General features: G+C 36.1%; 99 protein-coding genes, 3 tRNA genes and 1 pseudogene (1 of these 103 running past the window's edge). 46 read left to right on the forward strand and 57 right to left on the reverse strand.

Translation table 11 applies throughout. The annotated features are described in order from the left end of the window. Window positions 1-71 precede the first annotated feature (71 nt). Window positions 72-893, forward strand: a complete 822-nt coding sequence (locus tag IW15_RS12180) for a GLPGLI family protein (RefSeq protein ID WP_051881986.1) — start codon at window positions 72-74, stop codon at window positions 891-893. A gap of 158 nt (window positions 894-1,051) precedes the next feature. Here the strand turns inward: IW15_RS12180 and IW15_RS12185 are convergent. Continuing rightward, window positions 1,052-1,124, reverse strand: a tRNA-Met gene (locus IW15_RS12185). A gap of 38 nt (window positions 1,125-1,162) precedes the next feature. Further along, window positions 1,163-1,235 (reverse strand) — tRNA-Met (locus tag IW15_RS12190). A gap of 101 nt (window positions 1,236-1,336) precedes the next feature. Between IW15_RS12190 and IW15_RS12195 the strand changes: the two genes are divergently transcribed. Further along, the gene (locus IW15_RS12195; protein ID WP_034711568.1) at window positions 1,337-1,948 is read left to right on the forward strand and encodes an L-threonylcarbamoyladenylate synthase; all 612 of its coding nucleotides are present in this window, start codon (window positions 1,337-1,339) and stop codon (window positions 1,946-1,948) included. Here the strand turns inward: IW15_RS12195 and IW15_RS22785 are convergent. Next, the gene (locus IW15_RS22785) at window positions 1,945-2,133 is read right to left on the reverse strand and encodes a hypothetical protein (protein ID WP_165585187.1); all 189 of its coding nucleotides are present in this window, start codon (window positions 2,131-2,133) and stop codon (window positions 1,945-1,947) included. The two genes, IW15_RS12195 and IW15_RS22785, sit on opposite strands and share 4 nt — an antisense overlap. Window positions 2,134-2,137: 4 nt before the next feature. On the opposite strand from IW15_RS22785, the gene IW15_RS12200 reads away from it, so the two are divergent. From IW15_RS12200 to IW15_RS12220, 5 genes are all read left to right on the forward strand, one after another. Beyond that, the gene (locus tag IW15_RS12200; protein WP_165585188.1) at window positions 2,138-2,707 is read left to right on the forward strand and encodes a CPBP family intramembrane glutamic endopeptidase; all 570 of its coding nucleotides are present in this window, start codon (window positions 2,138-2,140) and stop codon (window positions 2,705-2,707) included. Beyond that, window positions 2,704-3,462: a peroxide stress protein YaaA gene (yaaA, locus tag IW15_RS12205; RefSeq protein ID WP_034711571.1), complete on the forward strand. Its 759-nt coding sequence runs from the start codon at window positions 2,704-2,706 to the stop codon at window positions 3,460-3,462. Before IW15_RS12200 ends, yaaA begins: the two co-directional genes overlap by 4 nt. Next, entirely contained in the window at window positions 3,463-4,314 is an 852-nt protein-coding gene (gene prmC, locus IW15_RS12210; RefSeq protein ID WP_051881987.1) for a peptide chain release factor N(5)-glutamine methyltransferase, read from the forward strand. It abuts the gene before it with no gap. 8 nt (window positions 4,315-4,322) lie between these two features. Then, window positions 4,323-4,682 (forward strand): DUF4180 domain-containing protein, encoded by a 360-nt coding sequence (locus IW15_RS12215; RefSeq protein ID WP_034711573.1) that lies wholly within the window; start codon window positions 4,323-4,325, stop codon window positions 4,680-4,682. 307 nt (window positions 4,683-4,989) lie between these two features. Beyond that, window positions 4,990-7,488 carry a pectate lyase family protein gene (locus tag IW15_RS12220; RefSeq protein WP_034711575.1) on the forward strand — a complete coding sequence of 833 codons (2,499 nt, stop codon included), beginning with the start codon at window positions 4,990-4,992 and terminating at the stop codon, window positions 7,486-7,488. Window positions 7,489-7,663: 175 nt separating this feature from the next. On the opposite strand, the gene IW15_RS12225 is transcribed toward IW15_RS12220, so the two are convergent. From IW15_RS12225 to IW15_RS12240, 4 genes are read right to left on the reverse strand one after another with little or no spacing between them, the layout of a single operon-like run. Next, window positions 7,664-8,305: a rhomboid family intramembrane serine protease gene (locus tag IW15_RS12225; RefSeq protein ID WP_034711576.1), complete on the reverse strand. Its 642-nt coding sequence runs from the start codon at window positions 8,303-8,305 to the stop codon at window positions 7,664-7,666. Window positions 8,306-8,316: 11 nt separating this feature from the next. Further along, window positions 8,317-10,905 (reverse strand): DNA gyrase/topoisomerase IV subunit A, encoded by a 2,589-nt coding sequence (locus tag IW15_RS12230; protein WP_185097422.1) that lies wholly within the window; start codon window positions 10,903-10,905, stop codon window positions 8,317-8,319. Beyond that, window positions 10,906-11,388 carry a hypothetical protein gene (locus IW15_RS12235; protein ID WP_034711578.1) on the reverse strand — a complete coding sequence of 161 codons (483 nt, stop codon included), beginning with the start codon at window positions 11,386-11,388 and terminating at the stop codon, window positions 10,906-10,908. It abuts the gene before it with no gap. A gap of 50 nt (window positions 11,389-11,438) precedes the next feature. Continuing rightward, entirely contained in the window at window positions 11,439-13,322 is a 1,884-nt protein-coding gene (locus IW15_RS12240) for a DNA topoisomerase IV subunit B (RefSeq protein ID WP_034711580.1), read from the reverse strand. A gap of 219 nt (window positions 13,323-13,541) precedes the next feature. Between IW15_RS12240 and IW15_RS12245 the strand changes: the two genes are divergently transcribed. The 4 genes from IW15_RS12245 to IW15_RS12260 all read left to right on the forward strand — a co-directional run bounded on the left by IW15_RS12245 (window position 13,542) and on the right by IW15_RS12260 (window position 18,373). Then, on the forward strand, window positions 13,542-14,708 hold the full coding sequence (locus IW15_RS12245) for a two-component regulator propeller domain-containing protein (protein ID WP_165585189.1): 1,167 nt from the start codon (window positions 13,542-13,544) through the stop codon (window positions 14,706-14,708). Between the two features lie 125 nt (window positions 14,709-14,833). After that, window positions 14,834-16,387 (forward strand): sensor histidine kinase, encoded by a 1,554-nt coding sequence (locus IW15_RS12250; RefSeq protein WP_034711583.1) that lies wholly within the window; start codon window positions 14,834-14,836, stop codon window positions 16,385-16,387. Then, window positions 16,377-17,108 carry a LytR/AlgR family response regulator transcription factor gene (locus tag IW15_RS12255; protein WP_034711584.1) on the forward strand — a complete coding sequence of 244 codons (732 nt, stop codon included), beginning with the start codon at window positions 16,377-16,379 and terminating at the stop codon, window positions 17,106-17,108. The genes IW15_RS12250 and IW15_RS12255 overlap by 11 nt, the downstream gene beginning before the upstream one ends. 116 nt (window positions 17,109-17,224) lie before the next feature. Then, on the forward strand, window positions 17,225-18,373 hold the full coding sequence (locus IW15_RS12260; protein WP_034711586.1) for a methionine aminotransferase: 1,149 nt from the start codon (window positions 17,225-17,227) through the stop codon (window positions 18,371-18,373). 7 nt (window positions 18,374-18,380) lie between these two features. On the opposite strand, the gene cls is transcribed toward IW15_RS12260, so the two are convergent. From cls to IW15_RS12275, 3 genes are all read right to left on the reverse strand, one after another. Then, window positions 18,381-19,847, reverse strand: a complete 1,467-nt coding sequence (cls, locus tag IW15_RS12265) for a cardiolipin synthase (protein WP_034711587.1) — start codon at window positions 19,845-19,847, stop codon at window positions 18,381-18,383. A gap of 105 nt (window positions 19,848-19,952) precedes the next feature. Then, the gene (locus tag IW15_RS12270) at window positions 19,953-20,717 is read right to left on the reverse strand and encodes an SDR family NAD(P)-dependent oxidoreductase (protein WP_034711588.1); all 765 of its coding nucleotides are present in this window, start codon (window positions 20,715-20,717) and stop codon (window positions 19,953-19,955) included. A gap of 88 nt (window positions 20,718-20,805) precedes the next feature. Further along, window positions 20,806-21,744 carry a helix-turn-helix domain-containing protein gene (locus IW15_RS12275; protein WP_034711590.1) on the reverse strand — a complete coding sequence of 313 codons (939 nt, stop codon included), beginning with the start codon at window positions 21,742-21,744 and terminating at the stop codon, window positions 20,806-20,808. 143 nt (window positions 21,745-21,887) lie between these two features. On the opposite strand from IW15_RS12275, the gene IW15_RS22790 reads away from it, so the two are divergent. Next, window positions 21,888-22,055, forward strand: coding sequence for a hypothetical protein (locus IW15_RS22790; RefSeq protein ID WP_165585190.1), 168 nt, complete (start codon window positions 21,888-21,890; stop codon window positions 22,053-22,055). Between the two features lie 46 nt (window positions 22,056-22,101). Beyond that, window positions 22,102-22,263 carry a hypothetical protein gene (locus IW15_RS22795; RefSeq protein ID WP_165585191.1) on the forward strand — a complete coding sequence of 54 codons (162 nt, stop codon included), beginning with the start codon at window positions 22,102-22,104 and terminating at the stop codon, window positions 22,261-22,263. A gap of 61 nt (window positions 22,264-22,324) precedes the next feature. On the opposite strand, the gene IW15_RS12280 is transcribed toward IW15_RS22795, so the two are convergent. Continuing rightward, window positions 22,325-23,410, reverse strand: a complete 1,086-nt coding sequence (locus tag IW15_RS12280; RefSeq protein WP_034711591.1) for an NAD(P)H-dependent flavin oxidoreductase — start codon at window positions 23,408-23,410, stop codon at window positions 22,325-22,327. 292 nt (window positions 23,411-23,702) lie between these two features. Here IW15_RS12280 and IW15_RS12285 point away from each other — a divergent pair, with 292 nt between their 5' ends. Further along, window positions 23,703-23,900 (forward strand): bacteriocin, encoded by a 198-nt coding sequence (locus IW15_RS12285; protein ID WP_034711593.1) that lies wholly within the window; start codon window positions 23,703-23,705, stop codon window positions 23,898-23,900. A gap of 57 nt (window positions 23,901-23,957) precedes the next feature. Here the strand turns inward: IW15_RS12285 and IW15_RS12290 are convergent, their stop codons facing one another. The 9 genes from IW15_RS12290 to typA all read right to left on the reverse strand — a co-directional run bounded on the left by IW15_RS12290 (window position 23,958) and on the right by typA (window position 34,014). Continuing rightward, a complete protein-coding gene (locus IW15_RS12290; protein WP_034711594.1) occupies window positions 23,958-25,034 on the reverse strand; it encodes a hypothetical protein in 1,077 nt (358 codons plus the stop codon). Between the two features lie 80 nt (window positions 25,035-25,114). Next, window positions 25,115-26,206 carry a redox-regulated ATPase YchF gene (gene ychF, locus IW15_RS12295; RefSeq protein WP_034711596.1) on the reverse strand — a complete coding sequence of 364 codons (1,092 nt, stop codon included), beginning with the start codon at window positions 26,204-26,206 and terminating at the stop codon, window positions 25,115-25,117. Window positions 26,207-26,320: 114 nt separating this feature from the next. Beyond that, on the reverse strand, window positions 26,321-26,872 hold the full coding sequence (locus IW15_RS12300) for a ferritin (protein ID WP_034711598.1): 552 nt from the start codon (window positions 26,870-26,872) through the stop codon (window positions 26,321-26,323). Window positions 26,873-27,082: 210 nt separating this feature from the next. Beyond that, window positions 27,083-27,430, reverse strand: a complete 348-nt coding sequence (locus IW15_RS12305) for a helix-turn-helix domain-containing protein (RefSeq protein WP_228384359.1) — start codon at window positions 27,428-27,430, stop codon at window positions 27,083-27,085. A 25-nt stretch (window positions 27,431-27,455) separates the two neighbouring features. Then, window positions 27,456-27,770 (reverse strand): helix-turn-helix domain-containing protein, encoded by a 315-nt coding sequence (locus tag IW15_RS12310; RefSeq protein ID WP_316931881.1) that lies wholly within the window; start codon window positions 27,768-27,770, stop codon window positions 27,456-27,458. Window positions 27,771-27,888: 118 nt separating this feature from the next. Beyond that, on the reverse strand, window positions 27,889-28,596 hold the full coding sequence (locus IW15_RS12315; protein ID WP_034711600.1) for a hypothetical protein: 708 nt from the start codon (window positions 28,594-28,596) through the stop codon (window positions 27,889-27,891). 113 nt (window positions 28,597-28,709) lie between these two features. Beyond that, the gene (locus tag IW15_RS22035; protein ID WP_084681423.1) at window positions 28,710-30,236 is read right to left on the reverse strand and encodes a response regulator transcription factor; all 1,527 of its coding nucleotides are present in this window, start codon (window positions 30,234-30,236) and stop codon (window positions 28,710-28,712) included. 231 nt (window positions 30,237-30,467) lie between these two features. Further along, window positions 30,468-32,078, reverse strand: a complete 1,611-nt coding sequence (locus IW15_RS12325; protein WP_034711602.1) for a glycoside hydrolase family 10 protein — start codon at window positions 32,076-32,078, stop codon at window positions 30,468-30,470. A gap of 130 nt (window positions 32,079-32,208) precedes the next feature. Then, the gene (typA, locus tag IW15_RS12330) at window positions 32,209-34,014 is read right to left on the reverse strand and encodes a translational GTPase TypA (RefSeq protein ID WP_034711603.1); all 1,806 of its coding nucleotides are present in this window, start codon (window positions 34,012-34,014) and stop codon (window positions 32,209-32,211) included. Between the two features lie 310 nt (window positions 34,015-34,324). Here typA and IW15_RS12335 point away from each other — a divergent pair, with 310 nt between their 5' ends. Further along, the gene (locus IW15_RS12335; RefSeq protein WP_034711605.1) at window positions 34,325-35,827 is read left to right on the forward strand and encodes a hypothetical protein; all 1,503 of its coding nucleotides are present in this window, start codon (window positions 34,325-34,327) and stop codon (window positions 35,825-35,827) included. A gap of 207 nt (window positions 35,828-36,034) precedes the next feature. Further along, window positions 36,035-37,690, forward strand: coding sequence for a glycosyl hydrolase family 28-related protein (locus IW15_RS12340; protein ID WP_034711607.1), 1,656 nt, complete (start codon window positions 36,035-36,037; stop codon window positions 37,688-37,690). A gap of 34 nt (window positions 37,691-37,724) precedes the next feature. On the opposite strand, the gene IW15_RS12345 is transcribed toward IW15_RS12340, so the two are convergent. Both IW15_RS12345 and IW15_RS12350 read right to left on the reverse strand, forming a co-directional pair. Further along, complete coding sequence (locus IW15_RS12345) at window positions 37,725-37,985, reverse strand: DUF1294 domain-containing protein (RefSeq protein ID WP_034711608.1); 261 nt, start codon at window positions 37,983-37,985, stop codon at window positions 37,725-37,727. 152 nt (window positions 37,986-38,137) lie between these two features. After that, a complete protein-coding gene (locus tag IW15_RS12350; protein WP_034711609.1) occupies window positions 38,138-38,677 on the reverse strand; it encodes a type 1 glutamine amidotransferase domain-containing protein in 540 nt (179 codons plus the stop codon). Between the two features lie 308 nt (window positions 38,678-38,985). Between IW15_RS12350 and IW15_RS12355 the strand changes: the two genes are divergently transcribed. Both IW15_RS12355 and IW15_RS12360 read left to right on the forward strand, forming a co-directional pair. Next, window positions 38,986-41,109: a Tex family protein gene (locus IW15_RS12355; protein ID WP_034711610.1), complete on the forward strand. Its 2,124-nt coding sequence runs from the start codon at window positions 38,986-38,988 to the stop codon at window positions 41,107-41,109. 10 nt (window positions 41,110-41,119) lie between these two features. Further along, on the forward strand, window positions 41,120-41,671 hold the full coding sequence (locus IW15_RS12360; protein ID WP_034711611.1) for an RDD family protein: 552 nt from the start codon (window positions 41,120-41,122) through the stop codon (window positions 41,669-41,671). Window positions 41,672-41,695: 24 nt separating this feature from the next. On the opposite strand, the gene IW15_RS12365 is transcribed toward IW15_RS12360, so the two are convergent. The 3 genes from IW15_RS12365 to IW15_RS12380 form a co-directional block, all read right to left on the reverse strand. Next, window positions 41,696-43,267: a M20/M25/M40 family metallo-hydrolase gene (locus tag IW15_RS12365; protein ID WP_034711612.1), complete on the reverse strand. Its 1,572-nt coding sequence runs from the start codon at window positions 43,265-43,267 to the stop codon at window positions 41,696-41,698. Between the two features lie 188 nt (window positions 43,268-43,455). Next, on the reverse strand, window positions 43,456-43,632 hold the full coding sequence (locus tag IW15_RS12375) for a histone H1 (RefSeq protein ID WP_034711616.1): 177 nt from the start codon (window positions 43,630-43,632) through the stop codon (window positions 43,456-43,458). A gap of 312 nt (window positions 43,633-43,944) precedes the next feature. After that, a complete protein-coding gene (locus IW15_RS12380) occupies window positions 43,945-45,366 on the reverse strand; it encodes an aminotransferase-like domain-containing protein (RefSeq protein WP_034711619.1) in 1,422 nt (473 codons plus the stop codon). A 117-nt stretch (window positions 45,367-45,483) separates the two neighbouring features. On the opposite strand from IW15_RS12380, the gene IW15_RS12385 reads away from it, so the two are divergent. From IW15_RS12385 to IW15_RS22800, 9 genes are all read left to right on the forward strand, one after another. Beyond that, window positions 45,484-45,996 (forward strand): hypothetical protein, encoded by a 513-nt coding sequence (locus IW15_RS12385; protein ID WP_034711621.1) that lies wholly within the window; start codon window positions 45,484-45,486, stop codon window positions 45,994-45,996. An 82-nt stretch (window positions 45,997-46,078) separates the two neighbouring features. Further along, a complete protein-coding gene (locus tag IW15_RS12390) occupies window positions 46,079-46,993 on the forward strand; it encodes a helix-turn-helix domain-containing protein (RefSeq protein WP_034711623.1) in 915 nt (304 codons plus the stop codon). Between the two features lie 90 nt (window positions 46,994-47,083). Next, the gene (locus IW15_RS12395) at window positions 47,084-48,289 is read left to right on the forward strand and encodes an MFS transporter (protein ID WP_034711625.1); all 1,206 of its coding nucleotides are present in this window, start codon (window positions 47,084-47,086) and stop codon (window positions 48,287-48,289) included. Window positions 48,290-48,495: 206 nt separating this feature from the next. Continuing rightward, window positions 48,496-49,080 carry a Crp/Fnr family transcriptional regulator gene (locus IW15_RS12400; RefSeq protein WP_034711627.1) on the forward strand — a complete coding sequence of 195 codons (585 nt, stop codon included), beginning with the start codon at window positions 48,496-48,498 and terminating at the stop codon, window positions 49,078-49,080. A gap of 94 nt (window positions 49,081-49,174) precedes the next feature. After that, entirely contained in the window at window positions 49,175-49,576 is a 402-nt protein-coding gene (locus IW15_RS12405) for a hypothetical protein (RefSeq protein WP_034711629.1), read from the forward strand. A 301-nt stretch (window positions 49,577-49,877) separates the two neighbouring features. Further along, window positions 49,878-50,840, forward strand: coding sequence for a beta-1,6-N-acetylglucosaminyltransferase (locus IW15_RS12410; protein ID WP_228384360.1), 963 nt, complete (start codon window positions 49,878-49,880; stop codon window positions 50,838-50,840). Between the two features lie 132 nt (window positions 50,841-50,972). After that, the gene (locus tag IW15_RS12415; RefSeq protein ID WP_084681424.1) at window positions 50,973-51,455 is read left to right on the forward strand and encodes a GNAT family N-acetyltransferase; all 483 of its coding nucleotides are present in this window, start codon (window positions 50,973-50,975) and stop codon (window positions 51,453-51,455) included. A 116-nt stretch (window positions 51,456-51,571) separates the two neighbouring features. Continuing rightward, on the forward strand, window positions 51,572-51,832 hold the full coding sequence (locus tag IW15_RS12420) for a hypothetical protein (protein ID WP_131368551.1): 261 nt from the start codon (window positions 51,572-51,574) through the stop codon (window positions 51,830-51,832). Further along, entirely contained in the window at window positions 51,825-51,998 is a 174-nt protein-coding gene (locus IW15_RS22800; protein ID WP_165585192.1) for a hypothetical protein, read from the forward strand. Before IW15_RS12420 ends, IW15_RS22800 begins: the two co-directional genes overlap by 8 nt. A gap of 58 nt (window positions 51,999-52,056) precedes the next feature. Here IW15_RS22800 and IW15_RS22605 read toward each other — a convergent pair whose 3' ends face one another. Beyond that, window positions 52,057-52,281, reverse strand: coding sequence for a hypothetical protein (locus tag IW15_RS22605; RefSeq protein ID WP_131368552.1), 225 nt, complete (start codon window positions 52,279-52,281; stop codon window positions 52,057-52,059). A gap of 171 nt (window positions 52,282-52,452) precedes the next feature. Here IW15_RS22605 and IW15_RS12425 point away from each other — a divergent pair, with 171 nt between their 5' ends. Next, window positions 52,453-52,716: a SemiSWEET family transporter gene (locus tag IW15_RS12425; RefSeq protein WP_034711633.1), complete on the forward strand. Its 264-nt coding sequence runs from the start codon at window positions 52,453-52,455 to the stop codon at window positions 52,714-52,716. Between the two features lie 236 nt (window positions 52,717-52,952). Here IW15_RS12425 and IW15_RS12430 read toward each other — a convergent pair whose 3' ends face one another. Further along, entirely contained in the window at window positions 52,953-53,462 is a 510-nt protein-coding gene (locus tag IW15_RS12430; protein ID WP_228384361.1) for a RidA family protein, read from the reverse strand. Between the two features lie 389 nt (window positions 53,463-53,851). On the opposite strand from IW15_RS12430, the gene IW15_RS22040 reads away from it, so the two are divergent. Then, window positions 53,852-56,338: an AsmA family protein gene (locus IW15_RS22040; protein WP_051881993.1), complete on the forward strand. Its 2,487-nt coding sequence runs from the start codon at window positions 53,852-53,854 to the stop codon at window positions 56,336-56,338. A 103-nt stretch (window positions 56,339-56,441) separates the two neighbouring features. Here the strand turns inward: IW15_RS22040 and pgl are convergent, their stop codons facing one another. The 4 genes from pgl to IW15_RS12455 all read right to left on the reverse strand — a co-directional run bounded on the left by pgl (window position 56,442) and on the right by IW15_RS12455 (window position 60,806). Then, entirely contained in the window at window positions 56,442-57,158 is a 717-nt protein-coding gene (gene pgl / locus IW15_RS12440) for a 6-phosphogluconolactonase (RefSeq protein ID WP_034711635.1), read from the reverse strand. A 28-nt stretch (window positions 57,159-57,186) separates the two neighbouring features. Beyond that, complete coding sequence (gene zwf / locus IW15_RS12445; RefSeq protein WP_034711637.1) at window positions 57,187-58,668, reverse strand: glucose-6-phosphate dehydrogenase; 1,482 nt, start codon at window positions 58,666-58,668, stop codon at window positions 57,187-57,189. Between the two features lie 11 nt (window positions 58,669-58,679). Continuing rightward, entirely contained in the window at window positions 58,680-60,098 is a 1,419-nt protein-coding gene (gene gndA / locus IW15_RS12450; protein ID WP_034711639.1) for an NADP-dependent phosphogluconate dehydrogenase, read from the reverse strand. 264 nt (window positions 60,099-60,362) lie between these two features. Next, entirely contained in the window at window positions 60,363-60,806 is a 444-nt protein-coding gene (locus IW15_RS12455; RefSeq protein WP_034711641.1) for a helix-turn-helix domain-containing protein, read from the reverse strand. Between the two features lie 426 nt (window positions 60,807-61,232). Between IW15_RS12455 and IW15_RS22045 the strand changes: the two genes are divergently transcribed. Beyond that, window positions 61,233-62,834 (forward strand): tetratricopeptide repeat protein, encoded by a 1,602-nt coding sequence (locus IW15_RS22045; RefSeq protein WP_051881995.1) that lies wholly within the window; start codon window positions 61,233-61,235, stop codon window positions 62,832-62,834. Between the two features lie 129 nt (window positions 62,835-62,963). On the opposite strand, the gene IW15_RS12465 is transcribed toward IW15_RS22045, so the two are convergent. Further along, a complete protein-coding gene (locus IW15_RS12465) occupies window positions 62,964-63,305 on the reverse strand; it encodes a helix-turn-helix domain-containing protein (RefSeq protein ID WP_034711642.1) in 342 nt (113 codons plus the stop codon). 454 nt (window positions 63,306-63,759) lie between these two features. On the opposite strand from IW15_RS12465, the gene IW15_RS12470 reads away from it, so the two are divergent. Next, window positions 63,760-64,776: a terpene synthase family protein gene (locus IW15_RS12470; RefSeq protein ID WP_034711644.1), complete on the forward strand. Its 1,017-nt coding sequence runs from the start codon at window positions 63,760-63,762 to the stop codon at window positions 64,774-64,776. Window positions 64,777-64,927: 151 nt separating this feature from the next. Beyond that, a complete protein-coding gene (locus IW15_RS12475) occupies window positions 64,928-65,962 on the forward strand; it encodes a terpene synthase family protein (RefSeq protein ID WP_034711647.1) in 1,035 nt (344 codons plus the stop codon). A gap of 164 nt (window positions 65,963-66,126) precedes the next feature. Here the strand turns inward: IW15_RS12475 and IW15_RS12480 are convergent, their stop codons facing one another. The 6 genes from IW15_RS12480 to IW15_RS12505 all read right to left on the reverse strand — a co-directional run bounded on the left by IW15_RS12480 (window position 66,127) and on the right by IW15_RS12505 (window position 72,278). Next, window positions 66,127-67,032: a hypothetical protein gene (locus tag IW15_RS12480; protein ID WP_034711648.1), complete on the reverse strand. Its 906-nt coding sequence runs from the start codon at window positions 67,030-67,032 to the stop codon at window positions 66,127-66,129. Window positions 67,033-67,042: 10 nt separating this feature from the next. After that, the gene (locus IW15_RS12485) at window positions 67,043-67,876 is read right to left on the reverse strand and encodes a hypothetical protein (RefSeq protein WP_034711651.1); all 834 of its coding nucleotides are present in this window, start codon (window positions 67,874-67,876) and stop codon (window positions 67,043-67,045) included. Window positions 67,877-67,886: 10 nt separating this feature from the next. Further along, entirely contained in the window at window positions 67,887-68,789 is a 903-nt protein-coding gene (locus tag IW15_RS12490; protein WP_034711653.1) for a hypothetical protein, read from the reverse strand. Then, window positions 68,789-68,983: a hypothetical protein gene (locus tag IW15_RS12495; RefSeq protein WP_034711655.1), complete on the reverse strand. Its 195-nt coding sequence runs from the start codon at window positions 68,981-68,983 to the stop codon at window positions 68,789-68,791. Before IW15_RS12495 ends, IW15_RS12490 begins: the two co-directional genes overlap by 1 nt. 776 nt (window positions 68,984-69,759) lie before the next feature. Continuing rightward, window positions 69,760-70,890, reverse strand: coding sequence for an alpha/beta hydrolase-fold protein (locus IW15_RS12500; protein ID WP_034711657.1), 1,131 nt, complete (start codon window positions 70,888-70,890; stop codon window positions 69,760-69,762). Window positions 70,891-71,672: 782 nt separating this feature from the next. Further along, window positions 71,673-72,278: an FMN-dependent NADH-azoreductase gene (locus IW15_RS12505; protein ID WP_034711945.1), complete on the reverse strand. Its 606-nt coding sequence runs from the start codon at window positions 72,276-72,278 to the stop codon at window positions 71,673-71,675. Between the two features lie 118 nt (window positions 72,279-72,396). On the opposite strand from IW15_RS12505, the gene IW15_RS12510 reads away from it, so the two are divergent. From IW15_RS12510 to IW15_RS12525, 4 genes are all read left to right on the forward strand, one after another. Next, a complete protein-coding gene (locus IW15_RS12510) occupies window positions 72,397-72,762 on the forward strand; it encodes a winged helix-turn-helix transcriptional regulator (protein WP_034711658.1) in 366 nt (121 codons plus the stop codon). Between the two features lie 34 nt (window positions 72,763-72,796). Next, complete coding sequence (locus tag IW15_RS12515) at window positions 72,797-73,585, forward strand: PhzF family phenazine biosynthesis protein (protein ID WP_034711659.1); 789 nt, start codon at window positions 72,797-72,799, stop codon at window positions 73,583-73,585. A gap of 993 nt (window positions 73,586-74,578) precedes the next feature. Next, window positions 74,579-76,978 (forward strand): hypothetical protein, encoded by a 2,400-nt coding sequence (locus IW15_RS12520; protein WP_034711660.1) that lies wholly within the window; start codon window positions 74,579-74,581, stop codon window positions 76,976-76,978. A 241-nt stretch (window positions 76,979-77,219) separates the two neighbouring features. After that, window positions 77,220-77,714, forward strand: coding sequence for a hypothetical protein (locus IW15_RS12525; protein ID WP_034711661.1), 495 nt, complete (start codon window positions 77,220-77,222; stop codon window positions 77,712-77,714). 77 nt (window positions 77,715-77,791) lie between these two features. Here the strand turns inward: IW15_RS12525 and IW15_RS12530 are convergent, their stop codons facing one another. From IW15_RS12530 to IW15_RS12580, 10 genes are all read right to left on the reverse strand, one after another. After that, the gene (locus IW15_RS12530; protein WP_034711662.1) at window positions 77,792-78,142 is read right to left on the reverse strand and encodes a hypothetical protein; all 351 of its coding nucleotides are present in this window, start codon (window positions 78,140-78,142) and stop codon (window positions 77,792-77,794) included. Between the two features lie 45 nt (window positions 78,143-78,187). After that, window positions 78,188-78,634 carry a hypothetical protein gene (locus IW15_RS12535; protein ID WP_034711663.1) on the reverse strand — a complete coding sequence of 149 codons (447 nt, stop codon included), beginning with the start codon at window positions 78,632-78,634 and terminating at the stop codon, window positions 78,188-78,190. Window positions 78,635-79,098: 464 nt separating this feature from the next. Then, entirely contained in the window at window positions 79,099-80,241 is a 1,143-nt protein-coding gene (locus IW15_RS22050; protein WP_051881998.1) for a hypothetical protein, read from the reverse strand. Window positions 80,242-80,495: 254 nt separating this feature from the next. Then, entirely contained in the window at window positions 80,496-81,647 is a 1,152-nt protein-coding gene (locus IW15_RS12550; protein WP_131368553.1) for a hypothetical protein, read from the reverse strand. A 753-nt stretch (window positions 81,648-82,400) separates the two neighbouring features. After that, window positions 82,401-83,453, reverse strand: coding sequence for a response regulator (locus IW15_RS12555; RefSeq protein ID WP_034711665.1), 1,053 nt, complete (start codon window positions 83,451-83,453; stop codon window positions 82,401-82,403). Window positions 83,454-83,458: 5 nt separating this feature from the next. Next, a complete protein-coding gene (locus IW15_RS12560; protein ID WP_034711666.1) occupies window positions 83,459-84,667 on the reverse strand; it encodes a PAS domain-containing sensor histidine kinase in 1,209 nt (402 codons plus the stop codon). A gap of 304 nt (window positions 84,668-84,971) precedes the next feature. Continuing rightward, complete coding sequence (locus IW15_RS12565) at window positions 84,972-86,861, reverse strand: beta strand repeat-containing protein (RefSeq protein WP_034711667.1); 1,890 nt, start codon at window positions 86,859-86,861, stop codon at window positions 84,972-84,974. 676 nt (window positions 86,862-87,537) lie between these two features. Beyond that, a tRNA-Arg gene (locus tag IW15_RS12570) sits at window positions 87,538-87,611 on the reverse strand. Between the two features lie 68 nt (window positions 87,612-87,679). Further along, window positions 87,680-89,449, reverse strand: coding sequence for a TonB-dependent receptor (locus tag IW15_RS12575; protein ID WP_034711668.1), 1,770 nt, complete (start codon window positions 89,447-89,449; stop codon window positions 87,680-87,682). A gap of 71 nt (window positions 89,450-89,520) precedes the next feature. Continuing rightward, on the reverse strand, window positions 89,521-92,484 hold the full coding sequence (locus tag IW15_RS12580; RefSeq protein ID WP_034711669.1) for a tetratricopeptide repeat protein: 2,964 nt from the start codon (window positions 92,482-92,484) through the stop codon (window positions 89,521-89,523). Between the two features lie 174 nt (window positions 92,485-92,658). On the opposite strand from IW15_RS12580, the gene IW15_RS12585 reads away from it, so the two are divergent. Further along, a complete protein-coding gene (locus tag IW15_RS12585) occupies window positions 92,659-94,335 on the forward strand; it encodes an APC family permease (protein WP_034711670.1) in 1,677 nt (558 codons plus the stop codon). A gap of 118 nt (window positions 94,336-94,453) precedes the next feature. Next, window positions 94,454-94,813 carry a DUF962 domain-containing protein gene (locus IW15_RS12590; protein ID WP_034711671.1) on the forward strand — a complete coding sequence of 120 codons (360 nt, stop codon included), beginning with the start codon at window positions 94,454-94,456 and terminating at the stop codon, window positions 94,811-94,813. Window positions 94,814-95,074: 261 nt separating this feature from the next. Here the strand turns inward: IW15_RS12590 and IW15_RS12595 are convergent, their stop codons facing one another. The 4 genes from IW15_RS12595 to IW15_RS12610 all read right to left on the reverse strand — a co-directional run bounded on the left by IW15_RS12595 (window position 95,075) and on the right by IW15_RS12610 (window position 104,260). Then, window positions 95,075-98,617: a hypothetical protein gene (locus IW15_RS12595; protein ID WP_034711672.1), complete on the reverse strand. Its 3,543-nt coding sequence runs from the start codon at window positions 98,615-98,617 to the stop codon at window positions 95,075-95,077. A gap of 48 nt (window positions 98,618-98,665) precedes the next feature. Then, window positions 98,666-100,258: a hypothetical protein gene (locus IW15_RS12600; RefSeq protein ID WP_034711674.1), complete on the reverse strand. Its 1,593-nt coding sequence runs from the start codon at window positions 100,256-100,258 to the stop codon at window positions 98,666-98,668. A gap of 26 nt (window positions 100,259-100,284) precedes the next feature. Continuing rightward, on the reverse strand, window positions 100,285-101,838 hold the full coding sequence (locus IW15_RS12605; RefSeq protein ID WP_034711675.1) for a hypothetical protein: 1,554 nt from the start codon (window positions 101,836-101,838) through the stop codon (window positions 100,285-100,287). Between the two features lie 406 nt (window positions 101,839-102,244). Continuing rightward, complete coding sequence (locus IW15_RS12610; protein ID WP_051882000.1) at window positions 102,245-104,260, reverse strand: hypothetical protein; 2,016 nt, start codon at window positions 104,258-104,260, stop codon at window positions 102,245-102,247. Window positions 104,261-104,408: 148 nt separating this feature from the next. Here IW15_RS12610 and IW15_RS12615 point away from each other — a divergent pair, with 148 nt between their 5' ends. After that, entirely contained in the window at window positions 104,409-104,756 is a 348-nt protein-coding gene (locus IW15_RS12615) for a DUF4377 domain-containing protein (RefSeq protein WP_034711677.1), read from the forward strand. 69 nt (window positions 104,757-104,825) lie between these two features. Here IW15_RS12615 and IW15_RS12620 read toward each other — a convergent pair whose 3' ends face one another. Then, window positions 104,826-105,755: an SPFH domain-containing protein gene (locus IW15_RS12620; RefSeq protein ID WP_034711679.1), complete on the reverse strand. Its 930-nt coding sequence runs from the start codon at window positions 105,753-105,755 to the stop codon at window positions 104,826-104,828. 56 nt (window positions 105,756-105,811) lie between these two features. Next, the gene (locus IW15_RS12625) at window positions 105,812-107,167 is read right to left on the reverse strand and encodes a deoxyguanosinetriphosphate triphosphohydrolase (RefSeq protein ID WP_034711955.1); all 1,356 of its coding nucleotides are present in this window, start codon (window positions 107,165-107,167) and stop codon (window positions 105,812-105,814) included. A 70-nt stretch (window positions 107,168-107,237) separates the two neighbouring features. Between IW15_RS12625 and IW15_RS12630 the strand changes: the two genes are divergently transcribed. From IW15_RS12630 to IW15_RS12640, 3 genes and pseudogenes are all read left to right on the forward strand, one after another. Next, the gene (locus IW15_RS12630; RefSeq protein WP_034711680.1) at window positions 107,238-107,972 is read left to right on the forward strand and encodes a DNA-formamidopyrimidine glycosylase family protein; all 735 of its coding nucleotides are present in this window, start codon (window positions 107,238-107,240) and stop codon (window positions 107,970-107,972) included. 156 nt (window positions 107,973-108,128) lie between these two features. After that, window positions 108,129-108,752 (forward strand): annotated as a pseudogene (locus IW15_RS12635) (class I SAM-dependent methyltransferase). Between the two features lie 18 nt (window positions 108,753-108,770). Beyond that, on the forward strand, window positions 108,771-109,169 hold the full coding sequence (locus IW15_RS12640; protein WP_034711682.1) for a YybH family protein: 399 nt from the start codon (window positions 108,771-108,773) through the stop codon (window positions 109,167-109,169). 41 nt (window positions 109,170-109,210) lie between these two features. Here IW15_RS12640 and IW15_RS12645 read toward each other — a convergent pair whose 3' ends face one another. Both IW15_RS12645 and IW15_RS12650 read right to left on the reverse strand, forming a co-directional pair. Continuing rightward, window positions 109,211-109,936 carry a LytR/AlgR family response regulator transcription factor gene (locus IW15_RS12645; protein WP_034711683.1) on the reverse strand — a complete coding sequence of 242 codons (726 nt, stop codon included), beginning with the start codon at window positions 109,934-109,936 and terminating at the stop codon, window positions 109,211-109,213. Further along, complete coding sequence (locus tag IW15_RS12650) at window positions 109,933-111,012, reverse strand: sensor histidine kinase (RefSeq protein ID WP_034711685.1); 1,080 nt, start codon at window positions 111,010-111,012, stop codon at window positions 109,933-109,935. The genes IW15_RS12645 and IW15_RS12650 overlap by 4 nt, the downstream gene beginning before the upstream one ends. A 193-nt stretch (window positions 111,013-111,205) precedes the next feature. Here IW15_RS12650 and IW15_RS12655 point away from each other — a divergent pair, with 193 nt between their 5' ends. Together IW15_RS12655 and IW15_RS12660 are read left to right on the forward strand one after the other, a co-directional pair. Then, on the forward strand, window positions 111,206-111,637 hold the full coding sequence (locus IW15_RS12655) for a hypothetical protein (protein WP_034711957.1): 432 nt from the start codon (window positions 111,206-111,208) through the stop codon (window positions 111,635-111,637). A 3-nt stretch (window positions 111,638-111,640) separates the two neighbouring features. Next, a complete protein-coding gene (locus IW15_RS12660; protein WP_034711687.1) occupies window positions 111,641-112,615 on the forward strand; it encodes a DUF6268 family outer membrane beta-barrel protein in 975 nt (324 codons plus the stop codon). 141 nt (window positions 112,616-112,756) lie between these two features. On the opposite strand, the gene IW15_RS12665 is transcribed toward IW15_RS12660, so the two are convergent. Continuing rightward, on the reverse strand, window positions 112,757-113,092 hold the full coding sequence (locus IW15_RS12665) for a DMT family transporter (RefSeq protein WP_034711689.1): 336 nt from the start codon (window positions 113,090-113,092) through the stop codon (window positions 112,757-112,759). Between the two features lie 1,183 nt (window positions 113,093-114,275). On the opposite strand from IW15_RS12665, the gene IW15_RS12670 reads away from it, so the two are divergent. Both IW15_RS12670 and IW15_RS12675 read left to right on the forward strand, forming a co-directional pair. Beyond that, entirely contained in the window at window positions 114,276-115,004 is a 729-nt protein-coding gene (locus tag IW15_RS12670) for an AAA family ATPase (RefSeq protein ID WP_034711691.1), read from the forward strand. Window positions 115,005-115,132: 128 nt separating this feature from the next. After that, window positions 115,133-115,343 carry the start of a hypothetical protein gene (locus IW15_RS12675; RefSeq protein WP_131368554.1) on the forward strand. It continues 404 nt past the right edge of the window, so 211 of the gene's 615 nt are visible here — the first part of the coding sequence; its start codon is at window positions 115,133-115,135; the stop codon falls past the right edge of the window.

Consider the following 115,343-nt stretch of genomic DNA (forward strand, 5'->3'; position numbering starts at 1 on the left):
ATTAGAAAAATATTTGTACCATTGTCTCCAGTTACAGAGAGTTTTCAATTTTAATTAATAATCATTAAAAAATGAAATTTCATATTACATTATTTATTTCAATTTTCCCTTTATTAATTTTTGCGCAGAATTATAGATTTACTTACGAATACAAATTTAAACCGCAAAAAGAAAAAATGGATTCTGTGATTACTGATTACATGAATTTAGATACTGATGGAAAGAAATCTCTTTTTTTTAATGATTCTAAGCATAAAATGGATTCAGTGTACGCTACTTCAAAAAACCTAAATGAATTAACTCAATACAAAAATTATAATCAAAATGTAAGCTATACCATATTTAAAGATTATAGTATTCCTAAAATAAACTTCTATTCAAAAAAATTTAATCTTGATATTCTGATAGAGGAAAAAGAATTACCAAAATGGAATTTAATAGATGAGTTTTCTGTAATCAATACGTTCAAATGTCAAAAGGCTTATACAAAATACAAGGGTAGAGAATGGTATGCATGGTTTACAAAAGACATTCCTATCAATGATGGCCCTTATAAATTTATTGGTCTGCCTGGTTTAATAATAAGAGTTAGCGATAAAGAAGAAAGTCATACATTTGATTTAGTTCAGGTTATTCATATAAAAGATCCTTTTTTAGAGGTGCCTAAAAAAGTAAGGCTCATGACTCAAACACAATTTGATGAATTAGCGAAAAAAAATATTAACCATAAAACCGATGTTGCATTTACCAACGTAACTAACAAAACGGTTACCGTAGGCTTAAACGATGGGAATATGATGAATTTATCCAATAATACCAGTAATGTAGATCAGGCTATCATAGATAAATTTAGGAAATCTAATAATCCTATTGAGCTGAAGTCATCCGAGTAAAAACCATCTTGTATTTTTAATATCTGTTCTCGAACTTTTTCCAATTACCTTATCCCCTTTATGTTCCTTCAAAAATTAATCAATGTCATTGATTTTAAAAAACGGCATAAAAAAATCGGTATAACAAATTGCTATACCGACAGTCTTACTTAACTTAGTAGCGGGAACCGGACTCGAACCGATGACCTTCGGGTTATGAGCCCGACGAGCTACCTACTGCTCCATCCCGCGGTGTATCTTTAGAGTGCTTACCGAAAGCACTAACTTAGTAGCGGGAACCGGACTCGAACCGATGACCTTCGGGTTATGAGCCCGACGAGCTACCTACTGCTCCATCCCGCGTTATTGGACTGCAAATGTACGAATTTTTTATGAAAATCCTAATTTTTCTTTTAAATAAAGGACTTTTATAAAAACTATCTTATTATTTGTATCTTTGTTTTATGGCAAAGATATTAAAAATTTACCCCAATAATCCTCAGGAAAATCTTATTAATGAGGTAATTAAAACATTGAACAATGGTGGGCTGATTATCTATCCTTCGGATACGATATATGCCTTAGGCTGTAATATTTTTGATATTAAAGCCATGGAAAAACTGGCTCAGATTAAGAAAACCAAGCTTGATAAAGCAAAATTTTCTATTATCTGTAACGATTTAAGCCATCTTTCCGATTTTACAAGACCTATCGATACTTCTGTGTTCAGGTTTTTGAAAAGTCATCTGCCGGGACCTTTTACTTTTATTCTGGATGCCAACAAGAGTGTTCCATTGGCGTATAAAAACCATAAAACAATCGGTATCCGTGTACCCGACCATCCGATTCCACAGCTTATTGTTGAAAAACTGGGCCATCCGATCGCGTCAACCTCCATCAGAGACGACGACGAAATCATTGAATATTCTACCGATCCGGAACTGATTGCAGAAAAATACGATCATCTGGTAGATATTGTGATTGATTCAGGGTATGGCGACAACGTAGCTTCAACTATTGTAGACCTGACTTCCGGCGAACCGGAAATTATCAGACAAGGAAAAGGAATAGTTTAAGGTTGTAATGGTTGAAAATTATCAACCTTAAGGTATGAATTGTAATCTATGAGTCTTAACGGGAAATATTCTTTAGGAATTCTGCTCACTTTCGTGCTTCTTGCCGTCGTGATGATGTATACCTTTCCTTTGATTGGTTTTATTACAGGAATAAGATCACTGACAGCAGTTAGTTTTTTTTTCACAAGAATGGTTTTCTGGATTGTTCTGGGGCTGGTTATTTTGTACAGTCATTATATTGAAAAGAGTTCCATCACTCTCTGGAAAGATAAAAAGTATTCAGTTGCTTTTTATGTAGGATCTGTTATCTGTCTGTACTTCATTTGTGCATTTGGCAGTGGCTTTCTTAACCTTTTAATCAAAATGGCTACACAGGAAAAGACTAGCGGAAAACTTATCCAGATGCATTCAATCTTTAAGAATAATTATTTTTTGATTATTTTTACCTGCTTAACGGCCGGTGTTGTTGAAGAATCTCTGATGCGGGGATACATCCAGACCAGAATAGAAAAGATCTATAAGAGTCCTTTTTTAGGAATTGCAGTTTCTTCTGTTTTATTCGGCATCCTCCACAGCACCTATGGAACTATCGTGCAGGTTGTTGGACCTCTCTTTATCGGGATTGTTTTTGCCGTATTTTATAAACGATATTCCAACATTAAAATCATTATTATGTGTCACTTTCTGTATGATTTTGTGTCTTTAATGATGATGAATTTTATTGATATTAAACATTTATCTGCTTTTTTACCACTATGAAAATTATAACATCTCCTGCAAAATTAATGAATGTAGAAAATTCAACGGATCTGTTGAAATCTACCACTCCTAAATTCATTGAAGAAGCAGCATTTATACACGCTCATTTAAAACAAAAATCTCCAAAATATCTTTCCGAACTCATGGAAATTTCCCCGAAACTGGCCGATGAGAATTGGGAAAGAAACCAGAAATGGAAAGCAAAACCTACCGCAAAAGAATCTGCGCCGGCTATGTTTGCCTTTACCGGGGAAGTCTACAGAGGTCTGGACGCTAAAACACTGGATAAAAGTGCGGTAGATTATTTACAGAAAAACTACAGAATGCTTTCCGGGTTGTATGGCCTTTTAAAACCTTCTGATAAAGTAATGCTGTACAGACTTGAAATGGGACGTCCTTTTTCATTCGACAGCTATAAGAATCTGTATGAGTTCTGGAGAGAAAAAATCACAGAACGGCTGAATGCTGAAATGAAAAAAGGCGAACTTCTTCTTCATCTTGCCAGCAATGAATACGGAAAAGTAATTGACCGCAAGAAACTGAACCACACCGTCATTGATTTTGAGTTCTACGAACTGAGAGATGGAAAACTGAAAACCATCGTCGTGTACACAAAACATGCGAGAGGATTGGTCGTTAGATTCTGTGCGGAAACCAATGCGCAGACTTTAAATGATGTAAAAGCGTTCAATTATGAAGGGTATCTGATTGATGAAGATAAATCCACGGATACTAAACTGGTTTTCACAAGATAAATGACAATTTCAGCATTCAAACAGCATTTTATTACTTCAGTTTCTGATTTTTATACAGAATCGGAAAGTACTTTTTTATACTCTATTTTTATTGAGAAAATTGTTGGGCTTGATTCTTTTCAGCAAAGAAGGTTTTCTCATCAGGAATTATTGATTGATGATGAAAAACAGCTGCTGGAAGTAATTGCAGCCTTGCAGACCAATATGCCCTATCAACATATATTGGGTGAAACCGATTTTTATGGAATGACCTTTTTTGTAGACGAAAACGTACTTATTCCACGGCCCGAAACGGAAGAACTGCTGGAAATTGCAATCCGTGAAATCCGGACTTTAGCCGCTCATACTTCTGAGTTGAAGATCCTTGACATTGGAACCGGAAGCGGGATTATTCCTCTTGTTTTAAAAAAGCATTTCCCGGAAGCAGTTGTTTCTTCCATCGATTTTTCTGAAAAAGCGCTGGAAACGGCAAGAAAAAATGCAGCGTTCCATGAACTTGACATTCATTTTATCCATAGTGATTATCTGAATATTGAACTTAATGAAACGTATGATGTCATTATTTCCAATCCTCCTTATATCGGAATGGAAGAAGAGTCTGAAATCGCTGATTCGGTGAAGGAATTTGAACCTATGATGGCACTCTTCTCTCCTACTGCCGATGCATTAATTTTTTACAGGAAAATTGCTGAAGATTCTAAAAAACATCTGAATAAAAACGGATTATTATTTTTAGAAATCAATCAAAAATTAGGTCCGGAAACGCTGGAACTCTACAAAGGCTTATTTTCAAAGGTTGAGCTGGTCAAAGATCTATCAGGGAACGACCGGTTTATTTTCGGAATTAAATAAAAGAAAACATGGAAATTAAAATACATTCCATCAACAATACTAAGGTTGCTGAAATACTTTCCGATGAGATGGTCATCCAAAATTTCCAGGATGGCCTGGATCTGCTGGGAAATATTTATTATCAGGGCATTGATAAAATGGTGATGTATGAAAAAAATATTACGCCCCTATTTTTTGATTTGAAGACGAAAATGGCAGGCGATATTCTTCAAAAATTTTCCAACTACCGGGTACGATTGGCTATTGTAGGAGATTTTAATACTTATGAAAGTAAAAGCATGAAAGATTTTATTTTCGAAAGTAATACAACCCGGCATATCAACTTTGTTAAAACCCTGGAAGAGGCATTAGAAAAACTCTCCGGATAATATAAAGAATCGGTTATTAAGGTAATCGGTTCTTTTTTTATCTCATCAATCATCTTTTTTATTAATTAGGCAAATTTTCCTTTCTATCATTCATGATTCCGGAAACAGAATAGATATGAATATGCTTCAAAATTGAATTAATACATTATTAAAATAATCTTAAAAACCCTTTATTATAAGCAATTTAATTCATGTTTGATAATAAATTTCACATCAAAATGTTTTATATTGATTATTTATATATATTTGTGTGTAATCGATTACACTTTGTACAATCAATTGTAAAACTAAACCAAAACTATCAATCATGAAAAAACTTTTCACCTACTTTGCGCTGTTCGTCAGTTGCTGTATGGCGCATGCACAAGTAACGATTACACAGGCCACAGGATGGCTGGAATCAGCATATGTAAAATGGACTCCCGTCAGCGGAGCAGACAGTTACAGAGTCTATTATACGGGAGGTGGATTCACCAATAAAATCATTGACAATCAGCTGATCAGAAGCTATAGTTCTTATTTCAGGGCAGATATTTTAGGGCTGAGCCCAGGAAACTATACCATGAAAGTTGTTCCTGTCACCAATTCTGTTGAAGGCCCGGCAGCCGTTTCAAGTCAGGTTACGGTACTTTCACATGACAGAACGGGATTTGCACACAGCAACGGCAAAATTCCGGGCGCTTATAACCTCGACGGAACACTGAAACCTAATGCTGTGGTTCTATACATCACACAGGCAACAAAAAACACGGTATCATTGAATGTAACGGGTGCTACCACGAATCCATGTGTCGGATTACAAACTATTCTGGATGGCTTCAAAAAGGGAAATGATACCCGTCCGTTGGTTATAAGACTGATTGGGAATATCACGGATCCCAATTATCTGCTGAACGGTGATGTGGTAGTGGAAAATAAAAAAAATCCTTTAAGTTCTATCACAGTTGAAGGCGTAGGTTCTGATGCAGTAGTTAACGGCTGGGGAATAAGAATTAAAAACGCAACCAATATAGAGGTCCGTAATCTGGGGTATATGCTTACGGATGCTGCGGAAGGTGATAATTTAAGCTTACAGCAGGATAACAGCTATATTTGGGCTCACCACTGCGATTTATTTTACGGAAAACCGGGTTCAGATGCGGATCAGGTAAAAGGTGACGGTGCACTGGATGCCAAAAAATCCACGTATGTTACTTTTTCTTACAATCACTTTTGGGATAATGGAAAAAGTTGCCTTTTAGGGCTTAGTGAAGGCACAAATACAGGATTATATATCACTTACCATCACAACTGGTTTGATCATTCAGACTCAAGGCACCCGCGGATCCGCTACTACTCCGCCCACGTGTATAATAATTACTACGATGGAAATTCCAAATATGGGGTGGGTTCTACTTTAAGTTCTTCTGTTTTCGTGGAGGGAAATTACTTCAGAAACTGTAAATATCCTATTCTTACTTCCAAGCAGGGAACTGATATTGCGAATAGCTCTCCCGGTACCTTCTCCAATGAAAACGGTGGTGTTGTAAAAGCATTCGACAATTATATGATCAATCAGAATGCTTTTGTCGCTTACCATCCCTCTACAGCACCCACTCAATTTGATGCTTATGTTGCATCAAACAGAAACGAAGTTGTAGGAGGAACAATCAAAGCTTTACAAGGCAATGGAACCTATAATAATTTTGATACGGATACTTCTCTTTATATTCATTCGTTAGTTCCTGATTCGCCGGTTACCGCAAGGGATAAAGTCATGCAATATTCCGGAAGGGTTTCCGGTGGGGATATCGCCTGGACATTTAACAATGCTGTTGATGACAGTTCTTCTGATGTAAATACAGGATTAATGGCTCTTTTACAAGGATATACTTCTTCGCTGGTCTTTGTACAGGGTGAAACTCCGGTGATAGCCAATCCTCAGACTTTAACGATTGCTGCCAATAATGATCAAACCGTAGTGACTGGAACGGCTATTGCTTCAATGGTATTTACCTGGGGCGGAACGGCTACTGACGCCACCGTAACAGGAATTCCGGCTTTCGGAATCAGCTTTGTGAAAAATACAGCGAATAAAACCATTACGGTATCCGGTACTCCTACCGCTGATGTGGATTTTATGGTAACAACGACAGGAACATCGGGTACTCCGGTTTCAGGAACGGGAAGTATTGCAGTTACTTCCACGACTATTCCGCAGGGAGATGAGATTCATAATTTTACCGCAACGGGATTCATCAGCTCTTTTTATACGTTTGTTTCAGCGAATATCAATTCTACGGACGGTAATGCCGTATATGATGGACTAACACTAACAAAACGCTTAAAAATAGAATCCGCAACTGCGATACAGTATACTACAACAGCTCCTTCTTCATTGACATTGGTTTTTGATCCAACTTTCAGCGGGACGATAAAAGTAGACGGAATATCATATACGGCTTCTTCAGGAGTGGTAACGATTCCTGCTATTGCAGCAGGCTCCCATTCGATTACGAAAGGAAGTGTAGCCAATCTTTTTTATATTAAAACCCAGTATTTCTCTTCTGCCGTATTGGCTCTACAGGAGGCTAAAGCCGGAAAAATGACTATTTATCCTAATCCGGTAGAAAAATCATTTACCATTTCCAATCCTGACCGTACTCCGATAGAACAGGTTATCCTGACTAATATGACAGGTACAACAGTCTTCAATCGTACAGAAAATGTATCATTGGTTGATATGACGGGGTTACCAGGTGGAGCGTATATACTTCAGGTGAAGACCAGTAAAGGCATTACGGTTCAAAAAATCATTAAAAAATAATCATGCTGCCGGGTAAAAATTAATAACAGAAACCGCCTCATATGAGGCGGTTTTTTTGATCAAATCAACTTATATTCATAAAAACAGCAAAACCAATGAAATTCAAATTAAGAGAACGGTGAAACGTTTTCTATCCTGAACTTCATTGGTTTTTATTATAGATAATTTATCTTTATTACCTTATTTTCTTTTTCACAAAAATCTGATAGCTTAGGTAGATGAGCGGAAGGGACATAATGCCCAGGAAATACATATTATGAAGTGCAATATCCGGATGCATGATGATAGAATATACGAGTCCAAAAAAAGCACCTCCCAGGTGAGCGGAATGTCCTAAATTATCCCATTGTTTAGGATTCAGCATCATATATACTGAATACCCGAAATATAATGTTCCAAAAAGCCAGCCCGGCAAAAAGTTAACACTAATTTCATTGGGAGCCATAGCAATGGCTGCAAAAATAATCCCTGATACGGCTCCGGATGCTCCAATCGCTGAATACCACGGCTGTTTTTGATAAATCAAAAGGCTAAACAGGTTTCCGAGAATCATTGAACCAAAATAAATAACTAAAAAGCCTACCGGCCCGAAGAAACTAAGTATTGCTCCCTGAAAAAAGTACAGCGAAAGCATATTGAAAAACAAGTGCATAAAATCAGCATGCAAAAATGCGGAACTCACCAGTCGGATATATTCTTTCCGGTTACTGATGGCATTCACATTGAATTTGTATTTTTCAAATAAAGCGATATTGTTGAAGCCCATGTAGCTAATGACACATGTAGCGGCAATAATGATTAAAACAACTGCATTCATAATTTCAATATTTAATTTTCAGGTTCTCCGCCTTCAAACAGATCGCCGATTACACTTCGGTCATCATCCACAATACCGTCTCCGATTTCCGGTTCTTCATAGACTTCCGGTTCTTCTTCCTCAGGTTCAGGAATGGTTATATTAATTGCTTTTACTTTGAATTTGGTAAATTGATTTCCAATCGCTTTTATCCCTTTCACAGCAATGAATTCATCAATATTTACTGTTTCAGGATCGCGTTCCTTTCCTTTGTCTTTTGCGAAAACTATTTCTGCGGTAGAACCGTCCGCCACAATGATATTCTCGATGAATGATTTCGGATGATCCGATGGCATGAAGGTCTGCACATTGGCTGCATTTTCCAACAGGAATCTCTTGATAAAATAGATATCTTTTTCCCCGTCGTAGTAAATACAGGTGATAGGTTGCTGTGGGCGCCATTTTTCCAATACCAGATATTCATCATCGAAACGGTTTCCAAGATCGAAAGACACCAGTTTTACCTCTCCATTTGTATTGATGGTTAAAATCTTATCATCTCCTTTAAAGCTTCCCAGCAGCACTCCTCTTCCATCAGCATTAAGCCTTCTTACGGTATCGTCAAACCATATTTTCCTAGGGGCTAATGTAGAAACGCCTTCCTCTTTCAGGTCTACTTTTTTAACGGAATATTTGGTCACCAGATTTCCTTTAGAATCCCGCCCTTTAATGGCCAGTTCAGAGAAATCTACATCCATTTTATTTTTTCTGATTCTTGGATTGGGTTTTAAAAGAACACTTACCGTTTCAGCTTCACCATTAGGATTTGCTGAGAAATAAAGCATTTCCGATCCTTTTTTATCTGACGCCAGCGGATAATCGGTGTTTCTTGTTACCCCGGTTACAGAAAAACGTTTCATATAGTAAGGTCCTTCTCTTCCTTCACGGTAGATCATATTGTAGACCGTTCTTTTGTCATTTTTCTTCCAGATGGCAACGTGAAGAAGATCTTTTCCGATAAAGGTTTTTGCTTCTACCTTCACCACCTTCATGCTTCCGTCTTTTCTGAAGGTAATGATATCATCGATATCTGAACAGTCGAATAAGTATTCATCCCGTTTCAGAGAGGTTCCTACAAATCCTTCTTCCCAGTTTACATAGAACTTCTCATTGGCTACGGCTACTTTGGTAGCATCAATTGTATCAAAGATTCTCAGTTCCGTTTTTCTTTCTCTTCCTTTTCCGTATTTTTTCTGGATATTCAGGTAATAATCAATGGCATATGCGATAAGGTTACCCAAATGGTGTTTTACCATTTCTATTTTTCCTTCAAGGGCAGCAATATTTTCTTTGAATTTATCTAAATCAAATCTTGAAATTCTTTTGATACGAATTTCCGTTAATTTAAGGATATCTTCTTCTGTTACCGCTCTTAACAGGTGTTTTGTATGAGGTTTTAAGCCTTTATCAATTGTTTTTATCACATCTTCCCAGGTTTCTACCTCTTCAATGTCGTGATAGATCCTGTTTTCAATGAAGATTCTCTCCAAAGATGAGAAGTGCCAGCTTTCCTGCAATTCATGAAGTTCGATTTCCAGCTCTTTTTTAAGCAGGGAAACGGTATGGTCTGTATTCCTTCTCAGGATTTCAGAAACATTCAGGAACATTGGTTTATCACCGACAATAACACAGGCGTTGGGTGAAATCGTCACCTGACAGTCCGTAAATGCATACAGTGCATCAATCGTCTTATCGGGCGAAACTTCATTATGTAGATGAATAAGAATCTCTACCTTGTCGGAGGTATTATCTTCTATCTTTTTAATTTTAATTTTTCCTTTTTCATTGGCTTTCAAAATAGAATCGATCAGATCGCCTGTATTTTTAGAAAAAGGAAGTTCCGAGATGATTAAGGTATTTTTATCAAACTGGGAAATTTTGGCTCTGGCTCTTACTTTTCCGCCTCTATGGCCGTCATTGTATTCAGAAACATCCAGGAAACCTGCGGTGAGAAAGTCGGGAAACAATTCAAATTTTTTCCCTTTTAAATAGGCAACAGAAGCATTAATTAACTCGTTAAAGTTGTGCGGAAGTATTTTGGTTGAAAGTCCTACCCCAATTCCTTCCACACCCTGTGCAAGAAGCAGCGGAAACTTTACGGGAAGGTCTACCGGTTCATTGTTTCTTCCGTCATAGGATTTTGCCCATTCTGTAGTTTTAGGATTAAATACCACTTCCAGTGCCAGAGGAGTCAGCCTTGCTTCAATATATCTCGCTGCGGCTGCAGAATCTCCCGTATAAATATTCCCCCAGTTTCCCTGAGTATCGATTAAGAGTTCTTTTTGCCCGATTTGTACCATCGCATCGGTAATGGAGGCATCACCATGAGGGTGATATTTCATGGTATTTCCTACGATATTGGCCACTTTGTTGTAACGGCCGTCTTCAAGCTCCCGCATGGAGTGCATAATTCTTCTCTGCACAGGCTTCAATCCGTCGTATACTGACGGAATGGCTCTATCCAAAATAACATAGGAAGCGTAATCAAGAAACCAGTCTTTATACAATCCTGAAACCTTTTTCAGGCTTTCACCTTCATGCGAGTTTTCTTCTGTCATCATTTATTTTAATTCGTTTTTCTCTTTATTAGCTTTTACCACTTTATTCAGAGAGAGTTGTAAATCGTTTACTTCTTTTCTTGTTAAATAAGAAATTTCATATTTTAACATTGTTGAGCCACTGTTCTTACTTGAAATCGTAACGTACAATCTTTTGATAAAAAAGATGTTGATTACATCGTATTTTATCAGTTTATATTTTGGAAATTCATCGTGAAGAGGCTTGTCTAAAAAAGGAATAATATTCCTGTTTTTAAAGTTAAGAGCTTCTCCATCACTGTCATATTCAAAGATCTGTCTTCCGTTGAGGTGAAAAACAATCAGCATCATAACAGGAACCAAAAGGAACAAATAGCTTTCAACTCCCAATATATTAAACCTGTATTCATTCAGTAAGAATGCACCAATTCCGGCCGTTACAAACATCATTAACAGGGTATTCACAAAGTTATAGACCGGAGCTTTGTTACGGTTACTTAATCTCATAATTTCGGTGTTTCAATAAATGGTATTAGTTTGGTTAGTTTTTACATTAATTATACCTCCGCATCGTCTAAAATTTCTTTTTTATCAATGTCGGTATCTTCCACGACAAGATTTTCAAGAATAAAAACCTGCCTGTCCGGGGTATTTTTCCCCATATAAAATTCCAGAAGCTGTTCTATCGTCTGGTCTTTTCCTATGACTACCGGCTCTAAACGTATATCTTTACCGATGAAATGCTTAAATTCATCTGGTGAAATCTCTCCAAGTCCCTTAAATCGGGTAATTTCAGGATTTTTCCCCAGTTCGTTCAATGCTTTTACTTTCTCTATTTCTGAATAACAGTATCTCGTTTCCTTTTTATTTCTCACCCTGAATAAAGGTGTCTGCAGGATATAAAGATGTCCGTTTTTAATCAGATCAGGAAAAAACTGCAGGAAGAATGTAATCATCAGAAGGCGGATGTGCATTCCATCGACATCGGCATCTGTTGCGATAATTACATGATTATACCTAAGGTCTTCAAGGCTGTCTTCGATATTTAAAGCGGCCTGAAGTAAGTTAAATTCTTCATTCTCATATACCACTTTCTTGGTAAGTCCATAACAGTTCAACGGTTTTCCTTTCAAAGAAAATACAGCCTGCGTTTCTACATCCCTGGATTTTGTAATAGATCCTGATGCAGAATCTCCCTCAGTAATAAAAATCTGTGTATCTCCTTTTCTTTCAGCCTTCTGATCGTTGTAATGCTGTCTGCAATCCCGAAGTTTCTTGTTGTGAAGCGATACTTTTTTAGCTCTTTCTCTGGCAAGCTTCTGGATTCCTGAAAGTTCTTTTCTTTCTCTTTCTGAAATTAATATTTTTCTCTGAATCGCTTCTGCAATCTCAGGATTCTTATGCAGGAAGTTGTCTAACTTGCTTTTTAAGAAATCTATAATAAAAATCCTTACCGTAGGACCTTCCGGACCCATATCATTGGATCCTAATTTCGTTTTTGTTTGTGATTCAAAAACAGGTTCCTCTACATTGATGGAGATGGCTGCAATAATGGATTTTCTGATATCAGAAGCCTCGAAATTTTTATTAAAAAATTCACGGATGGTTTTCACATACGCCTCACGAAAAGCATTAAGGTGCGTTCCACCCTGCGTTGTATTCTGTCCGTTTACAAAAGAGAAATAGGTCTCTGTCTGTGACTTATCAGAATGGGTAATGGCTAATTCAATATCGGTATCCTTTAAATGGACGATCGGATAAAGGATTTCGCTTTCCAGCTCTTCTTCCAGTAAGTCTTTAAGTCCGTTTTCAGAATAAAATGTTTCTCCGTTAAAGAAAATTTTCAATCCGGGATTCAGGTACGCATAATTGCGCAACATCCTTTCGATATATTCTTTCCGGTATTTGAAGTTCAGGAAAATATCGGCATCAGGAATGAAAGAGATTTCAGTTCCGTTTCTGTCGGAAGTTTCTTTTTCATCATAATTTTCCGTCATCAATCCGCGTGAAAACTCGGCCATTTTCATTTTTCCTTCACGGAAAGAGCGTACACGGAAATAATCGGAAAGTGCATTTACTGCTTTGGTACCGACTCCATTCAGACCTACCGATTTTTTGAAGGCATTACTGTCATACTTACCACCGGTGTTCATTTTGGAAACAGCATCAACTACTTTCCCCAGTGGAATTCCACGTCCAAAGTCACGAACCGTAACTTTACCGTCGTCCACTTTTATTTCAATTCTTTTACCCGATTTCATTCTAAACTCATCGATAGAGTTATCGAGAATTTCCTTAAGCAAAATATAAATACCGTCGTCGGCAGATGAGCCATCTCCGAGCTTCCCGATGTACATACCGGGGCGCAAACGGATGTGCTCTTGCCAGTCGAGCGTTCTGATATTATCTTCGGAGTAGATTGGATTTATTTCTTGTGACATATATAATTTCAGCAAACATACAAAAGTACGAAATTGTACAAAATTATCCGAATTTTTTGTATCCGTTTTTTTTAATATTCCTGCTAATGTATTGCATTATTATCAATCAAATGATATATTTACAAAACTATTCAACACCAGGTGAAAAAAAACAAATTATTTCTTTCATTTTTATGTATAATATTTTTTTGCTCTCTTTTTTCTGCACAAATTCCGGGGTTGGTAAACTATAATGAAGAGGACGGCTTAAACAGTTCATATACCTACCGCTTCAGCCAGGATAATAACGGATTGATCTGGATAGGAAGCGATAATGGTTTATTCCGGTTTGACGGAAAGGAATTTAAGCAGTATACTAAAAAAAATGGACTGAAAAATATTGAAGTCCTGTCATGTTTTCCTTTATCCAACGGAGAAATTTTTATCAGTCCTTTTTTAAGCGATTATGCATTTCTAAAAGATGGAAAGATCATCAATTCCGATGTTAATAAAGAGCTTAAAAAAATACATTTTAATTATAATCCCAACGTTTATATCCAAAATAATAATCTCTATCTGTATACTTCATACAATCCGGAGGCTATTTATGTTTATAGCAATGGAAAGATAAGCACTATTCCATTGTTTATCAAAAACGGCAATCCTTCCGGAATGTATTATGCATTTAACCTTGATCTTGCCAGCAACCTGATGTATTTTGTGGATGAAAATGCAAAAAAAAATATCGAAGCGTATAATATTATTACCCACAAGAGAACGGTATGCAATATCAGCTTAGAAAAAAATACCCCGGCTTACAGTAAAGGTAATTTTTATATATTCAGACATAATAATAAAGTTGAAGTTTATAAATTATATAATTCATTTTATTTTAAAAAGATACAGTCTTTTTCTGTCCGTGAAAATATCCATCAGATTATCATTGATAAAAATTACAGAGTATGGCTGTGTCTTGAACAGGGAGGAGCGCTGTACTTTAAGCACTCTTTACTGGATAATGTGAATCTTTCCCATCCTATCAAATTTCTGGATAAGTATATCATCAATGATATTATGGTGGACAGAGACAACAACACCTGGTTTTCTACCCGAAATAACGGGATTTATTTTATTACTGAAAAGGCTTTAAACAACTATATTCATCTGCCGGTCTCTAACAACACCGATTACATCACTGCAATCGAAAAAAATGGGAATACTATATTTTTAGGATATAATGAAGCAAAAAGCGGGATTTATCACGCTAATACCATAACAGATCTCGTCTTTGAAAAGGATCGAAAAATAGAACATAAAGCCATTTTCTCTGAAGGAAACACCACTATTTTCGGCTTAACAGGCAGTCTTATTCATTATAATACTACCTCTAAAAAAAGTTCCTTTTAAAAGAATATAGTTTAAAGAATTTACTTCCTTATACTCCGGGTTCTGTACTGATCTGTTCGAGTGAAGGACTTACAGCCTACAATTATCAAACCCGAACCTATGAAGAACTGGTAGAAAAAGAAAGAATGTACACTGCCCTGCTTTATGATAAAGACAGTCTTTTTACGGGAAGCTTCAAAGATCTTTATAAACTTAATACCCGGACAAAAAAGAAGAACCTTTTTCTGGAAGGATATTATTTTACGGATATCAAAAAATTAAGGCACAACCTGTATGTAGGCGCTACCAACCTCAGCGGAATTATTCTTTTTAATAACAGAAAGATCCTTCAGAAGATTACGGAAAACAATGGGTTGGCAACCAGCCACATCAAAAAGATAGAAATAGAAAACCAAAATGTATTTTGGGCCAGCACCAATTCCGGGTTAAGCAGAATTGAAATTAGGAATCAGGGTCTGAGGATCAACAATTTCACCCAGACGGACGGATTACCATCGAATGTCATTGCAGGATGTGTGATAAAAGGAGATACTCTTTATGCAGGAACTTCGAAAGGGTTAGGAATTCTTTCCATCAAAAATTTATTGGCACAACAAAAATTCATTGATAAAAAAGTCATTATCAATTCTGTGGTGATTGGCAATAAGGAGTTTTTCAATCTAAATACACCACTCGTAGGGAAAACACCTAACAATGATATCACTTTTAATGTAAGCTTCCCGGATTACGCTTCACAAGGGAACATCAGCTATCAGTATACCATTGAAGGGCTCAGCGACGGCTGGCAGACCAGCAATTCTTCAAAAATAATCTTTAATGCTATTCCGCCCGGCACCTATACTTTTAAAGTGTTTGGGTTGGGCTATAACGGAAAACAGTCTTTTGCCTCTACAAACCTGAGTTTTGAAATTAAACCTAAATTCTGGCAGACATGGTGGTTTAAACTGGTGCTCATTATTCTGGGATCTGCTGTTATATTTATTCTTATCACGTTATATTTTCAGAAGAAACGAAATAAAAAACTGGAAACCCTTTATTACGAGAAGAAAATTGCAGAACTGGAGCTGCAGGCTATTAAAGCACAGATTAATCCTCATTTCATTTACAACTGCCTCAACTCTATTCAGTTTCTGCTGTATAAAAAAGACTATAAAGAGACGGAAAATTATTTAGATATTTTTGCCCAGATGATCCGGAAAACCCTCCATTATTCTGAAAAAACATTCATGCCGATCAAAGAGGAAATCGAATACCTGTCTTTATATCTTCATATGGAGCATCTTCGTTTAAAAGATCAATTTGATTATAAAATAACGGTCTCAGAAGCAACCAATGAAAACTGGATCATCCCTTCCCTTCTGATACAGCCGTTTGTAGAAAATGCCATAAAGCACGGTATCTCCAATATAAAAGACAGAAAAGGAAACATAGAGATTATATTCGATGTTACCGGCACATCACTGTGCATTACGGTTGAAGACAACGGCGTTGGAATCGGCAGTAAAAACCACTCTTCCCCTAAACCTGATTCTTTTGGAGTCAAATTATCTCAAAAAAGGATCGAAACTTTTAAACAGCTTTTTGACATGCATATTATGTTAGAGATTAATGATCTCCGTGAAAAAGAGCAGCGACCAGGAACCCAGATAAAACTTTATATTATACCTTATGAAAACTAAAATACAGGCATGCATTATAGACGATGAACAAGATGGAAGAGATTACATCTCTCTTCTGTTAGAAAACGAATTTCCTGAAATAGAAAATGCATTTCAGGCATCCAGCGTAGAGGAAGCCTACATTTTTCTTTCTAAAAATTCACCTGAGATTCTTTTTTTAGATATCCAGCTAAAAGATGGTACTGCTTTCGATCTGCTTTCAAAGTTCAAAGAAATAGATGCACAGATCATTTTCATCACGGCTTTTGAACATTTTGCCATCCAGGCCATTAAAAATGGTGCCGCCGATTATCTGCTGAAACCTATCAAAAAAATAGATTTCATTATTGCCGTGAATAAAGCGTTAGATAATATCAAAAAAAATAAATCTTCAACGCCTGCCACTTTACACAAAAATAAAATCAGTCTTCCGACCCTTCAGGGTTTCAAGCTCACCGATATTAATGATATCATCCGCTGTGAAGCTGATTCCAGCTATACCACTTTTCATCTTACTGATAAAACCAAGATTATTGTTTCCAAAACGCTGCATGAATTTGAAGAATATCTTTATGATCATAATTTTTTCAGAATCCATCATAAACATCTGATCAATCTTTCCCATCTCAAAGAATACATCAAAGGAAAAGGCGGACAGGTAATTATGGCAGATCAATCTGTACTGGATGTTTCCGTGCGTAAAAAAAATGATTTTTTATCTAAGATTGAAAATTTAGAGTAATAGATTATGAGTAACCAATTTCATTTTGTATTCAGTACGGGGTAGTCTTTTTTATAGAATTTCTGCTTCTGATTATAAAAAATGAATTAAATTCGAAGTAATTAAAAAATCCTTTAATGATACAACTTCCATTATCCAAACTTTCCAACATAGGAACCACTATATTCAGTCAGATGACCCAATTGGCGAACGAAAATGAGGCCATTAATCTCTCACAGGGATTCCCGGATTTCATGCCGGATCCTGAACTGCTGGATCATGTAGATTATTTCATTAAAAAAGGGTTTAACCAATATGCTCCGATGGGCGGAATGATCACTTTAAAGGAAGAAATTGCCAGAAAAATTGAAAACAGCCACCAGGCTATTTATCATCCGGACTCAGAAATTACAGTAACTGCAGGGGGAACTCAAGCTATTTTCACAGCGGTAGCCACTTTCGTTAAAAAAGATGATGAAGTGATTATTTTTGAACCGGCCTACGACTGCTATGAACCTACGGTAGAACTCTTCGGCGGAATTATAAAACGCTTTGAAATGAAAGCCCCGGATTATACGATCGACTGGACAGCCGTAAAAAATCTGGTAACCGATAAAACTAAAATGATCATCCTGAACAATCCTAATAATCCATCGGGTAAAATTTTAACAGAGCATGATATTCAGGAGCTTATTTCCATTGTAAAAGGAACTTCCATCCTTATTTTAAGTGATGAAGTCTATGAAAATATTGTTTTTGACGGAAAACAGCACTTAAGCATCGCAAAATATCCGGAACTGAAGGAAAGAAGCCTCCTGGTAGCTTCATTCGGGAAACTTTTTCATGTCACGGGCTGGAAAATCGGCTATTGTGCTGCTCCTAAGGTGCTGACAGATGAATTCAGAAAAATCCATCAGTTCAATGTATTTTCTGTTAATACTCCTATGCAATTGGCGTTGGCGGCCTACATGAAAAATGAGGATCATTACAATCATCTAAGCCAGTTCTTTCAGGAAAAAAGAGATTTTTTAAGAAAAGGCCTTGCCGGAACTTCTTTTGAACTTCTGGATTGTGAAGGAACTTATTTCCAGGCTTTGAAATATGATAAAATATCGGATAAAAATGATTTTGATTTCGCCAGCGAGCTCACTATCACTCACAAAGTAGCCAGTGTTCCTTTTTCATCTTTTTATAAAAATAAACTGAATGAGCATGTGATCCGTTTATGTTTTGCAAAGAAACAGGAGACACTGGAAAAGGCTATTGAGAATTTATCAAAAATCTGATACATTTTTATATCAACGGGGAAAGAAGTCTGGCCAGATGCTCGAAAAACACTTTGTAACCAGGCCTTTTTCTCCAGTCTTCAAGAAGAATTTCTTCACAGTCTTCCATGTCTTCTATGAATACATTATTGAGCTGCTGATTGATTTCGGTATCAAAAATAAGGGCATTGACCTCAAAATTCAGTTCCTGGCTTCGGGCATCCATATTGGCGGTTCCTACACAGGAAAAATTGCCGTCAACAATCATTGTTTTAGCATGAATAAATCCTTTTTTGTAAAAGAAAATCCGGACTTTATTTTCTAAAAGTTCTTCATAATAAGAATACGCGGCGGCATTGACTACTACAGAATCACCGGATTTAGGAACCATCAGCCTTACATCTAATCCTGAAAGAGCAACCTGTTTGATCGCATTCAGAACCGTTTCAACAGGAATAAAGTAAGGCGTTACCAGATACACTTTTTCTTTGGCAGAAAGAATCGCTGCATTGGTGCTGAGCATAATCGATGGCTGGGTATCAGGTCCGCTGGCTGCCGTCTGAACGATTGTTTTTCCAAAATCTTTATCTTTAAAATCAAAATATTTCTCTGAGAGCTCAGGAAGCTTTTCAGCCGCAAAAGTCCAGTTGCTCAAAAATAAAAACTGGAAGTAAAAAACGGCTTCCCCTTGTATATATAGATGCATATCACGCCAGTACTGTTTGGAATTAGGGTTGATATATTTATCAGAAACATTGATTCCTCCTGTGAAAACCTCTGCCCCATCCACAATAATAATCTTTCTGTGATCCCTGTAATTCACTCGGTTTGCAAAGATCCTGAATGTAATTTTGTTTACTGGTAATACCTCAATTCCGGCTGCTTTCAATCTTTTCAGTAATTTTTTACCGATTTTACCGCTACCCATGTCGTCATAAAGAAAACGAACCGTAACACCTTCTCTGGCTTTTTCTATCAGCAGATCCGCCAGCCTGTTTCCTATTTCATCGTTATCATAAATGTAATATTCAAGATGGATATGATGTTTTGCCCGTTGAAGCACTTCAAAAACTTTTGCAAATTTTCCTTCGCCATTGATAAGAAGTTCTACATGATTTCTTTGGGACAACGGTGAGTTGCCAGCATTGTATAAATAATTGATGGTTGTTGTAAAGTTCTCTACTTCATCAACTCTGTTTTCCAGGGTTGTATAATGTGTTTTCTGAATATATTTCTTTACCGCAGCATAGATTTCTTTATTCTGCTCAACCTTAAAGGTGTAAAATTTTTTCTTCCGGTAATTAACTCCAAAAACAAAATAAATAATAATTCCGGCAACGGGCAGAAAGATGATCAGCATCAGATAAGCCAGCGTCTTACTGGTGGTTTTGGTATCCATAATGATCCTTCCCGCAAGGAAAAACACCCCAATGAGATACAGGATCTCAAGGCCCGGCAAGATGTATGGAAACTGACTGAGAAATTCTTTAATCATAATCTAAAATCCTTTAAAAAATGTATTTCGGATCTGTTCTTTTAAAGGTAATAAAAAAGCAGTAGAAATTCTACTGCTTGTATAGGGTTCGGATACTTTGTTATATTATAAAAACATGCCGCCTGAAGCTTCTATTCTCTGGCCATTGATCCAGCCTGCGTCATCGGTACATAAAAATGCAACAATCCCCCCGATATCATCTGGAAGTCCGGCTCTACCTAATGCCGTAATGGTTGAAATCATTGAATTAACTTGTTGATCATCTCTTGTTCTTCCGCCGCCAAAATCAGTTTCAATAGCTCCGGGAGCAATGACATTGGCTTTTATTCTTCTCGGTCCTAATTCTTTTGCCATATATTTGGTCAGCATTTCAACACCGGCCTTGATAGATCCATATACCGAAGAACCAGGCAATGCAAATCTTGCTAATCCTGAAGAAATATTAATAATTCCCCCGCCGTCATTAATGAAAGGCAATAGTTTCTGAGTCAGGAAGAATACGCCTTTAAAATGAATATCTACGATATCATCAAGCTGTTCCTCCGTTGTTTCCGTAATAGGTGAATATAATGCCGTACCTGCATTATTCACAAGAAAATCAATATTCGTACTACCTGTATTTTCCTGCAAGTGGCTGGTTACGTTTTTTACAAATGCCTCGAAGCTTTTGGTATCTTTGGTGTCTAACTGAAAAGCAACAGCTTTTCTTCCCAATGTCTTTATCTCTTCTACGACTGCATCCGCCTCTTCTTTACTGCTTTTATAGGTAATGATAACATCAAGACCTTTCTGTGCCACTTTTAGGGCTGCATTTTTTCCTAATCCACGGCTTCCGCCTGTTATCAATGCTATTTTTGTTTTTGTTTCCATTTTTTTTGATTAATTTAATGATACAAAGTTGAACAATTTCAAAGGTAACCTGTTTGCTTGAATCAATCTGAAATTTGCAAAATTCAAATCATGAGCGGAATTCAAGCGGAGTGAATGATGTTTTTCGTTTAAAGAAATTGGAAAAGTGGGCAATTTCCTCAAATCCTAATGCATAGGATATCTCAGAAACATTCCATTTTGTTTGTCTCAGAAGGATTTTTGCTTCCTGAATCAGACGGTCTGCAATCAGTTCTGTAGTCGTTTTTCCTGTGTTTTCTTTGAGCTTTTTATTTAAATAGTTCACATGTACCGCCAGTCTTCCTGCATAATCTTTTGCCGTTTTCAGCTGCAGTCTTTGGTCGGAGGATTCAATCGGGAATTGTCTTTCCAACAATTCTATAAATAAAGAAACGACTCTGAGTGATGCATCATTTGAAGTGGAAAGCTTGGCTGCAGGCTGCAGCTTCTGTCCGTAATGGATAAGTTCCAGCACATAATTTCTGATGAGATCATATTTAAACAGATAATCGGAAGCAATCTCTTTTTTAATTTTTGCAAAAAGCTGCTCGATCTCCACAGCGAGTTCATCATCAATTTCAAATAAAGGAATATTCCCCGGCTGGAATATGGGTAATTCTTCAAGAGACGCCTGGGACTGGGATTTAATGAAAAAATCTTCTGTAAATACACAGAAACTTCCCGACTGGTTTGGATCTTCGGGAACCCAATGATAAGGAACTTTTGGCGTAGCAAATAATAAAGCATTCTGTTTGATCTGTACTATTTTATCTGCATATTCTGCCCTATTTTTCCCTCTAATAAGGCTTATTTTATAATATTTCCTTCTGTTATAGGGCATTTCAGAAGTTGTTCTGGCTTTTTCGATGGTCTGGGCAATATCAAAAACATTGAAATGCCCAATATCTTTATGAAGTCCTGTAGGAAAAATACTTTCGAGATCTTTCCCCAGCTTTGCGGCCATCTCCCGATAGAAATCCTCAAGAGAAGTACGGGTTATATTTTCCATGATGGTGATTTGTATGATTCAAATATACGAAGCTTCAGATATATGAAAGAAAATAATTTTTCATCCATTTTTTCTTTACGCAGTGATATATTCAATTATTTTATCTACCTTAGTTATTAGCTAACTCACTAAAAATCATTACCATGAAAAATCAAAAGGTACAAAAAGGGAAGAAACTAAACAAAAAAGAACTGAGAGTGATTACCGGCGGACGAATAGACTGCATCGATCCTATGACAGGAAACTGTAAGCAAATATCAAAAGGCTGCGCACAGATTCAATGCCAGCCGACACTGGAACCTATTGAATAATTTTTCATTACATTCTTATTTACTAAACCATCTAAAATTAAAAAATATGCAAATTACAGACTTACAAAACGGTAAAAAATTAAACAAAAAACAATTAAGATCCGTGAATGGCGGATTAATGATGTGCATTGATCCTAAAACTAACGGATGCAGGATCATATCCAAAGGCTGTGCTGATCCTCAATGCAGGCCGGATTTAATTCCATAAAGACAACATCACTCCCATAAAAAATACCATTCCTGACAGAATGGTATTTTTGTTTATTATTTTATTGCCAAGGATCATGTTCTGCTTTTTTAATCAGATTAAGGAGGATATTTTCTGTAGATTCCTGACTGAAAGAATGGAGTGACTGTCCTGCCCAAATGCTGACAAAATCAGCATTTTCATTTAATTTGGCTGCTTTTCGAAGTCCGGCAGTGAGCTTATTCTGATAGGGATAAGGAAGGATGTACTGTGTGGAATCAATGGCTATCATAAAGGCATTCTGAACTCCTCTCGCATATCTCCCCGAAAAGCTTTTGGTTAAAATGATGTCATTCTCTTTTGCGCTTCTCAGTCTTTCTTTTTCAAATTCCTTCAATGCGCTTTCCACAGACCCTAACAATAAACTGCCTATCTGAAACCCCTGTGCTCCCAGAGTTTTGGCTGCCAGCAAAGTTTTACCATCATAAATTCCTCCCGCATACAGAAGAGGAACGTTTACCGTATCATACACTTGTGACAGCAGGGACAATCCTCCAATCTGAGGGATATTTTCACTGGTGAAACTTCCTCTGTGCCCTCCGGCTTCAATTCCCTGAACACAAATAATATCGATCCCGGATTTTTCTAATATCATGGCTTCTTCAACAGATGTACAGGTTCCGATAAGGATGGTTTCATTATTTTTCAACTTCTGAATGCTTTGCTGATCCAGATTACCAAAAGTAAAACTTACTATTTTGCAGTTTTCTGAAATAAGAGCATCTATCTGATCATGATAGCTGTTGATCTTCAGGGTATCTATTTCCGGAAGATCAACATTCATATGATGATCCGCTGCCAGTTGTTCTATGAACCTTTTAGTTTCAGCATATTGAGCTCTTAACGAATCTGTGATTTCAGGAATTTCATTAACAAAAATATTGACGGCAAATTTTTTATCCGTTAACTGCTTTGTTGCACGAATTGCTCCTATACAATCATCAACAGACAGATCTCCTAGTGGTAAGGAACCGAGACAGCCTGCTTTGGATGCTGCAGCGGCCATTGCCGGGGTACTCACTCCAAACATGGGTGCCTGAATCACCGGATATTGGGTTTCCAACAAATTGGTCACCTGATTTTTCCAATTGATTGTTGTATCCTTCATCTTAATAAATTGTAATTGTTGTCACACAAAATTATCATTAATTTCACATCTTTAGAAAGGATAGTAAATGATTATTATTAGTTTTTCATTATCGAAAATTTAGTCTGCTATCATAGGGAAATAATTTTTAAGCCATGGTTGTGCATTGCAGTACCAGCCCGATTTTTGAATGAAATTATTTATTTAAAAAGTACTTTATCATTATTTATTTACACATTTATCCTAACAAAGTGACATAATATTAATTATTTTCATTACTTTAGTGAATACTAACTCACTAAAAATCAAAACAATGAAAAGTTTACTTTTACAAAGCGGAAAAAAACTGAGTAAAAAAGAATTAAAAACGATTGCAGGAGGAATGCTGGATTGTATGCAGCCTGTTCTATGCACTCCCGATTATCCTTGCGAAACATACCCTCCGGATGATCCAAGAGCATGTACGCTTATTTCATCAGGATGTGCCCAGAAAATATGCAGACCTCAATAATTTTTAGCACCATACAATTTTAATAATACCATTCTTATTTAGAATGGTATTGTATTTTCAGGAAACTGTCTGGCTAACAAGTTCTACTTCCCATTTTCCGTTTTTGTATTCTACAGTATAATCACTGAATGAACCACTGCCCCATTTGTTAATATAAAATGTATTCGGATCTTTTTTGTCTTTTTTAATTTTTGAAATCCCGAAATCGAAAACATCTGTAATTTTAATATAACCGGTTTGCCGATTTTTATCTTCCGGAGAAAACAGCACCCTATATTCAGTAGGATTTATCTGGTGAAAATAATCACAGTCGCTTTTAAAAACTTCAAAATAATAAGGCATTTTTTTAAAATCAAGTGTCGTGGCATAAGTTGGCAACAGCATCTGATACAGTTCACTGAATTTATTTTTTTCAGATGTAAACATAGGATTCTGGTCATTAAAATCATCGGTCCCGTCTCCATCTGTATCTTTATTGTTTGGGTTTAGCCCAAAACTTTCTTCAAAAATATCATTGTACCCGTCATGATCAGAATCTTTTATCAGATCTTTTAAACTGATTGTAAACAGTTTGCCATCCTCAAGAGCTGAATAATCATCATGCCCGGGAAGGCCGGGAACTTTTATAATTTGCACCAGACTCCCTTCCACCTGCAGAAATCCATCTTTAATAATGGGTGCTGCCTGAATTTCATTAAGATAATAATGACTAAAACTTAATCCTAAGAAATAAGCAGAAGGCTGATTATTTTCAATTTTCAGCAGCCAATATCCTAAATTATTTCTTCCTAACGCATACTGAGTATTCCCTAATTCCTGTTTTCCAAAACATAGAAACTGCTCTGAAAATTTATCTTTAAAAAGCTTATAGTCTATATCGTAAGTATTTTTTGCTTTCTCATACATTCTCCATTTGCTCTCATGGGCATATACACTGTCCTGTTTAAAACTTCTGAATTTTTTAAGGGTAGTGATCGTTAAGTAATTCACTTTTTCGTCAAGAATCTGTTTTGCCGTATAAGGTTTCTTTTCTATATAATTATTCTTTTCTGCTTCTTTAATAAAACATCGGTCTTCAATTGTCTTTGAACATGAAAGGGCTGTTAAAACAGCAAGGAGATACAGTGGTTTCATCGTTAAAATTTTTCTTGTGAATGCAAAAAACGCTCCCAAAAAGATGGAAGCGTTTTTTTATATACGAACTTTAATATTTCTTATACGTTGAATCTGAAGTGCATGATGTCACCATCCTGAACGATGTATTCTTTACCTTCTACAGAAAGTTTTCCAGCTTCTTTGATCTTTATTTCAGAACCATATGTTACATAGTCTGCATATTTGATTACTTCTGCACGGATAAATCCTTTTTCGAAATCAGTGTGAATAACACCAGCTGCCTGAGGAGCGGTCCATCCCTGTCCGATCGTCCATGCTCTTACTTCTTTTACTCCTGCCGTAAAGTACGTCTGAAGTTTCAATAAGTCGTATGCTTTTCTGATCAAACGGTTTACTCCCGGTTCTTCAAGGCCTAATTCTTCAAGGAAGATCTGTCTTTCCTCGAAAGAGTCCAGTTCGTTGATGTCTGCTTCAATCTGAGCAGCTAATACTACTACTTCAGCACCTTCTTTTGCAGCCATTTCCTCAATCTTTCCGATCCACTCGTTTCCGTTTTTGATTGAATTTTCATCTACATTACAAACGTAAAGTACCGGCTTATTGGTTAAAAGCTGAACATCTCCGATAAGCGACTTTGCAAAGTCGTCCATTGGAAATTCTCTTGCATTTTTACCGTCTTCTAAAAATTTCTCAAGATTCTGAAGAATTTCGTACGTCAAAAGATCGTCTTTCTTTCCCGATTTAATGAATTTTTTAGCTTTATCAACAGCTTTTCCTACCGTTTCAAGGTCTTTCAGCTGTAGTTCAATATCAATAATTTCTTTATCACGTATCGGATCTACAGAACCTTCTACGTGGATGATATTTCCGTTGTCGAAACATCTCAATACATGGATGATCGCTTCACACTCCCGGATATTGGCCAGGAACTGGTTTCCCAATCCTTCTCCTTTGCTGGCTCCTTTTACAAGACCTGCAATATCCACGATTTCAACCACAGCCGGTAACACTCTCTCTGGGTTTACTAATTTTTCTAATTCAAACAATCTTTGATCAGGAACAGATACCGTTCCCAAGTTAGGTTCGATTGTACAGAAAGGATAGTTTGCTGATTGAGCTTTTGCGTTGCTCAAACAGTTAAAAAGAGTTGATTTACCTACATTTGGCAAGCCTACGATTCCACATTTCATAATGAAACTATTTAATATTTAAAGGTCCGCAAAGATAGTGATTTTAAAGGGAGTTTCATAATAAAAAAAATCTGCCGTTGATGTGGCAGATTTTATTCATTTTAGTTTTAGGTTCTAAGGATTGGCTCCTGTAGCCTCTTGTGCTAATGGGGCATCATCAGGAGCTTCCTGTAATGTTTTATCTAATGTAAATAAAGATTCATCTGTGGCTCTGTCTCCGCCTGCAATTTTTAATTTATCAATTAGATTGGACGCTAATGTTTCTTCTTCGATCTGTTCCTGAACAAACCACTGCATGAAATTCCAGGTTGCCCAGTCTTTTTCTGCCAGCGACATATCTACGATCTGATAAATGGAAGTGGTATTATCCACTTCATGTTTAAAAACCCCGTCAAAACATTCTGTTAGGGATTCAGGATCTTTCGGAGGAGCCGGAATCGCATCTACCTTAGGTTTTCCGCCTCTGTTGAGTACATATTCCATGAATTTAATGGAGTGATTTCTTTCTTCCTGTGAATGCCTGTAAAGGAAATTGGCGATTCCCTGATAACCTTTGTCGTCTGCCCATATTCCATACGATAAGAAGGTATGAGAGGCAAGAATTTCTTTGTTCATTTGGTCACTTAATGCTTTTTCCAAGGTTGGGGAAAGTCTGTTCGTATTCATAAAAGTATATTTTTTGTGTGATTATGAATAGTATGATGCAAAAATGATTCCGATAAGATTATTAATTTTAATTAAAACAATAAAACATAGTTTATAATAAACTGATATTCATTAATTTGAATTGATAATTTATAGTTATTCTAAAATAATAAATCCAATTTTCTAATAACCGATGGTTCAAGCATCAGAAAAGTTTAAAAGAACAATAAATTAAGCCGGAAACAATTTCCTCCATTTATGAATTGTATTCCGGCTCATTTTAAAGTGACCTGCTAATTCTGTATTATTGAGTTTGTGTTTTTTCTGAAAATCTAATATCTGCAGTACTGCCGCTTTATCATAAGAACGGTGTTTTTGGCTTGGTCCTCTTTTCCCATTTATGTTTTTACCAAAAATAATTTCATTAACAGTAATAACATCCAGCATAGTAAGCTCCTTTTTGGAAAGAATATAATGACACGCTGTTCTTTTATCCGGATAACGGGTATTAATCATATCCAGATAAATTCTTTTATAGTTGGGCGTCCGTCTGTTGTCTGTTATTTTTTTTGATTCCACTTTTGGTTTACCATATTATTATTAATCACTTATATTTAAGGAGCCATTTATATAGTGTCGTTTTTGGAATGTTATATTCTTCAATAATCTCTTTTTTAGATTTTTCTCCGGAGGAAATGAGTTCTAATATAAATGCTATTATTTCTTTAGTATATAAGCTCTTTCTGAACTGCGGCAGTACAAACTTCCGTGGTCCCTTTTCATTCTTAATATTCCCATTTCTTCTTCTCTGAGGAGAATATAAAATTAAGTGGTGGGAGTAAAGCCTAAAGAAATCATATTCTAATAATTTGCTCCATTTCAAAAGTATATCAGTAGAAAGGTTTTCCTGAGCGAACATTTCTTTCAATTCTGATTCAAAACAATTAAAAAAACGACATGCCCGGTCAATGTCCATAGCTACTTCCTCGAAACGGCAATGTATTAATCTTCCGACGTGTATATCTTTGAAATTCAAATTAATTGCAGGCAATAGATGATGTTGATAATACGCCGGAATCATTTACGGTTATTTTGTAGCAGCTTCCATTGGGTGATTTCAGAATCATAATATCAGAAATGTTTTTCCACTGCAGCTTTCCTGTCAATGAGGTTGTATTACCATTTAAAGCCATAATCTGACCATTAGTTCCTGTCTCAGCAGGGAAACTATAGGTAGATTGTGTTGTCCCGGATATACTGTTAGCCGTAAACTGTATTCCATTCGTTGTATTGGTCTCTACTTTGGCCGAAGCGCCTGATGCATTACCCACTTCCATTCTTGAATAAGGGTTAGAACCTGTACTCTGTCCCCAAAAACTAGTAGAGGCAGTAGTAGTCTGGCTTATAAAAGCTGTAATTCCTGCATTAAATTGTAAAACAGATATCCCATTTGCATCTTTTACGACAAAATTACCTGCTCCTTTCCCGATTCCCAATAAAGAATATTCTGTTGCGGCAGAAAGACTGCTGTTATTGGCAATACTCATGGTTGTAGTTGGGCTGCCTGCTAAATCATTTTTATAATTGGTCAGCTCATAAAATAACCCTGTAGAAGCATCCTGATATTTGGAAGAAAAGTTTCCATTAACATCTAACATTTTCTGTGGGTTGCTGGTATTAATTCCTACCTGTGAAAATAAAATCTGCAAACTGAAACAGCATAAAAGCATTGTCATTTTTTTCATTCTAAAAGTATTTTTATGTTGCAAACCTAAGCGTGAATATCTTACTTTACAACAAAAGTGTTTTAGAAATCATGAATAAATAAAGAGAAAAACACTACACAATCAATTAAAAATCAATAAATTAATTCTTTTTTATCTTTAGTCTGCTTAATAAAATCCGAAGGCGAAATTCCGGTTATATTTTTAAAATTCGTAGCAAAAACACTATGGGAAGAGAATCCACAGGCCTCCGCAAGGTAACTGATTTTATAGTTTCTATATGCTGGATCATTAATGATTTTTGAACATATAAAATCGATTCTCAATTCATTAATGTATGCGTTATAATTTTTTCCTTTACTACTGTTTATGACTTCGGAAAGGTAATTTGTATTGGTATTAAACTGCGATGCCAAAAGTGAAAGGCTAAGTTTTGGGTTAATGAATTTTTCCGTCTCTTCAAATTTTTTAAGTTTTTCCAAAATATCTTTTTCCCTGACTTCTGGAATATTCATTTCTTTTACTTGTTTTGAGGGAAATTTGTGTCCTTGATCATCAGAAATAGTCTTAGTTTCCAGTTTCTTAATAATGTTTTCATAAAGAAACTTTTGCTTTTTATTTTTTTGACGGTTATAATATAAAATAATACACAACAATATGGTAAAAAGAACACATGCACCAATTAATATCATTTTAATACGTCCCGCTTTAGCCTCGGTTTCCTGTCTGCTTTTTTCAAGGAAGGTGAAGGCATATTTCACTGCTTCTTTTTGGGAGTTGTTCAATGTTTTCTCAAATTCCTCCTGCTTTTTTTTATAGAATAAAGCCTTATCCTGATTGCCATTTTTATCGTATATGCTGGACAATAACGCATAGTTTGTACTCAGATTGGGGTCTTTTACTTTCTGAAGATAAGAAGTGGCCCTATTAAGGTAATTTAAAGCACTTTTTAAATTGTTTTTTTGGTATTCAAGAACTCCCAGATTGTTATAGGAAAGATTTAAAATAAAGGGATTTGAACTGATATCAGGAATCTGTACTGTTTTCTTAAAATAATAATACGCCGAATCTTTTTGGGTATCCAGATAGATGCTTCCCAAATTATAATATCCTGTACTGTATCTCAACAGTTTTTCTCTTTCTGACAAACCGGACCTGTTGTAAAATTTAAAAGCCTTATTTAAAAGTGCAGCAGGCTTTTCTGTTTTTTTCTGTAAAATATCGTAGAGAGCTAATTGATAATAGAGATCTCCGGTCATTTTGTTTTTAATTTTGGGATCTTCTATTTTTCCGGCAGTTTCCAACCCTTCCCTTGCATATTGCTCTGCTTCGGCAAGTAATCCCATCACGGCGTACGTTCCCGATTTATGAAGCAGCACATCACTTGTAACAGCCGGATCATTTATACTCCCGGATTCATTTTCTGCCCTGTTGATGAATGCCATTCCTTTTTTATGGTCTCCGGTTAAAAGGTAAGCCTGGGAAACATATAATAAAGTATTAATTTTATCTTTACTATCAGCATTTTTATATACTTTTTCCCAGCTATGTAAGGCCTGATTCGGGTTCGTTTCAGACATTTTTTTGAAATCATCGATAGGATTCTGAGCATGAATACTCATGAACAAAAATAAAAACAAAGCAATACAGCAGTTTTTCATAAGAAAAAATAATTAAAATGTACGTTCAATACAATTAAACCGATCTGATACAGTATGTATCCCAAAACTATAATGAACAACTAAATTTACTAATAAAATACAGTCAACAATAACTTTCTATAGACGCAAGAGATTTATCTGTAAAAGAAACAATTTTGATTCTATACAATTTCATAATAAAAACCAGTCCTATTCAAGAACTGGTTTTATTATTTTTTAAAAGTAAATCTTTTACTTTATTTTTTTCGCCATATAGTCGCTTTCATTTCCTAATCGGTCGATGGCTTTTATCGCAACGGCATTTAGTATTTTCCCGTCTTTATTTTTAGGAATTTCTTTTGAAAGAGTATCTAATGTCAGAATATCTGTTTCCCAAACTCCATTGTATTGGGTGAAAAGTACCCACTGGAAAACATCACCGATTTTTTTACTGCTCCAGCTTGCCTGTACGGCAATTCCATTGTCATTGATAAATAACGTGGGAGTTTGGAGCGGCAATGCTTTTATCCACGGGCTTTTCGGAACGAGCGCTTTTTCTTGATACGGTCCATTCTTCAACGTCGGAAGCATATTTGAATTTTTTGTTAACCCTGCAATACTCCAGTGAATTTCTCCGGCATCGCTTTTCAATACCTGTCTCGAAATATCAATCTGATTTTTAATTTCTGTAGGTCGGTCCGAAACTTTTATTTCTACTGTATTCAATCCCGGCCACAAGTGACGGTTCATGGTGTTTTCAGATTTCCACCAGTTGAGTAAGCCTTCAAAAGGTTGACCTTTTGATTCGATCGGCCAGTACAATTGTGGCGAAAAATAGTCTACCCAGCCTTTGTTCAGCCATAATTTTGCATCAGCGTACAGTTCGTCATACTGGGAAGAACCTACAACGCCTTCAGGATACCCAGGTTTCCATATTCCAAACGGACTGATTCCGAATCGTACATAATTTTTCTCGGCATGGATCTCTTTATAGATTCTTTCTACAAATTTATTTACATTATCTCTCCTCCAATCTGCTCTGGATAAGGTGCCGCCACTTTGTACATACGCATTCCATGTAGCATTATCCGGAAAGTCTGCTCCTTTATTGTAAGTGGCATACGGATAAAAATAATCGTCAAAATGCACTGCATCGATGTCATATCTTTTCACAATATCTTTCACCACATTGGAAACATGTCCCTGTGTTTTAGGATTGGAAGGATCAAACCAATACATTCCGTTCTTTAACCTTACAACGATATCAGACAGCTTATTGGCCATTGACAGTCCATTAACGGCTCCTCCATTGGTATGATGAGCTCTGTAAGGATTCAACCAAACATGAAGCTCTAACCCTCTTTTATGGGCCTCATCAATCCAAAACTGAAGAGGATCATAATTCGGATAGGGAGGAGTTCCTGTTTCACCGGTCAGGAAGTAAGACCACGGCTCAATAGAGCTTGTATATAGGGCATCCGCAGATGGACGTACCTGAAAAATTACGGCATTGAAATTATTATTTTTCAAAGTTTCCAGCATACTGATCGCTTCTGCTTTCTGCTGTTCTACGGAAAGATTATTTCTTGAAGGCCAGTTGATGTTCGCCACGCTCGCAACCCATGCCCCACGGAATTCCCGGTTGATGGCAGGAAGGTTTACTTTAAAAATTTCGTCTGTGGGAGTTACAGTTGGCACCGGCTTGGTAACCACAGGTACTGGTGGCTTTGTGGGAGTTTTAGTTGGCTTTGTCGGAGTTTTATTGGGAACTGTTTTTACGGTATTGCTTTGCACAGAGCAAGAACTGCTGTATGACGCAAAAATACCTAATAAAAAAACAAGCTTTAATTGATTCATTTTCATAGGCTGCAAAACTACATTAAATATTTTTTTTAATCTTTTAAAAATATCATAATAAAATGAATTACCATCTAATTTTTAAATAAAAAAAGCCCCGAAATTCGGGGCTCTATATGTATAAATATGGGTTTTATTAAGCTTTCCCAGATCTTTCCATTCTTTTTCTTTCTTCTTCAGAAAGGACTTTCTTTCTCATACGAATAAAGTTTGGTGTAACTTCAATCGCTTCGTCAGATTGGATATATTCCATACATTCTTCAAGAGAGAATAAGATTTTTGGTGCAACACCAGTATCTTTATCTTTTCCTGAAGCTCTCATGTTGTTAAGCTGTTTTGCTTCAACGATGTTTATCACTAGGTCACCAGGTTTGTTTTGTTCACCGATGATCATACCTGCATAGATTTCCTCACCCGGATCCACATAAAACTTACCTCTATCCTGTAGTTTAGCGATAGAATATTCTGTAGCCGGACCTTGAGTTTTACTAACCAATACTCCATTACTTCTTCCTGGAATAGCACCTTTGAAAGGCTTGTATTCTGTGAAACGGTGAGCCATAATAGCCTCACCAGCAGTTGCAGTTAGCATCTGAGAACGCAATCCGATCAAACCTCTTGAAGGAATTTCGAATTCCATGTGCTGCATTTCCCCTTTAGTTTCCATTACGTGAAGGTCACCTTTTCTCTGAGTAGCTAAGTCGATTACCTTAGAAGCATATTCATCCGGTACGTCTACTACCAAAGATTCATAAGGCTCACATTTTTCTCCATCGATTTCTCTCAAGATAACCTGTGGCTGGCCAATGGTCATTTCATATCCTTCTCTTCTCATTGTTTCAATTAAAACTGACAAGTGAAGAATACCTCTACCGAAAACCAAGAAAGTGTTTGCATCTCCAGTTTGTTCAACTCTTAATGCTAAGTTTTTCTCTAATTCTTTAGTTAATCTTTCTTTTAGGTGATTAGAAGTTACATACTTTCCATCTTTTCCAAAGAAAGGTGAATTGTTGATAGAGAACGTCATGTTCAACGTTGGCTCATCAATAGAAGTTCTTGGTAATGGTTCAGGATTTTCAAGATCTACGAAAGAATCACCGATTTGGAATGCGTCAAAACCTACAACAGCACAGATATCTCCGGCTTTTACTTCTGTAACTTTTTTCTTACCTAATCCTTCAAAAACGTAAAGTTCTTTTACTTTTCCTTTCAATACTTTACCGTCTGCCTGGGCTAAACCAATCCATTGAGATTCCTTGATCTCTCCTCTGATTACTTTTCCAATAGCAATTCTTCCTAAGAAAGAAGAAAAATCTAAAGAAACGATCTGCATTTGAAGATTCCCTTCTTCAACTTTCGGTTCTGGAACGTATTGTAAGATACCATCTAATAATGGGAAAATATTTTCTGTTTGCTCTAATGATGTATTGAACCAACCTTGTTTTGAAGAACCGTAGAACGTTGGGAAATCCAATTGTTCCTCAGTAGCTTCAAGAGCAAAGAATAGATCAAATACTTTATCATGAACTTCGTCAGGACGACAGTTTGGTTTGTCAACTTTATTAATAACAACTAATGGTCTTAACCCTAATTCTAATGCTTTTTGCAATACGAATCTTGTTTGAGGCATTGGCCCTTCAAAAGCATCTACTAATAGAATTACCCCATCTGCCATTTTAAGAACTCTCTCTACTTCACCACCAAAATCGGCGTGACCAGGAGTGTCGATTACGTTAATTTTAACGTCTTTATAAGTAACAGAAATATTTTTAGATAAAATGGTAATTCCCCTTTCTCTTTCAAGATCGTTGTTATCCATTATTAATTCTCCACTTTCCTGATTTTCTCTGAAAATGTTAGTAGCATGAATAATCTTATCAACCAAAGTCGTCTTCCCGTGGTCAACGTGTGCGATAATCGCAATATTTCTAATGTTTTGCATGAATGATTTTTACGGGTGCAAAAATAGTGTTTTTTAATGAATTAATTGATAACAAGATTAATTATTTAACAAATTCATAATGAGAGCGTTAAATCAAAACACCCGTTAAAGCCCTAAAATAGAATCATTTATGAGTTTTTCCGAATGATAAATTAAAAATATAAGATTAAGTTTAAATGAGTAATCATCACCATATTTTTTGAAACAATAAATAATACGACGAGTTCTGTCGTTGTGCACCCCTACTTTTGGTTTATAGATTTCCTGCAGGAATGTATATAATTAATTATTAACCTTTATCACAAAAAAAATGTCAAACAATTTAAATTTATTAACGATTTCAGAATTTATTGGTACTCAGGATCCTTCTTTAGATAAGGATATTGTAATATTACTCGACGAGTTTAGTGGAGAAATTGTCAATTTAAAAAAACAGGATACTTCTGTTCCAAATGGAAAATACTTATCCTTTATTAAGGCAAATAGTGATGGTTCAGTTGCATACTATAAAAGAGTTGTCACTAATGATATTTCTATTAAAATTGCAGAAGTTCATGGTGATGGAAATACAGATGATTCCGCTGAAATTCAGCTACTAATTAACGAAATGGAAGCCGGTCAAGTTTTAAATCTTGAAAATAAAAGATATATGCTCTATACTCCAATACAAATCAATAAGGCAATTAAAATAAAAAGTTCTGGAACAGTAGGAATTGGACCTGACAGACCGTATCTTTTAACAAATAATAACAATGGAATTATCATTAATAAATCTGGTGTAGTTTTAGAGGGATTCGCCATCGGGAATGGAGTTCCTTATGCTACTACCTCTAATGCTTTAACAGGAATCAAAATAGTTGGTACAAATACACAATACATTAATGATATTACCTTAAGAAATATATTTATTAACGGTTATCAAACTGCATTAGAAGTAAACTACATGTGGACATCTCAAATTCAGACTCTTAAAACATTAAATTGCCAAGTAGGAATTCTTGTTAAAGGAAAATCAGTTAACAATGAAATATCCAATAATACTTCACTTTCATTTGATTTCACCACTGCCGATAGTAAAGGAATCTGGTTTTTAGGAGAAAAGGGAGAAGGGACGGAAAAAGAAGGCTGGAGAATTATTGACACATTAATTTATGGGGCTTATGAAGCCATTTATGCAGAGAAAATATCTCATGTAAATTTCATGAACAGTATGATTGATTTCTGTCAACATATAGGAATTGTTATGTTAAATGACTGTTATAACTGGAATATAAACAGCAACTACATTGCTCTTCGAAAACCTGGATATGGAATATATTCAGCCAATAGTATTGTCAATCCTTTAATGGTTAGAGGACATAAAATTATTGATAATGATATCCTTATTTATGAAAATAGTGAAGCCGATGTAGTATCAATTGGTGTGAATATCATTGGTGCAGGGTCATTGTATGATGACGTAAGAGGCAATTCTGTAAAAAACTTTAAAGCCTACGATATCAGAGCTCTTGAAGGATTAAAAACCACTATCAGCAACAACAAATGTCTGTCGGAAATTGAACCTAATATTGTCAGCAACTTTATCACCAATGATAATTTAGGAACCGTGTATTATCAAAATCTAAATGATTCTCTTCATCTAGGAAAAGTAAAAATAACGTATGCTGATGCTTATCCTACTACATCTTCTTCCCAGTGGAAACGTGGTGATATCATTTTAAACATAGGTCCTGCTGTAGATGCACCTATCGGATGGGTAAATACCACCGACGGAACAAACACCTGGAAACCGTTTGGAATTATAAATGCTTAAGACTTGTAGGTCTAGTGTTAAAAAACATCTCCTTTTGGAGGTGTTTTTTGTTTCTCTGTGGTCCATAATCTTTATTCAAGCATCCTCCATATTCTTTAAAACAAGAAATAATACGACGAGTTCTGTCGTTGTGCACCCTTACTTTTACTTATAGATTTCCTGCAGGAATGTATATAATCATTAATTAACAAATTAACCAACACATACATGACAACAATTGAATTAAATGACCCATTCACCGGAGAATGGACAAGCTTTTTAGAAACAGATTTCACCTATGAAGGCAGCGCTGTTACCGATGCTTTATGTGATGATATTATTTACAAAAAAGTGACTGGCAAGTATTACCGCAGAATCCTGATTGAAAATATCGTTAATGCGATATGGTTTGGAGTAACCGGTAATGGAACAATTGATGATACGAATAAAATCAATGAAGCAATTACTAAATCTGCTGCGATCAATGGAATCTTATTTTTTCCGGAAGGCAGATATAAAATTACGGGATCTGGATTGAATTTATTAAACAATTCCAATCTGTTGGGAATAGGAAAAGATACTGTTTTCGAAATGGACGACAATGCTTATTGGTGTATATCTGCAAACAGTGGTAGCGGCGGAACTGATAATGTTAATGATAACATAAAAAACATCACCGTTAAAAATATTCATTTTAAAAGTGTAAACAATCAGTTTTCTGAATTTAAACATCTTATGAATCTTAATGCGGTGAGTGATGTGATCATTGAAAGCTGCTACTTTACCCAGTTCAGAGGAGATGGTATTTATATTGGAAGTTCTAATATAGAAGGTTTAGAGCGACATAATGAAAGAGTATTTGTCAGAAACTGTCACTTCGACGGCGTTAATCATGCCAATAGAAATGGAATTACTATTATAGATTGTAATACTGCAGTTATTGAAGAATGTACATTTGCAAATTGTAGCTTAGATGAACGCATTACGATCGATGGTAAAATAATCCCGAGAATGCCTGGTGCCATTGACATTGAACCTGATACACATGATTTCCATATTGTTAAAAATATCACTATCAAAAATAATACATTTAAAAATGTCGGTGGAAGTCCAGGAGTAATTTCTATCATTATCAATAAAATTACTACAAACTGTGGCAATATTGTCATTGAGAATAATTACATTTCTGAATGCACCAGTGCAAATGCCATTTGCATCTCTACCTCCAGAGGAGCTACATCATTTGACGAGTTAAACGATTGTATGGTAACCGTACAGAATAACATTTTCGAAGGTACTCCAGGTTTTGATAACCGGGCAATGACGATAACCGCATCAAAGAATGTGAAAATCTTTGATAATAAGTTTAGTAATTTTGATCGTTCATGTATTATTTCTTATGAAGAACCCGATAATATTGCAGAAAAGTCTTACATCTCCAATATTTATATGGAGCGGAATTTATTTCACAAACTAGGTCTTACAGAACAGGTAAGTTTCAGTTGTTTTAACATCAAAAATTTCCAGTTTAAAAACAATGAATTAAAAGGAGTTTCTGAAGCAAACAATGCTAACGACTTCTTTTTCTATTTCATCAGAGGGGTTTCTTCAGAAATTATTTTTGAACGTAACACATTCATCAATTCTTCCGGATATACGATCGTTATGGGACCTTCTCATACCACCGAAGAAAATACCAATACATTCACCAGTAATCATTTTGATGTTTTATATAACTGGAACTTCCATTGGCTGAGAGAGAGTGCTCCACTCACTCTTAGAAATGCAGCTCCACCCAACGGACATGTTTTTTATGATGAAACCAACAATGTTTCGCAGATCTATTTAGGTGGAACATGGAAGACCATTACAATGGAACCTTAATTTTTTGAAGACAGCTCTTTTGGAATGTCTTTCTTTAGTAGTAAACACTCCATCCATAAATGAAAACGATTTGAATAAGAACAACCAATCCCCATTTCAACAGAAAAGATTTTTTTGAAATCTTATGTCTGAAAACAAGCATGCCTAATATGGACCCTATTGTACCTCCAAAAAAGGTAAGAATTAAGAGTGTTTTCTCAGAGATTCTTTGTTGATGTTTTACCGCTTTTCTTTTATCTAACCCGAATATTGCAAAACATATTATATTGATAAAAATCAAAACTATAGCTATCATATATGCAAAAGTAAGATAAAATTAGGACGAATATCACAATGGTTTAAAATCATAGTGATTGCTGGTTCTCTAAGCCATTGTTACCCAATAAAAAATGATTTCCAGTATCCTGGAAATCATTTCTTTGTAAAATTTATAAAAAAGAATAGGTATTATGCTCCGTGTCTTCCCTCATTAATTTCTTCTACCATTTTAACATTAAAAGCAGGTAAGTCTTTAGGTGTTCTGCTCGTTACCAATCCTTTGTCTACGATAACTTCTTTATCTTCCCATAAAGCACCTGCGTTTTTTAAATCTTTGCTAATCGAATCTACAGAAGTCATATTCCTTCCTTCTACAACTTCAGCATTAATTAAAATCTGAGGACCATGACAAATTGCTGCCACCGGCTTTTTCTGCTGAAAGAAATCCTTAACAAACGCCAGTGCCTGATCATTTGTTCTCAGCTGATCGGGATTAATTACTCCTCCCGGCAATACCAATGCATCATAATCCGATGCAGAAGCTTCAGTAAGAGTTTTATCCACCGGATATTCTTTTCCCCAGTCTTTTTCTGCCCAAGCCTTTATTGAGCCTGATTCAGGGCTGATAATATGGGCCATCCAGCCTTGTTGCTCTAAATGTTCTTTAGGAGATTTCAATTCACTTTCTTCAAATCCGTGGGTAGCCAGTATGGCAATTTTCTTAGACATATTTTTATATTTTTATGGTGTTATATCTAAGCTTAAAAGAAAAAATAATGCCGTTATAATTATTTTAATTATTAAAAGTTGTTAAATTATTTATTCCAATTTAAAATATTAACTTTCTTTTACTTGAAAAAAACTAAAAATATTTTTCTGTGAACATAAAATATTGCATTCTAAAATTTTATTCCTTTAAAACCCAGTTTATAAAGAAAATTATTCCAGAGCTGAACAGATATAAAAAATAGGCATTACGGGAAAACTCGCCTTTTTTCATTCCAAAAATGCTATTTTAGCCATCCGAAAACAGAACAATGACGACCGTAGAATTTATACAAAAGCAGCTCAATATATCCGAAAAAAGCATCAATGCAACCCTTCAGTTATTATCTGAAGACTGTACTATTCCTTTTATTTCCCGTTACAGAAAAGATAAGACCGGAAATCTGGATGAAGTTCAGATTGAGCAAATTTTAAAGATCAGTAAACAGTTTGACGAGATTGTAAAACGAAAAGAAACCATTCTAAAATCAATTGAAGAACAGAATGCACTGACGCCGGAATTTAAACAGAGAATAGAAGAAAGTTTCGATATTCAGGAGCTTGAAGACCTTTACCTTCCTTTTAAAAAACGTAAAAAAACAAAAGCCGATACCGCAAAAGAAAAAGGACTCGAGCCTTTAGCGAAGATCATTATGAGCCAGAAAACCGGTGATCTGATGACTCTGGCATCAAAATACCTCAATGATCAGGTTTCTTCCGAAGAAGAGGCATTACAGGGTGCAAGAGATATCATGGCAGAATGGATCAATGAAAACATGTATGTCCGTAAAAACCTGCGCCGCCTGTTTCAGCGTAAAGCAGTGGTTACCTCTAAAGTCGTGAAGGCTAAAAAAGATGAAGAAGCTGCTCAGAAATTCTCACAATATTTCGAATGGGATGAAAACTTAAGCAGAACGCCCTCCCACAGGCTATTAGCAATGCTCAGAGCCGAGACTGAAGGTTTTGTAAAAGTGAATGTAGGAGTTGACAAAGAAGAAGCCGTTGAGTTTATCGAAAATGCAGTGATTAAATCCAATAACGAAGCTTCGGAACAGATTGCCATTGCCATTAAAGACAGCTATAAAAGACTTCTTGAGCCTGCCATATCCAACGAAGCCCTCCAGGAAGCCAAAGAAAAAGCAGATAAGAAAGCCATTGAAATATTCTCTGAAAACCTAAGCCAGTTGCTGCTTGCTCCGCCTTTAGGAGAAAAAAGGATTTTAGCAATTGATCCCGGCTACAAAAGTGGCTGTAAAGTGGTATGCATTGACGAAAAAGGAGATCTTCTTCATAATGAAACCCTTTATCCACATGCTCCGCCGAATGAATCCGGAATGGCGATGAAAAAAATCCGGTCTATGGTGAATGCCTACAATATTGAAGCAATTTCCATCGGAAACGGAACAGCCAGCCGTGAGACAGAGTTTTTCATTAAAAAAATTGCTTTTGACAAACCATTGCAGGTTTTTGTGGTTTCAGAAGCAGGCGCATCCGTATATTCTGCCAGTAAAATTGCCAGAGAAGAGTTTCCAAGCTATGATGTCACAGTACGTGGTGCGGTTTCCATCGGCCGAAGATTGGCCGATCCTTTGGCGGAATTGGTTAAAATTGATGCCAAATCTATCGGTGTTGGGCAATACCAGCATGATGTAGATCAGACCCAATTAAAAAACGAACTGGATTCTACGGTCATGAAATGTGTAAACTCAGTAGGAATCAATCTTAATACAGCCAGTAAATCACTGTTAAGCTACGTCTCCGGAATCGGTGAGAAAATGGCCGAAAATATTGTCAATTACAGAACAGAAAATGGGGCTTTCGAAGACAGAAAGCAACTGAAAAAAGTTCCAAGACTGGGTGAAAAAGCCTTTCAGCAGGCAGCTGCCTTTGTGAGAATTGCAAATGCAAAAAATCCTTTAGACAATTCTGCTGTACATCCGGAAGCGTATGGAATTGTTGAAAAAATGGCTAAAGACCTCGGTATCAAAACCCCTGAACTTATCGCCAACAAAGAAAAAATAGCCCTCATAAAACCCGAAAATTATATTACGGAAGTCATTGGAATTTTAGGAATCAAAGATATTTTAAAGGAGCTTGAAAAACCAGGACTAGACCCCAGAAAAGCTGCAAAAGTATTTGAATTTGATCCTAGCGTAAAGAAGATCACAGATTTAAAGATAGGAATGATCCTCCCGGGAATTGTAAATAATATTACTGCATTTGGATGTTTTGTGGATCTTGGAATCAAAGAAAGCGGCCTTGTTCATATTTCCCAGCTTAAAGATGGATTTGTTTCTGATGTGAATGAGGTGGTAAAGCTTCACCAGCATGTTCAGGTAAAAGTAACCGAAGTGGATGAAGCAAGAAAAAGGATTCAGTTAAGTATGATTCTGTAATTAAAAATTCATGAGAATTTCAGAATTAAAAGAAAGAAAAATAGTCCGCCGAGCAACCCGAAATTTTGATTTAGGAGGTAACCGTATTTATAATGAATTTGAATATGATTTACCTTTCAAAGCTGATTTTTCAGGTAGTGAAAAACAAAGAGAATGGGCGAAAATAATTGATATGATCCCTTTCTTTCTTATTTTTCTTTTCATTTTTAAACAGGCTCCAATTCTATCTTTCTTGTTTTCAATCCCATCAGTAGTTATTCTTGGAAGTGTTACCGAAACAGTTTGGGGAACAACCTTAGGAAAAAGGATTTTTAGAATGATTGTTATTGACGATTTTGGAAATTTCCCCAATTTTTCTACATCGTTAAAAAGAAATTTTTTGTGCTTATCCAACTTCTATCCTTCCTTTTCAGAATACACCACCAAAGATGTTGCATTTGGAACTCAAACACATTTTAGAACGGATTTAAGTATGCACATGAACAACAAACTGTGCAAAACATATATTATCAAAGAAATTCAGTTGTTGAAAATCAAAAAACTGTTAGAAGAAAAAAAGTAGCTTAAAATTAAGCTACTTTCTTTTTTATTTAAAATCCCTGGAATCTCTCCTCGGTTGCTTTACTTCTGGCCATTTTGTGACCTGTCCTTTATCATCCAAAGGCATTTCTCTTTTCTCTCTGTTCGTAAATTCGGGATCTTCTGAGGCCATATAGGCCAATGATGCCGTTAAGATGACATTATTCTTCACCTCATCAAAAACAATCTTATCATACGTATCTTTTGTCGTATGCCACGTATATCCAAAATACCCCCAGTTAAGCGAGCTTAGAGAGAATCCCGGCACACCCGCTGCAACAAACGATGCATGATCAGAGCCTCCCCCGCCCGGCATTCCCGGAAAATCGGTTTTGATCTGATCTCTTACATTCTTGGGAACTCCGTTCAGCCATCTACCGATATAATCATAGGCATGTACAAATCCCTGTCCGCTGATATTCACCACACGTCCGGTTCCGTTATCCTGATTAAATACTGCCTGAACTCCTTTCATTATTTCAGGGTTATCAGCTACAAAACCTCTGGAACCATTCAGTCCCTGCTCTTCACTCCCCCATAATCCCACGACAATGGTTCTTTTGTTGTTAGGATAATACTTCTTTAAAATCCTCATGGTTTCAAGCATGGTAAGAACACCTGTTCCGTTATCTGTAGCTCCCTGCGCTCCGTCCCATGAATCCAGGTGGGCAGAAAGGACAACATATTCATTAGGTTTTTCTTTTCCCTTAATGATTCCGACTGTATTGAAGGTTTTTGCATCCGGAAGAACGGTTGACTGAGCCTCTACTTTAATTTTAGGTTTACTTCCTTTTTCAGCCATTCTGAAAAGCATTCCGTAATCCTCTACATCGATATCAATCATTGGAATTTTGGATGTTTTAGCCCCAAAAATTCTGTTAGCCCCCATAATTCCGGTCCAGTTGGAAATGGCAATCCCGGCGGCTCCGGCTTTTTCCAATGCTTCAGGAAGCGTATTGTTATCGTAGCCGATATTTTTCACATAATCACGGAAGTCTTTTGAATCCTGTTCTTTTTGGGCTCTCAGTTTTTCATACAATTCCGGTGTTGCAAATTCTTTGATCTGTTCATCCGAACGGCCAATCTTCTGGTACTGCGCCATCAGCACAATTTTTCCTTTTACAGACGGAAGCCATTGATCAAACTCTGCTTTAGATGCTGCTTTTGGAAGGACCACCACTTCTGCTTCAATTGCTCTTTTTGTTGCAGGGCTCCACGCCAGTTGCGTCGCAGATAATGATTTCACCCTTGGATAGACCATGTCTACATGGGTAATTCCGCGTTGCCAGCCTTTCCAGGTTCCAAACTGCTGGAGATTGGCTTCTACGCCCCAAGAACGCAGCTTATCTGCCGTCCAGTTGTTGGCAGCAAGCATTTCCGGAGTTCCTACCAGACGTGGTCCGATTCCGTCCAGAAGCTCATGCGCCATATCTTCAAGCTGAGAGCTGCGGTTGATTTCATTAACGAAATTTTCGATAACAGGATTAAGCTTTTCTTTTGAATTTACCGGTCCCTGAGCCCAAGAAAACTGAGCGGCCAGTAGTACTGCAGGTACTGCAAAAAAAGTATTTATCTTCATAATTCAAATTGATTGCTTTAAAGATAAAGGAATTCAGGAAAATAGGAAAGAATACCCCGGAAAATCAGGCGATATCCCATATAAAAACAAAAACCGGGCAGCCCCAGCTACCGGTTATCTATTCACTGCTGCTCCAACAGGATATAAGCATAAAAAAACCGGTTTCCTGGGAAACCGGTTCAGAATAATTATTTTTTTGCTTCTTCAACGGAAACTTTTCTGAATTCCTTGAACAATTTGCTTAATTCCAAAGCTGACTTACGAGCTCTTGTCCCAGCTGCTTTGTTACCTTTTTCTGATTGTTGCCCTGCTTCAGTTGCGAATGCTTCAAATTCCGCGTTGATTTTTTCAATTAGTTCTTTCATTTATTTTAAAATTTAGGGTGCAAATATAGGTTTTATGGTGATTCCAGCCTAACTGCAAAGAAAAAAGTTTGCATTAAATCGTCATTTTTTTCGCATTTTATTTAAAATCAGCATATTTCATGTGATTATAATAGCTAATATGGTGCTTTACATAATTAATTACGACCTTTTCACCTTAATTAATTGTTGAATAATTACATTATCATTATAATATTTATTTTTATTCCAAATTTCTATTTTTGTGATATATTCTCTATCATAACACCTTCAGAAGCTTCTTTCAAGACATTGAAATATTTCAAAAGTTGATTTTTATTTTAATTGAAGCTCTTTTACCTTCCTCCCTGCATTTTCCAACAGAACAAAGCTTTCCGAAGTCATCCGGTCCGCAAATACAATCCTGAAATGATGGCTGTACTGATCAGACAGAGAAAATGTATTTCCTGGAGTAAATAAAATACGGTTCGTTTCACAATATTCATAAAAAGTCTTCATATCAGTTTGTTCTGGCAGCTGCCCCCAAATACTGTATCCACCTTCAGGCCTGTGGAAGTAAGAACCTTCCGGAAAAGCTTTGCTTACCACATCCAGCACCTGAAATGCCTGCTGGCTGAGTTTTTTACGGAAGGACCGCAAATGCCTTTCATAAGCGGTTCCCTGAAGAAGTTTCAGCATCAGCTCCTGATAAATCGGTGAAACGGTTCTTCCTAATCCAAACCTGTTTTTTTCTGCCTGAGCATAAAATTCCCCTGCATACAGCCAGCCCAGCCGTATGCCTGGCGCAAGGGTCTTTGAAAATGAAGAAAAAGTCATGACCAGCCCTGTATCATCAAAGCTTTTTATGCAGTTGGGCCTTTTTTCTCCAAAATAAAGGTCTCCGTAGATATCATTTTCTATAATGGGTATCTGATAATACAATGCTGTTTTCAGCAGTTCTTTTTTTGCTTCATCACTCATGACAATCCCTGTAGGATTATGAAAATTGGGTGTTACGACCAAAGCCCGGATATCATTATCCTTACAAGCCTGATCAAAATATGCCGTATCAAAACCATTACGGTAGTGAACCGGCACTTCAATCACTTTAAGTCCAAGATTGACGATTGCCTCCAACACTGAAAAAACACAGGGACTCTCAACGGCGACAATATCTCCCGGACTTGTTACCGTTCCCAATGCAATCGTCAGCGATTGTAGGGCACCATCTGTAATGATCAACTCATCAGGGTTCACATAACTACCGTTGCCCCCTATACGCTTTGCAATTTCCATTCTTAGCGTCTGAAGGCCATTTGAAGGGTAATAACGCAACAGTGAGGTTCCTTTTTCCCGGATCACTTCCTGTAGGGTTCTGAGTATCAGTTTTTGCGGCACCAGCAGATCACCGGGTGCCGCTGCGTTAAAAGAACTGGATTCCGAAGGCTTTATTCTTGCAGAAGTAAGCATGACGTTATTTGTGAATACAGCATCTTTCACTACCGGAAGAAGAGCTGTTTTAACTTCCGGAATATCTTCTCTGTGAATAGCTGCAACAAAATGTCCTGAGCCGGGAATACTTTCAACCCATCCTCTGATCATGAGATATTCATACCCACTCTGCACAGAGCTTGTGCTCAGATTAAATTTTTTTTTGATCTCCCGAATGGAAGGCAATCGGTCTCCAGCCTGTAAAATACCTTCTTTAATCTGCTCTTCAATCCCCGCCGTGAAAAGTTCATATTTATAAGCCTGCATAGTGTTCTGTTAAATTGTATCGGGCAAATTTACAAAATACACAACCGTACCGATTAAAATTCAGCGTACTGTATCCTTTTTGTACGGAATAACTTCCTAATTTTGAAGAAAAATCGCATGAATATTGTTTCAAAATTCACTGTAGGCTCTGATGAAGGCATCGACAATCTTTTTGACGTGATCAGACCTTCTGTAAGCAGTCTATATAAAGAATTGGTTCCGAAAGAAGATATTAAAAATTATATCCAGCACCTGGATCGTAGAAAGGTAATCAATGAGCTCAACGACCTTTCTAACCAGCTTATTATGACCTATCAGGATGAACAGCCTATCGGATACAGCATTTTAAAAACCGGTTCCCGTTATCCGGGATTACCGGAAGAAAAAAGAGCTACAGAATTTAGTTTTGTTATTCTTCAGGAATATAATTCCCCTGAAGCAAGACAATCCCACTGGAAAAAATGCAGGGCTGCTGTTTCCTTTACCGATGTTATCTGGATCAATATGCTCATCAATGATCCATTGCTGGACTTTTTGAAGGAATCCGGATTCTCCATTGTGGAAGAAACCCATTCGGGGCCTTTCCAGCTTCCTTCTTATCTCTTGACAATGGATATTACGAAAGGGTAATAAAATTCATCACCTTCAGTTCTATTCTATTTGCTTTCATTACAATCAATTTACTTATCTTTGATTTTTATAATTTTAAACGATGAGTGATCAGCTGGAAACCATAGAAGATTATTACAAACGCATCCGGGAAAATAAAATAAGAATGTTTGACTCGGATGATTTTGAGACCGGAAAATCGCATTTCAATATTTCTATGCGGAAATACTGCAGTTTCAAAAGCCCGTACAACCGCCGTGACTATTATAAAATCAGCTTTATTTTAGGTAAAGGAACGTTCCAGTATGGCCATCAGAAGCTGTATATCGACCGCCCTGCCTTATTTTTTCCTTCACCCAATATTCCTTATTCGTGGGAATGTGACGGTGATCTTCAGGAAGGATATTTCTGTCTCTTCAATCAGGAGTTTTTTAATGGAAATTCAGAATTTAAGGTGTTTAAAAAGACTTCTCTCTTTAAAGAATGGAGCGTGCCTCTTGTATTTTTAACAGAAGAACAGACCCATTTGGCCAATCTTTATTTTGAACAGATGTACAAGCTGAACAATTCAGCGTATCCGTTCCGATGCAGCAGTATTAAAAGCCATCTTGCTTCTGTCCTGCATCTTGCCTTAGAAAATAAGGTTGAAGACATTGACCTCAACGAGCTTCCGGCAAGCATCCGTCTTTACCGTTTGTTTGATGAACTGTTGAATAAACAGTTTCCTTTGGATTCTCCGGCTTATCCATTGGCTTTAAAAACCGCCTCAGATTTTGCCGAACACCTCAACGTTCATGTCAATCATTTAAATTCCTCCGTAAAATCGGTCACCAACCTTACGACTACCCAGATCATTAAAGAAAGGATGTTCGAAGAATCGAAAAACCTGTTGAAGTATACAAACTGGGATATTGCCGAGATTGGTTATACTCTGGGATTTGAGCAGCCTTCCCATTTCAATAATTTCTTTAAAAAACATGCCAGCACTTCTCCGCTTAAATTCAAACATAGTTTTTAATTCTTTGAATTTTGTAATTTTTACTTTGTCTTTTAAAATTCATTATCCCGATTCTTGTCTTACTTTTGTATCGTAAAAAAAGAATGAATTATGTTGAAAGAAGCTTCTGAAAAACGCATCAGATTAATAACCATTATGGCTTTCATATCGATCCCGCTATCGGGATTCGTAACGGATATTTATCTGCCGTCATTTCCTTCTATGGCTAAGGGAATGCAGGTTTCAGAAAAAGACATCCAGATCACTCTGACCTCTTATTTGCTGAGTTATGGAATCTGTCAGTTATTTGTGGGTGGGATACTCGACAGTATCGGACGTTACCGCCCGAAGCTGGTGGCCTTATTCCTGCTGGTGATCAGTAGTATTTTGATTACGATGACCGACAGTATCCTTTTGATATGTCTGCTCCGTATCCTTCAGGGAGCCGCCGTTTCCGTTCTGGTAGTTGCTACGCGTGCTATTTTTGTGGATATCTACGATTCTGAGAAGGTAAAACATTATCTGAGTTATTTTACGATTGTCTGGTCTTTGGGTCCTATCCTGGCCCCTTTCCTGGGCGGTTATCTTGAAAAACTGTTTAACTGGCACGCCAATTTTTATTTCCTTGCCTTCTATGCCGGAGGAATTTTTCTGTTTGAATGGTTTTTCAGTGGTGAAAGTCTTCCGGAGAAAAAGAGACTCAATTTTTCAGAGAATATAAGTTTATACAAAATGATGCTGAAAAACAGGATTTTCATGCTCGGGATTTTCATTCTGGGACTGAGTTATTCTATCGTCATGCTGTTTAATATTACGGGACCTTTTATTATTGAAAACACTTTTCATTTTACTCCGGTAGTGATTGGATACTGTACGTTAATTTTAGGTTTTTCCTGGATGATTGGCGGATTTATCGGAAAACGCAGAATTACCCTGGATTTTAAAGCACGGATTATACAGCCTATTATTTTTCAGCTTTTTATGATTGCCTGTCTGATTGTGATCAGTTATTTCGCAGAGAGTCTGTTTATTATGGTTCCTTTTGCGTTCTTTATCCATATCTGTTCGGGAATTCTTTTTACTTCATTTTTCACGACCAGTATGTTATATTTCCCTAAGAATGCGGGAACGGCCGGTGGATTAATGGGTGGATTAGTGTATATTATTACGTCTCTTACGAGTTTTATTATTTCTGTAAGCGGAAATGTTACCGAGCAAAAAGATCTCTCATGGCGCTATTTAATTATTGCCCTTTTATTACTGGGCATTATCGTCATTATGAATAAAGTTTTAAGAAAAGAAAAAGCAGAGAATTAATCTCTGCTTTTTTCTTTAAAAAATTTGCCTATCCCTTAAATAGCAATTCAAAACTTTCAATCGAGAATTAAAAACAGTGGTAGAAAAGAACTAAATTACCAAGGGCTAAAAAAGATTCTAAAAGAGAAAAAATGAAATCGATAATATTCAAGATAATTTCATTTATATCTATTCCACAACACTCTGCACAATTAAAATAACAGAAAATGAACATTGAAATTTTTAAAAATATTCTACAAAGTGTGACGCCAATTTCGGAAAATGAATGGTTGAATTTTGCGCAATATTTTTCTTACCAAAAGCTTTTAAAAAATGAAACTTTATGGAAAGAAGGGGAAATATGCAATCATTTAGTTTTTATAAAAAGTGGATTAATTTATTGTTATCACAACAAAGAAGAAAAAGAAATTGTCACAAATTTATATTTTGAAAACGCTGTTTTTTATGATGATTACAGTTTTATAAAGCAAGAACCCTGTATTTTGAATTATATTGCGTTGGAAACTACTGAACTTATTGTAATTCCAAGAATTGGATTGTATGAAATGTTTGATAAATACAAATCATTTGAACGACTTGGTCGAATGATGGTTGAGAGAAATCATACACTTTCAATACAAGAACAATTAAATTTTAATGGAGATAAAGCAGAAAAAAAATATTTAAACATCATTACTTCACAACCAAGTTTACTACAAAGAGTTCCATTAAAAATTATTGCTTCGTATCTCAATATAACACCTGAACATTTGAGTAGAATTAGAAAAAAAATATCCATTTCAAAGCCTTAACAATGATCAAGAAATTAATTTTCTTTCTTGATAATCATCAAGTAGTATCACATCTTTTCTATGGACATTTGTAACTGAATAAAATGTAAAACAAATGACAAGAAAATTTTTTTTAACAATTGCATCTTTTATTGCAACAATCGTCGGAATCTTTGCCCTTTTTTTCCCTTCTATATTACAAGAAAGCAAGGGAACATTACCAAATAACGCTACGTATGTATGGACCTCTGAAGTCGGTATTTTATTAATGACAATTGGTATTATGGCTTTTCTTGTACGTAAAGAAGAAGATTCAAAAATATTAAAAGTATTTTTATTTGGTAATTCTATGATACAAATGGGGTTATTTATTATTGAATTACTGGCCTATTTCAATGCGGTAATCACTAAGCTTTCTGGAATTGTCCCCAATCTATGCATTCATATATTACTGACAATTGGCTTTTTATACTTTTGCATAACTATAAAAACCGACAATATTAACACTCATAAATGACACGGAAATAAGTATACTAAACACTTACAACCTTTGCATCAGGCAGGCTGATTACAACATTCAATCCCGAAGTTTCGGGATTTTTATTTGAACCTTACATATCAAAAGTATTACTTTATGGTATTAAATGACATAAGACCGCAAATACCAATTGATAAAAAATAGAAAATTGACCATTCCTTTATTTCTACATTAAATATTTATCAAAAAAAGTTGTTTAATTTTCGTACATTGATAAAAATGTCTATTAATACTTTATAAAATAAGTTGTAAGCATTCATAATTTTTTAATATTATTAAAATGAGAAATGTTTACATAAGCGAAAGCGACGGACATAGCATTGGCGATATTCCAATGAAACCTATTAGCATTGCGTACTTAATTTTGGTACACCGCTTACCTAATCAATTCAAAAAACTTTTTCAGGCGATCTACGAACCCGATCATTTCTATCTTATTCATATTGACAAAAAAGCAAGCCAGGAAATTGGGGAAGAAGTTTCCTCTTTTCTGGAAAAATATACTAATGTGCATATCCTTAACAGTGAAAATGTAATCTGGGGAGGATACAGCATGGTTCAGGCTGAGCTGGACGGAATGGAATACCTTCTCAATATGAATAAAAAATGGGATTATTTCATTAATCTAAGCGGACAGGACTATCCTTTAAAATCCCAAAAAATCATCAAAGAGTTTTTATCTAAAAACAATGGAAAAAACTATATAAAAATTGCTGACCAAGAGAAAAGCAGACCTGAAACGATGAACAGGATTGAAAATTATTTTGAGGAACTGGAAGACCGCATTTCGGATAACACCCATACGAGAGACTTTATGAAGGGGGTAATTCCTTATATTGGCGGACAGTGGATGATCTTAACGAGAAGCTGCTGTGAATTTATCTGCCATAGCAGTGAAGTGAAAAAATTTGAAGATTATTACCTGAATACTCTAATTGCTGATGAATCATTCTTTCAAACGGTATTAATGAATACTTCTTTTGAAGGTACGCTGATTAATGATGATAAGAGGGCAATCATCTGGATTCCGGATGGTGATATTAAACTGCGTCCTAAAACTTTCACCGAAACCGATTTAGCATTTCTTCAAACAGGAAGTTATCTTTTTGCCAGAAAATTTGACGATAATGTGGATGATACAATTATTGATTCTATCAAAATTCAATACGATGCTCCTTTTAAAACGTTTGCCAAAATAGCTAATATCAAAGACATCAGTAAAAGTATCAATCATTTAAATTAAAGTTATTACCTTCATTTGAATATTCTTTATTGGTGATGATTACCATTCTAAAAGACTCATTCTATCGATTAGAGCCCTGATGTATTTCAGGGCTTTTTTTATTATCTTACAAAAAATTAAGAAGCAGGCCTTATGAATATTGAATACCGAAACCTGTTGCCCCACGAAAGCAACATCTATAGATCCATCCGTTTAGAAAGTCTGGAAAAATTTCCGGCGTCTTTTGGAGCTCGATACCAGGAAGCGCTACAAATCGAAAAGTTCAGATTGGAGGGTGATATAGAGCATCAGACTCCGGACAGATTTGTTATCGGAGCCTTTGATGATCAGTCCTTGGTGGGAATTTGTGTTTTTGTAAAAGAGGAAAATGCTTCCGGAACCATTTATCAGATGTATGTCAGAGAAAATTATCAGGGAAAGAATATTGGGGCCGGGCTGATCCAGGCGACCATCAATGAAGCCAGACACAGGTTTAGTTCTGTCGATATTTTTTTAGAAGTGACTCCTCACAATGTAAAAGCCTATGGACTGTACAAGAAAATAGGATTTGAAGTCACCAGCGAAATTGAAGATGTGGATGCCAATATTCTGATGAGGTATGCTAAACTTAAGTAGGTGATGTACAACATAAAACCACACGATAACATCATTAAAGCAGATATATTACTTATCTTTATTTGAACAATTTGTCAATAACCCGCAGTGGGAATTGCTTTTTTAATTCGTTACTTATGATGGATTCTATCAGTATGTATTGTAAAGATCATTTTTTAATTATTGAAAACTCTTTCATGCTGGAAAAGATTGATATAAAGTCTTTTGATGATATAATCATTTCTCATGAGTTTCCGACCCGGAAATATAAATTCTACCTGTTTTTCACACAGCCTGTACAGTACGAGCCCAGTAAAGGCTGGATCAATAGAATTATCTGTTCTATTTTCAGTCACAATAATAATCCTTATGAGATAAAAAGGGCTTACTATGATTAAGCAAAGTCTGCCTGAAACCAACATTCCGGAAATAAAAAACAGTGTATTTTGGAGGACCGAAGATGAGAAAAACAATATCAGTGTTCCAAGAACAATTGTTGTGTACAGTAAGGATCAACTTTCTCTGAATGAAGTATTTAAAAAACATAAGATGATGCGCAAATAAAAAAGGCCAAAGAACTTAGAATTCTTTGACCTTTTTTGTTTTTTGGGATTTTAAAATATTATTCAATTGGTATTACCATGCAGTATCCATTAGGACCTCCAGCTTGCGATATAGGTCTGCACGCTCCGCCGATACAGCACCAGTCGTTTCCACATTCAAGATTTTCGGGACATCTCATGTATCCTCCGTTAATTGATCTCAGCTCGCTTCTATCCAGCGATTTTAAGCCTTTTACTGTTGTTTTCATATGAATTGTTTTTTGATGTATACCAAATGTACTCATTTATTCAATACCCGGTGATTTTTATTCTAACATATTATGGTTTAATTATTTAAAAAAATACACCTCAAATATTCTGTCTGATTTGAAACTGATTAACTACATGTATTGCATGCTCATCTATGTTCCTTTATTTATATTTCTTTATATTGTAGAGGATAAGATATAACGCCTATGCAGAATAATAAGTTTTTTACCATCTTAGGAATTGTAGCCTCATGTACAGCCACTGCCATGTATGTTTCTTATATTCCTCAAATCAACAATAATCTTCATGGAAGAAAGGGAGACTGGCTTCAGCCTCTTGTGGCTATGATTAATTGCAGCCTTTGGGTCACCTACGGATTCATGAAAAAACCGAAACGGGACTGGCCCGTTATGATTGCCAACTTCCCCGGAATTATATTCGGACTCATTACCTTTATTACGGCCATGTAATCTATCCCTTCTACCTTTTGCATGTAGAACAAACGTATTGAATTTTCAACGATCTTATGATCTAAAAGAAAAAACTTCCCTGTGGGGGAAGTTATAACTAAACCTTTACAACTAAAGATACATAAAGAGAATAATTATTAAAAGATTATCACTCCAAATATACTCTTCCCTATTTCACTAACGTATGATTTGGATCATAATAACTAAATTATTATTGATAGAGAAATGGTTCAGTTCTATTTAGACTTTTTCATAAAAGCAATCGCATCCACTTCTATCATCATACCATCCAGCGCCAATTTGGGAACAGGAATTAGAGTGCTTGCCGGGAATTCGTTGTTTTTCCATACTTTATGCACTTCTTCGGACCATATTTTAAGATTCTCCTCATCATGATCAACAATTAAGATCGTGAGTTTAAGAACATCTTCAACCCCTAATTGATACTCAGCAAGTACAGTTTCCAGATTTTTCAAAGAATATCTGACCTGAGTTCTGAAATCTTTAGAAAGATGATGTTCCAGACCTTCGCCGCCACTTTGTCCGGATATAAATACATATTTCCCATCTCCTTCACCGATTGTAGAATGAGCAAAAGCAAATGGTGTTGGGTCAAAAAGAGTTTTTGGATTTTTATGAATGACAGTGGCCATATGAGTTTGTTTTAACTTTGTATTGTCATGCTTTTGTGAAAAAGCAGAAAATCCGATGCAGAGCGCAAACAGGCTAGATACTATACGTTTCATGATATTTTTGTATTGAATTATTAGTACAAATGTAGATTTCAAAATTTCTAAAAGCGTCAACATATGTTGAGGTTTCCAGTTTTTATTGACTGTATATTTGTCAAATTTTTTATTTGGAAATGACGCCGTTACCGGTATGCCGCCTTTACATTCCATTCTGATCAATACATTCGTAAGCTAAAGAATACTCCTGCACGTAATAACAATTTTTTAGATCCACATTACCCAAACATCTTCTACTTCTACTAATGGAATAATCCAACCATTTAAAAATTGCAAAATAATTTCAATAATAATGAACATTGAAATACATTGGAAAGCAATTTGCAATATTATTATTTTTAAATTAACATATATACTTTTCAAACTAATATTCATAAAAACATCAAATGGAGAAAAAACTAAATAACAGCAGAACCGGAAAAAGAAAAAGAGTGGTCTTGATCATTATTGGGATTCTCTTTCTTGTAGCGCTTATTTTCCCGTTTGGACTGAATCTTTATCTCAAAAATAAATTGCCGCAGTTGGTCAATGAAAAAACTCCTTACCAAATCAGTCTTAAAGATTTCAACCTTAATCTTTTTAAAGGTGATATTTCGGCAAATTCAATACGTATTGCAACTAAGCCAACGAAAGATTCTGCGGTTACCCAAATTAATGGGACTGCCAAAAGTCTGCATATAGAAGATTTTGGGATCTGGAATGCCATTTTCAATACCTCTTATCATATCAAAAATATACAGCTCATCGATCCTGATATAAAAGTTATGTTGGGCACGCCAAAAGAGAAAAAAGACTCCCCAAAAAAGAAAGTGAATTTTGGAGTTGAAAATATTTTGATAACCAACGGAAATGTCTCTGTTAAAGGAAAAGACAAAAAAGATCTCATTACCGGAAAAAATGTAAACATTAATCTTACAGAAATTAAGCTGAGTCAAAATGCTTCAAAACTTCCCATTCAGTTTAAAGATTTTAAAATTAATGCTCAGGATGTCCTCATCACAGTTAACGATTTCTATCAGATTTATGCAACTTCTATTAATGCAAAAAATAAACAGCTCAATATTTCCGATTTCCATCTGAAACCAATTGAAAGTCCCTCACTTTATAATGCCAAAAACGTTTTTGACCTGAAGGTCAGTCAGCTTGCTGCCAACAACTTTAGTATTAATCAGGATTCTCTCATCATTGAGGATGCAAAATTTGTAAAACCTCAACTGATTGTTACTTCAACTAACAAAAAAGAGGTACAAGAAAATCCGAAAGAAGTTAACCTGAAAATCGGGATCAAGAATCTTGATTTTGGACAGGGTTCCGTTCTCATTCAGCAAAGAGACAAAGCAAAAATAGCTTCTGTAGATAATTTCCATTTGAATTTAAAGGATATTGTTTTTGACAAAAAAACAGTGAAAGAAAAGATCCCTTTTGCGTTTTCCACCCACAATATCGAATTTGAAAACATCTATTTCAAGTCTGATCCGCTGCAGACCGTTACCATTAAAAAAATTACTTCGAACGATTCTAATATTCTGATTAATGATGTAGAATATAAAGCCATTGGTAAAAGCACTGCAAAAGACCTTTTAAATATCAAAACCGAGAAAATTGAAATCCTAAATAATACCTCGAAATTTGTAGGCCCGCAATTGCAGCTTCAACTTGACAAAATCAATGTTTACCGCCCGGGTATAGAAATCATTAGTGCAATCCATAAAGCAAAAGCTCCTAAAAAAAGTAATAGCGCTACACCGGATATACTGGCCCATCTTGGCGCATTCCATATCATTGACGGGAATTTTGTTCAGAAAAAAGAGGGGCGTGAACAATTAAAGGCTGAAAATTTTAATGTGCAGCTGAATTCAGTGATTACCAACAAAGACATCCTTAAAGAATCAATCCCTTTACATGTTAAAAATCAATTGATTACTGCTAAAAAAATAGATGTAGATGCAGGAAAATACTACCGCCTGAAAGTTGATTATATCAAAAATACAGGACCATTGACCGCTATTACTAATTTTGCTTTTCTTCCGAAATATTCGAGAGCTCAGTTCAACCGGATGATCGCAGTTGAAGAGGATCTTTATACGATAAGAGCTAAATCTATTATGATTACTGATAAAAGCTCAACATTGGGATCAAAAACAAGTATTGATTTAGATCATGTCATTTTTGACGGTATCGATTGTAATATTTACCATGATCTTGCTCCACCGGATGATATTGGTGTACGGTATATGTTCAGTAAAAAGCTTCGTGATGTGAAATTTCCATTGTATATCAAACAGGTAGACATTAAAAATTCCAAATTATCCTATGAAGAGGTAGCCGAAAAAGCAAATATTCCCGGTAAAATTACCTTTGGAGATTTTAATGCGGCAATTAAAAATGTCAACAGTGCAAAAATGAAAGGAAAACCGACATTGATAACAGTGGATTCAAATTTCAATTTTTTTGGAGATGCTCCTACCGATGTGCATTGGCAGTTTGATGTTGCTAATAAAAATGATGACTATGCGATCAATGGAACAATTAAAAATCTTTCAGTAGACAACGCCAACCTTTTTGTAAGGCCTTATCTTAATGTCAGCCTCGACGGACAGATTCATTATTTGAAATTTGATTACAAGGGTAACAGTAACAAAATTGGCGGAAATTTTTATTTTAATTACACGGATATGCGGGTTAACTTTTTAAATAAAAATACAGGGAAAGAGAAAAAAGTTCTGAGTGCTATTGCCAATATTTTTGTTAAAAATGATTCCAAAGGTGAGCCCAACCATGTAGAGGTTGATGTAAAACGTGATCCTAACAAAAGTTTCTTCAATACTTTGTGGCAGGGAATTATGGAAGGACTGAAAAAGTATCTGATTTAGTACAACATAGAAAGACAGCGTAAAATATAATAATTAAAAAAGAGGAAATGTAAATTACATTTCCTCTTTTAGTTGATATTTATTTAAAATAATATTTTTTAAACTATACAGCGCCTCTTGCTTTTTCATCCGTGAAAAACTGAAAACCTTCTTTTCTGTCAATAAGCTGCAGTGGATATAACTTAGGATTGTATTCTCCGTTTAATACTTCATTCAATGCATGTTTTTTGGATTCACCGAATGCAACAACCAGTATATTATCTGCCTTATTAATTATTGGTGCCGTCAAAGTGATCCTGAACATTTCCTGAGGTTTCAGATAATAAGCATCCACCCATTTTTCATGTTCGTCTAAAACATTTTCTCCCGGAAATAGTGAAGCCGTATGACCGTCATCGCCCATTCCTAGAAGAATAAAATCAAAAACACCTTCATTTCCCAGAATATTTTTAATCTCCTGCTCATATTCTTTAGCATATTCTTCAGGAGAAATCCCCTCTTTATACATTGGGAAAATGTGCTCTTTATTCACAGGAACTTTATCGAAAAGTGCTTCAAACGTCATTTTAGCATTACTTTTCTCGTCATCTAAAGCCACCCATCTTTCATCAACCCAAAAAAAGTATATCTTATTCCATTCAATTTTTCCGGCATATTCCTGGGTAGCCAGCAAATTAAAAATCGCCTTAGGAGAAGAACCTCCGCTTAATGCTACCACAAAACGGTTATGTTTCAAAATAGCTTTTTTGGAAAGATCAACGAAGGTATCCGCTGCTTTTTTATATAATGTATCTAAATTATCAAATACGGTAATACTCATTTTTTCTTTTATTTAAATTGATACCATTTTATACCCAGGTATTGCCTTGTCTTTCAACCAATGCAATACTCTCTTTTGGCCCCCAGCTTCCCGCTTCGTAATTGGGAAAAGAAGAATCTTTATTATCTTCCCAGGCTTCCTGTATGGTTTTCACCACGTCCCAGGCTTCTTCTACCTGATCGGAACGCATGAATAACGTAAGATCTCCTATAAGTGCGTCCAGCAATAAGGTTTCATATGCTTCGGGGGTATCTTCCTGGCAGGCAAAATTATCAAAAATCATTTCCACCGGTTTCAGAACCAATGAAAGACCTGGTTTTTTGGCCATAAACTGCAATCTGATATCCATCAGCGGCTGAATATTAATGATAAGCCTGTTAGCTGATAAAAGCTGTGAACTTTCTGAAAATGTGGAATGCGGAAGCGGTTTAAACTGAATGGTAATATAGGAATGCTTTTCCTTCATCTTCTTTCCGGTACGAACGTAGAAAGGAACATCCTGCCATCTTTCATTATCCAGATAGAATTTCACGGCAGCAAAAGTTTCTGTATTGGAATCTGAAGCAATCCCGTCCTCCTGACGATAGCCTTTAGCCTCTACTCCATTGATATTGCCTTTTCCGTACTGTCCTCTTACAGCATAGTGATCCACCTGATCTGCTGAAATTCTGCGAATTGATTTAAGGACATCCACTTTTCGGTCTCTGATCTCACCCGATTCCAGTGAAGCAGGCGGCTCCATGGCAACCATACAAAGAATCTGCAGTAAATGATTTTGAATCATATCCTTCAGCGCTCCCGTCTTCTCGTAGAATGCTCCTCTTGTTTCAACGCCAACTTCCTCAGCAACGGTAATCTGCACCGATTCGATATGCTTTCGGTCCCATAAAGGTTCAAAAATAGAGTTTCCAAATCTGAATGCCAATATGTTCTGCACGGTTTCCTTTCCAAGGTAATGATCAATACGGTAAATCTGCTCTTCTTCGAAGGTTTCAGCAAGTAAACTATTCAATTCTATTGCCGACTGTTTATCATGACCAAAGGGTTTTTCAATAATAATACGGTCTTTTTTAGCATCTGAAGCTAACGCTGTATTTTTGATATGGTTGGAAATAATGGAAACGAAATCCGGTCCGATGGACAAATAAAATAATCTGTTCCCTCTTGTTCCGTAAACGGTATCAAAATCCTCCAGTTTCTGATGCAGATTTTTGTAAGAACTTTCTTCATCCAGCTGATGCTGAAAATAGGTAATATGAGCCTGAAAGCCTGCCCAATCTTCTGAAGTGATCTTTTTTCTTGAGAAATTTTCAAGATTTTTTTTAATGTAATTTTTAAAATACTCATTGGTATTATCTGCTCTTCCCAGTGCAAGGATATTAAACCCTTTGGGCATCCTGCCATCGATATATAAATTATAAAACGCCGGAAAAAGTTTTCTTTTTGCCAAATCTCCTGTAGCACCAAAAATTATAATTGTAGTTGGCTTCAAGACTTTATTTTCATTCATTTTTCCGAATTTTATAGATTTTCACTTTGCCAAGAAGTATGGAAAATACCTTCTCTGTCGATTCTCTGATACGTATGAGCTCCAAAATAGTCACGCTGAGCCTGGATAAGATTTACAGGCAGTGATTCTGTTGTATAGGCATCGAAATATCCTAAAGCAGTCTGAATTCCTAAACTTGAAATACCGTTGGAAGCAGCAAAAGCAGCTGTTTTTCGTAATGACTTGATTTTTTCTTTCACGATTACGGAAATATCAGTGTCCAATAAAATATTAGACAGATTCTGATCTTTGCTATAGGCAGCATAGAATTTTTCAAGCAATACGGAACGGATGATACATCCTCCTCGCCAGATTTTCACAACATCCTTTAGCGGAATCTGAAAATTATATTCTTCAGATGCTTTTACCAGCAGCGCCAATCCTTGTGCATAGCTGATTAATGTAGCAAGATATAAAGCATCTCCCACTTCCTTAATGAAAGCCTCTGTATTTTCAGGGTTTGTCATTTCTTTCTCAGCATAGAGTTGGGAAGCCTGAACTCTTTCTTCTTTATATGCTGATAAAATTCTTGAAGTAACGGCAATATCGATGGTCGGGATCGAAACACCAATTTCCATGGCTTGCTCAGACGTCCATTTTCCGGTTCCTTTTGCTCCTGCTTTATCTAAAATCTGATCCACAAGATACCCATCGGTTAAAGAATCTTTTTGTTGGAAAATATCTCTTGTGATCTCTATTAAGAATGAATTCATTTCGCCGTTATTCCATTCTTTGAAAACTTCGTATAGCTGATCATTATTTAGATTAGCGCCTCTTTTCAGTAAATCGTAGGCTTCGCTGATGAGCTGCATAATGGCATATTCAATTCCGTTGTGTACCATTTTCACGTAGTTTCCTGCTGAATCTTTCCCCATATAAGCGGTACAGGCTTCATTATTTACTTTTGCAGAAATGGCTTCCAGCATCGGTTTAATAAGATGGAACGCTTCCAGATCGCCTCCAGGCATAATACTAGGTCCTCTTCTTGCCCCCTGCTCACCTCCAGATACTCCCATCCCCATGAAATGAAGATTTTTTGAGGCTAAATCAGCAATACGTCTGTTGGTATCTTTGAAATAAGAATTTCCTGCATCAATCACGATATCGCCTTTAGTTAAAAGCGGTGTAATGCTTTCCAGTACAGCATCTACAGGTTTTCCTGCAGGAACCATAAGAATAATTTTTCTTGGAGTTTCCAATGCGGATACAAAGTCTTCCAGAGTTCCTGTACCTTTTACCTTCATTGCTGCAGTAGCGCCGTCCTGTAATTCTTTTATTTTATTTTCGTCAAGGTCAAATCCTGCGATTGAAAAACCGTTGTCGGCAATATTGTAAAGAAGATTTCGCCCCATTACTCCGAGGCCAATCATCCCGTAATCATATCTTTCCATTTACTTAGTAATATAAATTCTGTTATACAGAGAATAAATTTACGGAAATGCTCAGGAGGAAAAAAATAAATGGCTGTAAAAAAAAATCCACATTCACATATCGCTCATTTCCACGCTAATAGTAAGAGACTTTTTTTTCCGATATTTCTGATCGATATTTTATAAAGGACAAGGCACTGAAGGAAACTGGAAAAGTATAAAAATAAATGGAGTGATTATTAAATAACACTTATATATTGTTAATCTTAAAGACCATTCAGATCATCAGTCGTTATTAATCTCCTTATACTTGTGCAGCCATTTATAAAGGGTAGTTTTAGGTATTCTATATTCTTTTGTAATTTGTGCTTTGGTCATTTCGCCTTTTAGAAATTTCCCTATTATAAATTCAATAATTTCTTTTGTATAAATGTTTTTACGGAACTGGGGTAAGAAAGAGTTTTCTTTTTTCTCTGTTGCTACAACATAATTCCTTGAGGAGGATGGGGAGTAAAGAATCAAATGTTGGGAATAAAGTCTGAAAAAATCATATTCCAGAAGTTTAGACCAGCGCAGCAAAACTTCCGTATTCAGATCAGCGGATGCATACATCTGCAAAACCTCTTCTTCGGAGCAGTTTAAAAACTTGCAGATACGCTCCATTTCAATTTCTTTTTCGGCAATACCTTCTTGTATCGACAGCCCGATATTGATATTTTTTAAATCCATATTTGTGTTTTAAATAATTTTTAGTCTGATTAAAAATAAAACAGAAAGTAATGATCACTAAAAGCAATGTGGTCAAAACTCCCAACTGAGGGGATCAGGAATTCCGACCAAAATATTGCTTCCATAACTTGTGTTTTTAGAAGTATTCTATCAATCCTCTAAAAAACATATCCTAAAATATCGGTACACCATTATGGGTTTATTGGGGTATGTAAAAACAAATGATGTGATGATTTCAGAATACAAACTGATATATTCCATCTTTTATACCTTCCTTTTTTTAATTCAATGAAATATTAATAACTCATTACTTATCAATATATTAAATAGATTACTACCTATGATAAATTCCGAAAAAACTACACCCTATTCAAGTATAAATGCTTAAATTAACGCTTACTTTGCACGCTCAAAAAAACACTTGCAATGAAAAGAAATATCCTCTTCTTTCTGTACCTGATATTCGGTTTCACCGATGCGCAATTGCATTCTCCCTCAGAGATTGATAGTCAAATAGAAAAAGCAAAACTACTGTCGGTATCCGAACCTAATAAAGCCATAGAACTTTCCCAAACTATCTACAGTATTTCTAAAAATACGGGCTATAAAAAAGGTATGCTGGAAAGCGCCACTATATTGATGGCTAAATATTTTGAAGCAGGAAATTTTAAGAAAGTGATAGACCTCAGCAAAGACGCTGAACAATTAGCAGCTGAAGCAAATGACAATACGGTATTATCCAATACCTACAGACTCAGAGCTGCTTCCTATACAGAGCTGGGTTTTAATGATCAGAGTTTTAAAGAATTTCAAGAAGCTTTAAAGATAGCAGAAAAAATACCTTCTAAAAATTCCAGAAACTATCAAAAAGCCTTAATATATACCGGTCTGGCAAGTTATTTCGCTCATATCAATGCTCCGATAGATTCTGTGATCCAGTACCAGAAAAAATGTTTAGGAGCGGCTATTGTAATGGATGATAGTAAAGAGTTTTTGAATAAAAAATATTATACCCTTGCCCTGTCTTACATTAATTTAGGCAAAACAAGCGTTGCCACACAGCATATAAAAGATGCAGAAACGTATTTTTCAAAAGCGCTGGAAATTTCCCGGAATAAAAAATATCTCATTAATAAAGATCTCGAAATAACTACCCTTAATGAATTTGCATGGCTGTATCATGATCAGAAGCACTATGAAAAAGCAACCTATTATGCAGAACAGGCTGAAAATCTGGAAAAAAGTGTCCGTCTTCCCTATATCCGCAGGGATATTTATGAGGTATACTTTAAATCTTTTGTAGAGCTTGGGGATAAGGAGCAGTCCAAGAAATACATGAACCTTTATACTAAGCTGAATGACAGTCTTGTGAATGCAGAGAAAAAAACCATCAACACCCCCGTAGAGAATATGATGGAAAAACAGGGTGAACTACATTCCAATACTATCAAAGAAATATTAATCACCACATCAGCAATAATTATTTCTCTTTTACTCGGTGGATGGTTTTTATGGAAAAGAAATCAGAATAAGCTTCATAAAAGATATGAAATCATTATTGACCATCTTAAGAATGAAGCACAAACAGTTCTACCTCAGCCCGTTTTAGTAAAAACAGAGGATAAAATCAATGAAAGCAACATTACAATCTCTCAGGATACCACCACTTCCCTTTTGCATAAACTTTCCAGATTCGAAAAGTCTGAGAAATTTTTGAAAAAAGATATGAGCCTAACCGCTTTGTCAAATTCCCTGAACACGAATCCCAGGTATCTTTCGGAAATCATCAAGCAGCATAAAGACAAAAATTTCAATAATTATCTTAACGGGCTTCGTATACAGTACATTATCAATAAATTATACGACACTCCTATTTTCAGGGAATACAAGATAAGTTATCTGGCAGAAGCCTGCGGATTTTCTTCCAGAGAAGTATTTGCGGTGATCTTCAAAAAAGAAACCGGAGTTACCCCTTCTTACTTTATCAATCAACTGAAAAAAGACGATAAAAAACAAGAAATCATATAAAAATCAGGTTTCTTACATCATCTGCTGCAGAGTGAATAATTTTCAATATTATCTAAAATACTGTTGTATTAAAACATAACTGTTTTTGGCATAATTTCGAAAGCTCAAAATTTTTACTACACAGGATGTTTATACCTGGAAATTTCTTTTCCATTTTGCTACCGTATTTCTGCTGAGCTTGAAATGTCTGGCCAGTTGGCTGTTATTACACCGATGCTTTTTTTGATAATCTAATATCTTTAGTATTGTCTGCCGGTCGTATGTCCGGTGCTTTTGATTAAAGTTGAAAGTATTTTTATCTTCTTTTGTAAAAAGGATTTCATTACATGCAATGACGTCTAATATTGAAAAGTTTTGCTTGGACGAAATGGACTTATATTCTTCCTTTTTTTCAGGATATTTTTCATTAATCAGATCGCCATAAATTTTTTTATAATCCGGCACTGTTTTTCCATCATGTTTTATATTCATTATGCTTAATAAAGTTGTTTACAATTATACGTTTAGAATAATCTAAAATGTATTGTAACATTATAGATTTAATAGGTCTGCTCATAATGTATCTTGTAATAAATTCAGAATATTTCACAGTAAATAAAAGGCTGCTTATTAGTATAATTTTCTGTCCTATGGAAATAATATGTACTCATTTCGCTTTTTATTTTTTTTACTTCAATTTTTAATTCTGATGGTTTCTTGTGTTAAAAACGGCAAAAAAAAAGGGTGTGAAATATTAAAAAAATACAGAGACATTTTGAATTTCACAGTAAGATTCAAACGTTTTAACCTTTTTAAAACACTGATTAATACTAACATATAATAATATTTAAATGTTAAATATCATTATTATGTGATATAATATTTCGTCATAATAAAATATAAGTATATATTAGATCAAAACTAAAACACCTAAAAACTTTACAAAATGAACACTGAAAGTTTCAACACCCTTGAACTTCTGCGTAAACAGTTCAGGTACCCGTTTCCCACATTAAAAAATCCCCATGCCGAACAGCTTCAGGAGCTTACTGAAAAGTTTTGGATCGACGGGGAATATTTATGGCTTTACGAGCAGAATCCTGATCTTCGGAAGAAGTACAAAAAAACCAAAACAGCGCATATTGCCGCGCAATGGTTCCCGACTGCACCCCCGGAAAGGTTTAAACCCATCTGCAGACTGATGCTATGGACCTTATACAACGATGATCTTTATGAAGAAAGCGATCCGAATGATATCGGATATGTACATGCCCAATCTATCGCCATACTCAACGGCGAGATCAGTGCTGAGGATTCCGGAATTCCTTTAGGATCTATGCTGTCCACCTTGAGACTGGAACTATTGGAGTTTATTCCACAGGAATCTGTTTCCCGCTTTACACAAATGATCAGCAGGTATTTTAAAGGTTTGGAAATGGAGTTAAAATACAAGAAAAACAAATCATATCCCAGTATAACGGAATGTATTGCGCTGCGTGAAAACTCTATCTGCCTCTACCCTTTCCTCCAGCTTACAGAACTGGAAACCGGGATAATCCTCCCACAGGAAATCCATGAAAATCCGGTAATTATCCGCCTGCAAACACTGGCCTGCCACCTGGTGACTTTTTTCAATGAAGTACAGTCGGTACTGAAAGACGAAGCTACCGACAGTATTTATTACAATATTGTAAAGGTTATCCAACACGAACGCCAGATGTCCCTGAAAGAAGCCTGTCTTGAAGACCTCAGACTTCATAATGAAGATCTGAAAGAATTCGTAGAGCTACAGTCTTCTCTTCCCGATTTTGGAATATGGCAGGATGCCGTGGTAAACTGGGTCCATTATATGAGCATGGTACTGAGCGGATGGAAGAATATATCTACAAAACTAGACCGATATACCAAGGATGAATTTCCCGGAGCGGCGGAATTAAAAGATAAACTGAAACAGGTGCGCTAAGCACTTCAACAAGAATAGTGCATTTTCAAACGTATACATAACAAAACTACCGGAAGTTCCCTTTGCAGAGATGATTTGAAGAGACTTGTTTAAGCCATCCATTCCTGTCCGGAAATTTCCAACAATACAATAATTAAAAGAAAACCAATCCATGAGAGAAGAACTTATACTTCCACAATGCCGTTATCCCTGGGTAACCATTAACAGCCCTATCGCCAATTCTTTTGATGATGAAGAAAAAGTATGGTATGATAATGATTATACTTTTATTTCTGAGGAAGGAATAAAAAGATGTAAGCCCCAATTTTTATCGCGAGTTGCCACGTATATGAATCCAACCTGCGACAGCATGGAACGCATGCGTCCTTGTGCCCGGCTGATGATCTACATCACGATTTTTGATGATTTTTTCGGAATGACCCCGGCAAAAGAGCTGGAAACCATCGCAAACCGTGTCTATGAAGTAATGATGGGCGAAGATCCCCGTGAAGACGAAATCGGTATTCTGCGACAGATGGCACAGGCAAGAAAAGAATGGGAGACATTTATGCCCCGTTTTTGGATAGACCGTGTTGCGATTAATTTTTATGAATTCATCATGTACGGTATGATGGAAGAAATACCTTTCAAACAGGCGGAAAAGCGAACGTATCCTTTACTTGCCCACTACTTTAGTTTCCGGAAATATTCAATCGGAATGTGGCCGTATGGGGATCTGATAGATCCTGCCGTTAATTTTGCTCTACCTGTTCATATTTATAACCATCCCGTGATACAGCGTTGCAGAGAGCTGCTGTCCTTAGTCATTGTGATTCAGAATGATTTCGCTTCTTTGATCAAAGAGCTCGAAATAGAAAATGAAAGCCTGAATATTATTTTCATCCTGAGAAATCAGTATAAACTTTCTTATCAGGAAGCCTGTACAGAAGCCATGAGGCTGCATGATGAATACTGCCAGGAGCTGGATGATCTGCATCAATCTCTTCCTGATTTTGGAGAATTTCAAGAGGCAGCTTATAACCATGTGTACCACATTAAACTGCAGATCAGTGGTTGTGCAAACTGGTATTATAATTCCGGGACTAAAAGATATGAGTCTAAAGCATTCATTGTTCCTAAGTATGCCAGAGAAGGAGATGATATTGTTATTCCACACAGCATTTTTGTCAAAGAACAAGATTTATAAATGTGTGATCTGTAACCCTGGAAAATTCCTTGTCAGGTGACAGTAAATATAAAAGCCTTTAAATATTTAAAGGCTTTTATTATTTTCAATTAATGCTACACTTCAGTATTTAATAAAGGTTCAACAACGGTTACTTTACAAAATAATGTAATGTTGAATATATCTTATTGCTCGACAATAGTAAGTGCATTGTAAACTCCGCTTCCTGAAACATCAAACAAACTTACTGTACCGTCAAATCCTACTGTAATCCAGGTGAAAGGTCTTAATTTATCTCCTTTATTCAAGTAAACACTTACCGTACAGGCTGAACCCACAGGAACTGTATTTCCTCCGGTATCTGATGCATATCCGTTATTTGTTTTTACCCTTTGAGTAATCGTACCTGCCGGGTTTCTCACTTCCCAGATAGCTTCTGTCTGGTTATTTCCGCCTGTATTTACCTGGCTTGCCTGCAATGCAAAAGTAAACGTTGCAAAATATACCCCAGCTCGCGGTGCTATAAATTCACCTGTAGCCGGCGTGAAATTAGTGGTTGGAACTCCCGAGTCAGAATCAAATACTTCTGTCCAATTAGTTAAATACGATGATCTACGCTGAACAATTCCTGATTTAGGCCCGATTTCCGACGGTACTGTACTTTCAAATAGATAGGTATCTTGTGTCGTTTTTTTCGCCATAACCAGAATACGCGGTTTTCCTTTTGGGTAAAAACTGATCCAGTTGGTACCATCGGAAAATTCCAGATATCCTTTTACCCCAATTGCCGGACTTGCCACGTACCGTAATGCTCCTGCTCCAGCCTGATCGGCCGTTTTATCTGTATTCCCAAGTGCCATAGAACCATTGGTGCCGCTTCGCAAATCTACTGCTACTTTGGGACTGGCAACCAATACGCCTACTTTTCCTGTATTGTCAACAATTACATTACCGGCATCCGTTTTAATTTCAACGGGATTTACAGGACTCTGTACCCCCAAACCAATTTGAGCATTAACCTGTGTAACTATAAATAACATAGGTATAAAAGTACCTGCCCATTTTTTTACTGTATTGTGTCTTATCATCATTGTTATGTTTTTACAATTCGCTAATGCTTAAATTATTTAGTTTCCCGTCATTTAAAATACTTCTTGTACTTCCTATATTATGTTTTACACTAAATTTTATAGTGTCATCTTTTTTAAGGTTAAAAATTGCATTACAATTTCCACTGATATAGTTGCTTACAGCACCAACCTGAAATGCTGGATAGGAATTAACCGTTTTATAGATTGGAATATTGTCCGTCACCTGGCTGCTTTCTATAGCCGTTTCTATAAAGGTGTTTTTAGGGATATTACCACTGGCTAAAGTAATACTGAAAGATACCAGGTAGAATCCGTCACGTGGTGCTGTAAAAGTGTCATTATTATTAAAATTATTGCCTACATCCACGGTTTCTGTCCAACCGGTGATATAGGTAGAAGTGCCGGTTGTTATGTTTTGGGAAGTGCTGTTACTTGCATTTACAAGTGCCTTGGTGGGAGGTGCCAGCGGCAAAGCAATCCATTGTTCGCCATCAGAATATTCTAAAAATCCACCCACATTATACCGTATGGCACCGGCACCCGCCACAGCAGGCGTTTGGGTACTGGTCCCAAGACCCACAAGCCCTTTATTATCCGAGGAACGAAGATCTACTTTCGTGACAGGATTTAAAATCCCGACACCCAGTTTACCGTCAGACGTTGCCAATACATCATTAGAGAGCTTTGCAGCATCCGGAGCTGCTCCGTTATCCTTTGCCGCATCTATCTGAAGGGGATGTACAGGATTTGGAGTAAAAAAACCTATTTGTGCTGCTGCAGTACTTGCAGAAAAAACTAAAATACCAGGCAGGAGTTTATATATACTGTTAAAATTCTTTATCATGATCTATGTTTTAGTGTTCTATAATGGTTAAATTATTAAACCCATCATCCGGGTTTGTAGGATCTGAAGCGTCAGTGGTAACTCTTAATGCAACAGCACCTGCAATAAGGTTTTGGTACAGCCTTGCTACTACTTTGGTCCCGGCAGTTAAGGTAAGAGTAACGGTACTTGAACCTCCGGCCTGTGTTGACCGCGTAGAACCAGCATCATCAGAGGTTCCGGTCATTGACTGACCAAATGTTTTATAAACGCTGGCCAAAACGGTACTGGTCACAGTATTATAGAACTGTGATTCAACCCTGGTTCCATCAGCGATAACCGCACCATTAAAATTAAAGGTTAATAAAAAAGTATACGTCCCATCACGAGGGGCGGTAAATTCACCTGTACTGGCAGTAAAACTGTTGCTCATGTCACGCACTACACTCCAGTTCACAATGGTAGTCGCTGTATTTTGTGGTATTGACTGACTTGAAATTTTACGTACAACGACCACTGCTTTTTGTGGGGCAACATACGCTTTGCTCCATACGGAACCATCTGAAACTTCAATTTTTGCACCAACTGGTGTATTAGCGACATCATATCGTACAGCTCCCGCTCCAGCAGCAGCAGCTGTCATTGTCGTAGTTCCTAACCCTAAGGCGTTTTCGGTACTTACCGATCTCATATCGAGTTTTACCTGTGGATTGAGAACTCCTACTCCAATAAAACCAGTTGTTTTGCTAACAATCACGTCATTGGCAACCTGTACTGCCGTGGGCGCTCCTGTAGCAGCATTATCTTTAGCGCCATCTACATGTAAGGCTCCTTGTGGATTTGGAGTACCAATCCCAGTTTGGGCATATGCGGTACCTATATACCCATTGAGGGCTAATAGGAGTAATAATTTTTTTGTGTGTTTATTCATCATTATAGGAAATTTAAATTGTAGATTATGGTCAATATTCTGGATTCAAGAGAGAATTGTACTCTATGATGAGGGTGTAAATGGAAAGCTGTTCCTACTCCGGTACGGATTCTTTCAGGATTTCTCTTTTTGATTTTTAAACTGGCAGAAATTAACGATAAACCTGACAGCAGCAGCGATTGCATCTTTTTTTTCATTTATTTATATTTAATTGCGTTTTATATAAGGTCAAACAGCGCATCCAAAAGATTGATAATCTATTGAATGTCGTTGTTTTTTAAGTTGAAGTGTTTATAATAGGCTTATTTCCCTTTGATGGATCTGTAGGAACCAGGCTGATATTGTTGTAAATCGCAGCGCTGTGTTACATTCAGATTGAGTTTTGGTATTGTTGAAAATCCATGGAATTTATACGAATCCCTATTTGGGCGCATCATTCTACCATTATTCCATAATAAAATATTTTTTTCGATCATTGCTGTTTTGTTTTTTCTAAGATATAGACATCATCATTGAATTAAAACCAATATTTTTTTCGTTTTATTAAAAATTTAGCAGATCATTATTCTTTTTTAATAAATGAAACTAAACTTAATTCATTGACAAATAGCACTATAATGACTGCAACATTACATTTTTTAATTAAATAATCAAAATAAAAGAGGTAATAATTTCGGAAATAATTACACAGAAATTACCTTAAAATAGCGCTGTTACTAATAAATTACACTGTAATAAAAATTTAAATTATTTTGTATTTATAAAAAGCCATCAAAAATGATAACTAATAAAAAAGCCCCAATAATCTGAGATCATTGGAGCTATTATCTTAAACTGTAAAAATTTTAATCTAATAAAGTATTTTCCGGTCTTCTATTTTAACAATATTTTGACTTTCCATTTTTTTAACGGCTCTGATTACGGTTTCAACACGCAGTCCGATAAGATTGGTAAACTGCTGTTTTGTATGGGGCTACTTAAAAATATTTTGTGCAAACTGATAAAGACATCTCCTCCAGGTGAGCCATTCATGGTAAGTTTGGGGAGAGGTATATTGAAAATACGGATATTTATTTTGAGTAAAATAGGTCATGATGGCTTGATTAAATTCAAAAAACCGGGCTTCCTCTTTTTCTCCAATTCCGATAAAGAAGAAAGGTTTTTGTTTTGATTTTAATAAGGTACTGATAGGAAGCTCTTTAAAAGGCTGGCTTTCTGTTCCTTCATAAATAACAGGACTGAAAGCACCGATGGCTGAAAATAACCCGGGATGATTAGCTCCGATCAGCATCGCCTGATAGCTTCCGCGGGAAAGTCCTGCAATGGCTTTTTTACCATTGGTTTTATATGTATTTTCGATATAGGGAATCAGCTCCTGAACAACAATTTTATCGAGGTTTTTAGTAGAAACCACCGTTCTTGGATAGTCGTCCGGCCTTTTTTCTTCCTCAGGATTCAGTGCAACCCCGTAATCCATCACCACAATCATTTCTTTCGCTTTTTTTTCAGCAAAAAGATTGTCCAGAATATTCCTGATATAGCCTTGTTTTTCCCAACCTGTGATCTCTTCTCCCGTGCCGTGATAAAGATATAAGACCGGAAATTTCTCAGTTCCGTAATTTGGCGGAAGATAGACTTTGAAATTCCGTTTTCCGTGGGTAATTTCCGAATATAGGGTATCATCAACAATTTTTCCATGTTTTACATTTTTCTCAAAGAAAAAATCTTCACCGGAAGGTACTTCAATTCCGCTTGTCGGCTGCCCATACCCAAAATAAAGTTCTGTATTGGGATCATTGGTACGTTTACCGTCCACATTAAACCAGTAATAATGAAACCCGATTTCCATTGGCGAGGTGGTAATATTCCAAAAGCCGTCCTTACCTTTAGTAGCAGAGGACTGTAAATTTTTCATCCCGTCTCCTCCCTCTAATACAACAGATTTTGCATCCGGGAAATACGCTTTAAGCTGAACTTTTCTTTCGGTATCCACTTTTGGAAATTCCTTTCCTTCCAGTGCGGTTGTGGAAGTTGTATAATGTTGGGAAAATACCATGGATGAACATAAACCAATAATGGAAGTTATTATTTTTAAGTGCTGCATTGAATTCTTTTTAAAAAGTAGTGTAATGTAAGAATTTATGCTTACAATAAGAATTTCTCCATGTTGAATAATGTATACTCAATCCTACATTCTGTTATGGTCAATACCAATAAAATCGTTTGTAGCAACCGGTTTTATTGGTTTATACAAAAAAGTATAGTATATTCTATTTCCAGGGATCAAATAAGACTTTTACACATCCGTCTTCTTTTTTATGGAATATTTCGTCCCTGTTCATAACTGAATTTTTTATATTAATATTAAGTGATAAATTAATTGCTATTCGTGACTCGTATTAAGTAGCAATTAGCGTTTTGGTTTATTAAAAATTATCAAATAAGTATTCTGTTACCTCAACAAAAAGCTGAGCTTGTGTATTGGTATTTCAAATTTAGAAAAGAAAGTGATGCCTTAATAAGAGGAGTCCTTCAAAAACAGAAGAACTCCAGGGGGCATTTAATATCTAAAAAAGTGTTTTCATTAAAAAGCTTCCCAAAAGAGGGAAGCAAATGATGGTAAATGTTAAAAATTACTTTTAAGTGGTTGTATAGATCAAATGTATGAACTGTTTTTGTATTTATTTATGACTGGAATCATATCGTAGTGAATTACAGTATTTTTGTCTTATAATTTCCTGTTGAGTACGCAATTAGTGCAGTTTCTCAGATCAGTTTTCGCATTATTTCTTTTGCAGATCACATTACGTCAGGGGTTTTAAAAAGCCTTGACTGAATGCCAAAGCTTACAATATATTCTTATTAGATTACGATTAACTTCTTTTATCAATCGACTCGGATGCTTTCTATTGCATTTTCCAGGGCATATTCTTTCAGACCGGGAACTTTCAATCCTTCAGCCCGGATTACAGTCACATCCGTCATTCCTAAAAACCCGAGAAAAGCTTTCAGATATGGTACAACAAAATCATTCGCAATACCGGGGCCTTCAGAATACACTCCACCGGAAGACATTGCAATATATACTTTCTTACCTGTTACTTTGCCGACAGGCCGGCCATCTTCACCATAACCAAAAGTGATTCCAGCTCTGGTAATATGATCAATCCAGGCTTTTAATGAGCTGTGGATCGTAAAATTGATAAGCGGTGCGCCTATCACGATATTATCAGCGGACATTAGCTGATTGACCAATTGATCAGAAAGGCTGATCGATTCTTTTTCTCTTTCTGTAAGCTGATCAGCTGGTGTAAAGAAAGTACGCAGCACTGCCGGGCTCAGATGTGGCATTTCCGTTTCCACGAGATCCAGTTCTTCCAATTGGTTTTCAGGATATTTGTTTTGTATGTGTTCAACGATTGCATTACCCAGTTTAATGCTGTATGATTCTTTGCCCATCAGGCTTGATTTCAAATGAAGAATACGTGTCATAAAATTGTATTTGTTTGATGATTTTAACTGGACAAATGTATAACCGTTAACTTTACAAAAGTTAGTAGTTACCCAAAGGATAGCGCTTACCTTCAGGAAAGTCCTTATCTTTGCTACCATGGAAACAGCTGAAAATAAATTACTTCCAACCACTTCGGAATGTAATCATGCACTCAAGAATGTGCTTGATGCCATGTATGTTCTCAATGGAAGATGGAAACTGGCATTAATACTTTGCCTGGTACAGTCTTCAAAGCGCTTTAACGAGATACAAAAAGAAATGACCGGCATATCTCCAAAGGTATTATCCAATGAGCTCAAAGACCTGGAGCTTAATTTCTTTGTAGAACGTAAAGTGTTTCCTACAACTCCTGTTACTATCCTTTATCAAGCTACCGCATATACCCATACTTTAAAAAATGTTTTATCAGAATTAAGTGCGTGGGGTGAACAGCACAGAAATAAGATTAAAGAGACAATGTAAGTCTATATATCCCTACTAATTAAAAAAACAAGAAATGAAACATAATCTGTATCAAATTGATGCATTTACAGACAAAGTTTTTGGTGGAAATCCGGCATGTGTCGTACCTCTTGAACAATGGTTACCAGATGATATTTTATTAAAAATAGCAAAAGAAAATGCCGTTGCAGAAACCGCTTTTTTCGTAGACAAAGGAGACAAAATACATTTACGCTGGTTTACACCTGAAATTGAAATGGATTTATGCGGTCATGCGACTCTTGCCACCGCACATTGCTTAAAAAAAATTCTCGACTACAAAAGCGATACAATTATTTTTGAAACCTTAAGTGGCGATTTAACGGTCCTGGTAGATAACGGACTGTACAAAATGGATTTTCCTTCGAGGATGCCATTGCCCGATATCTTGTCTGAAAATATTGAACACTCACTGAATATTCAGCCTAAGGAAGTTTTAAAATCAAGAGACTATGTTTTGGTGTATGACAGTGAAACTGATATTAAGAACATTACCATTGACAGGCAGTTGTTTGACCAGATCAATCTTGATCCAGGCGGAGTAATTGTAACAGCTATAGGCGACCATTGTGATTTTGTTTCGAGATTCTTCACTCCGCAAGCATCTATTCTGGAAGATCCTGTAACAGGTTCGGCACATTGCTCCTTGATTCCATTCTGGGCGGAACGGCTTCATAAAAAAGAACTTCATGCCCTTCAGGTTTCTGACAGGGTAGGAACATTATTTTGTGAAGACAAAGGAAACCGGGTTATCATCAGCGGACGAGCAAAAACCTATTCCACCGGAACCTTTTGGACGGAATAGAAGTACAGATTAAGGTCATGGAATATAAATAGTAAAAGCAGTAACAGATAGACCTGTTACTACCTTTTTATCAATTAATTTGTTAAGGCAATGTATTGGTAAAATATTTGGGGGCTATAATATCACTGTCAATTTTCTTAGAGCCAAGAGATTCTATTTCTGCATCATTATTTAATATCATTGTTGAAAGTAGATTAGGCTTGATAATATTTAAGGTTATTATATACAATTTTACATTAACCCTGCTCTCTTATTATTATGACTCTATCATTCTGAATGTAACGTAGTGAAATGAAGAATCTAAGCTATCATGGGATTCTTCCTTCGTCAGAATGACAATGGTGTAAAATTGTATATAGCCGGCATATCTAATTTGTTTTCACAAATTAGATATATATTCTGTTATACAGAGCAACTTGCTACATAGTTGCAAACTCATCAACTTCAGGCGAAGAAAGACTCTATAATTTAATTCTAGAAAAATTCTAGATAAAATTGAATTCTAAGCACACAAAATGATAAGCTAAACAAAATTGCAGAATGTAAACACGCCCCTTCTTATAGTACTTTTTTAGAAGGACATTTTCATCAAATCAAGCTTTAAATTGATTTTTTTTGGGGGAAACCCACTTGATTAAATAATTGAAAATGATAGAACACAGTCCTATAAGAGTCTTTACTTCTGCAATGTTTGGTTAAACGACTTTAGTATCTCTTTCAATTCATTTTGGAAGAGATATTTTTTAATTGAGAAAATATCCAGCTTCCGAATTTATCATTTTAAAAATTCTTCAGCGATGAAATATCCGCCACCAGTAAAGACTTTGCCGTATATCATTCCGCCACCGGCAATGTGTATTGAGTAATGATATGAGAAATAATTACGTTAAAGAATTAAAATCTCCTTATTTTTTTAAATTACAAGGCAAATATCAGTTTTGAAATCTTTAAATGAGTAATTTAGCATTTGATTAAAAATGCGCTAAGGTCTCTATGAAAAATATATTCTTTTTATTACTTATTTCAAGTGTACAACCTTTATTATCACAGACTAAACTGGAAAAAGCAATTACCAATCTTGAGGATCATTACGAACAGGAAAAAGTATATCTGCTTACCGATAAATTACAATATGTAGCCGGTGACCAAATCTGGTTTAAAAGCTTTGTATTTGATGGTTATAACCGTTCTGCATTGTCTACCACCCTATTTGTTGAATTGTACAATTCTGATAAAAAACTGATAGACTGGAAAACGATACTCCTAACCAATGGTGAAGGCAGCGGAGATTTTAAACTGAAAGAAAATCTTCCTGAGCAAATCTACTTCGTAAGGGCTTATACTCCTTACATGACGAATTTTAATGAGGATTTTCAGATTGTGAAAACAATTCCTATTTACAATCCCAACGCAACTGAAACGTTAGAGCTTGCTAAAAATTCCAATTGGTCTGCCAAAGTTTTTCCTGAAGGCGGAACTTTTATTAACGGTATGGCGACGAAATTTGCCGTACGGTTATCAAGCGATACTTCTTTACCGGAAAGCTGGACTGGAAAAATAGTAGACACACAAAATCCAAACGTATCTATAACTACATTTACCTCTTTTGATAAAAATGTTGCATCTTTTAAAATAACCCCGGCTTTAGGAAAAAAATACCAGGCTATCATTCAGGATAAAGCAGGAAAAAGTCAAACAATAGATCTGCCACCTGTTGCAGACAGTGGTGTCAATGTAGAAGTTTCCAGCTCTAAGGACGGGATTAAGTACAGTTTAAAAGGAGTCAATTTAAAACAACAACTCCAGAATTATAAAATCGTTGGAACCCTCAACAACCATCTGGTTTATAAAGCAAACATCAGTAAATTAACAAATGATGTTTCCAGTCTTATTCCTACAAAAATCAGCAATGGAAACAATGGCGTTTTACAATTAGCTATTTTTGATGATCAGGAAAATTTGGTAGCAAAGAGACTTTGCTTTATAAAACCCAATAATTTAAAGATTGAGAAAGCAGAAATTATAGGTCAGAATTTAAAGCCAACGCCCAGATCATTCAATAGCGTTGATCTTTCTCCGGAATCTGTTTTTAAAAATTATACCGTTCTGGTAAGTGAAGATGATGGCAGCAACAATCCGGAAGAAGAAAATATACTGAGCAGTCTTTGGTTAACAGGCGATTTTACTTCAAAAATAGATACGCCGGCACAATATTTTTATACCAATGCCAACAGCGAAGCGTTGGATGCCCTACTTATTTCTGAAAACTGGAAAAGATTTGACTGGAATGCCTTACTTAGCGGAACTTCGCCAACCATTACAAGCAATGCTCAAAAATTTCTTTCTTATAGAGTAAAACCTATTAAAAATAATGCCCTACTGATCAACACCAATGTAAATTTAGTCTTAAAATTAGGTAAAAATGATCCTACTATTAATCCGTTTAAAACAGATCAAAATGGATACATTTATTTAAACAACCTTAGCAACGATGAACCTTTACATGTTTCATTATTTGTAAATTCAGACAATAATAAGGAATCAAATACTGATAATTTATTCGTTACAGTAGAACCATTGGTCAATCCCACAGAGTTTAAAGGCAGTTTCCCCAGTACAAAATATAAACTGGTGAAAACCGCTGAAAATAAAAAAGTTTCCCCGGCGATTTCCAGAGCAATCAACGCTCAGAAAAACAGTAAGAAAACGGAGAATGCTGATGTGCAAATTGAAGAAGTAAAATTAGTAGGAAAAAAGCAAGATCCAAAAGAAGAATTAAATAAACAACTGTCCAGCGGAATGTTTAGCTCTATGAACTCTACTATATTTGATTTTGTAAATGAAGACCAAAATGCCGCCGGATCAAACAATATATTAGACTGGCTGCAAGGAAGAGTTGCCGGTTTAACATTTCAAAGAGATAATTCAGGGGTGAATGTTCCCTACATTCGCGGCAGCCAGGCCAAGCTATATTTAGATGAAGTACTTACTGATCCCAGTATGATTGCAAGTCTTCCTACAAGCAATATCGCAATGGTGAAAATTATCAAAGACGGAGGATTAATAGATAACGCGGTAGCCATCTATACCATGAAGGGCAATATGAAACCTAAAAGTAATGAAAAACAAGCACCCAATACCAACTTATCTGTAATAAAAGGCTATGATAAGCCTTCAGAATTTCCTATTGAAATGTTAGATGATGACGCTCCAACGAAAATAGAAAATGATACTCGCGAAACACTCTATTGGAATCCTAATTTATTTGACAGTGATTATGTTCCTCCGAGAATTAAATTTTATAATAATGACAGTGCAAAACAATTCAAAATGCTTATCATAAGCTTTGATGAAGACGACAATCTGCTTTATGATAAAAAGATATTAAAATAATATATTTTGTTAAATTAAAAGAGCCTTTCAATATTCTTGAAAGGCTCTTTTAGTATCCCTAAGAATACAATCAGTCTCGTACCATCTGCACTTCAAACAAACAATTCTCAAAATAGGTTTTCCTCTTCAACAAAATTATCTCCAGTCGAGTAAATAAAATCAGAGTTATTCCACATTATCAAACAATGCCTTTACGATACAAGCTTTTTTATCTATTTTTACTTTATAATATTATAGACATATGATAAAAATAGGAAAAATCGCATTTGCAGGGATAGTAGCTTTAGGAGGATTTATAACCGTAAACGCACAGTGTAAGACAGTCTCCACACTTACCGAAAATTTTGATACCTGGAAAGATATCAATAAATGCTGGACTGCTCAGCAAGGAAAAGCAATGCTGTATGCCAGTGAAAAAAAGATTACATTTTATTCAATGACCAGCCCCAGAGAAAATATGTATCTGGTGACTCCAAAAATTAAAGCAGGAAATTATACTTTGACCCTTGATATTTCAGATAACGGCGGAGAAACTACCCTGGAACTTTTTTCAATCAACAGCACCTCTGATCCAAAATCATATGTTTCAATCGCTAAGCCCACTAAGATAACAGGAGGTAAAAAAGTAGTTGATATTTCGTTAAAAAAAGACTCCAATCTGGGCCTGAAAGTAATGCTGAACGGAGTGCACCAGGCAGTGTATGTGGATAATTTTTCTCTGAAGCCGAAAAAATAAATTACTTAAGAATTTCCCCAAGCGCTTAATACAATGAAATATTAGGGAATATCCAGATTTATATATACAGAAAGCCCCTAAAAAGGGGCGATTTGTGTCTGTTGCTTCTTAAATAGTTTATTCCATTTAGTTACAGAATTTCTGCTTAGCTTAAAATGTGCAGCCAGCTGAGTATTATTGAGTTTATTTTTTTTCTGATAGTCTAAAATTTTCATAATGGAAGATTCATTATAAGATCGATGTTTCTGATTGAAAATAAACGTATTTTTATTTTCTTCCCTAAAAAGTATTTTATTGAAAGTGATAACATCTAGTATTGAAAAATCCTTTTTATCTAAAAATGATTTATATTCTTCTTTTTTATCAGGATAATTCTCACTAACAAGATCTGAATAAATTCTTCTGTAATCTGGCATTCTTTTTTCCATAATATTTTAGCTTTTGCATTATTTCAACTCCATTTTCTCGCATCTTTAAATTACATTATTATTGACTGCCTTATACTTTTGCAGCCATTTATAAAGTGTAGTTTTAGGGATTTTATATTCATTAATAACTTGATTTTTTGTCATTTCCTTTTTATTAACCTTTGCTAATACAAATTCTATAATTTCCTTTGTATAAAGATTTTTACGAAACTGCGGTAATAATGAGCTGCTTTTTACTATCGGTTGATTATAGCCCATTGATGCTTGTGGAGAATAAAAAACCAAATGCTGAGAATACAGTCTGAAGAAATCATATTCTAATAATTTAGACCATCGCAATAACGTTTTCGTATCAATATGGCTGGATTTATACATCTGTAAAACCTCTTTTTCCGTACAGCTTAGAAAGCTGCATATACGATCCATCTCTATACCTCTTTCAATTAGACTCTTTTCTATCAGTGAGCCTATATTTATATTTTTTAAATCCATATGTGATTATATTTAAAATGTATGAATGAAAACAAATAATAGTAGTGTTGCCAAGCAAAAAAACAGGAACTCTAACTGAGAAGCAAAATCTCCAACTGTTTATTTGCCTTAATGTATGTTTTAGAGATTAAATAAAGTTTCCATCGCTACAGCCAGTGCAACTTTTTGATATTCGCATTTTGTAAATATCTAAGTTCATACATTTCTAAAACCTCCTTCTCCGTTTACCGGAAAGACAACTATATATTTTTTCCATCCCATAAACTTCAGCCAAAGCAGATCCGCAGATAGATACTTACAAACTATTAAACCAATTCTCTGACTGAAGATTATTACTAACTGAATTAGCATTTTAAAAAAGATAATTCAAGCTATCATCCTGGGCTTACCTTTTTTAGAATATTATATACTTGGAAAATTTTGCTTATACTTAAAAAGCACCGGGAAAATTTTAATAAACAACATTAATCTTTTTCTTGAGAAACCCTTGTTATGCTTTTAATTGTAACATCCATAGCAGTGTCAGATTTTATTTTAATAATATATCCGGTGCCAATAGATAAGGGGTCAGCTATTGAAATTAGATAAAAAACAAGATTTCCTGTAGTTACACCATTAGGCGCAACAGCAGTTTGGTCTATGGAAAATGTTGAAGGAGGAAGTGGATTTGATAAATTGACTGTTACATATCCTACGGATCCGTTATTTTTACCGCTGTAGCTTGCAATAATACGCCATATATGAACTTGTCCCGGAATGGGATTTTCTAAAAATGTACCGTTCGTCTGATTATACATATCCCCTACAACATGAATTCCAAGATTCTCCGGCCAGCTTGTTGTAGGCGAAGGAGAAAAATCTGTCAGCACATTTATAGGCGTCTCGTAGGAAATATTTTCATAAGTACTCAAGGGAACTCCTCCCGAAGCTCTAAATAAAAATGTAGGCTGTACTCCATCGCCACTATTCATTTGGACAACTCCTTCATTGGCTGTAGTTAAGGTTTGTGAAGAAATAGCGGTACTCCATTGAACCCCATTGAAATACCGTAGGGTTTTATTGGCAGTATCATAAATAATCATTCCGCTTACCGGCGAGCTCACATTCGTTGGAGGATCTACATTTCTGGATAACACCAATGCAGAATTCGCAGAAGAAATGTCAACAATGCCTTGCGGATTCGGTGTCCCAATTCCAATTTTACCATCCGATCCCATTCTCGCTGCTTCAGTAGTATTTGTTTTAAAAATTATGGACTGTAGATTATTAGTTCCTATAAAGTTGGTTGAAATACCAGGATTTCCGGTTGTTTTCCAAACGCTGGAATTGAATGTTTCTAAATCAGTAAACCGACTCCAGACTGTACCATTACTGATATAAATACCTGGAATTACATCATTAATCGTCGCAGTGTTATAGACAAGCATGCCGGCACTAAATACGCCTGTATTTGTAGAATTAAGTGCTACCCTATTCAGCATAAGTCCTTTATTAGTAGAGGCTAATTCAAGATCAGCGTTGATATTCGGTGTCACTGTATGTATTCCGACTTGAGAAAAACACCAAGTACAGGACATGATACAGATCAATACATTAAAAATTTTCATGGTTGAGTTTTTATGGTTAAAATATAAATGCTAATTAAATCATCAATTATTCAAATTTTAAATAATTGTTTTGTCTCTATTATTATTAATCATAGAAGTTTTAATTAGAATTATAGTCTTATTTATAATTCAAATGTTATAATTTGCTTTTCGCGGTTTTACAACGTATTTGCTTTTCTGGTGAATTGCAGACTGTTTTACATTTTAATAAAAAATGAGTCCACTTTACCTTTAGAGAAATAATATCACACTGATTAATCTTTGGCTTGAGAAATCCTTGTTATACTGGTAATCGTAACATTCATTGCCGTATCAGATTTTATTTTAAAAGTATATCCGTTGGCAAGAGACATAGAATCAGGAACGGTAACTAAATAAAAGACAAGATCTCCTGTAGTGACACCATTGGGGGCAACCGCTGTTTGATCTATAGAAAACGTTGAAGGAGCAATCATATTGGATAAATTAACTGTTACAAATGCAACAGATCCATTATTTTTACTGTTGTAGCTGGCAATAACACGCCATGTATGGGTTTGTCCCGGAATAGAATTTTCAAAGAAATTGCCATTCGCCTGATTATATATATTGGCAACAGTAGGAGTTCCGATATTCTCCGGCCAGCTGGTTATAGGAGTAGGGGCAAAATCTGTCACAATATTTACAGGAGTCTGATAGGCTATATTTTCATAGGTACTTAAAGGAACTCCGCCAGAAGCTTTAAATAAAAATGTAGGCTGTATTCCTGCTCCGCTTCTCATTTGAACAACTCCTTCATTGGCTGTAGTTAAGGTTTGTGAAGATATAACGGTACTCCATTGAACCCCATTAAAGTATCGCAAAGTTTTAAAGGTCGTATCATAAATAATCATTCCGCTCACTGGTGAATTTACATTCGTTGGAGGACTTACATTTCGGGGTAATACCAATGTGGAATTTGCAGAAGTAATGTCAACAATCCCTTGGGGAGTTGTGGTTCCGATACCAATTGTACCATCCGATCCGATCCTTGCTCTTTCAATACTGTTTGTTTTAAAAACAAAAGGCTGTAAATTAGTCGTTCCGATAAAATCTGCGACACTACTAGAATTTCCGTTTGTTTTCCAGACGGTAGACAAAGACGAATTCAACGTTTGTGTATCAGTAAGCCGAGTCCATATTAGCCCATTACTGATATAAGTACCTGGCGTTACATCATTAATCGTTGCGGTGTTATAAACGAGCATACCGGCATTAAATACTCCGGTACTTGTTGAATTCAAAGGAACTCTATTCAACAGAAGTCCTTTATTAGTGGATGCCAATTCAAGATCAGAATTGGCGTTCGGGGTTACTGTATTTATTCCGACCTGAGAAAAATAACAAGTAGAGGACATTATACAAATCAATAAATTAAAACTTTTCATGGTTGAGTTTTTATGGTTAAATTATAAATGTAATTAATTCACAGAAAAGGGATTTTTAAAACAAATTATCCTGTTTCTGATATTAATAACAATAGTTTTAGTTTTTGGTAAATTTATATTCTTATTATGTATGGAGCATAAATGTGTTGGACTCTATACTTTTAAAAATATTTACAAATCTAAGTCTAGGCTAAGTGTTGAAAAATGATACAGATCATCTATGAATATGATTTTGCTTACTATATTTCATATAATAAACTATAATTTCGTTAACATATTGATTCAAATCAGCTCTTTTCCGAATTATTGAGATTTTGATACACAGAAAAAAATGATGATCATCATTTTAAGTATTTTGTAAAAAAAAGTTTAGTAAAAAATTTTAAAAAAATATTATAAATATTGATATAGAATGACTATTTTTACTGTAGATTTAATTCCCTAATTGGTTACTTATTCTAAATGAATATTAATATAACTGAGTAGATCTCTTTGAAATGAAAATTTTTTGGGAGTAATTAAAACTAGTAAAGTGTTTTTATAATTAAACAATAAAGCCTCTCCTATTTTATTTCAGAAATGATGAGAGAGAATATGTTCCCAAACATGAAGAGAGGCTTATTATACATACAAAACCCTTCCTCTTTTCATCTTAGGTTTTGACGCCCATATTATTGCTTTTAGAAGGAAGGGTTTTTATAAAGAAGTTTTTTTAATAATAAATTTCAAAATCAAAAATACATATTACAGGTCCTAATTTTTAAGCTTTTTAAGCCGTAAAATATCAAGTATTTTAATCGTGCCTGCATTTCTGTCGATCATCTTCTCTCCTTTAAAATCGCTGAGAATTCTGCTGACCGTTTCATTGGCCATACCCGACATAGAAGCAAGATTTTCACGCGAAATTTCAAATTCTTCTGTATTAGGGTGAGTAGTATGTAGCTTTACAAGCACCTCTGCCATTCTCTTTCTAACAGAATAATAGGCCATCTGCAACAATTGCTTTTCCTGATCAACAACATTCTTTGCTAAAATTGCAATGAATTTTTCAGCGATGTCCGGATATTTATAGACTAACGTATCCATAATTTCTTTCGAAACAGAACACAATGTAGTATCTTCAAGTACTTCAGCTGTTTCTTTATATTCTTTTCCTGAAAACATAGACGTAATACCGAAATAATCTTCCAGAGTATAAACTCCAGTCATCAACTCTTTTCCATCATCCGTCATTTTTGTGGTTTTTACTGAACCTGACAAAATTAAATAAATCTTATTAGCCGCATCACCTTCAAAATACACTACTTGCTTCTTTTTAAAGAATTTAATTTTTCGTTTACTAAATGATTTTTTTAATTCATTAAGACCGTGTGAATCCTGAAACAGAGTTGTTATCTTACTAAGATTAGAGCTGTAAAGACTTTTCTGACGGTCCTTCTTTTTCAGCCGACTTTCTATAGCACTCAGAAGTTCTATATCATCAAAAGGTTTTGTAAGATAATCATCAGCTCCCATTTCTATCCCTTTTCTGATCTCTGTTCTATCGGTCTTTGCGGTAATAAAAATAAATGGTATCAGTGCCGTATCTTCTCTTTTACTCAAAAGATACAGAACTCCATATCCATCAAGCTCAGGCATCATAATATCACATAAAATAACATCCGGTATATGTTTAATAGCCAGTTCCATACCTTTTTTCCCATTAGAAGCCTGAAATACTTCGTAATTTGCAAGCTCGAGGATCTCCGAAGTATTCTCACGAATATCTTCATTGTCTTCAATAATCAGTATATATTTTTTTTTCATCAGATTTAAAGGGCATTATTTGTACTATACATCTTTTTAAACAGCAGCGTAAACTGTGTACCTGCTCCTTGCTTACTTTCAAAATGAACCTTACCGCTCATTAGATCTACATACCTAAGTACAATAGTAAGCCCCAAACCTGTGCCCGGGATATTATCAATATTATGTGCCCTGAAAAAAGGATAGAAAATAGAAGAATGATCTTCTTCCGGTATTCCTAGGCCATTATCTTTTATGGTGAAAATATATTCTTCTTTATTTATTTCAGTAGAAAATTCTATCCGCGTATGCTCGCCCGAATATTTTATGGCATTCGTCATCAGGTTTATTAAACAATTTCTTAATAGGTTTTGGTCAATATGGATTTCACGGTCTGGCCCTGTATGCTGGTAAATAATGATTTGGCCCTTTTTAGTAATCAGCTGCATTTCTTCAGTAAGTTCCTCAGAAAATTCAACAATATCAAATGAACCGTAATGTGGTTTTACAATTCCTACATCCAGTTTCTCCAGAGAAAGAAAATCATTAAGAATGGAATTCAGGCCGGCAATCGCATTCTTAATTTTATGAAGATGTTTTAATATCTGAGCGCTATCAGAAATTGGAAGGTATTTTTCTATTAATACAACAGATAGCTGTATAGAACTTAAGGGCGTACGAAACTCATGGGATGCCATCGATACAAAGTGAATTTTCATCCTGTTGAGTGCCTTTTCTTTTTCCAGCGTTATATGAGCTTCTTTTTTTGCTTTTTCTAATTTATAAAGCATTTGATTGAGGTATTTTGTCCTGCTCTCAACTGATTCTTCAAGTTCAGTAGAATATTTTTTGATATACTCTTCCTCTTCTTTTTCTTTTGTAAGATCATGAATAAAACCTGTGTAAATTATTCTGTCCTGAAATTGCACCCTGCTCACAGCAAGCCTTAAAGGAAACTGAGCCCCGTCTTTTTTTAAGCCTCTGATCTCTTTTGCCGTCCCAATATTTTTTTCTTCTTGTCTATCCTGGCAGTGAAAAAAATAATTATCATATTTACTTTTATCGGTTTTTGGCATCAAGACAGAAATATCCTTACCTATAAGCTCTTCCTGCTTATACCCGAATATTTTTAAAGCAGAAGGATTAAGACTTTCTATTCTGCCCCTATTGTCAATAGTAATAATACCATCAATAGCATTTTCTATGATGGCAAATAAAAGTTTTGCGTTTTCCATGGTTATTAATATCTGAGTTATATAAAACTAATACTTTTACACAAACGCCTCAATATTCAATATATATAATTAATTTCTTCTCAATTTTAAAAAGTAGCACTAGCAGAATATTTATCTATACTGATTCTCAAAATAATCTTACTCTATGCTAAAAATAAATACAGACATTTTGCTCTGTCTGTATAATAATTTTCGGTGTAAAATTTATACTCTCTATATCACTTTTCAGATTGATTAGAAATTAAATTTTGATATTCTTTTATAGTCAAATTCCTAAGATTTGACTATAAAAGATCTAAATCTTCTATTGCATCTTAAAGAGCAATATACGGGACGAGGTGGAGACATCTACATTATTGGTATAATTCCCACCCTGTCCGCGGCCAAGATTCAGGACCCAAGTTGCACCACCCGCAGGTATCGAGATTGTTGTATTCCATTGTGCCGAATGATTGGACGTTCCTCCACAGTTGCTGGGAGAATTGGAGTGTACACGCATATTGGTTCCATTATTAGGAAAATCCAGAAAATAGCTGTTAATAAGGCTTACCAGAGTTCCACAATCGCCACCGTTGGTAGCGTTAGAAAATTCAAGCGAAACATTTACCTGATAAACACCTGCAGCTAAAGTTACCGTATTACCAATGAAGCTTATCCCCGGCGTTGTGTTTATGGTGGAAACAAAGTTAGGGAGTGATGATGAACCTCCGATACCTACACCTGAAAGCACAGTAGAACTCGTATTATAACTTAACACAAAAGTTGGAATATTATTAACCTTCCAGCTCGCAAGACCATTAGCGTCAGACACTAAAATCCGGCCATTGGCCTGTGTTCCATCTGTAATACGCAATGCTGAACCTGCTCCCGCAGTACCCGTTACATAGAGTTGGGAAATTAAATCAGGTGTTGTTCCTATACCAATATGTCCATCACTCAAATCCAGAAGAAAATCAGAGTTTGTCCCTCTGGTTATTACAAAAATGCCGTTGGTGCTGAAATTAGGGTTAATCCCCATCCCAGTTATTCTTGCAACTCCGCTGGCATTCTTAGCTGTGAAATTTTGTATTACAGCCTGTCCATTTACACTGTTTTCCAGTTTCAGCGCTGTATTTGATGCAGCAGATGCAGATACAATAGTACTTCCCGTACCTGCATTAACAATATCCAGGGTGGTTGTTGGAAGTTGTGTACCTATACCTACATTTCCATTTGCAGCAATACGGGCTTTTTCAGTATTATTGGTACGAAAGACCATATCCTGATTATCTGTAGTTCCAAGAAAATTGGTACTTGATACTGTTCCTGTATTCCCCAGAAACCCCCAACCTAATCCTCCCTGAGCCACTCCTCCATTCGTAGCTCTCCAGTTACCATTACTGTAGGAAAACTCCAAAGCCTGCCCATTAGGGACACTGAAACCATTCAAAGCTGCTCCAAAACCTCCGGTGGTATTATTGTAAATAATCAAACGCTGACCGGCATTGGGAGCTGAAGGAGCTGTAATAGCTACACTTGCCGTTGCTGCTCCCGTAAGCTGGACCTGACTTACATTGGCAGGTACCGTAGCAGAATTACCACTAACAGCCACAGCTGTTTCACGGTTGGTAATAGCACCGTTAATATCTAAAGTTGTACCGGGTGTAGGAGTATTAACACCTACATTTCCGTTTGCTGTAATACGAGTTTTCTCAATATTATTGGTACGGAATACCATATCTTGGTTATCAGTAGTTCCCAGAAAATTTGTACTTGGCACTGTTCCTGTACTCCCTAATAAATTCCAAGCTGTTCCACCTGGATCCGCTCCTCCATTCGTAGCTCTCCAGTTACCATTACTGTAGGAAAACTCCAAAGCCTGCCCGTTAGAGATACTAAAGCCATTCAAAGTCGCTCCAAAACCTCCCGTACTATTATTGTAAATGATAAGACGTTGTCCCGAATTAGGGGGTGCGGGAGCTGTAACAGCAACAATAGCTGTAGCGATACCTGTAAGCTGAATCTGGCTTACATTCGAAGGTACAACAGCGGAATTACCACTAACAGCAACAACTGTTTCGCGGTTGGTAATAGCACCGTTAATATCTAAGGTCGTACCAGGTGTAGGTGTATTGATACCTACATTACCTGATTGTGCATATAACACAATACTGAATGCATTTAATGCAAGTAAGGTAAAAAATTTTTTTTTCATGTTTTAAAATGTATTAAATAATTAAATTCGGAAATCTTGATTATAACAGAAATACTAGGAGATATAATTCAGAAAGTTTTAGGTACTTTGTAATACAGAAGGGTTACACACAACAATTCTTATCTGGAAAATTTATTAGCACCTAAAGAAAATTGTGTTTATAAAATATCTTAATAAATTATTATCTATTAAAATTATTCTCCACAGTGTGAATATACAAACAAAATATCGAATTAATAATAAATAATAAATACAATTAAAATATTAACAAAATAAAAAGATATGAATAGTGAAATATAAAAAATAACCATAAAATTCACCTACACTATTTTGTTTACCTGACAGCACATTAATTCACCGGCATTGTATTACAGCAAAAGGAAATGTAGCAATCACCAGCGGATATTATATGTTCTACCGATCTCACAGTTTGATAATGGAACTGTTTCCAGATATGTTTTATTAAAGTAATGATTCTTAATAATACAATAAAAATTGAAACGTATAAGATACCCCACCTGATATTGTTTTAAAACAAAAAAACTGTCTATAGTAGACAGTTTTTCATTATATCGAGTTAAATAAGCGTTTATACAAAAATTAAAAATGAGTCCAATAATAAAGGAATATTATCGGGGGTATAAAACAAAAAAGCCCCTAAAATAGGAGCTTTTTGTGACCGCGAAGGGATTCGAACCCCCAACCCTCAGAGCCGAAATCTGATATTCTATCCAGTTGAACTACGCAGCCATTTTTGTGTAAATAATTGGTAATAAGTAAAATTAATTATCTTATTACCAATCACTCATTAGGTAATATTAGAAAGTTATTTTCACCCCTCCCAAAATCTGTGCGCCAAGAACTTTATATCCTTTGTACGTCTGGTATTTTGAGCTTAGAAGATTATTTCCGAGTGCGAAAATACTAAAATTTTTGTGAAATTTGTACTCTGCGGAAAGATTTAAATCAGCATACCCACCAACTTTATCATTTTTGTTCTCCGTAGACTGGTAAATCATACCCGGATTCGCTATACCTTCGATAGCGAAAGAGTTTGTGGTTCTGTCACTTGCGAAGATTCCTTTGAAGCCTAACAGTAGTTTTTTATCAAGCATTGTATATTTTGCTCCAATGCTTGCATTAAGCAACGGAACGTTATAAATATCTTCATAATTCTTCAGATCGTACTTGGTAAAACGAACTTCACCGTCAATAATTAGGTTAGCCAAAGGAAAATACTGGATGCTTCCCTTAATATCGCTTACATTTCCGTCGTCATACACTGCAGAGAATGTATTGGCAAAATTGTAGGCAGAACGGTTCAGTGTAAATCCGTTGTCAAAAATACTGTTTCCTTTAAAGAACATAATATCTCTCATTTTTCCATACCCTGCTGAAACATCATACTTGATAGTTTCATCGATATCTCCTCTCAAACCTACATACAGATGGTATTTGGTTTCTGTTGGTTTCAGATACTGGTCAGAAACAAGGAAAGGATTTTCCTGCAGCATATCTCCGTACGTATTGATCTTCAGACCTCCGTCTACCCCACCATAGAATTTAAATTCTTTAGCGGCTGCAAACTGGAATTCGGCCTGTGGAAACCAATAGGTCTTATTGTTTTTCATTTGCTCAGCCATTAAATCGTTTGAATTTTTGGCATTAAGGAATGAAAACGCAGACCCTAACATTAAATAGGAATCTCCTTTTCTAAAAGTAACTTTCGGTGTTAAGCTTGTATTGAAAAAGTTGGATGAATTTCTGTCTCTGATGGCAAAATCCGTTTTTACAGCTTCTAATCCAATACCTAAGTCTGCATTTAAGGTGATACCCGATTTACCCATCTCAACAGCATGTTTAGACAAATTAGCCAACATGGAAACCTGATTTTCCTGAGCATCAAAATGATCTTTTAAGAATGAAGATTTCACCCGAATATCATTTAAAATTTCATTGGAATAGAAGTCATAATATCCATTCACTTTAAACTGGTTGACCGTTTGCTTCAGATCTACATCAGAAGATGGCTGTAAGGCGTAAATACCATAGTAATTGTAGTTATTTAAGCCGTATTCCGCATTCAGATTAAGTTTCCCTTTATCACCATAAGAATTTACGAAAGCCCCGATGGTTGCAGAACTCTGCTTAGAATCCCAGTCGTATTCTTTTTTAAGTCCCTGTGTGGAAAGGAAATGGAAATCACCACCCACTTCAAGTTTATTTTGAAGGGTTTTAGAGATATTGGCATCTCCAAGGATCTTTCCATAATTGCCCATTCCAAACTGGACGTAATTATTCTGTGCTGTACCTTCAAATTTCGGAGCTACATCTTCCCCCTGAATCGTCGAAGTTTTGAAATCCGAAACCGCAGGAACATCTGTAATTTTGTATTGTACAGGATTCTGAGATTTCTCCTCCGGCGGATAATTCTTAATCGTTTCTACGGAAGTCTTCTTCTTTTCGATCTTCTTCACCTCCGGTTCTCTTTTTTTATTAAGAATCAGCTTCTCTTCTTTAATCTGGGAAAACGCAACCTGCGAAACTCCTAAAAGTAATATGGATAATATTTGAATTTTTCTGTTCATTACATATTGTATTTATGTATTCACGTAAATGTATTAATGATATAATACCCATGAATACGATCGTACATTTTTTATTTCTTAATCTGCTTTTTAACTTCTTTCGCTTCTGCAACGATTTCCGGGAAATCTTTGTAATTGGCAATAATCTGATCGCAGGTATAACTTGCCTGGTAATTATCTTTCAGACCGATGTAGTTCTTAGCCATCAGTACCAAAGCTTTGGCACCCCAGAATTCTTCCGATGCGTAGTTGTTAGCCAGCTTAAAAATCGTTTCATTGGAAGATTTGAATGCCTTCCCTTTATTTTGATAATAAGCCTTCGCATACAGCGCTTCTGCCGCTACAGAGGTATTCGATGATTTTTCAAGAGAAGTGTAAGCAGTCTGTGATTCTTTATCTTTTCCAGCATTCATCAGACTTCTTGCTTTGATCACTTTCGCAGTTTCAATAACGGCTGCCGAGTTTTTGGTATTAGCAATCACTGCATCCGCTAATTTTTCAGCCTGAGAGAAGTTCTTTTCTTCAGCATACATCTTCATCAGTTCTACATTAGCGTAGTTCTTAATGCTGATATCAGAAGAGTTTTTGATGCTCTCCAAATATTTTTTAGCTTCGGCGTTATTTCCCTGAGCAATAAAGATCTGTGCTAAACGGGTCTGCGCATCATCCTGATAATCGTTCTGAACATTGGCGACTTCCTGTAAAACCAACAGGGCTTTCGTTGCATTATTGGTTTGATAATAACTTTCTCCCAATTCGTATTTAGCCTGATAAAGGCCTTCTCCGGTTGGGTTCTGCGTTAAATATTTTTCGTAATAAGAAATTGCATTTTTGTAATCTTTCTTCGTAAAATACTGTTTTCCTGTAGAAAGATTGATTTCGTCGATTTCTGAAGAAGCAACGTTTACTCCTATATTTTTTGCGAAATTTTCATACCCTGAAACATCACCGTTTTTAGTGAAAATAGGTTTTGCAGCCTGAACAATTTTCTGAGCATATGCGGTATTTTTATACTGCTCACCAAGAGATTTCAGTTCAGAAAGCGCTTTGTCACTCTGGTTCTGGTCAATATAATTCTGTGCTCTGTAAATCGAAGCATTGGCAATAAGATCTTTATCCGAAGATGTTTTGATCACTTTTGCAAAAGCATCGTTTGAATTCGTAAAATCATCCTGAGCGGCATACGCTGTTCCGATCTCATATTGTGAATCATCATAATATTCAGAATCCGGATACTTGGAAAGAAGCGTTTTTAAATTGTTGATCTTCGCTTGGGTATCTCCTTTAAATCCTAAAGCCATTGCTTTCTGATACAAGGTATAGTCGGTAGCATCTTCATTTTTATCGTAAATGGCAATGGCTTCATTCAGATCATTATTCGCATAATGGATATCTGCCAAACGAAGCTCTGCATCATTTTTAAACTCAGGCTTCGGATCCTTCAGATACTGCTGGAAATAAGTCTGTGCCTGATCGAATTTTCTAGATTTGAAATAAGCGTATCCCAGGTCATACGGCAACTGCTGCTTTTCAGGGAAGGTTTCGTTAAGAAGCTTTTCATAACGTACAATCGCTGAAGGATAGTTTCCTTTCTGATAGTAGGTTTGTCCCAGCCAGTACAGTGCCCTGCTGTTGAATTCTTTATTGATATTAAATCCTAAACTTCTCAGGAAATATCTTTCTGCCTCATCATAATTTCCTTTGTTGAATTCTTCTGTCCCCAATAAATAAGAAACTTCCTGATCTACTTTATTGATATCAGGAGTAGAATTCTGCAATCTGTCGATGGCATTTAATGTCTCTTTATAGTTCCCGGAATACAAGTATGATTTCACTAAAAGCGATCTCATCTCCGATGCATTCGCGGCATTCTGATTTTCATTGATATAATTTTGAATGACCGTAGAGGCACTTTCAAAAGGGTTTCCGATATCGTAACTCAGTTTTGCATATTGTTCATGAGCCAGCTTTTTCACTTTAGGATCATAATCCATCTGGTAAGAAGAACGGAATGCTGAAAGTGCTTCCTGCTTTTTATCTACTGCCAAATAAGCATTTCCTAATTGATAGTAGGCATTTTGAGCTAAAGCAGAATTACTGTTCAGAAGCTGGTTATAGTATGAAACGGCTTCGTCGTATTTTTTCAGCTGTGCTGCAACAAATCCTATTTCATACAGGTCATTTTCAGATGGATTTTGCTGCACGCTTAGATAATCCTTCAAATGTGGATAAGCGGAAGCGTAATCATTTTTCATGAAGTAACTTTCTCCAATGATTTTATGAACTTCTGCCTTGTAAGAATCGGAAAGATTTTCGTTGAGTAATGCATTCCCTTCCGAAATCGCTTTATCGTAATCCTTATCGTTATAATACATCTGTACATAATAAGGACGCACAAGTTTCGAGAACTTCGGCTGCTCTTTTATAGAATCAAAATACTGGAAGGCTTTATCATTCTGTCTGTTGGAATAATATAAATGACCAAGCATATAGGCGATGTCTCCTTTTTGGGATTCATCAGCTGTTTTATACGCTTCCTCCAGAGCATCTACTGCTCCTTTGGTGTCACCGGTCATAAACTTAGCATAGCCCAACTTCAGGATATACTGTGTATTTTCCTCTTTTGAAAGCTGATACTGGTTGACTTTTTTCAATGTTTCCAACGCTTTGTCAAAATCTTTCTTAGCAAGATAATAATCTGCCAAAGGTAAGTTAGCCTGAGCAAAATATGCGGAATTCGGATATTCTTTCATAAAAGCAGTTAATCCTTCTTCAGCATGATTCTTCTGAAGGATAACCCCGATTACATTATCAAAAAACTGTGCACCTTCTTTCTTCGACCTCGACAAATTCTGATTGTAAAAATATTGTCTTGCATATTCATATTGAGAAGCACTGTATATTTTGGTCTGATAAAGATTTTCAGCTAGGTTGAATCTATAATTTTCTTTCTGGGTAAAGTATTGGGACTGTTGAGCTTCGGAAACTCCGAAATAAAACACAGCAGCCGCTAAAAGTATTTTTCTTGATTTCATTCTTTTTGAATAAAAAAATTAGTCTGTATATATCAACGAAAGTATTGAAAACTTATTGCTTAAACAAGTCTATAACGGGAGTTTAAGAAAAATATAGAAAATTTAGCCATTTTTTAACATACTTTTATAATTATCATTACATTTGTTTTTTTTCAAATCAAATATAGACATTGAATGAATCAGCTTTTTAGAAGAAAAATCTATTCAGAGACGGACACATCTACCAGCCTTTTAAGAGTTTTAGGCGTTTGGGACATCGTTTTTTTTGGCATTGCGGCCATTATTGGAGCAGGAAGTTTTAGCAGTTTAGGAGAAGCCGTTTTCAGAGGCGGTCCCGGTGTTATCCTGCTATATTTGATCTGTGGTTTCGCCTGTGGTTTTACGGCATTATGCTACGCTGAATTTGCCAGCAGAATTCCTACAGCAGGCTCCGCCTATACTTATGCTTACGCAAGTTTCGGGGAATTGATCGCCTGGATCATTGGCTGGGCTCTGATCATGGAATATTCATTCGGAAATATATATGTAGCCTTTTCATGGTCGGATTATTTCACCAGTTTTCTGCATCGTTTAGGCATGCATATTCCCGATTACCTTACCTGCAGTTACACGGAGGCTAAAAAAGCATTCATGAACGGTTCTACCAATACAGAATTGATTAATGCCTGGAAATCCGCACCTTTGATCGGAAGCTTAAAATTCATTGTTGATGTTCCTGCCTTGGTTATCAACGGATTGATCACATGGCTTTGTTATGTGGGGGTTAAGGAAAGTAAAAATTTCAACAACTCATTGGTAATCTTAAAATTAGCCGTAATTGTTTTGGTTATTCTTGTAGGTTTCTCTTATATCAATACAGAAAACTGGACACCTATCAATCCAGAAACGAAGGTTGCTTCTTTCATGCCTAATGGTTTCGCTGGGGTAATGAGCGCTGTTTCCGGGGTTTTCTTTGCTTATATCGGTTTTGATGCATTAAGTGTACTTTCTGAAGAAACAAAAGATCCTCAAAAGACATTACCAAAAGGGATGATCATTTCACTTGTATTGTGTACTGTTATTTATATTGCGTTAACATTGGTACTTACAGGAATGGTTGATTACCGAAAATTTGACGGTATCGGAGATCCGCTTTCCTTCATCTTTGAAAAAACGAATGCTAATGTCGCATGGATGGAACTTGTGGTTTCATTTGTAGCTATTGTGGCTATTACTACCGTATTATTAGTATTCCAGATGGGACAGCCCAGAATTTGGTATGCCATGAGCCGTGACGGGCTGATGCCTGAAAAATTCAAAACTGTGCATCCAAAATATAAAACACCTTCATTTGCAACGATCGTAACCGGTATTGCCGTAGGAGTTCCTATCTTATTTACAGATAAAACATTTATCCTTGATTTTACAAGTATCGGGACTATTTTCGCTTTTGTTTTGGTATGTGCCGGCGTTTTAATGCTTCCTGCCAAAGAAAAAATCAAAGGCAGATTCCATCTTCCTTATATTAACGGTAAAATCATTTTTCCGATTATATTTATCGGCGCATTAATTGGTTTCTACTTTTGGCAGCCTGGATTTTTCGCCACGTTAATGGACTGGAAAGATCCCAAAGAAGGGGAATTCAGAGCATCGATCTTTGTTTTCATTATCATTAATCTGGTGCTTTGTATCGTTACTTTTCTTAAAAACTTCTCTTTAATTCCTTTAATCGGTTTAAGCTCTTGTTTATACCTGCTTACCGGAATGAGCCACGAAAACTGGTTCTGGTTCGGAATGTGGTTTGCGGTAGGTCTGGTGATCTATTTCTGCTACGGTTATAGAAACAGTAAGCTTAGAAAGCAGTCTGTTTAAAGAAGATTATTAAGCATAAAATATAAAGGCGGGTTTGCAGAGCAGCAAATTCGCCTTTTTTCTTTTCAGATTGGCGGAATTATTGCTTTAACCTCAACAACCCTAAACTAATACTCCCATGTCTGAAAGAATAAAAACATACCGCGAATTTTATCAGTTCTATCTTACCGAACACAGTAAAACAGGAACCAGAATTTTTCATTTTATCGGAACCCTTCTTGTATTTGGGGTAATCTGGTATGTGATCAGTTCAGGAAAAGAAAGATTTTTATGGTACGTCCCGATCTTTGGATACGGATTCGCCTGGTTCAGTCACGCTGTCATTGAAAAAAACAGGCCAGCTACTTTTAAATATCCGATCTGGTCCTTAATCTCTGATTTCAGATTGTTTTTTGAGCTGTTGATTGGTAAGCAGAAATTCAGAGGAATCACATCAAAACCCAAGGAAACTGAAAGTTCAGAGGTTGAAGTTAAATGATTCACTTTTAAATTAAAAAAATTAGATAATTCTATCCTGGATTAAAATTGATTTCAACCGTCTGCAGCATGATAACCTCATATTTTGGCTCACACAATGAGTATTCCAATATAAAGCCGCCTCAAATTAAGTTTTGAGACGGCTTTATATTGGAATTATATATGATTTACTGTCACGAAGTTTATAGTACGATCTCGAATGACATTACTGAACAATCGCAGCACAGAATACAGGGGAAACAATATGATTGATCATTAGCTTTTAGCCTCCTGGATTTACAACATGCACAATGTCATCGGATTGTATACAATTCACCATTCCAATAACAGCACCGAAGTAAGCAATTCCTGCTCCTATTACACCGACCACCGGTCCTGCCTCTGTTTCTTTTAAAGCCATTCCACCAGCTGCAGCAGATCCTCCCGCATTAGACAGGATATCCTGTGAATAAGACCATCCATTTTCGCTGTTAAGAATGTTTGCCGGAAGTGATAAGCATAAAATAACAATATCTACAATAGACTCTGAACCTGCCGCTATCTTTTTAACAGGGATGAATTTGAATCCGATATCCTTGATTACTGACAGAACCCAGGAAGTCGTTCTTAAAATATAAGAATCCTCATTCTGTCCTTCTTTCTTGATTGGGAAAGTGAGTGCAGCCGTAACTACCGAGAACCCCAGTGACACTTTATCCATTGTACTTAACCCTGGCTCTTCGCTATCATCTAAAAAGGAAATCATATTGAGAATACCTGCAGGGATGGAAGATAAGGATGCAATAGATCCCCCAATTCTAGAATAGTTTATTGCAGCAGATGAGGCCCCGCTGGTTTCTTTAGTTGCTGTAACTGCAGACCTGGTAAGTCCCGCACTGGCTTCCAGTGCTGCTACGTTACCAGATAGCTTGAATGGTGAGGGCTGGCTGGCAAACAGATCATTGAAATACCCGCTGCTCTTCATCCCATAATCGCTATCTGCAAAAGGAGCTGCACCAATAAATATTTTACTGATATAAGTATAAGGAATAGCAATAATAAATGAAATAGCATTAACTATCGTCAGGTCTTCTTTCTCACCTAAAAGCGCCGTAAAGTACTTATACATGGTACTTAGAAATGGAATATCCAGACTTCCCGTCAACGCTGCCTGCAAGTCGCCAGTCAGCTCTTTTAAAAACTTGATCATACCTAAAATAATTGTCTTAATAGGATCAATTATCATCTTGATGAGATCTCTGATCATTTTAAAGGCATCATCTACATTGCCTGCGAGCAAGCCTGTAAAATCCTTGAAAGTATTTTCCAGGTCGGTAATCAATGCAGATACAGTAGGTGTGATCACATCATTGGCAAACTGCTCAAAAGGGTTATGACTGACAGAACCTGCTGAACCCCCATTGAACAAACCATTATTAGCAATTTGCGAGAAAATCCAGTTTCCTGCCGATGAATTCAAAGGATTGTCCAGAGAGTTGGATTGACTGAGACTCTGGGTGGAAATCCCGGCAGGCAATACTTGGTTTAGTACTAAGTTTTCTGCATCATTCAATGTCTTGCTCAAAAAAGCTTCCAGTTGGTCTAGCCCGTTCTCCACAAGTACAGCTCCATAACTGACGGCATTCGTCATCAGTGCTGCAATTACTTTATGGGTTTCCCAGATATCGTCAAGGCCAAGAAGATGGCCCAGCCAGCGAAGAATAGCCTGTAAGTCTATGCCTATCAGCTGTAACACCCAATTAATAGCTTTAAAAACCGTCACCATAGTATCGAGTACAATGGTAAGTACTTTATCTGCTATTGTAAGTACGAAGTGCAGGGCATCTCCCACTTTACTTATGACAAAGTTCACCCCATCTTTGAGGTATGTAACTCCTTTTTCTATCAGTTTAATACCGTCCACAAAAGCATTCTCCAACCACTGGAATGCATCTCCTGCAAAGGTCAGAATATCATCAAACACACTATTTTTCATAAGCCCAATGCTTTCTGTATGCGGCTGCCATATACCATCACTCAGCTTCATACCGATCATAAAATTATCCGGAAGATGGCTTAGATTAAGTTTTCCTGATTCTTTGACTCCTTTGTCTGTAACAGATACAAACAGATCACCATCCTTTACCTGGCCTGTTTTATGAGCGGCGGCGGCAGTAGTCATCTGGCTGAGATTGGCCGCTACCCCATCCAATGTATCTCCGGATGGTACCGTGGTGAGTACAGGATTCCCATTCGGATCTTTTGCATTTTTCAGATCATCACCGGAAGTGATCACTGAAAGACTTTTTTCTATTTTTCCGTTTGGATAAATATTAACCACTTTATTTAAAAAAGGAGCTTCAAAATGGAATATGGGAGCAGCAATATGATCTGTCATCTGGATAATATTAATCATTCCTCTGCTGTCTGTAGGTACAATGGCCGGAGTGTCAATATCCAGGCTGTACACTTTACCGTTGATGGTTACAAACAGCCATTCAGAAGAGGTTATTGCCAGCTGCTGTCCCGCAAGTATTTTACCATTTTGATCCGCCAGTGTCACCTGAGTGGTAAAGGAATTAAAGTCAAGCAGGAAAGCTTCTTTTTTTGTATTAAGCGTACGTTGGTTCCATATTGTGGAAGCGGGGTCTTGCCAGCAATGGATCAGATTTTCGTTTTGGTCCACCAGATAAAGTTCATTAGTCAGCGTGGTCTTATTACGAATGGGTGCGATATGGGTAATGCCGGAGTTAAAAAGAATAGCATCATTCCAGGTATATCCGTTGGCATCTTTCTTACCATAGATGTAATATAAACGACTGGGACTGGCCATCGCCCACAGTGATATACTATTAGCATCTTCCGTGATGTACAATTGGTGTACATCCTTTATCTGATCCGTAACCAGCTGAAATCCTACGTTATTAATCCGGCATCCATTGAATAGGATAATACCTTGGTTGGTTCCTACGTACAGGTCAGAAGAGATCAGCATCGGATTGGTTTCCCTGCCGGTTGCCGTAGCCATGCAGTTGTAAATCAGGTTGCGGTATGCCGCGGGTATTGATGCATTCCCCGGACTGAAGTCATATACAATACTGCCTTCAAACTTATCAGCCAGCGTAGTACATTCCAGGGTTTGGCTGCCCCCGATATTATATAGGAAGAACTTTCCCTTCTGCCCGAATGCGAAGCCAGTCTCGATCTCAGTTGGCTGGTGCACATTCTCGGGAAGTTCCATCTTCACAGCTCCCAGATCGCTTCCGCTGACCTGATAGTAATATTCATTGCTGTTAATATTGCCAGATATCAGGATCAGTGCAGAATTGTTGATATCTGTAGCACCAAGCCGGATATGATCTGCGGTAAAGGAAGAATCAATACCCTGAATCTTTTTACATGAAGCCGCAAATGCTGACCAATCAGAATCTCCGGGAATATTTTCGGCAATGAACAGATCGGTAAAATTGCTATTCTGACGCTTCAGTGCAAATGCAATGGAAATTCTGCCTGTCAGATCTTCCGAAAGATCAAACGTAATCGCTTTATCATAACCCGTAAGACCGCTTAAAAGGTCAAGCGACGTATATCCTTCCGAAGAACCATTGGCAAAACGCAGCAGCCGAAATACGCCATCAGTTCCTATGGTAAAAATCAATGGCTGCCCATTACTATCCTGGGCTACCTGTATATTATCATTAGGCTCTATTGGCGATGCAGGAAGCTGGTTCTTCATTAATTCGCACGATACAAGCATCTGAACCGATGTTATGTCTTGTAATCCACTTGCCGGTAAGGTGAGCAAATCACTTAAATGTTTTTCCATAATATTTTATTTGAATGGTTTAAAAAAATGAGATCTTATGCGAACCGGTTAATTTTCAGATTTATAAGTAAGCTGCAGGTAGAAATTACCTTCTGTATCAATAGAAGGTGTTTTAAAAAAGAACACCTGGCCTCCTGGTAACAGAATAGTGGTACGGGCAGAATTCGATATATTCACAAAGGCATTTCCAATATTTCCAATTTTCGGAATCTTGAGATCCATAAGATCATCAAACAGCTTGCTAAAGAAATTCTGATCCAACCCAAGAGTCAGTACATCAAGAATGGTTCCCAGGATTTTCCCGATCCATTCGAAGGCAGTTGCACATGTATTTTTATCCGAACTCTGAGTGACATTATCGATTGTCGTGCTTTGTGTAAGCTTTAAGGTAGGATTACCCATTTCATCTTTTGTACACTCGATCGTAAAGGTACCCGTCCAGTCTACGGTACCACCTGCGTGGGCCTTAGCAGTACAAACACCCATATTTTTATCAACCTCTTTATACAGTTGTATATGACCTTTAACAGTAATATCCACACTGGTCTCCTTATTGTTAAGAGTAACATTCATCTTATTTACATATTGATCATCACCAGTACTGATATCGGAAATTACATAAGATATACCTGTGGCGTCTACTTTCTTCCCCGCGTCATACGTGTTCCCTGACGATACACTAATATTATCTTTAATCTGCGAGTATACACTATCTTGCAGGCTTTGATAAAGCGGCTTGAGAATCAGTGCTTCTACAAGATCATTATGCGAAATAATCATTTTAGCATTAATATCCTCATTATCCCCAATCCAGTTGGTATCAAAGGTACCCGGTGAACCAGAAATATGACCAAATCCGCCCTTAGTAGCCAGTACAAAATTTAGATTGCTTTTTTCCGGTTTTTCAGCATCACAGTACATAGAATAAGTAGTACCGACTGGCTTTAATGAATCCGGTACTTCTTCATTTTGAGGCACCTGCGTTTGATCATTCTGATTAATCGCATACCCCAGCACATAAGGGTTGCCAGATGCGATTAACCACTTCAGGTAAAACTGCATAAAAAGTACCATCTGCTCTATGCCTATATCACCAGCTTTTCCAGCGCTGGTATGTGTTGGGTTAAACTGGATAAGATCAACAGACTCAAAATCCATGAGCAGGGAGTTTACAGAAAACATTTTGTCTGTAAAATTCTTCAATTGATTTTCAACCAGTGGCGGTACCACTATTTTTTTGCCGATATCATCCTGTTCCAGCTTATAAATATCCATATTTACGTCTATCCCATAGCTCCAGTTATCGATGGTAAATTCGGTCAACCTAGCCATTGGGCCGTTTCCAAACCAGAATGCTGCAGTACCTGACAGCATATTGATGATGAAAGTGATGTCAAGGCCACTATTGGAGATATTAACCTGAGGCAGAATATTGGCATTAATGTAGGCACTGTTCGGCGGGATCTGGCTGGCATCATCAAGTATTTTATATACATAATTATTGCCTTCTATTACCTGGGCGAGGATAAAGGTAGGTTTAATGGTTCCGGTTCTCAGTAGATGGGTCAACTGGTCATTAATGGTTTGCTGAGTCATGGATACGACCATGTCAAACTGATTGAAAATAAATGTATTTTTCATGAAATTATTGGTTAAAAGTTTTTTTATTAATTCAGAGAAAGGTCAATATAGATATTACCAAGAGCATCCATTGCCGGGGAGTCTCCAGATGGAGCCAGATTATAATTGGAACCGGTAGGTGTTAATACCATACTGCTGGCAGTATTTGAAAAATTCCCCAATCCAACGGATAGGTTGCCAATACCGGGCAGACTGATACTGAAGGCATCAGAAAGCAGATTTGAGAACATCCCATTATCCGTCCAGCCTGTGAATACATCGAGGATACCCCCGATAATCTTCCCCATCCAGCTGAATGCATCCGCACACGTATTGGTATCATGATCCGAATGCTGGCTAACGATACCAAATGATTTGTCAATGGCAAGTTCACCATTGGCTATAAATATTTTTACTGTACCATTCCAGCCGATATCCGCGCTGGCATATGCCCTGGCTGTACAGAAAAAGCAATCTTTAGATACTTCTTTATATATGTGAAGATTTCCCGTAAAATTCAAAATGACCGCTCCATCAACATTATCAAGACTAACATTAAACTGATTGATATATTGGTCATCTCCACCATTTACATTAGAAATATTGAATGACCAGGTATTGTTATGTATGGACTTTGCCGCCTCATAAGAATTGCCCGCACCCACATTTATGTGTTGGGATACCTGTGCAATAGTCTGTTGCTGCAGGTTATTATAAAAAGGCCGTAGAATAAGCGCTTCTAAAAAACAGTTGGCAGAAATCATCATTTTCCCTGCCGCTTTATCATTGGGTGTAAACCAATTTGTATCAAGTGTATTTGGTGTTCCTGAAGCCGATCCGTGTCCTCCTTCTGTTACCAACGTATAATTCAGATTGCTTAATCCAGAATAGACAGGATCAGAAAACATAGTATAATTTGTACCCACTGGTTTAAGGGTCGGTGGGATATTCTGTGAAAATGAACTCCCGTTATTTGCACTTGCACTATAACCCAGAATGTAAGGATTTCCCGTTGCATCCAAATGCTTAAAGTAGTAGCTCATAAATTCAGTCATCTCTGCAGGGCAGGAGGTTTCCGCAGGCACCGTACTCTTTAAATCTGTAGACATAAAATCAAGAAACAAGCAGCCAATCGATAAATTAGCTGCACTGAACCCATTAAGCTCTGCCTGTACTTCCGGTGAGGGAATACGTTTATCATCATGATTATAAGCTGAAAGATCAAGATTAACAGTAAAGCCGTATTTCCAGCCTGCCATATCATATTGCTTTAGCTTAGCCAGAGGCCCAAAGCCATTCTTATCGATAAATGATGCATTGCCGGAAACAAAGTTAAGAGTCAATACTATATCACTTCCTGACTTGTTGATATCAATGCCAGGAACAACCACCCCATCGATAAATTCTGCTCCCTGTGGTATATCAACGGCTGTATTGACAACAGTGTATTCATAGATATTTGCACTATTCAGGATACGATAAAGAACGATTTCTTTTTTTATTGTACCACCACTTGCAAGTTTTACCAGTTCTGCATTAATTGTTGCTTGTGTAAATGAAACAACTATATCATATGCGTTGAAAATTAAAGTATTTACCATTTCTATTAATTATATTGATGATTATTTTATGTGTTATATATTGAATATCTAACAGTATGAATTCAATCGTTATCGTTTTTTAAAATATATTTTTAAAAAAATTAGGTTTCTAACATTCATAACCGATTGAAAAATATTATAAAAAATCAAAAAAATTTTATGTAATTTTTTTTTTAAATGGTAATGGTTATTAGTTAATTAATGATCAAATATAAGAATGGTAATTTGATATAGATTCAGTACAAATACTGAATTAAGTATATGTATTTTAATGAATTATAAGAATGAACTTATCTTCGGGAAATAAGTTATATAAAACTAAAAAATGGATAAAAATGATTCCGGCGGCCTTTGGCCGCCGGAATCATAAACAATAGTATTTTAGAATTTAAAGTAAGTTTAAAGCTTATTTAAATTTCTTTTTAAAACTGAATTTAAGCCTGTTCATCAATCCGGGTTCTATAATATCAACACCCAATCCAAAATTACTGTCTGCTATTGTATGATGGTCTGTTCTGAATGTTTCAAAGTCTTTTTGAGGGATTTCCAGATTAACGAGAGGATTGTACTCGATGAATACCGTGGCTCCGTTTTTAGTCACTTTTTTACGGCTTTTATAATCAAAATACGGATTGGCAATGGTACTTTCCTGAACCGTGTACTTTTCCTCAGTATCGATTTTCTGATCCGTATACAAACTAATTTCATATTTTTCACTGTCGAAATTATGCCAGAAAGAAAGATCTTTATGGATAAAATCGCGTGCGCTTGCCTTTACCACATTCCGGTCAAAATACATTAAGAATCGGTTTTTCTGAGGATCTGTGTAATAAGGATTTTCAACGGTTGTCTGATAATGAATGGTAAACTCATTCTGCTTTTTATCATCGCTTACAATATCTATGGATGCATCCTTGAATACATTTCTGATATCCGTTCCGTTTCTATCACTGGAATAATTTAACCCGTAAAACAGAAAGTTGTTCCAGCTGTCGACAATCTCTCTTTTATTGGTGCTTTTAAAATACCTTCTCATGGCATTCGCCCGATTTCCTCTGTAAACAGTGGTCAGTTTTAAAGTTCCGATGGTATTCTCAGCATTGAATTCAATTTTTTCATCCACACAATAATATGGGAATTTATAAGGCTTTCTTACCTGAAGCTCCTGATTATGTTTTATTTCCAGGTAATGCATAAAATAGATGAACCCACGGTTTTCAATGAGCCCAAATTCATCACGGATGGTGGCATCAATGAAATATTCCTCTCCTTTATAATTCACTTTTACCACGACATGATTAAAATTCAATAAGGAAGGCAGGTAATATTTAATATAAAAATCGGTATGAAAATTCACCAGAACTACAGAAGCATCCACTCCGATATAGTCCAGGATTACTTTTAGCAATACTGATTTTGCTTTACAGTCTCCCTGCTTGTTTTCATAGGTTACGGCCGGCTCCTGTGGTTTATGGCCATTCATTTCATCCGCATTGAACACATAGTAAATATGGTTCTGAACATATTCTATGGCAAACTGAAGTTTTTCATCCTGATTTGCTATGGCATCAAGCTTTTCCACTAAATTCGGAGCAAATTCCTGCAACGAAGATTTGTTGAAAATTTCTTCATACATAGGAGCAATATAATTGGAAAGATCTTTCCAGTTGCTGTCTGTAGCGAAGTCTATGTAAGGGAAAATTTCACGTCCTGCATCCACAGGATTGATATAATTTTCTTTTTCAATCACAAACTGTTCACCTTTTTTTAAATAGCTGATTTCCGGTTCTAAGACATTTCCGTTTTCATCTCTGAAAAATGTTTTTTTATACGCAATCGTCTGCTCACGGTCATTAATCATCGTAAATTTAAAGCTTCCATATGCCCAATAATTATCCGGACTTACCCAAACGTATTTGGAGAATTCTTTTCTAAGAAAATCGCGGTCCGTAAAAGCTTTTACCCTGGAATCTTCCATGATCAAAACATCATACAGTCTCAGGTCTTTTATGGTGATATTGATCTTTTTATTGCTGCTTAATACTCCCCCACTGCTCTGATTTTCACTGTCCAGTACTTTAATTTTTGTATCGGGAATTTTATCAATCAGTACGCCATCTCTCAGCACACTGATTCTGTGAATGCTATATACTTCATTTTCCTCAACCACCACATCGGTTGCTGATGCACGCTCTAAATTCCCCGGTTCATTCAGTGTATAGGCCATGCAGGCATATTCACTGTTTTCGGTATTGCTGGTGTAATATTTTTTATCTAAAAAATAGCAGTAATCTCTTCCTTCATCAATCTGTTTTTTTGCAAATTCAGAATCTTTGATCCTATTTATAATTTCCTGATCTTCAATTATTCCCGCCCATGCTTCAGGTTGTTGGATTTTGTAATTTTGAATTTGATTATCCATATTATATTGTACTATTTGTTTACTTGGTTTCAATCATTAAGGGGGTTCAAATTAATTAATTAAAAAATAAAAAACAAGAGTAGAACCACGACAATTTCCTTAAACCAGTTCGGCATAATAATTGTCGGGTAAGGATAAAATCAGACTTATGAAAAGTATAGCAACCATTTTAAAAGGAGCAGTTCCTGCAGTAGCCTTATTTGCAATGACACAGTGCACAACCTCAGCCAATGCAGCCAAAGGTGATGAAAAAACATTCATCGTAGGACCTCAAACTGCAGACTGTACGGGTGTTGCCCCAATGAAATGCCTTCAGGTAAAAGAAAAAGCTTCAGAAAACTGGACCAATTTCTACAGTAATATCGAAGGATTTACCTATGAACCGGGTTATGAATATGTATTAAAGGTAAAAACTGAAAAAATTGCCAATCCACCCGCTGATGCCTCTTCTATAAAGTACACATTGGTACAGCAGGTTTCTAAAACAAAGAAATAATACAGATAAAAATTCCGGCGCCCCATTGGGGCGCCGGAATTTTTTGTATCTCAAACTTTTGTAAGAATTTTAGTGTTGATGATTTTTGGGAGGATCAATATGTCCTTTCGTTGCCTCTCCTACAGTATTTGCAGTAGTCATCGCAACCACAAGGTCATTCAGCATTCCGCTTGCTGCTGTTGGTGAATTTGGAAGCAATACCAGGCTGCTTCTGTTTGTCGCCCCAATAGAATGTAATGTATCATAATGCTGGGTAACCACGATAAGTGCTGATGCTTCATGAGAATTAATATCCACATTGTTAAGCATTCTTACCGATTCTTCAAGACCTTTGGCGATCTCTCTTCTTTGGTCTGCAATCCCCTGGCCCTGTAATTTTTTAGATTCCGCTTCCGCTTTTGCTACGGCTACAATCCTAATTCTTTGGGCTTCAGATTCATATTCTGCTGCTGTTTTTTCTCTTTCTGCAGCATTGATTCTGTTCATGGCATGTTTTACCTGCTCGTCCGGATCAATATCCGTTACCAGGGCTTTGATAATGTCGTAGCCATAACTTTGCATTGCTTCCTGAAGTTCTGCTTTTACAGCAACGGCAATATCATCTTTCTTCAGGAAAACATCATCCAGTTTTAATTTAGGAACTTCTGCTCTTACCACATCAAAAACATAAGAAGTAATCTGATCGTGCGGGCTTTCCAATCTATAAAAAGCATCCGCCACCTGGCTTCTGATCACCTGAAATTGCACGGAAATTTTCATTTTCACAAAAACATTATCCAAAGTTTTAGTATCGATCATCACATCCAGCTGCTGGATCCTAAGATTCATTCTTTTTGAAATTTTATCTAAATAAGGAATTTTCAACTGAAGTCCTGCATGACGGACCGAGTGAAATTTACCCAACCGTTCTACAATTGCTGCGGTCTCCTGCTTCACGGTAAAAAATGAAGCAAATAAGGTCATAAGACCAATGAAAATAATAATACCTAAGTAGGCCATAGTTTTTAATTTTTTTATGTGTTTGTAATTCTTTATAAATAGAAAGAACGAAATTACTATACTGTCATCCCAATGTCAATTCCTTTTATTTTTCGGTATAAGTCGGTGGCATAATTGTCTGTCATTCCTGATACAAAATCAATCACCCCCAATACTTTTTCATAATCAGTTCCCTGCTCGTATAGAAACTGAATAGGAAGGAGTTTTAAAGCCATTTTATCATAGGACTTTCTTTGATCTCCGGACTTCAGAACAGATGGTATAAAATGATCCAGCAATTCGTACATTACGTTGTATCCGGCATTTTCTATCTCTACAACTGCTTTATGATTGTAAATTTTGGCGATAGAGAATTTTTCTATTTCCTGCAATGCTGTATTTTCAGATTTATACATATCCAGAAGCGCATGCTCCAAATTGCCCTGAAGGATCGTTTCAAAATGCTGCTTATAGGTTTCTATTGATTTATTAATTAAAGCATTGATCACTTTTGCCCTCAAATAGGAAATTCTTTCATTATCATTGGAAATAGAAGCCAATTTATCTTTGATTCTTTTGGTATCGCTGCTTTCAGACTTTACCAGTTCGAAAAACAGGTTTTCGCAGTCGGCAGTAGATACGATTCCCAGCCTGTGGGCATCTTCCATATCAATAATATTATAGCAGATATCGTCTGCTGCTTCTACCAGCCATACAAACGGATGTCTTTTAAAAATATGGGGTTCTTCACTTTCTGAAATTAAATGGGTCGCTTTTGCAATTTCAAGAAAAGTATCCTTTTCATTTTGAAAAAAACCGAATTTCTTCCGATGAATAATTCCCTTTTTCTTAGCAATGGCTTCACATGGATATTTTGCAATGCTAGCCAGTGTCGCAAAAGTAAGCTGAAGACCGCCTTCATCTTTACCCTGCTGCTGGTGTGCTAATACCCGTATGGCATTCGCGTTTCCTTCAAAATTAACGAGATCCGCCCATTCTTTATCATTGAATTTAGATTTCAGATCGTTTTCATTTCTTTCAAAATAACTGGCAATGGCATCTTCTCCGGAATGTCCAAAAGCTGGATTTCCAACATCATGGCACAGACATGCCGCCGCAATCACATTTCCCAGATTATGAAGATAAAAACTGCTGGAATCCTCCGTAAGTTCATTCCTGAAATTTTCAGAAATAAATTCTCCAATGATACTTCCCAGACTTCTCCCTACTGATGAAACTTCCAGTGAATGGGTCAGCCTGTTGTGAACAAAAACACTTCCGGGAAGAGGAAAAACCTGAGTCTTGTTTTGGAGCCTCCTGAATGCGGATGAGAAAATAATTCTGTCGAAATCTCTTTGAAAATCGGTTCTTGAAGCCTTTGTATGCGGATTATTTCCCGTACGCTGATTCGTGAAAATCTGGTTTAAGTTCATCATTTTTCAAAATTACTTCAAATTTTAGTTTTACGGAATAGTATTTGAATTTTTATTGAAAAGTAAAACTATGCCTGAAGGACCCTCTATACTACTCATGAAAGAAAACCTGCAGAAATTCGCAGGGAAAAAAGTGGTAGAAGCATCAGGAAATGCTTCTATTGATACCGGAATGCTGGAAGGAAAAACGCTGCTTGAAATCCGAACCTTTGGAAAGCAAACTTATCTTATTTTTGATGAGGTGAGTGTGAGGATTCATCTTTTAATGTTTGGGTCTTACAGCGTAGATGAGCAAACCAAACCAGATAAAAACCTCCGATTGGCTTTATTATTTACAACAGGCGGCATGTACTTTTACACCTGTTCTGTAAAACTCGTTGATCCTGAATTTTTATCGGCCATTGATTGGGAAGCTGATATTTTAAGCGATAATTGGAGCCCTGAAAAAGCCGAAAAGAAACTGAAAGCCAAACCCGAAATGATGGTGTGTGATGCATTAATGGATCAGGATATTTTCTCCGGAGTCGGGAATATTATTAAGAACGAAGTTCTGTTCAGGATCGGCGTTCACCCTGAAAGCTTAATCGGAAAACTTCCTGCTAAAAAATTAAAAGAACTGATCGCTGAAGCCAGAAATTACAGTTTCGATTTCCTGGAATGGAAAAGAGCATTTGTTCTTAAGAAGCACTGGCAGATCTACCATAAAAAAATATGTCCTGTTTGCGGGCAAAAGGTCATCAAGAAAAATACAGGACTTGGAAAGAGAAGCAGTTTTTATTGTGAAAAAGATCAGAAACTGTATTAGAAAACAGATCACCTGCCTATAAAAAAACAAAGCAGTTCTCTTTGGCTGTAAATTGTATGTTTTTTGTCATGCATAAGCCTTTGCTATTCGTTTTTTTGTAATTTAACCATCAGAAAAAGAAGATTTTTCGATAGTCTATTATTTAAAAACAAAACCATGAAAGATAGTTGGACTCACCGATGGGACGAGCGATACAGCAGCAATGAATTTGCATACGGCACAGCACCCAATACTTATGTAAAAGAACAACTGGAAAAACTCAGTCCAGGAACCATCCTTTTTCCGGCCGAGGGAGAAGGCCGTAATGCTGTTTTTGCAGCAAAATCAGGCTGGGAAGTTTCTGCGTTTGATATCAGTGCTGAAGGAAAAAACAAAGCGTTACAGCTTGCCGAAAGCAACGGAGTCACCATCGAATATCAGGTGGGTGAACTTCAGAACCTTTCTTTCAAAACAGAACAGTTTGATGTAATTGCATAAATCTACGCTCATTTTCCTGCGGAGATCAAATCATCTATCCATCAAATGATTAGTCAGTATCTTGGCAAGGGAGGGATGATTATATTTGAAGCATTCAGTAAAAGCCACCTGGATTATGTGTTGAAAAACGAAAAAGTCGGTGGTCCAAAAGACCTCGGATCTCTGTTTTCCATTGAAGAGATTAAAGAAGATTTTCCGGATTATGATTTTTTAGTGCTGGAAGAAACCGAAATTGAGCTTAATGAAGGACTTTTTCACAATGGAACAGGATCCGTAATACGATGTGTCGCACAAAAAAGATAACCGACAGATAAAAAAACAATGCCGCAAAATTTTGATAGAACCCAACCCGCTGATGCTGTAAAATTCTTCAGACACTGCATCCTGACGGGTAATTTAGAAGGTGCTTTAAGCTGTTTCGATGAAGATGCGATTTATATTGAAAGAGATGGAGAGGAAATAAAAGGATTGGAAAACATCAGAAAACCATTAGAACATCTCTGTGGCTGGAAACCCGATATTCAGGGGATTAAACATAAAGCTACTGTTGTGGGCAATCTTGCGGTATGGGCCGATAAATGGATTCTGAAAGCTCATGCACCGGATAGAAGCCCTATCGAAATGAAGGGAGCAACGACCTGCATGATGAAAAAAAATGAAGCAGGAATCTGGATATGGCTTGTAGATAATCCGTTTGCAGGACAATTATTTGAGGATTAATAGCAACTTCCCTCTTCCAGTTTCAGGCTCTTTCATATTATTTAAGATTCGGGATTCAGAGAATTTCCTGAGTATCGTATAAAAAAATCTGATTTATATACTTCACCCAGCGGAATTTCTGAATCCTCGATGTAGATATTATGATTGTCGAAAGAATCAATACAATCAATGTTCAACACATAGGATTTGCTTACCCGTAGAAACTTATTTGCCGGAATTTTCTGATGAATCGTCTTCAGATTCATTGCGGTAATGAGTTTTTGGGTCCGGGTATGGATCACCACATAATCTTTCAGGCCTTCGATAAATTTAATATCAGAAAAATGTATTTTGTAATACCTTCTGTCTGCTTTGATAAATAGAAAATCTGCCGTATTCGATTCCACCGTATTTTTCACGGTTTCTTTAGAGAGAAGGTCTTTATACAAAACTGCTTTATTGATCGCTTTTTCCAACCGTTTTTCCTCAATAGGTTTCAGAAGATAATCTACTGCATCCAGCTCATAACTTTTAAGGGCATACTGTGAATAGGCTGTGGTAAAAATTACCAGGGTTTCTTTTGGAAGCAGGGCCGCAAACTCTAGACCGGTTACCGAAGGCATTTCAATATCCAGAAAAATAAGATCGATTTCTGTGGTCTTTAAGAACTCCATGGCAGCAGGAGCATTGGAAAAACTTCCCAAAATATCAAGCTTTGAAACTTCATGAATCAAAGACTGCATTTCTGCCCTGGCCAGCGGCTCATCATCTACAATAATACAATTCATATGGGAACAATTAAATTTACAGTGTATTCTTTATCGGTGGAAACAATATCCAAATGATAGGTATTGCGGTACAAAAGCTCCAGACGTCTCTTAATATTAGCAAGCCCCAACCCACCAGAATTCTTTTCTGTAGGGTGATAGTCCGGATTTCTGGAATTGATGCATGTAAAATGAAGTTTTCTGTTCTCCATTATCATATGTATTTTAATATAATATCCTTTTCCGCTGATATCTACACTGTGTTTTACTGCATTTTCCACAAAGGTGGTAAAAAGATTGGGCGGGATAAAAATACTGTTCAGCGTTCTTTTATCAATAGCTACATTCATGTCTACAGAGAAATCTTCCCGTCTTATTTTTTCAAGGTTGATAAAATTGGAAAGAAACTCTATTTCGGCAATCAGTAAAGTTTTTTCTTCACCGTTTTCATACAACTGATAGCGCAGGAATTCAGACAGTTTGATGATAACTGTTGTCGCTTTTTCCGGGTCAGTCCTGATCAGGGCTTTGACATTATTCAGCATATTAAAAAGGAAATGCGGATTGATCTGATTACGCAGTTCATTAAGTTCCATCCGAAGTGTCAGGTTACTGAGTTCTGTGATTCTTTTATTATCCCGTATCCATTTCTGGAGTAATTTCACAGTGGTTGTCATCATAATGATAGAAATACACATCATCGTTCCTTCATACAGACCAGTCTTTCTGTTTTCTCCCTCCATGCTATCCAGGCGGTACTCAGAAAAAAGATGGTTAAATCCATAGCCAATCAGATTGAGCCCTCCTATTCCCAACATCAACAGAAATATAACGTATACAATATATCTTGACCGAAAGAAGAATACCGGAACCAGCACATACATATTAATATAAGCCATAATCACCAGTGATGTATAGACAAACGCCAAAGCGTAATATTGGTAGATCCCGGAAAACCAATGCCAGAACCGGGCAAAGTACATCAGTCCGAAAAAGAAAAGCAAAAATGTACAGTGCCTCCAAAACCGGTACTTGTCTTCTACCAGAAAATCGATGATTAAGGTGTCTTTCATTTTCGGTGAATGGTATCCTGTCATGGTTCAACACTTTTATAAGTAGACAAAAATAAGTAATAACGGTATTCCTCTCTATAATATTATACGAACCCCGCATTTTATTATACCAAGTTGAGAGATTCCGGATTTGGTATAAATTGTAAGGCCTTTGGTATAAAAAACAAATCTTCTCACACTTTTCTCTATTCCTTTGTCCCGTTCAATTTACATGCTTATGGAATTAGCCGTTTTTCAGGAATTAACTGAACAGATAACATTAGAATGCTTTTTTATGACAGATGCCCAACAGGAGGAAAAAGTAATTCAGCTCATCGATCTGTATCATTTTATAGAATGTTATGACCACAAGATCATCATTCTTAATTACCTGCACCACTCTATCAATATTATTGAAGACCATGGGATAAGAAAGGGAATTTTATTTTATGATCTGAAACATTCAGCCCCACTAGATCTGAATGCCAACGAAGATTTTAAAAGAAAAAATAACCTCAAAGAACTTTGGTTTGTATTTGTGGAAGAAGATACCGGTAGCAGCTCAAATCGTAACTATACCGATTTTATCAGTGAAAACAGCATTGATATCTATTATGACAGAATATTTAAGTTCAGCTTTTTTCAATCCATAATCCACTTACTATCATAACCTATGAAAACCTTAAGAAAACTCTTTATTCCTATCGCATTCCTGCCGGTTAAAAATCTAATCTATGCCCAGAAACGAGACAGTATTCCCATGAGGGTACGGGCATTTGTTGCCGATAAATTTCCGCAGTCCAGAGATCTCAATGTGGAATATACCCAGGTAATGCCTTACCAATATACCTCTAAGTTACAAAACGGAGATTTGCCCGATAATAAAGTTAAAAGCTTCCAACAGGTGAAAGCGAATGCTAATATTTATTTCATCAAAAAACAAAAATTGTTGCTGAGCACTTCCCTGAACTACCGCTACACCTCACTCAATACGGAACATCCGGTATTAGCAGAAGCCGCCCCGCAGGAAAAAGATTTTCATTATCATTCTGAAGCGTTAAATTTCAGCTATTTTTCAAGATTATTCAATAAAACAGCCATTTACACCGCCACAGCTTCTGTAGACGGGAGCGAACAGCATTTTGAAAGGATCCGCGGTATGGTAACCGGTTCTCTTATATTGAAAGCAACCCCAAAAACTAAAATAATGCTGGGACTCGCCGCTTTTATTGATCCCAGCACACAAATTCCCGTCCTTCCGATTTTCACCCTTGAAAATAAATTTAATAATGGCTGGGTACTGGATGTATTGCTTCCTAAAAAAGTACTGATCAGAAAAGATATTTTCGCCAATGGAAGAATTTCCTTGGGAAGCGAAATGGACAATACTTCATTTTACATTTACCGTTCCGATAAAACCTATGAATTCCGTCAGGTGGAAATCAATTCCGGAGCGATTTATGAACATAATTTAGGGGGAAACTTTATCGGTACTTTAAAAACCGGAATCCGGGCTACGCCACGAACAAGAATATTTGAAAAGCAGAAATCTTTTAAAGATTATGTTTTTGAATCTACCAATAAACCAGCATTCTATTTCAATGTCGGGGTTTCTTATAATCCTTTTGGAAAGCCGAGGGTGAGATAGTTGTGATTGGTTGTTGGTTTTGGTTGTTGGTGTTTAGTTTTTCCAGTATAATGTATAATGTATAATGTATAATGTATGAAGTTAGACATCTTGTGTCTGATGTCTGAAATCTAATATCTATTATCTAAAACACCCCACTCATTAATGCGTTCCCATTTTAGAAAAAACATTAATGATGATGACGCCGATAACGATCAGGGCTATTCCAATAATGGCAGGAAGATCCGGGACTTGCTTAAAAGCTATAATTCCGATGAGGGTGATGAAAACAATCCCTACTCCGGACCAAATAGCATAGGTAATTCCCACAGGGATCTGCCGAAGCGTCAGACTCAGAAAATAGAACGCTGCCGAATATCCTATGATAGTCACTACCGAAGGCCAAAGCTTTGAAAATTCTTCAGATTTTTTCAAAAAAGTAGTTGCGATAATTTCAAACGTAATTGCCAAAGCAAGAAAAATATAACTGCGTCCCATATTTACTTTTTACACAAAAGTAACGAAAATAGCTTGCTTTTCCATTAAAAGAGAGCTATGGATCTGGAAAATCTATACTGATTTTCATTCTTCATTGCATCTTAGCAATATGTAAAACATCCTTCCCTTGAGTAATCAAAATTTGTAAGAATCTTCTGAAGACTGAACTGGAAATTAGTTCAGCTTTTCCATCATAATAAATCATTATAATTTGATATATATTACATAAGGTCATTCCATTTTATATTGTCAGTCTCTAATCTTTTATATTAATCTGACAAGACTGCATTTCAAAATAAATATAAACAGCTGTAATAATGACGTTTAACAAAAGTATCTTCAAAATTATAATTTTCATTTCTCAATAGAAATGGACAGCTCAGTTTAAAAACGTGACATTATTTCAATAAATAGTGACAATAGGTCCGCCATTATTGTCATAAAACATGACAGATTGAAAATAAATTCAGGGATAAAAATTCAGACTGAAAAATAAATTTTATTAACATAGAAATTCGTTTCACGAAAAAAATTAATGCAGAAAAATGATACGATCCGGTAATATTATGCATACCATTCCTTCTTTTTTGTTTTATCAAGTCCAATATATAAGTATTCAATTGATTGTCAAATTTTCAAAATTTTACAGATAAGATAATAAACATATTAATAAATTCTCAATAACATATTAATTTTACGTAAACAAATATTGGTAAAAAACGAAGAACAAACATCTATAACTTACTGATATACATCATAATGTTTTGTTTTGGCACATGATTTGAAAGTAGTAATATTGCAATTGAAAGATTGATAAAATAAAGTCAAATAATTAAAAATAAAACAAAATGATCACTTACATCGGAATCGCAACATGTTTAGTAGTATTCGCTTCTTACTTTATGACTGTAAAGAGAGAAAACAACTAAGAATTTCTAAACCTTATCTTCTTTAGTAGAAGATATAAATTGTATTGTTTATGTTTATATCTGGTCACCAGATTCGCTCTTTTACTCAACCGGAGTAAAAGAGCTCCAAACATAAAATACCCTTATTTCAAAACAAATTTTAATATATATAGTTTGGCCGGACTCCCCAGTTCGGCTTTTCTTTTTTCATAACCGGACTTCAGACTTAAAGAAAGTTTTATCTTTGTGGTCAACAAAGCGAATTTCTTTTACTCATGAATCTGTACAATCTCATTATCCAGGACAAAGAACAAGTTACCTTACAGGATGTATTCCTTGATGGCAACAACAGGGAACAATTTGTACAGCTTATCAAAGAACATACATACCTCAAAGAATTGCAGGAATATGGGCTTCCAGTCAATAATAAAGTATTGCTTCAGGGAAGTTCAGGATGCGGGAAAACGATGACCGCAAAAGCGCTTGCGAATGCTTTGGGAAGAAATATTCTTATCCTTAACCTCAGCAATATCGTTTCTTCGCGTATCGGAGAAACATCACAAAATATCAAAATGATCTTCGATAAAGCCGGCAGGGAAAGATCTGTTTTATTTCTGGATGAACTCGACCAGATCGGAAAAGCCAGAGGCAGCGATGATAAAGATGTCGGGGAAATGAGAAGGCTGGTGAATACATTGATCCAGCTGATCGATTATTATCCTGAAAATGCGCTCTTACTGTGCGCTACCAACCACCCTGAGATCATTGATACTGCGTTAATAAGACGTTTCCAACTAAAGATCAATTACGAAATGCCTTCTCAGGAATTTTTAAACACCTATTATAATAGTCTGTTGTCTAAATTTCCAGAAGATCTAAGAAATATTGACCGTAAGTATGACATTTCTTTTGCTGAAGCAAAGGATTATGCTTTTACGGTGGTAAAAGGACGTTTGATTGAGAAATTGGAGACTCAACAAGAAGTTAGAATACAGGCAGATTAAAATAATGAAAACATCTACGTACTTCCTCGCTCTAACCCAAAGAATTATTTTTTAATTGAGATGTATTAAAAAATATATTTACTCAAGCATGAATACCAAGATTATTAACAGAATCTAAAGATGAAGTAATGACAAAAAAAATATCAACTTTGGTAATAATATGGTTAATTTTTGTGTTTGCCTACTATTTTTGTCTTCCTTATTTTATTCAACCATTTTCCTGGCTTTTAGTCTGTATTATATTGCTGATTTTATTTGTAAGGCAGGTAACAAAAACAATAAAAGAACTTAAAAGCTTAAAGAAAAACAGAATATTAAATCTCTCTATAACATTCATTT

Origin of the sequence: Chryseobacterium soli, from assembly GCF_000737705.1 — a bacterium.
Classification (GTDB): domain Bacteria; phylum Bacteroidota; class Bacteroidia; order Flavobacteriales; family Weeksellaceae; genus Chryseobacterium; species Chryseobacterium soli.

Bases quoted from the DNA above. Each gene is read 5' to 3' on its own strand.
- IW15_RS12560 (WP_034711666.1), bottom strand. From the start codon at position 84,667: ATGGAAAACGCAAAACTTTTATTTGCCATCATAGAAAATGCTATTGAT.
- IW15_RS12345 (WP_034711608.1), bottom strand. From the start codon at position 37,985: ATGATAGCTATAGTTTTGATTTTTATCAATATAATATGTTTTGCAATA.
- IW15_RS12310 (WP_316931881.1), bottom strand. From the start codon at position 27,770: ATGTTCGCTCAGGAAAACCTTTCTACTGATATACTTTTGAAATGGAGC.
- IW15_RS12200 (WP_165585188.1), top strand. From the start codon at position 2,138: ATGGTTTTCTGGATTGTTCTGGGGCTGGTTATTTTGTACAGTCATTAT.
- IW15_RS12630 (WP_034711680.1), top strand. From the start codon at position 107,238: ATGCCTGAAGGACCCTCTATACTACTCATGAAAGAAAACCTGCAGAAA.
- IW15_RS12220 (WP_034711575.1), top strand. From the start codon at position 4,990: ATGAAAAAACTTTTCACCTACTTTGCGCTGTTCGTCAGTTGCTGTATG.
- cls (WP_034711587.1), bottom strand. From the start codon at position 19,847: ATGATTAAAGAATTTCTCAGTCAGTTTCCATACATCTTGCCGGGCCTT.
- IW15_RS12510 (WP_034711658.1), top strand. From the start codon at position 72,397: ATGGAAACAGCTGAAAATAAATTACTTCCAACCACTTCGGAATGTAAT.
- IW15_RS12240 (WP_034711580.1), bottom strand. From the start codon at position 13,322: ATGTCACAAGAAATAAATCCAATCTACTCCGAAGATAATATCAGAACG.
- IW15_RS12260 (WP_034711586.1), top strand. From the start codon at position 17,225: ATGATACAACTTCCATTATCCAAACTTTCCAACATAGGAACCACTATA.
- IW15_RS12215 (WP_034711573.1), top strand. From the start codon at position 4,323: ATGGAAATTAAAATACATTCCATCAACAATACTAAGGTTGCTGAAATA.
- zwf (WP_034711637.1), bottom strand. From the start codon at position 58,668: ATGAATGAAAATAAAGTCTTGAAGCCAACTACAATTATAATTTTTGGT.
- IW15_RS12595 (WP_034711672.1), bottom strand. From the start codon at position 98,617: ATGGAAAAACATTTAAGTGATTTGCTCACCTTACCGGCAAGTGGATTA.
- IW15_RS12405 (WP_034711629.1), top strand. From the start codon at position 49,175: ATGACAAGAAAATTTTTTTTAACAATTGCATCTTTTATTGCAACAATC.
- IW15_RS12415 (WP_084681424.1), top strand. From the start codon at position 50,973: ATGAATATTGAATACCGAAACCTGTTGCCCCACGAAAGCAACATCTAT.
- IW15_RS12645 (WP_034711683.1), bottom strand. From the start codon at position 109,936: ATGAATTGTATTATTGTAGATGATGAGCCGCTGGCCAGGGCAGAAATG.
- IW15_RS12670 (WP_034711691.1), top strand. From the start codon at position 114,276: ATGAATCTGTACAATCTCATTATCCAGGACAAAGAACAAGTTACCTTA.
- IW15_RS12505 (WP_034711945.1), bottom strand. From the start codon at position 72,278: ATGACACGTATTCTTCATTTGAAATCAAGCCTGATGGGCAAAGAATCA.
- IW15_RS12605 (WP_034711675.1), bottom strand. From the start codon at position 101,838: ATGGTAAATACTTTAATTTTCAACGCATATGATATAGTTGTTTCATTT.
- IW15_RS12255 (WP_034711584.1), top strand. From the start codon at position 16,377: ATGAAAACTAAAATACAGGCATGCATTATAGACGATGAACAAGATGGA.
- IW15_RS12585 (WP_034711670.1), top strand. From the start codon at position 92,659: ATGAATCAGCTTTTTAGAAGAAAAATCTATTCAGAGACGGACACATCT.
- IW15_RS12615 (WP_034711677.1), top strand. From the start codon at position 104,409: ATGAAAAGTATAGCAACCATTTTAAAAGGAGCAGTTCCTGCAGTAGCC.
- IW15_RS12610 (WP_051882000.1), bottom strand. From the start codon at position 104,260: ATGGATAATCAAATTCAAAATTACAAAATCCAACAACCTGAAGCATGG.
- IW15_RS12180 (WP_051881986.1), top strand. From the start codon at position 72: ATGAAATTTCATATTACATTATTTATTTCAATTTTCCCTTTATTAATT.
- IW15_RS12555 (WP_034711665.1), bottom strand. From the start codon at position 83,453: ATGAAAAAAAAATATATACTGATTATTGAAGACAATGAAGATATTCGT.
- IW15_RS12235 (WP_034711578.1), bottom strand. From the start codon at position 11,388: ATGAGATTAAGTAACCGTAACAAAGCTCCGGTCTATAACTTTGTGAAT.
- IW15_RS12315 (WP_034711600.1), bottom strand. From the start codon at position 28,596: ATGAAAAAAATGACAATGCTTTTATGCTGTTTCAGTTTGCAGATTTTA.
- IW15_RS12500 (WP_034711657.1), bottom strand. From the start codon at position 70,890: ATGCAGCACTTAAAAATAATAACTTCCATTATTGGTTTATGTTCATCC.
- IW15_RS12425 (WP_034711633.1), top strand. From the start codon at position 52,453: ATGCAGAATAATAAGTTTTTTACCATCTTAGGAATTGTAGCCTCATGT.
- IW15_RS12625 (WP_034711955.1), bottom strand. From the start codon at position 107,167: ATGAACTTAAACCAGATTTTCACGAATCAGCGTACGGGAAATAATCCG.
- IW15_RS12270 (WP_034711588.1), bottom strand. From the start codon at position 20,717: ATGGAAACAAAAACAAAAATAGCATTGATAACAGGCGGAAGCCGTGGA.
- IW15_RS12550 (WP_131368553.1), bottom strand. From the start codon at position 81,647: ATGAAAAGTTTTAATTTATTGATTTGTATAATGTCCTCTACTTGTTAT.
- IW15_RS12640 (WP_034711682.1), top strand. From the start codon at position 108,771: ATGCCGCAAAATTTTGATAGAACCCAACCCGCTGATGCTGTAAAATTC.
- IW15_RS12250 (WP_034711583.1), top strand. From the start codon at position 14,834: ATGTACACTGCCCTGCTTTATGATAAAGACAGTCTTTTTACGGGAAGC.
- gndA (WP_034711639.1), bottom strand. From the start codon at position 60,098: ATGGAAAGATATGATTACGGGATGATTGGCCTCGGAGTAATGGGGCGA.
- IW15_RS12530 (WP_034711662.1), bottom strand. From the start codon at position 78,142: ATGGAAAAAAGAATGCCAGATTACAGAAGAATTTATTCAGATCTTGTT.
- IW15_RS12365 (WP_034711612.1), bottom strand. From the start codon at position 43,267: ATGAAGATAAATACTTTTTTTGCAGTACCTGCAGTACTACTGGCCGCT.
- IW15_RS12225 (WP_034711576.1), bottom strand. From the start codon at position 8,305: ATGAATGCAGTTGTTTTAATCATTATTGCCGCTACATGTGTCATTAGC.
- ychF (WP_034711596.1), bottom strand. From the start codon at position 26,206: ATGAAATGTGGAATCGTAGGCTTGCCAAATGTAGGTAAATCAACTCTT.
- IW15_RS12335 (WP_034711605.1), top strand. From the start codon at position 34,325: ATGTCAAACAATTTAAATTTATTAACGATTTCAGAATTTATTGGTACT.
- IW15_RS12420 (WP_131368551.1), top strand. From the start codon at position 51,572: ATGATGGATTCTATCAGTATGTATTGTAAAGATCATTTTTTAATTATT.
- IW15_RS12380 (WP_034711619.1), bottom strand. From the start codon at position 45,366: ATGCAGGCTTATAAATATGAACTTTTCACGGCGGGGATTGAAGAGCAG.
- pgl (WP_034711635.1), bottom strand. From the start codon at position 57,158: ATGAGTATTACCGTATTTGATAATTTAGATACATTATATAAAAAAGCA.
- IW15_RS22050 (WP_051881998.1), bottom strand. From the start codon at position 80,241: ATGAAAATTTTTAATGTATTGATCTGTATCATGTCCTGTACTTGGTGT.
- IW15_RS12390 (WP_034711623.1), top strand. From the start codon at position 46,079: ATGAGTGATCAGCTGGAAACCATAGAAGATTATTACAAACGCATCCGG.
- IW15_RS12230 (WP_185097422.1), bottom strand. From the start codon at position 10,905: ATGATGACAGAAGAAAACTCGCATGAAGGTGAAAGCCTGAAAAAGGTT.
- IW15_RS22790 (WP_165585190.1), top strand. From the start codon at position 21,888: ATGAAAAATCAAAAGGTACAAAAAGGGAAGAAACTAAACAAAAAAGAA.
- IW15_RS22045 (WP_051881995.1), top strand. From the start codon at position 61,233: ATGAAAAGAAATATCCTCTTCTTTCTGTACCTGATATTCGGTTTCACC.
- IW15_RS12655 (WP_034711957.1), top strand. From the start codon at position 111,206: ATGGAATTAGCCGTTTTTCAGGAATTAACTGAACAGATAACATTAGAA.
- IW15_RS12515 (WP_034711659.1), top strand. From the start codon at position 72,797: ATGAAACATAATCTGTATCAAATTGATGCATTTACAGACAAAGTTTTT.
- IW15_RS12490 (WP_034711653.1), bottom strand. From the start codon at position 68,789: ATGATGAATAAACACACAAAAAAATTATTACTCCTATTAGCCCTCAAT.
- IW15_RS12385 (WP_034711621.1), top strand. From the start codon at position 45,484: ATGAATATTGTTTCAAAATTCACTGTAGGCTCTGATGAAGGCATCGAC.
- IW15_RS12395 (WP_034711625.1), top strand. From the start codon at position 47,084: ATGTTGAAAGAAGCTTCTGAAAAACGCATCAGATTAATAACCATTATG.
- prmC (WP_051881987.1), top strand. From the start codon at position 3,463: ATGACAATTTCAGCATTCAAACAGCATTTTATTACTTCAGTTTCTGAT.
- IW15_RS22795 (WP_165585191.1), top strand. From the start codon at position 22,102: ATGCAAATTACAGACTTACAAAACGGTAAAAAATTAAACAAAAAACAA.
- IW15_RS12480 (WP_034711648.1), bottom strand. From the start codon at position 67,032: ATGATGATAAGACACAATACAGTAAAAAAATGGGCAGGTACTTTTATA.
- IW15_RS12580 (WP_034711669.1), bottom strand. From the start codon at position 92,484: ATGAAATCAAGAAAAATACTTTTAGCGGCTGCTGTGTTTTATTTCGGA.
- IW15_RS12465 (WP_034711642.1), bottom strand. From the start codon at position 63,305: ATGAATATAAAACATGATGGAAAAACAGTGCCGGATTATAAAAAAATT.
- IW15_RS12660 (WP_034711687.1), top strand. From the start codon at position 111,641: ATGAAAACCTTAAGAAAACTCTTTATTCCTATCGCATTCCTGCCGGTT.
- IW15_RS12575 (WP_034711668.1), bottom strand. From the start codon at position 89,449: ATGAACAGAAAAATTCAAATATTATCCATATTACTTTTAGGAGTTTCG.
- IW15_RS12290 (WP_034711594.1), bottom strand. From the start codon at position 25,034: ATGAAACCACTGTATCTCCTTGCTGTTTTAACAGCCCTTTCATGTTCA.
- IW15_RS12665 (WP_034711689.1), bottom strand. From the start codon at position 113,092: ATGGGACGCAGTTATATTTTTCTTGCTTTGGCAATTACGTTTGAAATT.
- IW15_RS12590 (WP_034711671.1), top strand. From the start codon at position 94,454: ATGTCTGAAAGAATAAAAACATACCGCGAATTTTATCAGTTCTATCTT.
- IW15_RS12535 (WP_034711663.1), bottom strand. From the start codon at position 78,634: ATGGATTTAAAAAATATAAATATAGGCTCACTGATAGAAAAGAGTCTA.
- yaaA (WP_034711571.1), top strand. From the start codon at position 2,704: ATGAAAATTATAACATCTCCTGCAAAATTAATGAATGTAGAAAATTCA.
- typA (WP_034711603.1), bottom strand. From the start codon at position 34,014: ATGCAAAACATTAGAAATATTGCGATTATCGCACACGTTGACCACGGG.
- IW15_RS12375 (WP_034711616.1), bottom strand. From the start codon at position 43,632: ATGAAAGAACTAATTGAAAAAATCAACGCGGAATTTGAAGCATTCGCA.
- IW15_RS12195 (WP_034711568.1), top strand. From the start codon at position 1,337: ATGGCAAAGATATTAAAAATTTACCCCAATAATCCTCAGGAAAATCTT.
- IW15_RS12280 (WP_034711591.1), bottom strand. From the start codon at position 23,410: ATGAAGGATACAACAATCAATTGGAAAAATCAGGTGACCAATTTGTTG.
- IW15_RS22800 (WP_165585192.1), top strand. From the start codon at position 51,825: ATGATTAAGCAAAGTCTGCCTGAAACCAACATTCCGGAAATAAAAAAC.
- IW15_RS12340 (WP_034711607.1), top strand. From the start codon at position 36,035: ATGACAACAATTGAATTAAATGACCCATTCACCGGAGAATGGACAAGC.
- IW15_RS12355 (WP_034711610.1), top strand. From the start codon at position 38,986: ATGACGACCGTAGAATTTATACAAAAGCAGCTCAATATATCCGAAAAA.
- IW15_RS12600 (WP_034711674.1), bottom strand. From the start codon at position 100,258: ATGAAAAATACATTTATTTTCAATCAGTTTGACATGGTCGTATCCATG.
- IW15_RS12485 (WP_034711651.1), bottom strand. From the start codon at position 67,876: ATGATAAAGAATTTTAACAGTATATATAAACTCCTGCCTGGTATTTTA.
- IW15_RS12360 (WP_034711611.1), top strand. From the start codon at position 41,120: ATGAGAATTTCAGAATTAAAAGAAAGAAAAATAGTCCGCCGAGCAACC.
- IW15_RS12520 (WP_034711660.1), top strand. From the start codon at position 74,579: ATGAAAAATATATTCTTTTTATTACTTATTTCAAGTGTACAACCTTTA.
- IW15_RS12350 (WP_034711609.1), bottom strand. From the start codon at position 38,677: ATGTCTAAGAAAATTGCCATACTGGCTACCCACGGATTTGAAGAAAGT.
- IW15_RS12410 (WP_228384360.1), top strand. From the start codon at position 49,878: ATGAGAAATGTTTACATAAGCGAAAGCGACGGACATAGCATTGGCGAT.
- IW15_RS12470 (WP_034711644.1), top strand. From the start codon at position 63,760: ATGAACACTGAAAGTTTCAACACCCTTGAACTTCTGCGTAAACAGTTC.
- IW15_RS22605 (WP_131368552.1), bottom strand. From the start codon at position 52,281: ATGAGTACATTTGGTATACATCAAAAAACAATTCATATGAAAACAACA.
- IW15_RS12455 (WP_034711641.1), bottom strand. From the start codon at position 60,806: ATGGATTTAAAAAATATCAATATCGGGCTGTCGATACAAGAAGGTATT.
- IW15_RS12620 (WP_034711679.1), bottom strand. From the start codon at position 105,755: ATGGCCTACTTAGGTATTATTATTTTCATTGGTCTTATGACCTTATTT.
- IW15_RS12495 (WP_034711655.1), bottom strand. From the start codon at position 68,983: ATGAAAAAAAAGATGCAATCGCTGCTGCTGTCAGGTTTATCGTTAATT.
- IW15_RS12650 (WP_034711685.1), bottom strand. From the start codon at position 111,012: ATGACAGGATACCATTCACCGAAAATGAAAGACACCTTAATCATCGAT.
- IW15_RS22040 (WP_051881993.1), top strand. From the start codon at position 53,852: ATGGAGAAAAAACTAAATAACAGCAGAACCGGAAAAAGAAAAAGAGTG.
- IW15_RS12430 (WP_228384361.1), bottom strand. From the start codon at position 53,462: ATGAAACGTATAGTATCTAGCCTGTTTGCGCTCTGCATCGGATTTTCT.
- IW15_RS12285 (WP_034711593.1), top strand. From the start codon at position 23,703: ATGAAAAGTTTACTTTTACAAAGCGGAAAAAAACTGAGTAAAAAAGAA.
- IW15_RS12565 (WP_034711667.1), bottom strand. From the start codon at position 86,861: ATGAAAAAAAAATTTTTTACCTTACTTGCATTAAATGCATTCAGTATT.
- IW15_RS12525 (WP_034711661.1), top strand. From the start codon at position 77,220: ATGATAAAAATAGGAAAAATCGCATTTGCAGGGATAGTAGCTTTAGGA.
- IW15_RS12325 (WP_034711602.1), bottom strand. From the start codon at position 32,078: ATGAAAATGAATCAATTAAAGCTTGTTTTTTTATTAGGTATTTTTGCG.
- IW15_RS22035 (WP_084681423.1), bottom strand. From the start codon at position 30,236: ATGAAAAACTGCTGTATTGCTTTGTTTTTATTTTTGTTCATGAGTATT.
- IW15_RS12475 (WP_034711647.1), top strand. From the start codon at position 64,928: ATGAGAGAAGAACTTATACTTCCACAATGCCGTTATCCCTGGGTAACC.
- IW15_RS12400 (WP_034711627.1), top strand. From the start codon at position 48,496: ATGAACATTGAAATTTTTAAAAATATTCTACAAAGTGTGACGCCAATT.
- IW15_RS12300 (WP_034711598.1), bottom strand. From the start codon at position 26,872: ATGAATACGAACAGACTTTCCCCAACCTTGGAAAAAGCATTAAGTGAC.
- IW15_RS12275 (WP_034711590.1), bottom strand. From the start codon at position 21,744: ATGGAAAATATAACCCGTACTTCTCTTGAGGATTTCTATCGGGAGATG.